This window comes from Saccharopolyspora sp. NFXS83 (genome assembly GCF_026241095.1).
Lineage (GTDB): Bacteria > Actinomycetota > Actinomycetes > Mycobacteriales > Pseudonocardiaceae > Saccharopolyspora_C.
In genome coordinates this window covers 230,687-345,640 of record NZ_JAPFGB010000003.1, presented here as the reverse complement: position 1 = coordinate 345,640, position 114,954 = coordinate 230,687, and the positions used below count along the sequence as shown (strand labels likewise).

The 114,954-nt window shown below is 71.7% G+C and carries 104 protein-coding genes (1 of these 104 running past the window's edge); 45 read left to right on the top strand and 59 right to left on the bottom strand.

Translation table 11 applies throughout. The features are described 5' to 3' along the window. The 3 genes in view from OOZ19_RS05305 to OOZ19_RS05295 are tightly spaced (each overlapping or abutting the next) and all read right to left on the bottom strand, a layout consistent with a single transcriptional unit that may run on beyond the window. Window positions 1–814, bottom strand: the 5' portion of a protein-coding gene (locus OOZ19_RS05305) for a M20/M25/M40 family metallo-hydrolase (RefSeq protein ID WP_266088836.1). 485 nt of this gene lie to the left of the window's left edge; 814 of the gene's 1,299 nt are visible here — the first part of the coding sequence; the start codon lies at window positions 812–814; its stop codon lies off the left edge, out of view. Beyond that, window positions 814–1,692: a sugar phosphate isomerase/epimerase family protein gene (locus OOZ19_RS05300; protein ID WP_266088834.1), complete on the bottom strand. Its 879-nt coding sequence runs from the start codon at window positions 1,690–1,692 to the stop codon at window positions 814–816. The genes OOZ19_RS05305 and OOZ19_RS05300 overlap by 1 nt, the downstream gene beginning before the upstream one ends. Next, the gene (locus tag OOZ19_RS05295) at window positions 1,682–2,722 is read right to left on the bottom strand and encodes a Gfo/Idh/MocA family oxidoreductase (RefSeq protein WP_266088832.1); all 1,041 of its coding nucleotides are present in this window, start codon (window positions 2,720–2,722) and stop codon (window positions 1,682–1,684) included. Before OOZ19_RS05295 ends, OOZ19_RS05300 begins: the two co-directional genes overlap by 11 nt. Window positions 2,723–3,087: 365 nt before the next feature. On the opposite strand from OOZ19_RS05295, the gene OOZ19_RS05290 reads away from it, so the two are divergent. The 9 genes from OOZ19_RS05290 (at window position 3,088) to OOZ19_RS05250 (ending at window position 14,166) form a co-directional block, all read left to right on the top strand. Beyond that, a complete protein-coding gene (locus OOZ19_RS05290) occupies window positions 3,088–4,311 on the top strand; it encodes a DegT/DnrJ/EryC1/StrS family aminotransferase (protein WP_266088830.1) in 1,224 nt (407 codons plus the stop codon). After that, window positions 4,311–5,465: a DegT/DnrJ/EryC1/StrS family aminotransferase gene (locus tag OOZ19_RS05285; RefSeq protein ID WP_266088828.1), complete on the top strand. Its 1,155-nt coding sequence runs from the start codon at window positions 4,311–4,313 to the stop codon at window positions 5,463–5,465. Before OOZ19_RS05290 ends, OOZ19_RS05285 begins: the two co-directional genes overlap by 1 nt. A gap of 20 nt (window positions 5,466–5,485) precedes the next feature. After that, on the top strand, window positions 5,486–6,472 hold the full coding sequence (locus OOZ19_RS05280) for a UbiA family prenyltransferase (protein ID WP_266088826.1): 987 nt from the start codon (window positions 5,486–5,488) through the stop codon (window positions 6,470–6,472). After that, entirely contained in the window at window positions 6,469–7,839 is a 1,371-nt protein-coding gene (locus tag OOZ19_RS05275; protein ID WP_266088824.1) for an NAD(P)/FAD-dependent oxidoreductase, read from the top strand. Before OOZ19_RS05280 ends, OOZ19_RS05275 begins: the two co-directional genes overlap by 4 nt. 1 nt (window position 7,840) lies before the next feature. Further along, a complete protein-coding gene (locus OOZ19_RS05270; protein ID WP_266088870.1) occupies window positions 7,841–9,415 on the top strand; it encodes a class I adenylate-forming enzyme family protein in 1,575 nt (524 codons plus the stop codon). A gap of 197 nt (window positions 9,416–9,612) precedes the next feature. Beyond that, complete coding sequence (locus OOZ19_RS05265; protein ID WP_266088822.1) at window positions 9,613–10,398, top strand: class I SAM-dependent methyltransferase; 786 nt, start codon at window positions 9,613–9,615, stop codon at window positions 10,396–10,398. Continuing rightward, window positions 10,395–12,068 (top strand): CoA transferase, encoded by a 1,674-nt coding sequence (locus OOZ19_RS05260; RefSeq protein WP_266088820.1) that lies wholly within the window; start codon window positions 10,395–10,397, stop codon window positions 12,066–12,068. Before OOZ19_RS05265 ends, OOZ19_RS05260 begins: the two co-directional genes overlap by 4 nt. Further along, on the top strand, window positions 12,065–13,708 hold the full coding sequence (locus OOZ19_RS05255; protein ID WP_266088818.1) for a class I adenylate-forming enzyme family protein: 1,644 nt from the start codon (window positions 12,065–12,067) through the stop codon (window positions 13,706–13,708). Before OOZ19_RS05260 ends, OOZ19_RS05255 begins: the two co-directional genes overlap by 4 nt. Next, window positions 13,705–14,166 carry a carboxymuconolactone decarboxylase family protein gene (locus tag OOZ19_RS05250; protein ID WP_266088816.1) on the top strand — a complete coding sequence of 154 codons (462 nt, stop codon included), beginning with the start codon at window positions 13,705–13,707 and terminating at the stop codon, window positions 14,164–14,166. The genes OOZ19_RS05255 and OOZ19_RS05250 overlap by 4 nt, the downstream gene beginning before the upstream one ends. A 39-nt stretch (window positions 14,167–14,205) precedes the next feature. Here OOZ19_RS05250 and OOZ19_RS05245 read toward each other — a convergent pair whose 3' ends face one another. The 5 genes from OOZ19_RS05245 to OOZ19_RS05225 form a co-directional block, all read right to left on the bottom strand. Then, window positions 14,206–14,991, bottom strand: a complete 786-nt coding sequence (locus OOZ19_RS05245) for a hypothetical protein (RefSeq protein WP_266088814.1) — start codon at window positions 14,989–14,991, stop codon at window positions 14,206–14,208. Between the two features lie 83 nt (window positions 14,992–15,074). Then, a complete protein-coding gene (locus tag OOZ19_RS05240) occupies window positions 15,075–15,734 on the bottom strand; it encodes a Crp/Fnr family transcriptional regulator (RefSeq protein WP_266088812.1) in 660 nt (219 codons plus the stop codon). Between the two features lie 115 nt (window positions 15,735–15,849). Continuing rightward, window positions 15,850–16,737, bottom strand: coding sequence for an endo alpha-1,4 polygalactosaminidase (locus OOZ19_RS05235; protein ID WP_266088810.1), 888 nt, complete (start codon window positions 16,735–16,737; stop codon window positions 15,850–15,852). Window positions 16,738–17,006: 269 nt separating this feature from the next. Further along, window positions 17,007–17,300, bottom strand: a complete 294-nt coding sequence (locus tag OOZ19_RS30120) for a hypothetical protein (protein WP_416309394.1) — start codon at window positions 17,298–17,300, stop codon at window positions 17,007–17,009. A 265-nt stretch (window positions 17,301–17,565) separates the two neighbouring features. Further along, window positions 17,566–17,733 carry a hypothetical protein gene (locus OOZ19_RS05225; RefSeq protein ID WP_266088808.1) on the bottom strand — a complete coding sequence of 56 codons (168 nt, stop codon included), beginning with the start codon at window positions 17,731–17,733 and terminating at the stop codon, window positions 17,566–17,568. A 109-nt stretch (window positions 17,734–17,842) separates the two neighbouring features. On the opposite strand from OOZ19_RS05225, the gene OOZ19_RS05220 reads away from it, so the two are divergent. Continuing rightward, window positions 17,843–18,025 (top strand): hypothetical protein, encoded by a 183-nt coding sequence (locus OOZ19_RS05220; protein ID WP_266088806.1) that lies wholly within the window; start codon window positions 17,843–17,845, stop codon window positions 18,023–18,025. Window positions 18,026–18,070: 45 nt separating this feature from the next. Here the strand turns inward: OOZ19_RS05220 and OOZ19_RS05215 are convergent, their stop codons facing one another. Further along, complete coding sequence (locus tag OOZ19_RS05215; protein ID WP_266088804.1) at window positions 18,071–19,357, bottom strand: MFS transporter; 1,287 nt, start codon at window positions 19,355–19,357, stop codon at window positions 18,071–18,073. Window positions 19,358–20,334: 977 nt separating this feature from the next. Here OOZ19_RS05215 and OOZ19_RS05210 point away from each other — a divergent pair. Continuing rightward, window positions 20,335–20,502 carry a hypothetical protein gene (locus OOZ19_RS05210; RefSeq protein ID WP_266088802.1) on the top strand — a complete coding sequence of 56 codons (168 nt, stop codon included), beginning with the start codon at window positions 20,335–20,337 and terminating at the stop codon, window positions 20,500–20,502. A 203-nt stretch (window positions 20,503–20,705) separates the two neighbouring features. Here the strand turns inward: OOZ19_RS05210 and OOZ19_RS05205 are convergent, their stop codons facing one another. From OOZ19_RS05205 to OOZ19_RS05185, 5 genes are all read right to left on the bottom strand, one after another. After that, window positions 20,706–21,176 carry an SRPBCC family protein gene (locus OOZ19_RS05205; protein WP_266088800.1) on the bottom strand — a complete coding sequence of 157 codons (471 nt, stop codon included), beginning with the start codon at window positions 21,174–21,176 and terminating at the stop codon, window positions 20,706–20,708. Window position 21,177: 1 nt separating this feature from the next. Next, entirely contained in the window at window positions 21,178–21,423 is a 246-nt protein-coding gene (locus OOZ19_RS05200; protein ID WP_266088799.1) for an acyl carrier protein, read from the bottom strand. A gap of 60 nt (window positions 21,424–21,483) precedes the next feature. Then, window positions 21,484–22,698: a ketosynthase chain-length factor gene (locus tag OOZ19_RS05195; RefSeq protein ID WP_266088797.1), complete on the bottom strand. Its 1,215-nt coding sequence runs from the start codon at window positions 22,696–22,698 to the stop codon at window positions 21,484–21,486. Next, the gene (locus OOZ19_RS05190) at window positions 22,695–23,957 is read right to left on the bottom strand and encodes a beta-ketoacyl-[acyl-carrier-protein] synthase family protein (protein ID WP_266088795.1); all 1,263 of its coding nucleotides are present in this window, start codon (window positions 23,955–23,957) and stop codon (window positions 22,695–22,697) included. The genes OOZ19_RS05195 and OOZ19_RS05190 overlap by 4 nt, the downstream gene beginning before the upstream one ends. 508 nt (window positions 23,958–24,465) lie before the next feature. Further along, entirely contained in the window at window positions 24,466–25,593 is a 1,128-nt protein-coding gene (locus tag OOZ19_RS05185; protein WP_266088869.1) for a methyltransferase, read from the bottom strand. Between the two features lie 496 nt (window positions 25,594–26,089). On the opposite strand from OOZ19_RS05185, the gene OOZ19_RS05180 reads away from it, so the two are divergent. Then, complete coding sequence (locus OOZ19_RS05180) at window positions 26,090–27,109, top strand: hypothetical protein (protein WP_266088793.1); 1,020 nt, start codon at window positions 26,090–26,092, stop codon at window positions 27,107–27,109. 56 nt (window positions 27,110–27,165) lie between these two features. Beyond that, on the top strand, window positions 27,166–27,357 hold the full coding sequence (locus OOZ19_RS05175) for a hypothetical protein (RefSeq protein WP_266088791.1): 192 nt from the start codon (window positions 27,166–27,168) through the stop codon (window positions 27,355–27,357). A 162-nt stretch (window positions 27,358–27,519) separates the two neighbouring features. On the opposite strand, the gene OOZ19_RS05170 is transcribed toward OOZ19_RS05175, so the two are convergent. Next, window positions 27,520–28,413 (bottom strand): alpha/beta fold hydrolase, encoded by an 894-nt coding sequence (locus OOZ19_RS05170; protein WP_266088789.1) that lies wholly within the window; start codon window positions 28,411–28,413, stop codon window positions 27,520–27,522. A 246-nt stretch (window positions 28,414–28,659) separates the two neighbouring features. On the opposite strand from OOZ19_RS05170, the gene OOZ19_RS05165 reads away from it, so the two are divergent. From OOZ19_RS05165 to OOZ19_RS05145, 5 genes are all read left to right on the top strand, one after another. Continuing rightward, window positions 28,660–30,021: a protein kinase domain-containing protein gene (locus tag OOZ19_RS05165; protein WP_266088787.1), complete on the top strand. Its 1,362-nt coding sequence runs from the start codon at window positions 28,660–28,662 to the stop codon at window positions 30,019–30,021. A 178-nt stretch (window positions 30,022–30,199) separates the two neighbouring features. Continuing rightward, window positions 30,200–30,697, top strand: a complete 498-nt coding sequence (locus OOZ19_RS05160; RefSeq protein WP_266088785.1) for a hypothetical protein — start codon at window positions 30,200–30,202, stop codon at window positions 30,695–30,697. 101 nt (window positions 30,698–30,798) lie between these two features. Then, complete coding sequence (locus tag OOZ19_RS05155; protein ID WP_266088783.1) at window positions 30,799–31,185, top strand: LapA family protein; 387 nt, start codon at window positions 30,799–30,801, stop codon at window positions 31,183–31,185. A gap of 181 nt (window positions 31,186–31,366) precedes the next feature. After that, window positions 31,367–32,938 (top strand): apolipoprotein N-acyltransferase, encoded by a 1,572-nt coding sequence (lnt, locus tag OOZ19_RS05150; protein ID WP_266088781.1) that lies wholly within the window; start codon window positions 31,367–31,369, stop codon window positions 32,936–32,938. 55 nt (window positions 32,939–32,993) lie between these two features. After that, window positions 32,994–33,782, top strand: a complete 789-nt coding sequence (locus tag OOZ19_RS05145) for a polyprenol monophosphomannose synthase (protein ID WP_266088779.1) — start codon at window positions 32,994–32,996, stop codon at window positions 33,780–33,782. A 320-nt stretch (window positions 33,783–34,102) separates the two neighbouring features. On the opposite strand, the gene OOZ19_RS05140 is transcribed toward OOZ19_RS05145, so the two are convergent. The 3 genes from OOZ19_RS05140 to OOZ19_RS05130 form a co-directional block, all read right to left on the bottom strand. Further along, window positions 34,103–34,447 carry an RNA polymerase-binding protein RbpA gene (locus OOZ19_RS05140; RefSeq protein ID WP_184479487.1) on the bottom strand — a complete coding sequence of 115 codons (345 nt, stop codon included), beginning with the start codon at window positions 34,445–34,447 and terminating at the stop codon, window positions 34,103–34,105. Between the two features lie 439 nt (window positions 34,448–34,886). After that, on the bottom strand, window positions 34,887–36,290 hold the full coding sequence (locus OOZ19_RS05135) for an MFS transporter (protein WP_266088775.1): 1,404 nt from the start codon (window positions 36,288–36,290) through the stop codon (window positions 34,887–34,889). Between the two features lie 207 nt (window positions 36,291–36,497). After that, window positions 36,498–37,316: a glycerophosphodiester phosphodiesterase family protein gene (locus OOZ19_RS05130; RefSeq protein WP_266088773.1), complete on the bottom strand. Its 819-nt coding sequence runs from the start codon at window positions 37,314–37,316 to the stop codon at window positions 36,498–36,500. 204 nt (window positions 37,317–37,520) lie between these two features. Between OOZ19_RS05130 and OOZ19_RS05125 the strand changes: the two genes are divergently transcribed. Together OOZ19_RS05125 and OOZ19_RS30000 are read left to right on the top strand one after the other, a co-directional pair. Continuing rightward, complete coding sequence (locus OOZ19_RS05125; protein ID WP_266088868.1) at window positions 37,521–37,862, top strand: hypothetical protein; 342 nt, start codon at window positions 37,521–37,523, stop codon at window positions 37,860–37,862. A gap of 103 nt (window positions 37,863–37,965) precedes the next feature. After that, window positions 37,966–38,796, top strand: a complete 831-nt coding sequence (locus OOZ19_RS30000) for a universal stress protein (protein ID WP_323055101.1) — start codon at window positions 37,966–37,968, stop codon at window positions 38,794–38,796. Between the two features lie 66 nt (window positions 38,797–38,862). Here the strand turns inward: OOZ19_RS30000 and OOZ19_RS05110 are convergent, their stop codons facing one another. From OOZ19_RS05110 to OOZ19_RS05095, 4 genes are all read right to left on the bottom strand, one after another. Beyond that, window positions 38,863–39,906, bottom strand: coding sequence for an LLM class flavin-dependent oxidoreductase (locus OOZ19_RS05110; RefSeq protein ID WP_266088771.1), 1,044 nt, complete (start codon window positions 39,904–39,906; stop codon window positions 38,863–38,865). Continuing rightward, complete coding sequence (locus OOZ19_RS05105; protein ID WP_266088770.1) at window positions 39,906–40,418, bottom strand: SRPBCC family protein; 513 nt, start codon at window positions 40,416–40,418, stop codon at window positions 39,906–39,908. Before OOZ19_RS05105 ends, OOZ19_RS05110 begins: the two co-directional genes overlap by 1 nt. A 174-nt stretch (window positions 40,419–40,592) precedes the next feature. Beyond that, window positions 40,593–41,102: a winged helix-turn-helix transcriptional regulator gene (locus OOZ19_RS05100; protein WP_266088769.1), complete on the bottom strand. Its 510-nt coding sequence runs from the start codon at window positions 41,100–41,102 to the stop codon at window positions 40,593–40,595. A 39-nt stretch (window positions 41,103–41,141) separates the two neighbouring features. Continuing rightward, window positions 41,142–42,107: a LysR family transcriptional regulator gene (locus OOZ19_RS05095; RefSeq protein ID WP_266088768.1), complete on the bottom strand. Its 966-nt coding sequence runs from the start codon at window positions 42,105–42,107 to the stop codon at window positions 41,142–41,144. A 145-nt stretch (window positions 42,108–42,252) separates the two neighbouring features. On the opposite strand from OOZ19_RS05095, the gene OOZ19_RS05090 reads away from it, so the two are divergent. Both OOZ19_RS05090 and OOZ19_RS05085 read left to right on the top strand, forming a co-directional pair. Further along, window positions 42,253–43,362 (top strand): PrpF domain-containing protein, encoded by a 1,110-nt coding sequence (locus tag OOZ19_RS05090; protein WP_266088767.1) that lies wholly within the window; start codon window positions 42,253–42,255, stop codon window positions 43,360–43,362. A 157-nt stretch (window positions 43,363–43,519) separates the two neighbouring features. Then, window positions 43,520–44,770, top strand: coding sequence for an SLC13 family permease (locus tag OOZ19_RS05085; protein WP_266088766.1), 1,251 nt, complete (start codon window positions 43,520–43,522; stop codon window positions 44,768–44,770). Between the two features lie 134 nt (window positions 44,771–44,904). Here OOZ19_RS05085 and OOZ19_RS05080 read toward each other — a convergent pair whose 3' ends face one another. The 12 genes from OOZ19_RS05080 to OOZ19_RS05025 are packed head-to-tail and all read right to left on the bottom strand — an operon-like array spanning window position 44,905 to window position 55,897. Continuing rightward, window positions 44,905–45,441 (bottom strand): hypothetical protein, encoded by a 537-nt coding sequence (locus tag OOZ19_RS05080; RefSeq protein ID WP_266088765.1) that lies wholly within the window; start codon window positions 45,439–45,441, stop codon window positions 44,905–44,907. After that, window positions 45,438–45,920, bottom strand: a complete 483-nt coding sequence (locus OOZ19_RS05075) for an Rv1363c family protein (protein WP_266088764.1) — start codon at window positions 45,918–45,920, stop codon at window positions 45,438–45,440. The genes OOZ19_RS05080 and OOZ19_RS05075 overlap by 4 nt, the downstream gene beginning before the upstream one ends. Window positions 45,921–45,940: 20 nt before the next feature. Further along, window positions 45,941–47,002 carry an MCE family protein gene (locus tag OOZ19_RS05070; protein WP_266088763.1) on the bottom strand — a complete coding sequence of 354 codons (1,062 nt, stop codon included), beginning with the start codon at window positions 47,000–47,002 and terminating at the stop codon, window positions 45,941–45,943. Beyond that, window positions 46,999–48,072: an MCE family protein gene (locus OOZ19_RS05065; protein WP_266088761.1), complete on the bottom strand. Its 1,074-nt coding sequence runs from the start codon at window positions 48,070–48,072 to the stop codon at window positions 46,999–47,001. Before OOZ19_RS05065 ends, OOZ19_RS05070 begins: the two co-directional genes overlap by 4 nt. Then, entirely contained in the window at window positions 48,069–49,175 is a 1,107-nt protein-coding gene (locus OOZ19_RS05060; RefSeq protein ID WP_266088759.1) for an MCE family protein, read from the bottom strand. Before OOZ19_RS05060 ends, OOZ19_RS05065 begins: the two co-directional genes overlap by 4 nt. Continuing rightward, window positions 49,172–50,179 (bottom strand): MCE family protein, encoded by a 1,008-nt coding sequence (locus OOZ19_RS05055; protein WP_266088758.1) that lies wholly within the window; start codon window positions 50,177–50,179, stop codon window positions 49,172–49,174. Before OOZ19_RS05055 ends, OOZ19_RS05060 begins: the two co-directional genes overlap by 4 nt. Then, entirely contained in the window at window positions 50,167–51,192 is a 1,026-nt protein-coding gene (locus OOZ19_RS05050; protein WP_266088756.1) for an MCE family protein, read from the bottom strand. Before OOZ19_RS05050 ends, OOZ19_RS05055 begins: the two co-directional genes overlap by 13 nt. Continuing rightward, window positions 51,189–52,367, bottom strand: coding sequence for an MCE family protein (locus OOZ19_RS05045; protein WP_266088754.1), 1,179 nt, complete (start codon window positions 52,365–52,367; stop codon window positions 51,189–51,191). Before OOZ19_RS05045 ends, OOZ19_RS05050 begins: the two co-directional genes overlap by 4 nt. Then, a complete protein-coding gene (locus tag OOZ19_RS05040) occupies window positions 52,364–53,194 on the bottom strand; it encodes an MlaE family ABC transporter permease (RefSeq protein WP_266088866.1) in 831 nt (276 codons plus the stop codon). Before OOZ19_RS05040 ends, OOZ19_RS05045 begins: the two co-directional genes overlap by 4 nt. Window positions 53,195–53,205: 11 nt before the next feature. Further along, window positions 53,206–54,015: an MlaE family ABC transporter permease gene (locus OOZ19_RS05035; protein ID WP_266088752.1), complete on the bottom strand. Its 810-nt coding sequence runs from the start codon at window positions 54,013–54,015 to the stop codon at window positions 53,206–53,208. 23 nt (window positions 54,016–54,038) lie between these two features. Continuing rightward, a complete protein-coding gene (locus OOZ19_RS05030; RefSeq protein WP_266088750.1) occupies window positions 54,039–55,214 on the bottom strand; it encodes a DUF6801 domain-containing protein in 1,176 nt (391 codons plus the stop codon). Between the two features lie 35 nt (window positions 55,215–55,249). Continuing rightward, window positions 55,250–55,897 (bottom strand): DUF6801 domain-containing protein, encoded by a 648-nt coding sequence (locus tag OOZ19_RS05025; protein WP_266088749.1) that lies wholly within the window; start codon window positions 55,895–55,897, stop codon window positions 55,250–55,252. 377 nt (window positions 55,898–56,274) lie between these two features. On the opposite strand from OOZ19_RS05025, the gene OOZ19_RS05020 reads away from it, so the two are divergent. Further along, entirely contained in the window at window positions 56,275–56,910 is a 636-nt protein-coding gene (locus OOZ19_RS05020; RefSeq protein ID WP_323055100.1) for an ATP-binding protein, read from the top strand. 268 nt (window positions 56,911–57,178) lie between these two features. Here OOZ19_RS05020 and OOZ19_RS05015 read toward each other — a convergent pair whose 3' ends face one another. Continuing rightward, window positions 57,179–58,030 carry an NAD(P)-dependent oxidoreductase gene (locus OOZ19_RS05015; protein ID WP_266088747.1) on the bottom strand — a complete coding sequence of 284 codons (852 nt, stop codon included), beginning with the start codon at window positions 58,028–58,030 and terminating at the stop codon, window positions 57,179–57,181. Then, on the bottom strand, window positions 58,027–59,388 hold the full coding sequence (locus OOZ19_RS05010; protein ID WP_266088745.1) for an NsdA family TPR-like regulatory protein: 1,362 nt from the start codon (window positions 59,386–59,388) through the stop codon (window positions 58,027–58,029). Before OOZ19_RS05010 ends, OOZ19_RS05015 begins: the two co-directional genes overlap by 4 nt. A gap of 275 nt (window positions 59,389–59,663) precedes the next feature. On the opposite strand from OOZ19_RS05010, the gene OOZ19_RS05005 reads away from it, so the two are divergent. Beyond that, complete coding sequence (locus tag OOZ19_RS05005; RefSeq protein ID WP_266088743.1) at window positions 59,664–60,677, top strand: glycosyl transferase family 9; 1,014 nt, start codon at window positions 59,664–59,666, stop codon at window positions 60,675–60,677. A gap of 330 nt (window positions 60,678–61,007) precedes the next feature. Then, on the top strand, window positions 61,008–61,673 hold the full coding sequence (locus tag OOZ19_RS05000) for a winged helix-turn-helix transcriptional regulator (protein ID WP_266088741.1): 666 nt from the start codon (window positions 61,008–61,010) through the stop codon (window positions 61,671–61,673). A gap of 55 nt (window positions 61,674–61,728) precedes the next feature. Here OOZ19_RS05000 and OOZ19_RS04995 read toward each other — a convergent pair whose 3' ends face one another. Continuing rightward, window positions 61,729–62,229, bottom strand: a complete 501-nt coding sequence (locus tag OOZ19_RS04995; protein ID WP_266088739.1) for a helix-turn-helix domain-containing protein — start codon at window positions 62,227–62,229, stop codon at window positions 61,729–61,731. A 545-nt stretch (window positions 62,230–62,774) separates the two neighbouring features. Here OOZ19_RS04995 and OOZ19_RS04990 point away from each other — a divergent pair. Together OOZ19_RS04990 and OOZ19_RS04985 are read left to right on the top strand one after the other, a co-directional pair. Then, window positions 62,775–64,160, top strand: a complete 1,386-nt coding sequence (locus OOZ19_RS04990; protein WP_266088737.1) for an MFS transporter — start codon at window positions 62,775–62,777, stop codon at window positions 64,158–64,160. A 605-nt stretch (window positions 64,161–64,765) separates the two neighbouring features. After that, window positions 64,766–67,237, top strand: a complete 2,472-nt coding sequence (locus OOZ19_RS04985) for an NACHT domain-containing protein (RefSeq protein ID WP_266088735.1) — start codon at window positions 64,766–64,768, stop codon at window positions 67,235–67,237. Between the two features lie 26 nt (window positions 67,238–67,263). Here the strand turns inward: OOZ19_RS04985 and OOZ19_RS04980 are convergent, their stop codons facing one another. Further along, window positions 67,264–68,262 (bottom strand): MsnO8 family LLM class oxidoreductase, encoded by a 999-nt coding sequence (locus OOZ19_RS04980; RefSeq protein ID WP_266088733.1) that lies wholly within the window; start codon window positions 68,260–68,262, stop codon window positions 67,264–67,266. A 166-nt stretch (window positions 68,263–68,428) separates the two neighbouring features. Between OOZ19_RS04980 and OOZ19_RS04975 the strand changes: the two genes are divergently transcribed. Both OOZ19_RS04975 and OOZ19_RS04970 read left to right on the top strand, forming a co-directional pair. Further along, window positions 68,429–68,635 (top strand): hypothetical protein, encoded by a 207-nt coding sequence (locus OOZ19_RS04975; protein WP_266088731.1) that lies wholly within the window; start codon window positions 68,429–68,431, stop codon window positions 68,633–68,635. A gap of 68 nt (window positions 68,636–68,703) precedes the next feature. Then, complete coding sequence (locus OOZ19_RS04970) at window positions 68,704–69,594, top strand: universal stress protein (protein ID WP_266088729.1); 891 nt, start codon at window positions 68,704–68,706, stop codon at window positions 69,592–69,594. 49 nt (window positions 69,595–69,643) lie between these two features. Here OOZ19_RS04970 and OOZ19_RS04965 read toward each other — a convergent pair whose 3' ends face one another. The 5 genes from OOZ19_RS04965 to OOZ19_RS04945 all read right to left on the bottom strand — a co-directional run bounded on the left by OOZ19_RS04965 (window position 69,644) and on the right by OOZ19_RS04945 (window position 77,596). Continuing rightward, on the bottom strand, window positions 69,644–70,966 hold the full coding sequence (locus OOZ19_RS04965; RefSeq protein ID WP_266088727.1) for an amidase: 1,323 nt from the start codon (window positions 70,964–70,966) through the stop codon (window positions 69,644–69,646). 168 nt (window positions 70,967–71,134) lie between these two features. Then, window positions 71,135–72,940 (bottom strand): hydantoinase B/oxoprolinase family protein, encoded by a 1,806-nt coding sequence (locus OOZ19_RS04960; protein ID WP_266088725.1) that lies wholly within the window; start codon window positions 72,938–72,940, stop codon window positions 71,135–71,137. After that, entirely contained in the window at window positions 72,937–75,033 is a 2,097-nt protein-coding gene (locus OOZ19_RS04955; protein ID WP_266088723.1) for a hydantoinase/oxoprolinase family protein, read from the bottom strand. The genes OOZ19_RS04960 and OOZ19_RS04955 overlap by 4 nt, the downstream gene beginning before the upstream one ends. 761 nt (window positions 75,034–75,794) lie before the next feature. Next, the gene (locus OOZ19_RS04950) at window positions 75,795–76,553 is read right to left on the bottom strand and encodes an HpcH/HpaI aldolase family protein (RefSeq protein ID WP_266088721.1); all 759 of its coding nucleotides are present in this window, start codon (window positions 76,551–76,553) and stop codon (window positions 75,795–75,797) included. 167 nt (window positions 76,554–76,720) lie between these two features. Beyond that, window positions 76,721–77,596, bottom strand: a complete 876-nt coding sequence (locus tag OOZ19_RS04945) for a LysR substrate-binding domain-containing protein (protein ID WP_266088719.1) — start codon at window positions 77,594–77,596, stop codon at window positions 76,721–76,723. Window positions 77,597–77,774: 178 nt separating this feature from the next. Here OOZ19_RS04945 and OOZ19_RS04940 point away from each other — a divergent pair, with 178 nt between their 5' ends. Then, window positions 77,775–79,376, top strand: coding sequence for an aldehyde dehydrogenase (NADP(+)) (locus tag OOZ19_RS04940; protein ID WP_266088717.1), 1,602 nt, complete (start codon window positions 77,775–77,777; stop codon window positions 79,374–79,376). A gap of 56 nt (window positions 79,377–79,432) precedes the next feature. On the opposite strand, the gene OOZ19_RS04935 is transcribed toward OOZ19_RS04940, so the two are convergent. Then, complete coding sequence (locus OOZ19_RS04935) at window positions 79,433–79,825, bottom strand: DUF5997 family protein (protein ID WP_266088715.1); 393 nt, start codon at window positions 79,823–79,825, stop codon at window positions 79,433–79,435. A 60-nt stretch (window positions 79,826–79,885) separates the two neighbouring features. On the opposite strand from OOZ19_RS04935, the gene OOZ19_RS04930 reads away from it, so the two are divergent. Further along, entirely contained in the window at window positions 79,886–80,653 is a 768-nt protein-coding gene (locus OOZ19_RS04930) for a LysR family transcriptional regulator substrate-binding protein (protein WP_266088713.1), read from the top strand. Between the two features lie 401 nt (window positions 80,654–81,054). Next, the gene (locus OOZ19_RS04925) at window positions 81,055–81,804 is read left to right on the top strand and encodes a class I SAM-dependent methyltransferase (protein WP_266088711.1); all 750 of its coding nucleotides are present in this window, start codon (window positions 81,055–81,057) and stop codon (window positions 81,802–81,804) included. An 89-nt stretch (window positions 81,805–81,893) separates the two neighbouring features. Here the strand turns inward: OOZ19_RS04925 and OOZ19_RS04920 are convergent, their stop codons facing one another. The 3 genes from OOZ19_RS04920 to OOZ19_RS04910 form a co-directional block, all read right to left on the bottom strand. Next, complete coding sequence (locus OOZ19_RS04920; RefSeq protein WP_266088709.1) at window positions 81,894–85,130, bottom strand: ferritin-like domain-containing protein; 3,237 nt, start codon at window positions 85,128–85,130, stop codon at window positions 81,894–81,896. Between the two features lie 35 nt (window positions 85,131–85,165). Beyond that, window positions 85,166–86,596 carry a flavin monoamine oxidase family protein gene (locus OOZ19_RS04915; protein ID WP_266088707.1) on the bottom strand — a complete coding sequence of 477 codons (1,431 nt, stop codon included), beginning with the start codon at window positions 86,594–86,596 and terminating at the stop codon, window positions 85,166–85,168. 251 nt (window positions 86,597–86,847) lie between these two features. Continuing rightward, on the bottom strand, window positions 86,848–87,600 hold the full coding sequence (locus tag OOZ19_RS04910) for a class I SAM-dependent methyltransferase (RefSeq protein WP_266088705.1): 753 nt from the start codon (window positions 87,598–87,600) through the stop codon (window positions 86,848–86,850). Window positions 87,601–87,925: 325 nt separating this feature from the next. Here OOZ19_RS04910 and OOZ19_RS04905 point away from each other — a divergent pair, with 325 nt between their 5' ends. Together OOZ19_RS04905 and OOZ19_RS04900 are read left to right on the top strand one after the other, a co-directional pair. Then, complete coding sequence (locus OOZ19_RS04905) at window positions 87,926–88,657, top strand: class I SAM-dependent methyltransferase (protein ID WP_266088703.1); 732 nt, start codon at window positions 87,926–87,928, stop codon at window positions 88,655–88,657. 223 nt (window positions 88,658–88,880) lie between these two features. Next, the gene (locus OOZ19_RS04900; RefSeq protein ID WP_266088701.1) at window positions 88,881–89,387 is read left to right on the top strand and encodes a nitroreductase family deazaflavin-dependent oxidoreductase; all 507 of its coding nucleotides are present in this window, start codon (window positions 88,881–88,883) and stop codon (window positions 89,385–89,387) included. Window positions 89,388–89,482: 95 nt separating this feature from the next. Here OOZ19_RS04900 and OOZ19_RS04895 read toward each other — a convergent pair whose 3' ends face one another. The 5 genes from OOZ19_RS04895 to OOZ19_RS04875 form a co-directional block, all read right to left on the bottom strand. Then, window positions 89,483–89,779: a hypothetical protein gene (locus tag OOZ19_RS04895; RefSeq protein ID WP_266088699.1), complete on the bottom strand. Its 297-nt coding sequence runs from the start codon at window positions 89,777–89,779 to the stop codon at window positions 89,483–89,485. Window positions 89,780–90,000: 221 nt separating this feature from the next. After that, window positions 90,001–90,816, bottom strand: a complete 816-nt coding sequence (locus tag OOZ19_RS04890) for an SAM-dependent methyltransferase (protein WP_266088697.1) — start codon at window positions 90,814–90,816, stop codon at window positions 90,001–90,003. Window positions 90,817–91,081: 265 nt separating this feature from the next. Next, window positions 91,082–92,206 (bottom strand): DNA alkylation repair protein, encoded by a 1,125-nt coding sequence (locus tag OOZ19_RS04885; protein ID WP_266088695.1) that lies wholly within the window; start codon window positions 92,204–92,206, stop codon window positions 91,082–91,084. Between the two features lie 285 nt (window positions 92,207–92,491). Continuing rightward, the gene (locus tag OOZ19_RS04880) at window positions 92,492–93,370 is read right to left on the bottom strand and encodes a diacylglycerol kinase (RefSeq protein WP_266088693.1); all 879 of its coding nucleotides are present in this window, start codon (window positions 93,368–93,370) and stop codon (window positions 92,492–92,494) included. Further along, complete coding sequence (locus OOZ19_RS04875; RefSeq protein ID WP_266088691.1) at window positions 93,367–94,968, bottom strand: FAD-binding oxidoreductase; 1,602 nt, start codon at window positions 94,966–94,968, stop codon at window positions 93,367–93,369. The genes OOZ19_RS04880 and OOZ19_RS04875 overlap by 4 nt, the downstream gene beginning before the upstream one ends. A 17-nt stretch (window positions 94,969–94,985) precedes the next feature. On the opposite strand from OOZ19_RS04875, the gene OOZ19_RS04870 reads away from it, so the two are divergent. The 3 genes from OOZ19_RS04870 to OOZ19_RS04860 all read left to right on the top strand — a co-directional run bounded on the left by OOZ19_RS04870 (window position 94,986) and on the right by OOZ19_RS04860 (window position 97,610). Beyond that, entirely contained in the window at window positions 94,986–95,552 is a 567-nt protein-coding gene (locus OOZ19_RS04870) for a TetR/AcrR family transcriptional regulator (RefSeq protein ID WP_266088690.1), read from the top strand. Between the two features lie 5 nt (window positions 95,553–95,557). Then, window positions 95,558–97,063 carry a glycerol-3-phosphate dehydrogenase/oxidase gene (locus OOZ19_RS04865; RefSeq protein WP_266088688.1) on the top strand — a complete coding sequence of 502 codons (1,506 nt, stop codon included), beginning with the start codon at window positions 95,558–95,560 and terminating at the stop codon, window positions 97,061–97,063. A gap of 94 nt (window positions 97,064–97,157) precedes the next feature. After that, window positions 97,158–97,610 carry a GNAT family N-acetyltransferase gene (locus OOZ19_RS04860; protein ID WP_266088686.1) on the top strand — a complete coding sequence of 151 codons (453 nt, stop codon included), beginning with the start codon at window positions 97,158–97,160 and terminating at the stop codon, window positions 97,608–97,610. On the opposite strand, the gene OOZ19_RS04855 is transcribed toward OOZ19_RS04860, so the two are convergent. Next, window positions 97,594–98,439: a DUF6807 domain-containing protein gene (locus OOZ19_RS04855; RefSeq protein WP_266088684.1), complete on the bottom strand. Its 846-nt coding sequence runs from the start codon at window positions 98,437–98,439 to the stop codon at window positions 97,594–97,596. The genes OOZ19_RS04860 and OOZ19_RS04855 overlap by 17 nt on opposite strands. Next, complete coding sequence (locus OOZ19_RS04850; protein ID WP_266088682.1) at window positions 98,436–99,569, bottom strand: Gfo/Idh/MocA family protein; 1,134 nt, start codon at window positions 99,567–99,569, stop codon at window positions 98,436–98,438. Before OOZ19_RS04850 ends, OOZ19_RS04855 begins: the two co-directional genes overlap by 4 nt. Before the next feature lie 287 nt (window positions 99,570–99,856). On the opposite strand from OOZ19_RS04850, the gene OOZ19_RS04845 reads away from it, so the two are divergent. The 6 genes from OOZ19_RS04845 to OOZ19_RS04820 all read left to right on the top strand — a co-directional run bounded on the left by OOZ19_RS04845 (window position 99,857) and on the right by OOZ19_RS04820 (window position 107,467). Beyond that, a complete protein-coding gene (locus OOZ19_RS04845; RefSeq protein ID WP_266088680.1) occupies window positions 99,857–101,251 on the top strand; it encodes an MFS transporter in 1,395 nt (464 codons plus the stop codon). A 260-nt stretch (window positions 101,252–101,511) separates the two neighbouring features. Beyond that, window positions 101,512–102,528, top strand: coding sequence for a LacI family DNA-binding transcriptional regulator (locus OOZ19_RS04840; RefSeq protein WP_266088678.1), 1,017 nt, complete (start codon window positions 101,512–101,514; stop codon window positions 102,526–102,528). Window positions 102,529–102,728: 200 nt separating this feature from the next. Next, window positions 102,729–103,880, top strand: a complete 1,152-nt coding sequence (locus OOZ19_RS04835) for a Gfo/Idh/MocA family protein (protein WP_266088676.1) — start codon at window positions 102,729–102,731, stop codon at window positions 103,878–103,880. Continuing rightward, window positions 103,877–105,052: a dihydrodipicolinate synthase family protein gene (locus tag OOZ19_RS04830; protein ID WP_266088674.1), complete on the top strand. Its 1,176-nt coding sequence runs from the start codon at window positions 103,877–103,879 to the stop codon at window positions 105,050–105,052. Before OOZ19_RS04835 ends, OOZ19_RS04830 begins: the two co-directional genes overlap by 4 nt. Beyond that, a complete protein-coding gene (locus OOZ19_RS04825; RefSeq protein ID WP_266088672.1) occupies window positions 105,049–105,897 on the top strand; it encodes a sugar phosphate isomerase/epimerase family protein in 849 nt (282 codons plus the stop codon). Before OOZ19_RS04830 ends, OOZ19_RS04825 begins: the two co-directional genes overlap by 4 nt. 208 nt (window positions 105,898–106,105) lie before the next feature. Then, window positions 106,106–107,467, top strand: coding sequence for a hypothetical protein (locus OOZ19_RS04820; protein ID WP_266088670.1), 1,362 nt, complete (start codon window positions 106,106–106,108; stop codon window positions 107,465–107,467). A 4-nt stretch (window positions 107,468–107,471) separates the two neighbouring features. Here OOZ19_RS04820 and OOZ19_RS04815 read toward each other — a convergent pair whose 3' ends face one another. From OOZ19_RS04815 to OOZ19_RS04795, 5 genes are all read right to left on the bottom strand, one after another. Next, window positions 107,472–108,494 (bottom strand): LacI family DNA-binding transcriptional regulator, encoded by a 1,023-nt coding sequence (locus OOZ19_RS04815; RefSeq protein ID WP_266088668.1) that lies wholly within the window; start codon window positions 108,492–108,494, stop codon window positions 107,472–107,474. Then, window positions 108,443–109,060 carry a P-loop nucleotide/nucleoside kinase family protein gene (locus OOZ19_RS04810; protein ID WP_266088666.1) on the bottom strand — a complete coding sequence of 206 codons (618 nt, stop codon included), beginning with the start codon at window positions 109,058–109,060 and terminating at the stop codon, window positions 108,443–108,445. Before OOZ19_RS04810 ends, OOZ19_RS04815 begins: the two co-directional genes overlap by 52 nt. Then, window positions 109,057–110,436, bottom strand: coding sequence for a sugar porter family MFS transporter (locus tag OOZ19_RS04805; protein ID WP_266088664.1), 1,380 nt, complete (start codon window positions 110,434–110,436; stop codon window positions 109,057–109,059). The genes OOZ19_RS04810 and OOZ19_RS04805 overlap by 4 nt, the downstream gene beginning before the upstream one ends. Before the next feature lie 265 nt (window positions 110,437–110,701). Beyond that, window positions 110,702–111,604, bottom strand: a complete 903-nt coding sequence (locus tag OOZ19_RS04800) for a hypothetical protein (protein ID WP_266088662.1) — start codon at window positions 111,602–111,604, stop codon at window positions 110,702–110,704. Next, on the bottom strand, window positions 111,601–113,025 hold the full coding sequence (locus OOZ19_RS04795) for an FGGY-family carbohydrate kinase (protein ID WP_266088660.1): 1,425 nt from the start codon (window positions 113,023–113,025) through the stop codon (window positions 111,601–111,603). Before OOZ19_RS04795 ends, OOZ19_RS04800 begins: the two co-directional genes overlap by 4 nt. A 329-nt stretch (window positions 113,026–113,354) precedes the next feature. Between OOZ19_RS04795 and OOZ19_RS04790 the strand changes: the two genes are divergently transcribed. Both OOZ19_RS04790 and OOZ19_RS04785 read left to right on the top strand, forming a co-directional pair. Further along, window positions 113,355–114,248 carry a poly(ethylene terephthalate) hydrolase family protein gene (locus OOZ19_RS04790; protein WP_266088658.1) on the top strand — a complete coding sequence of 298 codons (894 nt, stop codon included), beginning with the start codon at window positions 113,355–113,357 and terminating at the stop codon, window positions 114,246–114,248. A gap of 264 nt (window positions 114,249–114,512) precedes the next feature. Next, window positions 114,513–114,932, top strand: coding sequence for a PPOX class F420-dependent oxidoreductase (locus OOZ19_RS04785; protein ID WP_266088656.1), 420 nt, complete (start codon window positions 114,513–114,515; stop codon window positions 114,930–114,932). Window positions 114,933–114,954 lie beyond the last annotated feature (22 nt).

Sequence of the window (114,954 nt, the reverse complement as noted above, 5' to 3'; positions counted from 1 at the left end):
CGTAGACCCGGTTGTGCTGCTCGCCCGTGCGCACGCCCGCGACGCAGCACCGGCCTGGCCGGTCCCGCGGGTCGAGGTGCCGCGCGAGGTGCTGCGCGAGGAAGCCCAGCAGCACCGTCGCGTTGTGCCCGGCGGCGGGTTCGTCGTCGATGGCACCGCGGCCGTCGACCCGGATCCGCGCGGTCATCGAGGCGGTCGCTCGCGGCAGGTACCGCAACCCGGTGGGTTCGCAGAACACGTTGAGGCGCCCGAAGAATCCGGCTTCGACCAGCGGCCGGGTCCCGCAGGTGCCCATCGCACCGCCCTCCTCGCCGGAGACGATCTGCACCAGCACCCCGATGTCGCGCCCGAGCGCCGGGATCCCGTCGAGGGCCGTGCGGATGCCCGCCAGCAGCGCCACCGCGGGACCTTTCGCGTCGATCGACCCGCGCCCGGTGATCCGTTCCGCGGTGCATGTCACGGGTTCGATCCCGGCCACCGTGTCCAGGTGCGCGTTGAACATGACCGTGCGCTCCGGCGGCAGGTCCGGGCCGAGCCGCAGCACCAGGTTCGGCTGCTCGGCCAGGAAGTCCGCGGTGCCCGCTGCGTCGCGGACGGCGCGGGGCACGTCGTCGCGGTCCAGGACCGCCGGATCGGGTGCCGCGTGGTGCACGGTGCGGAATCCGATCGACTCCGCCGCGCGGGCGTAGGCGCGCTGGGCCTGCCACATCCGGGCGGGCGGCTCCGCCGATTCCAGCGGGTTCACCGTCGGCAGCAGCAGCAGGTCCCGCAGCAGCTCCCGGTCCGCTGCGCCGAACGGGTCGGCGGCGGACATCAGGACCGGCCGCGTGCCGACGTCCCGGCCGCGTACGGCGCGAGCAGCTCCCCCAGCATCCGCTCCAGCTCCCGGCCCGCGTCGACGAACCGGTCGGCGGCGGAGGCGTCGGCCTGCTCGCCGTCGTGCGGGCGGGCCACCAGGTGCGGTTCCAGTGAGAAGCTGCCCGCGTACCCGGAGTTCAGCAGCAGCCGCAAGCAGTCGGCGACCCGCGCGTCGCCTTCCCCCGGCCGCACGTAGGTGGCCGCGCCGGGAGCGCCGGTCGCGTCCTTGACGTGCACGTGCGCGACGTGCCCGGCGAGCGGGCGCAGCAGCTCGAGCGCGTCGTAGCCGTGGTCGACCCCGTTTCCCGTGTCGAACAGCAGCCGCAGCGACGGGGCCTCCGCCAGCAACCGCAGCGCGCGGTCGGGGTCGGCGGCGGCCCAGCCCGCGCAGTTCTCGTGCAGCAGCGTGATGCCGTGCTCGGTGGCGCGTTCCGCGAGCCGCGCGACGCGTTCCCGCGCGCGGGCGCCCCACTCGGCTTCGTCGAGCCCGTCGTTCGGGTAGGACATGATCCGCACGAAGCGGGTGCCGAACGCACCGCACTGCCCGGCGAGCACGTCGAGTTCGCGCAGGTCCGCGTCGAAAGGGGCGGTGATCGGGCGCGCCCAGTTGCCGATCCGGGAGGCCAGGCACACCACGTCGAGGCCGGTGGACGTCACCTGGCGAACCGTGCGCCGCAGGTCGGGCGCGGACAGGTCCGCCAGCGCGACGCCGTCCACGGCGCGCAGTTCGATGCCGGGCCAGCCGAGCCTGCGAATCGCGGCGAGCTGCCCGGTGAGGTCCACGGCGGCTTCGTCGCCGATTGCGGCGAGCGCGGGCCGCAGGTCACCCTGCATGATCTGGAGTCCTCCTCCACTGTCGAACGAGGCCGGTCAGGTTCCGGCAGTGCTGTTTCGCCGACCACAGCAGGCGGATCACCTCGCACTGCAGCGCGAAGCGCTCGTCGGCGGCGGGGTCGGCGACCGGTCCGATGGCGTGGAACCGGCGGTAGGTGCGCAGCGTGAACTCGGTGAGCGCGTCGTCGGGGAACACCGACCACTGCTCGTCCGGTCCGTGCACGCTCAGCTGCGCGTGGTGGTCCTGGTCGCTGAGCGGGTAGTTCCCGATCGCCGTCCCGCGCTCGAATTCGAGCGCGACGCGGCGTTCCCGCACGGGTGCGGTCAGGTCGGAGACGATGTCGGTGCGCACGCCCTGGTGGTGGCGCAAGGCGAGCCGAGCGCCCCCCATGCCGGGCAGCACGCGATCCTCGAAGCGCATGTCGGTGCACTCCGCGTCGAGCAGTTCGGCGGAGCCCGCCAGCCGCAGGGCCACGCCGAGCGCGTGCGGGACCTCCACGTCGAACGCCGTCGGGTGCCCCTGGGTCGAGGTCGAGTGCGTGAAGCGCGGTTTGTGCTGGTGGAACGAGATGGACCGCAGTTCCCCCAGTGTCCGCCCGTCGACGAGCTCGGCGATCCTGCGGGTGAGCTCGGCGTCCAGCCAGTGCGCGACCACCGCCAGCCGCATGCCGTGCTCGGTCCGGATCCGGTTGATCTCCGCCAGTTCCGCGAGGTCCGGTGCGAGCGGTTTCTCCACGATGACCTGGCGGAAGCCGAGTTCGGCGAGCTCCCCGAGCAGCGCGGGCCGGTCGAGGGGTGGCGTGCACAGGTGGACCACGGTGCGCGCCGGCGGCACGAGTTCGGCGGCGGCGCGCACCGACTCCGCCACGGTCACCCCGGCCAGGGCGCGCCGGGCGCGGGGCTCCGGGTCGCAGGCGATGATCGCGCCCGGCCGGAACAGGTCGCGGTCGAGTTCCCGTGCCTGCGCCAGGACGCGCAGGTGCAGCCCTGCCCCGGCGCGCCCTAGCCCGACCACGAGTGAATGCAGCATCGTGCTCCGTTGATCTGTGGGTCTTCTGCGGTGGCATTTCCGCGGCGAGTCTGTTTTCTCCGTGGTTCTCGCGGACGACGCACCGTTCGGCGGAACCGTCGCGATGCGGTCCTCTGAGGACGGAAACCGGGCGGATTCGAGCAATGGATCGCCCGGGAACCGGAATGGTCTTCTGCGAACGAGTCCGGCTTGCCGAACCGCAGAGTAGCGATTTCGCCGAACCCGCCCGAAACCGGGTCCGGAGACTCCGATCCGATGATCACCGAAAAGGATGAAAAACGCTCGCGATCCCGCGACGGGCTTCCGGGCTGAGACGACGTTGAGCTAGGTTCACCAGCCGAATACCTCACCCCATTATCCAGGAGTTGACCATCGTGTCCCGCGGTGCGAACGACGCCGGGGCGCGGGAATTATCGAGCCTGCCGGACACTTCCGCGCCCGTTCCATTCTTCTCGCAAGCCCGCACTTTCGACCGGCTCTGGCCGGACATCAGCGCTCGCGTCGAAGAGGTCTTCGACAACGGCAAGTTCTCCCACGGCAAGCAGGTCGGCGAGCTCGAGCGGGGCATCGCCGACTACACCGGAGCCCGGTACGCGATCGGCGTCAACAGCGGCACCGACGCGCTGGTCCTGCTGCTGCGCGCGCTCGGCCTCCGGCCCGGTGACGAGGTCATCGTCCCGGCCTACTCCTTCATCGCCACCGCGAGCTCGGTGGTGCTCGCGGGCGGAACACCGGTGTTCGCCGACGTCGACCCGGTGACCTACGCGCTGGACCCGGCCGAGGTCGACCGGGTCGCGGGCCCGCGGACCAGGTTCGTGATGCCGACGCACCTGTTCAGCCAGATGGCCGACATGAGCGCGCTGTCCCGGGTGGCCGCCCGGCGGGGGCTGACGGTGCTGGAGGACAGCGCCGAGGCGATCGGGATGCGCCAGGTCGGGGTGCACGCCGGCCTGCACGGGACGGGTGGCGTGCTCTCGTTCTTCCCCACCAAGACGCTCGGCGCGATCGGCGACGCCGGGGCCGTGATCACCGATGATCCGCGGGTGGCCGAAGTCGTGTCCGGGCTGCGCCACCACGGGCGGTTCGGCCACACCCTGGACCACTTCCCCGGCATCTCCACCGAGACCGCGCGGCCGGGCACCAACAGCAAGATGGACGACATCCAGGCCGCGGTCCTGCTCGCGAAGCTGCCCGGCCTGGACCAGGAGATCGCCCGGCGCGCGCAGCTGGCGGAGGCCTACCGGGAGCGCCTCGCCGGCACCCCCGGGATCGTGCGGCTGCCGGAAGTCGTCGATCGCGGGCCGGGGTCGGTGAGCGTGTTCTACGTCTACCTGATCGAGGTCGAACGCCGCGACGAACTCGTCGAATGGTTGGCCCGCGCGGAAATCGGCACCGAAACCTACTACCCCATTCCCCTGCACCGGCAGCCGTGCTTCCGCGGGCTGGATTCCGCGGGCGCCGTGCTGCCCCGCGCGGAAGCGGCGGCGGAACGCGCGGTGGCCCTTCCGCTGTACCCGGACCTCACCCTCGGACAACTCGATCGGGTGTGCTCCGCGGTGCGCGCGTTCTTTTCCGGGAGGTGCGCGTGATGCGTTCCGAGATTCCGTTCTTCCCACCGGATCTGTTCGAACACGATCGCAAGGTCATGTTGGACGTGATCCAGGACATCGGTCGAGATCCCCGACAGAAGTTCATCCTGGGTGAGCACACTCGGGATTTCGAGGAAATGCTGCGCGACGATCTCGGTGCGGCCGACGTGGTCGCCTGCGGCAGCGCCACCTCCGCGCTCGGGCTGGTGCTGCGCGCGATGGACATCGGCCCCGGCGACGAGGTCGTGGTGCCCGCGTTCGGCTGCGCGCCGCTGGCGGCCTCGGTGGTGGACGTGGGGGCCACACCGGTGTTCGCCGACATCGATCCGCGCACCCTCGTGCTGGACCCGGAGTCGGCGCGGCGGCGCACCACCCACCGCACCAAGGCGATCATGCCCGCGCACATGTTCTCGATCATGGCCGACATGCCCAAGTTCACCGAGCTGGCCGCGAGCCACGACCTGCGGCTGATCGAGGACTCCGCGGTGGCGCAAGGAGCCGTGCTCAACGGCACTGCCGCCGGGCTGTGGGGCGAAGCCGGCGTGTACTCGTTCGTCCAGGTCAAGTCGTTCGGCATGCCGGGTGAAGGCGGCGCCGTGGTGACCCGCGACCCGGCGCTGGGCCGACGGCTGCGCATGCTGCGCAACCACGGGCAGCAGGAACGCTTCGTGCACCAGGCCGTCGGCACCAACAGCAGGTTCGACGAGATCCAGGCCGCGTTCCAGCGCTACCGGTACGCGGGCTTCCCCGCCCGGCTCGAACGGCGGGCCCAGATCGCCGAGCACTACACCGAGCGGTTCGCCCCTCTCGCCGAGCACGGCGTCCTCGCGCCCCCGCCGGGCCGCAACGGCCGCTGCCACTACGTCTACAGCGTGCTCGCCGAGGAGCGCGACGTGCTGCGGGAGTACCTCGCGGAGCACGGCATCGGCTCGCACGTGTACTACCCGCTCGCCCTGCCGTACCAGGCGGCGTTCCTGCCCTACGCCCCGGCGGACGAGCGCTGGCCGAACGCCGAGCACGCCAGCGCCCGCATCCTGGCCCTGCCGATCTACCCGCACCTGACGGACTCCGAGGTCACCCGGATCGCCGATGCCGTCCGCGAGTTCGTCCGCCACCGCCCGCGCGCCACGGCGCCGGGCGTCCCCGCATGCTGAACGAGGAGCGCCCCGACACGATGACCAGCGAACTGCACGCCGCACCGAGGCATCTCGACGCCAGGAGCCCGGAGAGCAAGGCCCGCAGCTACGCGCGACTGGGCAAGCTCGACGTCTACGACTACTACCTGAGCATCCTGGTGGTGGCCGCCGCCGTGCTGCCGCTGGCCGCGGTCGGGGCCGGTTCGCTGCCGATGCTGCTGCTGTTCCTGCTCGGTGAGGTGTGCACGCTCGTCGCGCTGGTCTCGTTCGACGACGTGACCGGATTCCGCGATGGCAGCGACATCGCCAACTACGGGCCGAACGACCCGCTGCGCAAGAAGCTGCGCAAGCCGCTGGTCGCGGGCACGCTCACCGAGCGGGAGGCGCTGCGGTTCGGTTGGGCCGCGGCGGGCGCCGGGGCGCTGCTGTGGGGCGGGGCCGTCGCGCTCGCCCCGCATCGTCCTATGTGGACGATCGTGGTGATCGCGGTGACCTTCGCGATCGCCTTGCAGTACTCCTACGGGCTCAAGCTCAGCTACCACGGCTTCCAGGAGGCGTTCCTGGTCGCGCTGGGCACGGTCCTGGTGCTCGCCCCGTACGGGCTGGCCACCGGCGAGTTCTCCGGCTTCCTGCTGGTGCAGGCGGTGCTGTTCGGCCTCGGGCCGCTGATGTTCGGGGTGTACTCCAACACCAACGACGTCGAAGGCGACCGGGGCGTCGGCCGCCCGACCGTGGCCGCGCTGACCACCGCGCGCGGCAACGCCCTGTTCATCGGCGCGTTGTCGCTCGGCGAGTTCCTGCTGGTGCTCGGTGCCTCGCTCACCGGGGTGGCGCCGTGGTGGTTCGTGGTGCTGCTGCTGCCGGCGAGCGCGCTGCGCGCCCGGCAGTACCACCTCGGTTTCCGGGCGCACGACATCATGCGCGCGCGCAGGCTCGGATTCCGCGTGCACCGGACGTACGTGCTGCTGCTGGTCGTGGCGAACCTGCTGATCACCCTCGGACTCGCCGGGGGGCTCGCCCGATGAGCACCGAACTGGACGTCGCGGTGGTGGGAGCGGGCATGGCCGGGCTCGCCGCCGCGACCGAGCTCTCCCGCTCCGGGCTCGACGTCCGCGTGTACGAGTCCTCCGACCACGTCGGCGGCCGGACCGCGAGCGTTCGGGTCGACGGATACACGATCGACGCCGGGGCCGAGCAGCTCTCCCCTCGCGGCTACCGCGCGACGTGGGAACTGCTGGCCCGGATGGGAATTCCCGAACACGAGGTCCCGCTGATCAAGAGCCCGATCGCGATGTGGCGGGACGGGCGGGCGCACGCCGGGGTCGCCGACCCGCGCGGCCTGCTCACCGGCGCCGGGCTCTCCCCGCTGGCCAGGGTCGACCTCGCCAAGTTCCAGCTGTGGCTGGCGCGGCGGCGCGGCGAGTTCGACACCGACGACCCGCAGTGCACCCCGCTGGCGGACACCACGGTCGCCGAGTTCGCCCGCCGCTTCCACCCCGACGTGCACGACTACCTGCTGCAGCCGGTCGCGGGCACCTTCTTCGGCTGGGACACCGAGCGGTCCTCGGCGGCGGTGATGCTCTCGCTGCTGCTGGCCGTCGGTGACGCCTCCAGTTGGCGGACCTACCGCGGCGGCATGGACACCTTGGCGCGACGGCTCGCGGACCGGCTCGACGTCCGGACCGGGCAGGAGGTGCACCAGGTGGTCTCCACCGGGAACTCGGCCCGGCTGCAGGTCGGTCCGGAGAGCGTCACCGCGCGTTCGGTGCTGCTGTGCGTGCCCGCACCGGTGGCGGCCCGGTTGCACCCGGGAGCACCGGAGGCGGAGGGCGAGTTCCTGCGCGCGTGCTCGTTCACCCCCGCGCTCAAGGTGAGCTGCCTGCTGGACCGGCCGCTGGCACCGGCCGGCGGCTCCCCGCCGTACGTGCTGCTGACCTCGCAGGCCGAGGAGGACGTGCTCTCGGCGATCCTGTTCGACCAACAGAAGCACCCGGACCGGGCGCCCGCCGGAGCGGGACTGCTGACCCTGATGCCGAACCCCGCGACCACCGCGGACCTGCTGGGACTGCCCGATGAGGAGATCATCGCCCGGCTCACCGGCGCCGCGGCCCGGTACCTGCCCGACCTGCCCGCGGCGAACCGCCGCAACTTCGTGCACCGCCACCCGCACGGCCTGCCGGAGGCCACGCCCGCGGCGCTGGGACTGCGCTCCCGGTTCATGGCTCGCCGACTGCGCCCCGTCGACTACGCCGGGGACTGGGTGATGTTGCGCCCCGCGAGCGAAGGCGCCGTGCGCGCGGGCGCGCTCGCAGCCTCGCGCGTGCTGAGCAGGCTGCGCGCACCGCTGAGCATCCCGACCCAGGCTAGGAGCCGACGCGTTGAAACCGCATGACATGGGTGTCCTGTTCGACGAGTGCGCGCGGCGGCACACCGCGACGACGGTGCGGCTGGACCGGCCGTTCGACATCGCACCGGACGGCGGGTCGACGTACGCGGTGGACGAGCTGGCCGAACTGGTGCGCACCGCGGCCGGGTGGCTGGCGGCGGCCGGGGCCGGGCGGGGTGACCGGGTGGCGATCGTGAAGGACAACCACTGGGACTACGACCTGCTGGCGTGCGCGGCGGTGCGCATCGGCGCGATCCCCGCGCAGCTCTCGGCGCACCTGTCGACGGCCGCGCTGGAGCAGCTGCTCAAGCGGCTGGACGCGACGGTGCTGGTCACCTCCGGCGGGGTGGCCGCGAGCTGCGCGGAGGACGGGCTCGACCTGGTCTCCGCGGCCCGCACCACCTTGCTGCTCGACGGGTACGCACCGGGCGCGCTGTCGTTGGACGACGTGCGCGGGCAGCCCGCTCCCGCGCCCCGGCTGCGCCCGGACGACGAACCGCTGGTGATCAACCACACCTCCGGCACGACCGGCGTGCCGAAGCTCGTCGTGCACTCCACCCGCACGATCATCGGGCAGCTGGCCCGGTTCGAATCGACCCGGATGCCGCGGATCGGGGTGCGCCCGGACGACACGGTGGTCAACGCGAGCTCCTACGCGCACGGGCGGACGTTCTGCTGGACGGCGGTGGCGCTGAGCATGGCGCCACGGGACCTGGTCGTCCTCAGCCGACCGGAACCGGACCTGGCCGATCCGGTGCTGCGGGCTCACCCGCCGACGATCGTGGAGGCGCTGCCCGCCACGTACGTGGGGTTCCGGCCGCTGACCGAGCGGCTGGACAACCCGTTCCGCCGGGTGCGGCTGTTCATCAGCACCTACGACGCGGTGCACCCGCCCACCGTCCGCACCTTCCTGAACGCCTCCGCCCACCGGAGTCCGCTGTGGATGCAAGGGTGGGGGCAGACGGAGACCGGGCCGCTGACCTTCCGCTTCCACACCCGCCGCTCGCTCAACGGCGCGAAGAGCTCCTCCGCGCGGCACCTGGGCTGGCCGGTGCCGGGGCGGACCCGGCTGCGCGTGGTGGACCCGGACACCTTCGAACCGGTTCGGCGCGGCGACCCCGGCCTGGTGCTCGCGCGCACCGCCGCGCGCTGCTTGGACTACCCCGGCGAATCCGAGCGCTGGGAGGCGAAGCGGCGCGGCCCGTGGTGGAACACCGGCGACATCGGCGTGCACCACCGCGACGGCCACATCTCGTTGCTGGACCGCGAAGTGGACCGGACCCCGCAGCTGAGCTGCCTGGAGACCGAGGACGTCCTGGAGGACCGGATCGCCCAGGCGCAGGAGTGCGTGGTGCTCGGGCGGCCGGGTGAGCAGCCGCTGCCGGTGGTGGTGACCGCCGACGGCGCGCTCCCTGCCGGTGCGTGGCGCCGGGCGATCCGCGGGCTGCCGACGATGCAGGAACCGGTACTGCTGACCTGGGATCAGGTCCCGCGCACCGGCACCGGCAAGGTGCGGCGAGCACTGCTGCTCGAACAGCTGACGGGTGACACTGACCAGCCTGGATCGGGTCGTTGGACCTAGATCCGTCCGGGGGTGACGCAGGGGGTCGGGTAGCGGTGCCCCAGCGGTTCCCCCGCTGCGGGACCGATCTGTCGAGCGGCTGCTCCGCGCGAGATCGCCGTCCCCGCGAGGGAACCGCTGGGAATCGGCCGCGTGCCGGGGCTTCGCCGCCGGCGACCACCCGTGAAACGGCTTCGACGAGGGAGAAGGGGGCGGTGGTGACCGGCGCCTACGTGTTCGACGTTCGGCACGCGCACGAGGAGGACTGGCACCGCTGCCTGAGCGCGGCGCACGATCCGCTCACCTTGGCGCGGCTGGCCAAGACCGGAGTCGGTGCCGGGTGGCACTGCCTCGAAGTGGGGGCGGGCGCGGGCGACGTCTCGGTGTGGCTGGCGAATCGGGTAGCGCCCACGGGCAGCGTGCTGACGACCGACCTGCAGCCGATGCTGGAGTCGCGCGGGAACCTGCTGGTGCGCGAGCACGACGTGGTGACCGATCCGCTGCCTGAGGAGAGCTTCGACCTGGTGGTGGCCCGGCTGGTGCTGCGGCACCTGCCCCAGCGGCAGTCGGTGCTGGCCAAGCTGGTGCGCTCGCTGAAACCGGGCGGCTGGTTGCAGATCGACGAGTTCGACACCTCCTACGAGCCGCTGCTGCTCGCCGCCGACGAGGAGTCCGCACTCCTCTACGAGAAGTTCCTCGCCGCGAAGGCCGCGGTGATGCGCTCCGCCGGGGTGGACGAGGAGTGGGGACGCCGGGTTCCGCTGGCGATGCGCCGGGCCGGTCTGGTCGACGTCGACCCGAGGCCGCACGTGCAGTTGCGGCACCGGGGTTCCGCCGACCTGCGGTTGCTGGTGCACCGCCTCGACCACCTGTGGGACCGGCTGCTGGCCACCGGGATGACCGAGGCCGAGCTGGTGCGGGTGCGGGCCGTGATGCTGCACCCGGAGTTCCGCGCGACGTCGAGCCTGATGTACTCGGTGCACGGCCGGAAGGTCGGCCGGTGAGCACCGCCCCGGTGTCGGGTCGAGCGGTGGCGGGGGTGGCCGCGGACGTCCACGCGCGGCTGGCCGGTGCCGTCTCCGATGGCGCCGTCCGCTGCGAGATCGACTGGTCCGGCCCGGTGCGGGCGCCGCTTCCGGACGAGGCGGCCGTGCAGGCGGCCTGCGGCATCATGCACGTGCACGGCCGGGCCGCCGGGCTCCCCGCCGCGCTGAGCGTGGACTACGCCTCGGTCGTCGCCGGGGTGCTGGCGGCGCAGGGCACGCTGGCCGCGGCGATCGCCCGCGCCCGCGGGGCCCGCCGCACCGAGGTGCGCACGTCGGTGGCCCAGGCCGCGCTGCTCAGCGTGCAGCAGTACCTCGCGGTCGCGGACATCGATCCGGAAGACGACCCGCACCCGGCGGACGGCGTGCGCCCGCCGTTCACCACCTCCGACGGGGTCCGCTGCGAACTGGAGACGCTCGACGCGGAACCGTGGCTGCGCTTCTGGCAGGCGCTGGGTGCGGAGACACCCGTCATCGCGCGCGGGTGGTGGCCGTTCCAGCAGCGCTTCGGAACCGCGCGCTGCGCGTTGCCCGCCGCGTTGCACGACGTCATCGGCCGCACCCGGTACGCCGACGTGCGCGCGGCGGCGGCGGATTCCGGGGTCGCGGTGCTGCCGGTGCGCGAGGACCCGTCCTCGCCCTGGGAGGTCCCGGCCTGCACCAGCACTCCGCTGCTCGCGGCACCGGCGCGGGACTGGAGCGTTCCGGCCTGTGCACCGCTGGAGGGGATCGTCGTCGTCGAATCGACCCGGCGGATCCAGGGGCCGGTGGTCGGGCACGTGCTGCGGATGCTCGGCGCGGAGGTGATCCGCGTCGAACCTCCCGGCGGTGACCCGATGCGCGGCTTGGCGCCGATGGCCGGTGACTGTTCGGTGCGCTACCGCTCGCTCAACGACGGCAAGCGGATCGTCGAGGTGGACATCAAGTCGGCCGCCGGGCGGCGCGAGCTGCACGACCTGGTCGCGGACGCGGAGGTGTTCGTGCACAACTGGGCGCCGGGCAAGGCCGCGCAGCTCGGCCTGGACGCCGACGACCTGGTGCGCGGCAGTCCCGGCCTGGTCTACGCGTGGGCGTCCGGTTGGGGCGACGCGGCGGGGCCGAATCCGCCGCTGGGCACCGATTTCCTGGTGCAGGCCGGCAGCGGGCTGGCCGCGGCGCTGACCCCGCTCGGCACGCCCGCGGCGCCCTCGCTGATGACGCTGACCGATGTGCTCGGCGGACTCGTGTGCGCCTGCGGCGTGCTGGAGGGACTGCTGCGGCGGGTGCGCACCGGCGAGGGGTCGCGGGTGGACACGTCGCTGCTGTCCGCCGCGAGCATCGTGCCCCGGCCCGCACGACGCGGATCCGCCCCGTGGTCAGGTCCACTTCGGACGGCGGACGGTTTCCTGGTGCTGCCGCGGGAGGTCGACCCCGGCATCGCGAGTTCCGTGTTCGGTTCCGAGGCGGACGACATCGTCGGCCGGTGCCGTGCGCAGCCCACCGAGACCTGGGTGCGCCGGGGCGCGGAGGTGGGCGTGGAGCTCACCCCGGTGTGCACGGACCTGCGCGACCTCGCGGCCGACTCCCGTTTCCGCGCCGCGCTGGGCCGCGCCGAGCACCTGTTCCCGTTTCCCCCTTGGGAGTTCTCATGACCCACGACCCGCTGTCCGAGACCGGGATCCCGATCGGTGACCTCGTCCCGCCCGCGCTGCGCGAGCGCTGGGTGCGCGCCGGGCACTGCCCGGACCGCGACGTGCACGCCCTGTTCCGCGAGCGGGTCGCCGCCCACCCGCACCGGGACGCCGTCGTCGACGCCGCCGGAGGGGTGCTCGACTACGCGGGCCTGGACCGCGAGGTCGACCGGATCGCCGTCGCGCTGGCCGGGGCGGGCATCGGTCCCGGCGACATCGTCGGCATCCGGATGCCCAACGGACGGCGCCTGGTCGTCGCCGAACTCGCCGTCGCCGCCGTCGGCGCGGTCGTGCTCGCCTACCCGGCGGGCCGGGGCGGCCGGGACACCCGCAGCCTGCTGGGCCGATCCCGCGCGGCGGCGGCCATCTTCGGGTCCGTCGACGACGCCGAGGACGCGCGCACGCTCCCGTGCCTGCGCCGGATCTTCACGTTCGGCGCGGGGGAATCCGGGCCGCGCTCGCTGGACGACGCCCCGCCCGCGCGCTGGGCCGCCCGACCGCAGGACGCGGAAGCGCCGGTGCGGATCCTCGTCACGTCGGGCTCCGAAGCGGAACCGAAGATGATCGCCTACTCGCACAACGCGATGTGCGGTGGCCGCGCGAACTACGTGCGCGCCCTCGCGGAGGCGGTGCGGCCGGACCGGCCGATGCGAGCGCTGATGCTGATGTCGCTGGCCTCCTCGTACGGTTCGTGCGCGACCCACGTGGCGGTCGCCGCGCTCGGCGCGACCCTCGTGCTGGCCGAGCGCTACGAGACGGCCACGGCGCTGGAGCTGGTCGCCCGGCACCGCCCGAGCCACGTGTTCGGCGTGCCGACGATGCTGCGCCGCCTCGCCGACCACCCGCCGGTCCCGGCCGAGGACCTCTCCAGCGTCACCACGGTCGTCTCCAGCGCCGCCCCGCTGTCCGAGGTGACCCGCCGGGCCGCCGCGGAGCGCTTCGGAGCTCCCGTGATCAGCGTGTACGGGTCCTCCGACGGCATCAACTGCCACACCGCCCGCGCTCCTGACGCTCCTGGCGCCGGGCTCCCCGACCCGTCGGTCGCGGAGATCCGCATCGTCGACGAAGCCGGGCGCGACGTGGCCACCGGTACGAGCGGCGAGATCCTCGCGCGCGGCCCCATGACGCCGCTGAGCTACGTCGCCGACCCCGAACTCGACGCCCGCTACCGCACCCCCGACGGCTGGGTGCGCAGCGGCGACCGCGGGGTGATCGACGAGTTCGGCCGGTTGCACGTGCTGGGCAGGTTGCGCCAGGTCGTGTCCCGCGGCGGCTACCACATCAGCCCCGCCGAGGTCGAACGCGAGATCGCGGCGCACCCGTCCGTCGTCGACGTCGCCTGCGTGGGGGTGCCGGACGACGATCTAGGCGAGCGGCTGTGCGCCTGCCTGAGCCACACCCCCGGCACCGCCGAACCCACGCTGCCCGAGCTCACCGCGTTCCTCGAAGCCGATCGCGGGCTGGAACGCCGCAAACTGCCCGAACTCCTGGTGGTGCTGCCGGAACTGCCGCTGGCCCCCACCGGGAAGGTGTGCCGCCGCACCGTCACCGCGCTCGCCACCGAACACCAGCACACCAACGCCCCAGGGGAAATCCGATGACCACCTCCAGCACGACCCGCCTCGACCTGGACCAGCTCACCCCGCAGCACCTCAGCGCCCTGCACCGGCTCGCCGCGGGATCCAGTGCCGACGCGCAGGAGTCCGGGTTGGATCCGATCCTGCTCGAACTGGTGCGGCTGCGCGCCTCGCAGCTCAACGGGTGCGAGTTCTGCATGGCGCTGCACTCGCGGCAGGCCCTCGAGAACGGGGAGACCGAGCAGCGCCTGGCGGAGCTCCCCACTTGGGCGGAGTCGCCGCGGTTCGCCGGGCACGAGCGGGCGGCGCTGCTGCTCACCGAATCCGTCACGCGGTTGCCCGGCGGCCAGGTCCCCGACGAGCACTACCGGCCCGCCGAGGAGCACTTCGACCGGTCGCAGCTCGCGCACCTGATGTGGACGATCACCCTGATCAACACCTTCAACCGCCTCTCGATCGGCATCCGGCCGTCCGCGAACTGAGCGAGCGCGGCGTTCAGCGGCGGCCCTCCGGATCGATGGTCACCGCGGCCGTCCATTGTGGACATCGCCGTAGACCACACCGGCCTGGAAGGAGTTCCGGGCGTGTCCGCCCATCACGTTCACGACGTTGTTCGACACCTCGGGCAGCGCGCGCGAGTCGACGGCTCCGGTCTCGGCCGCCGATCCCGCTCCGGCTTTCGGTTCGGCGGCGAGCGTCGCGATGTGCACCGCGACGCTGCGCGAGTCGAAGTCGGCGACCCGCACCCACGCCTCGGCGGCGTACTCCTTGTTCCGCACCGGCAACCGGCCGAACTCCCCTTCGCGCAGCACCCGCAGGTGGTCGCCGCTGAAGGCGATCCGCTTCGCGTGATCGGACACGATCAGCGCGGTGTTCACCTCGTCGGAGTCGCCGATCTCGCGGCAGCGCGCGATCAGCTCCTTGAACCCGGGCGCGTCCAGCATCCGGGTGAGCGCCGTCTTCGCCGGGTAGTAACCGGGAACCACGCCCACCGGGCCGGTGTCGACGGCGATGCGCAGCCGGATCTCCGGCTTGCTCCGCCGGTTGCGCCGGGCGGCGGCCCGATCCAGGTACTCGGCGGCGTCGAGCACCGCGCCCAGGTGCGAGCCGGGCAGCGTGAGCAGCACGCCGTCTCCGGTCGATTCCCGGTCGAGCACGTCCGCCGCGCCGAGACCGCTGTGGTGCAACGCGGTGTCCACCAGGCCGGCGACGGCCGGGGCGATCGCCTCGGTGTGGTACCCGCGGTTGCTCGCGGAATCGACCACGTCGACGGCGAACAACGTTCGGTTCTCAGGGACCAGCGACACTGCATACCTCCAGATGGGTGACTACGTGAAGTCACACAGTCTGGAGAGATCACCGGAGCCGCGTTCCCTGATATCCGGGAGAACTAGTGATCGCCGCCCCGGTTGCCGCGGATCAGGTCCCGCACGCCCGGGGCGTCGAGGACGGTGAACGTCCGGCGGCCGGTGCTGATCAGCCGGGCCTGGCGCAGCTGACTCAGCGCCGATTCGACCTGCTTCGGCGAGGCGGCGACGACTCCGGCGATGTCCAGCTGCGTCAGCCCGTCCACGCGCCGTCCCGAGCCGGTGGGTCGCCCGAAGTGCTCCGCCCACTTCAGCAGGTGCACGGCGACCCTGGTGAGCACGCCGCGGCTCTGCGCGACCTGCCGATCGTCGAAGTTCTCCTGGCGCTTGCGCCACGTCTCGTTGAGCAGGTCGCGCACGGCCGCCCGGTCCTGCATGTCGCGGAACACCTCCGCCGACACCCGCCACGCGTGTCCCGCGCTCAACGCGACCACGCTCGCGGTCCGGGGCCGCGCGTGCACGGCGCCCATCTCCCCGAGCAGATCGCCCGGCCCGGACACCCCCGCCACCGGCTGCCCGCCCTCGGCGTCCGGCAGCACGATCTTGACCAGCCCCTGCCCGATGAGCAGCACGTCGGTCGCCGGTTCACCCGCGGTCATCAGCCGATCGTCGCGGTGGAACGCGAGGAGCGCGCCCGCGCCTTGGAGGAGCCGTTCGCCGTCACTTGCTCGAGGACTACTCACGATCGAGGATTCTCCAAGAAGTGCCCCCGCATTTCGATCATCCACTCCAGGGGAGCACCGGAGCCACTCTCTCGGCCCAATCACCCACTGGAATATGCCGGGCGGAGCGGGCGGTTCAGCAGTGGTCGAAGACGTGGGCGGGATCGTCCGGGCCGACCAGGTCGTGGTCGCGCAGGGTCGTGGTCGCCGGGGTCGCCGGGTCGGCGCAGACCTCCGGGAAGGTGCCGCGCAGGTCGTCGGCGTACTCGACGTCGAGCACGCCGCCGCCGTAGACCGCCGCGTAGTCGGCGCACTCCTCCCACCGGTGGCAGCTCTCGGTGATGGCGAAGTCGAATCCCGCCTCGTCCTTGCCGCGGGCGCCGAGTTCGGCGGCGTTCTTCTGCGCCACGGCGAGCCCGGATCCGTGCGCGACGTCGGCCAGCAGCTTCGCCATCGCCAGGTTGTCGTCCTCGGTCAGCAGATCCGCCGACCTGCTGTAGGAGTCCAGGTTGTCCAGCTCCACGGAGTCGAAGCCGCGCGCCGCGCAGCCCTCGACGGATTCGCCGATGATCTCGGCGAGACGGGTGCGGTGCTGCTCGGTGGAAGTGTCCAAGATGAGTTCGTCGGGCCAGCCCGGATCGCTCACCGGCTCACCGTCGGGCCCGGAGAGCACCAGGTCCCGGCGCTCGCCCAGCCACAGCTCCCGATCGCCGGGCTGGGACTGGAAACCGTTGACGTAGCAGATGTTGTGCAGTCCCGCTGCCGGTTCCGCCGTGCTGTCCCGGGCCACCACCGTGACGCCCTCGGGCGGCGGGTACGCGCCGCCGAGCTGGTAGTCCAGCACGCCGTCGGCAGGCGGGACGGAGAACGCGGGAGCGGTGTCCTGGGTCGCCGATACCGGCCGGACCGCCGGGGACTCCCCCGTGCCCGCCGTCGTACCGCAGGCGGCGAGCACGACCGCGCCCGCACCGATCACCGCCAGCGCGCGCAGCCGTCGAACCGTCGGGCCGCAGTGGTTCCTCATCAGAGCCGGTCCTCACAGATTCCGGTGCCCCGGCGCGATCCGCCGCGGCGCTCGGCCGGGACATTACCGCGATGATCACCGATTGCCGTGGTGCGCACGGAGCATCTGCACTCGCCCACCCGGACACCTACGCCGAACTCGGCCCGTCCACCTCGGGGAGCGGGCCCCCGCGCGCAGGGGCTTGGCGGCGAACCGCCCTTCGTGCGCGATGACCGGGCGCCGATCGCCCGCCCACTCCGGGTACTTCCGCTCCAGCTCTTCCCGCCGGGTCATCTCGCGGTGCCAGTGGCGGACCGCATCGCGATCGCCGCCGCCGGTCGCGCGCCAGCTCTTCGGCGCTTCCTCTCGGCTCGGTCCCGGCGTGGCCACCCCGCCGAGCCGCACCGCCGACGGCCGTCGGCGCGGGGCGCCACCGCACTCCGGGCACACCGGTCGGTCACCACCAGCACCCGCCGCGCCCCGAGCTGCGCCCGGTCCCAGCCGATCTCGTCGGCCGCTCCCGCGCCGAACTTCAACGGCGTCGCACCCCAGGTGAACACCGATTCGTGCCGGTACTCGGTCATGCCCGCCTCCTAGGAGTCTTTCCGGACGGCTTGCTCGCGAGGCCTCGCAGAAGTTTTCGATCTCCGTCGGGTCAGCGGTTCCGCCGCTGAGCGGTGACCGGCTCGAGCAACCGGAACCGCGGCGGGATTCCAGCTGCCTCCCCGCGCGGACACCGATGTCGCCGTGCATCGGACCGGAAATCGCGCCACATCGGATCGAGGAAAGCGAGGAAGCCGCTGAGGTTCCCCCACCCGCCCCGCCGCGCAGTCGTTCAGGAGGAACCGCTCAGCGGAACTCGCCGTCCGGGGCGAACGGCAAGGTCTCGGCCTGCTCGGCGTCGTGGCCGAAGATGACCTCGGCGTCGGTCTCCTCGGCGATGCGGCGCAGCTTGTCCACCGATTCCAGCCAGCGCACGTTCCGCCGCCTGACGCCAGATTCCTGCTTGCTGGTCAAGGAATTCGCCTCAAGTCCACCCGAAGGGTGGGTCCGGCGCGGCTCACCGTCATGCCTCTCGCGCGCCGAGGTCACACCTGCGCCCCACCGACGACGCAGGGAGTGTGCGATGCACGACGGATTGGTCGATCAAGTCCGCTGGCTGGTCGACGAGCAGGCCCCGCAGGATCCGGATGTCGCCGCCTCCCACCTGCACGTGCTGATAGCGGCGCACGGCAGAGCCGACGTGGCCGCGGCGCTCGCGGTCGTAGCCCCGGTCGAGATCGCCGGTCTCGCCCGCGAAGGACGCTGACGTAACTCGCCGGCGCGGCCGGTGCTCCCGCGGACCGCACCCCCTTCACCGGGACGCCACGTCCACCCGGGCGGGGCGGTCCTCGACGACCGGTTCCGCGGTCCGGGCCAGGTGCTCGTAGACGAGGGCCGCCCCCGACAGCGCGATCGACAGCACCACCCACGGCGCCGCGCCGGACACGGCGAACAGCAGCGTGTGCAGGCCGGGCCCGATCGCGGCCGACACGCCCCACACCAGCTGGTAGCAGGCGCCGTAGCGGCCCGAATCCGCCCCGCCCGCGAACCCGAGCACGATGACCATCGCGACGGCGCCGAACAACGCCTCCCCCAGGCTGAACAGCAGGATCAGCACCGCCATCACCGGCACCGCGGCCGAGGGGCCGCAACCTCCGAGCAGCAGGAAACCGCCGAGCGCCACTGCCAGCAGCGCCGCGGCCTGCGCCATCAACCGCATCGGATCCCGCCTGCGGCCCCACCACAGCGCGACGGGCTGGAACGCCGGGATCGCCACGCACGAGAGCACGTACGCCACCGGCGGCAGCCACAGCGGCATGCCCAGCCAGCGCAGGTAGATCGGCAGGATCGAGTCGAACGCGACGCTGGCGAGGGTGAGCGCGAGCGTGGCCCCGGTGAACGCGAGGAAGCGCCCGTCGGCGAAGACTCCGCGATACCCCCGCCCGCCTCGCACGACCCCGGGCTCGCGCACCCGGACGGAGCGGGCGCCGAGACGCCAGAACAGGTAGCCGGACAGCGCGAAGCCGACCGCGTTGAGCAGCGGGATCATCGTCCAGAACACCGGCCCCACCCGGTGTTCGAGCGCCGCGCCCACCGCGACCGCCAACGCCCCGAGCCCGAACCCGAGGGTGCGCAAACTGTTGAGCAGCGCGAACATCCCGCGACGCGCCTGCTCGTCGCGGGCGACACCGGCGACGAGACCGCCGTGGGCGGCCCAGTAGAGCCGGTCGCCGAGGCTCACCCCGAACGCGATCATCGCCACCGCGACGGGGGTGTCGGCCCACAGGTACGCGGGGAACACCAGGGCGCGGATCGCGCAGCTCAGGGTGGCCGCCGGGTAGGGGCCGAACCGGTCGGTGAACGTGCCGACGGCCAGCCCGCTGAGCACCAGCGCGGTCAGCGAGCCCGTGCTGAGCGCGGCACCGGCCGTGGACAGCTCCATGCCGCGGCCGTCGGTGAAGTAGAGCAGCGAGAAGGTGACCCACACCCCGGCGCCGAGGGTGTCGATGACCATCGCGGTCATGAACGCCCCGGAGCCCGCTCGGCGCGGTCGCACCACGGCACCCGGCCGGGCGGGCCGGGCCACGTCCTCGCTCATCGAGCCTCCTCCGGTCACCGGTCGTGCACTGCGCACCGCCCACGCCGCGCCGACCCGACCGAGCGGCGGCTCGGCCGGATGTCGGGTCCTCGGCGGGAATCGCGGGCTGGGCGCGATGCGATGACGGGCGAGGTCGCCCGCTGCGCGGATCGAGCGGAGATCGCACGACGGCGTCGTCGTTCCGGTTTCGGGCACACCCGGATCCGGCGGCGCATTTCGCCGCTCTCGTCCGGGAGTTCTGCGATGATCGCTTCCGCGCGGGTCCACGCTAACCACAGCGAAGTGCCGAAATCCAGGGCCGTCACACCCTCGGATCAAAACCACCGGGAAAAGAGACCGCTCATCGAGCCAAGATACCGTCGCGGAACCACCCGAATCGGATTCGCATTTTCGGATCGCCTGCCGCGCCGGACCAGCCCCGGCAGCCGATCACCTGCACTGATACGACGTCGCGTCACGCCCCAGAGTCCGGCTCGCGCCGCGATCGGCGCAGACGATCGGCGACCACCCCTTGAATTCAGAAGTGAAACATCATGCGCCGAATCCGCACATCATCGCCGTTTCCGCAAATTCACTTACCCGACGCGATGCGTCATCCACGAACAAATCCGCACGCCCCCGTTGAACACAGCGCGAACCGGTGGCGAAACCATGCGAGAAGCGCCCACCAAGAGGACCGCGGAGCCCTCCCGGGCAGACCCGGCCGGTCGCGCGCGGAACCTCGCACGTCGATCCGACCGAAGTTGATCAAGATCCATAGTGGACCTCGCGCCGACCGAGCACGCCGCACCGCCGTCGACCTGCGGAGGAACCGGACCGCAGCGAGATCTTAACTGATCAAGTGCTGCGTTTTCCGTGCCACGACAGCCCGTCGCCGCACTTCCGACCGGCCACAGTGGTGCGCACGCCACGCCCGACCGGCGGCGATACCGGGACCGATGTCGATGAGACGATCTCGGTCCCTTACCCTCTCGCTCGTGAGGGAAGAACGAACGATGCTGCACGAATTGGTCGACCAGCTGCCGGACGACCGCCTGGGGCAGGCCCTGTCCCTGCTGGAGAAGCTGGTCAGCGTGTCGCTGCGCCGCAACTTCAAGACCGACGACAAGCCGGACTCGCACGACCAGCGGTGGACCACGCCCTGATCGTCGGCTCCACTGTGGAGCGCTGAGCCGACCGTGGTGGCGCGCCGGATGACGCGTGCTCGCGGGTTCCCAGCGGCTTCCTCGCGAGGACCGCGGTTTTCGTGGCGCAGGGGTGCCACCTGAGAAATCGCGCCACACCTGACCGGGGGCAGCGAGGAAGCCGCCACCCGCCCCGATGCGCCGACGGCTCGACGACGACCTCCTCAGCGCGGTGCGGCGCCCCCGCCGGTGCCCGCCGCCTTCTCGATGACGGCTTTGACCCGGTCCATGTTCGTCCGCGTCATCTTGTTGATGCGGGCGGTCATCGCCGCGTCGTCGAACGGGGCGTCCGCCCGCATGGTGAACTCCTGCACCCAGCGCAGCACCGTGCCCGCCTCGACCTCCTGGTAGGTCCAGTGCAGATCCATGCGCTCGAACGGGCCGGTCTCCAGCCGGCGCGCCCGCACGGTTCGCCCGTGCACGTCGAGCACCCGGCGCGACACCCAGCTCCACGACCTGCCCTCGGCGTCCGGGCGGGTGGTGAGGCGGAAGTCGATGGTGTCGCCGTCGCGGCGCAGCACCTCGGACCGGGCGTACTCGGCGAACAGCTCGGGCCAGGACTCCACGTCGTTGGTCATGTCCCACACCAGGGGCAGCGGTGCCCGCACCGTCACGGAGTTGTCCGTCCGCGCCACGTCAACGCACCCCCTCGTTCACGAACCGGAGCAGCTCGGCGGGCGTGCCGAGCTCGACGGCGGTGTCGTCGGGAACCGTGATCCCGTGGGTCCGCCGCAGCGTCGCCGCCACTTCCAGCAGCGCGAGCGAGTCGTACCCGAGCTCGTCGAAGCGGAGATCCAGGACGTCGCCGTCCAGATCGACCAGTTCGGAATCGCCTGCGGCGGAGCGGATCGCGCTCACCAGATCGGCCTGCGTCAGCCTCATCAACTGCCTCCTCGAATCCCGTTTCCCCGGCCGCGCCGGGGCCGGCGCGGCTCGACCCGTTCACACCGCGCTCAGCACCAGCGCGGAGTTGAACCCGCCGTGCCCGCGAGCCAGCACGAGCACGGTGCGCAGCGGCAGTTCGCGCGGCGCGTCCAGCACCAGGTCCAGCTCCGGGGGGACCGAGCGGGCGCCGATCGTCGGCGGCAGCACGCCGTCGCGCAGCGACAGCAGCGCCGCGACCACGTCCAGCGGCGCGCCTCCTGAGTCCAGCCGCCCGGTCATGCTCTTCGGCGCGGCGACCGGCACCCCCGCCACCCCGAACACCTCGCTGAGCGCGTCGATCTCCGCCCGGTCCCGGTCCGGCGAGCCGTCCGCGTCGGCGAACACCGCGTCCACCTCGCCCACGGGCACCGCGCCGTCCCGCAGGGCCAGCCGGATCGCCCGCGCCAACCCCGGCTCCCGCCCGCTCCCCGGCGGCGGGTCGAACGTCGCGGCGTGCCCGGTGATCCGGCCGTACACCCGCCGCGCACCTCGCTCGACGGCTCCCGCCGCGGACTCCACGACCAGCGCCGCGCCACCTTCACCGGGCACCGATCCCGTGGCGTGCTCGTCGAAGGGCCGGTACGCCCACCTCGGATCCGGCTCGGTGCTCGCACCTCCCATCACGCACTGCGCGGCCAAACCCCACGGGCACACCGAAGCCTCGAAGCCGCCGGTGAGCATCAACGAGTTCGTGCCCTTGCGCACCATCCGCGCGGACTGCGCCACCGCGTCCAGGCCACCGGCCTGTCCGGAGACGAGCACCGAGGAGTTGCCGCGCAGTCCGTGGCGGATCGAGATCTGGCCGGTGTTCACCGCGTAGAACCAGGCGAACGACTGGTACGCGCTGACCCGGTCCGGACCCTCGCCCCACAGCTTGCCCAGTTCTCGCTGGCCGAACTCGAAACCGCCCGCGGCGGCGGCCGTGACCACACCCAGGTCCGCGCCGAGTCCGGGGAGCACTTCGGCGTCGGCCACGGCCCAATCCGCGGCGGCCAGCGCGTACCGCGTCATGCGGTCGGTCTGCGCGAGCAGGCGCGGCGACAGGTAGCGGGACGCGTCGAAGTCGAGCACTTCGCCCGCCACCCGGACCGGGTACGCGGAGGCGTCGAACCGGCTGATCGGGTACAGGCCGCTGCGGCCTTGCAGCGTCGCGTCCCAGTAGTCCTCCACGCCGATGCCGTTGGGCGCCACCGCTCCCATCCCGGTCACCCACGCCGCGTCGTCCCGGCTCATCGGTCCCCCCTGGTCAGCACCACGGCGCTCTGGAACCCGCCGAAACCGCTCCCCACGCTGAGCACCGCGTTCAGCTCCGCCTCGCGCGGATCGCCCGGCACGTAGTCCAGGTCGCACTCCGGATCGGGTTCGACGAGGTTCGCCGTCGGGGGGATCACGCCGTGCCGCAGGGCCAACGCGCAGGCCGCGATCTCGATCGAGCCGATCGCGCCCAGCGAATGCCCCACCTTCGACTTGATCGAGCTGATCGGGACCTGGTGCGCGGCGGCGCCCAGGCTGCGCTTGATCGCCGCGGTCTCGTGCCGGTCGTTCTGCTTGGTGCCCGAACCGTGAGCGTTGACGTAGTCGACGCGTTCGAGGCCCGCTTCGCGCAGCGCCGCGGTGATCGCCCAGGACAGTTCGCGGCCGTCGGGTCGCAGGCCCGTCATGTGGAAGGCGTTGCAGCGACCGGCGAATCCGGTGATCTCGGCGTGCACCCGCGCGCCGCGCCGGAGTGCCGCGGCGCGTTCCTCCAGGACGAACACGGCGGCGCCCTCCCCCAGCACGAACCCGTCCCGGCGCCGGTCGAACGGCCGCGCCGCGTGCGCCGGGTCGGCGTTGTTCGCCGACGTCGCCTTGATGGCGTCGAAGCAGGCGACGGTGATCGGCGAGATCGGCGCGTCGGCGGCCCCCGCGATGACGATCTCGGCCCGCCCGTCGCGGATCAGCTCGGTGCCGTGCCCGACGGCGTCCAGTCCGGAGGTGCAGCCGGTGGAGATCAGCGTGACGGGGCCTTCCGCCCCGGTCTCCCAGGCGACTTCGCGGGCGATGGCCGAGGGCACCTGGTAGTCCCGCAACCGCGGGGAGGCCAGCGCGTGGTCGACGAGCCAGGTCGAGCCGAGCGAGGACACCCGCTGGTAGTCGCGGTCCAGGCCAATGGTGGAGCCGACCGCGCTGCCGATGCTCACCGCCACGTCCGCCGGGTCCGGCCGCGCGAGGTCCAGCCCGCTGTCCCGGACGGCGTCGCGGGCGCAGGCCACCGCGAACGAGGTCACCCGGTCCCACTCGGCGGCCTGACGCGCGGTGAAGCCCTCCGCGCGGGCGTCGAAGTCGACCTCCGCGGCGACCCGGGAGCGAAACGGCGCCGGGTCGAACGCGGTGATGGTGCGGGTGGCCGTGCGGTCGGTGGTGAGCAGGTCCCAGAATCCCGCCGTCGCGTGTCCGCCGGGGACCCGCACTCCCATGCCGGTGAGCACGACCCGCCGATCCGCGCCGCTCATCTCGCCCGCCCGTCCGCGCGACGGCCGACGCACTTTCGTCGTGTCGGCTGAAAACGATTCGATCGGATCACGGGACGTCGACTTCGGGGCAATTCACGCGTTCGCATGGCCACCTCTTGTGAATGAGACTTACTCACGCACTTCGACCGGGCTGGAAACCCGGTGAAACGATTTCCCGGAAACAGCCGAGCAAGCGGATGAAGCGCCGCGCGCTTCGAGGGGAATTAACGCCCCGAGCTGGATCCGGCCACGTCAACGGTGACGGGCGAGCGGCGCCCCGAAGCCCGCGAATCACTCCCGGCGCATGGCGAACGCCAGGACTCGGGCGACTACGGTCCGGACGATCGCCCGCGGCGAATCGGGTTCCGGCGGCACCGGATCAGAGGTTAGCGCCCGAACCCGCCGGAACAGCACGACCAACCGAGTGATTCACCGGACAATTACTTTCGGCGCGCGAAAGAATCGGAGATTTTAGGTGGCCGCTCCGATTCGATATCACCGCGGGAGATCAGCCCCGCACCACCAGCCGCCACAGCGACACCGTCTCCGCCGAACGCGCCTCGTGCAACGGGTCGGTCGGATCCGCCGCCCTCGGGTGCCGCGGCGGTGCGTCGCTGCGGCCCGCGACGGCCAGGCCGGCCGCGTCGATCGCGCTCAGCAGCTCGTCCCGCGAGCGCAGCCCCAGCAGCTCGGCGAGGTCGGAGAGCACCAGCCACCCCTGCCCACCGGGTTCCAGGTGCGCGGCGAGCCCGTCGAGGAACCCCCGCAGCATCCGGCTGCCCGGGTCGTACACGGCGCGCTGCAGGGCGGCCGACGGCTTCGCCGGAACCCACGGCGGATTGCACACCACCAGCCCGGCCCGGCCCTCCGGGTAGAGATCGGCCGCCGCGACCTCGACCCGATCCGCCAGCCCGAGCGCGTTGACGTTCTCCGACGCACAGGCCAGCGCACGGGTGTCCAGATCCGTCGCCACCACTCGCGGAACCCCGCGCCGCGCCAAGATCGAGGCCAGCACTCCCGTGCCGGTACCGACGTCGAACGCCGTCGCCGTCTCCGGCAGCGGTTCCGCGGCCAGCAGGTCCACGTAGTCCGCGCGCTGCGGCGCGAACACCCCGTAGTGCGGGTGGATCCGAGCGCCCAGCGCCGGGATCTCGATCCCGTTGCGCCGCCATTCGTGCGCTCCGATGATGCCGAGCAGTTCCCGCAGTGACAGCACGAACGGCTCGTCGGCCGGGCACCCCGCGGCCAGGCAGGCCTCCCGGATCTCCGGCGCCCGCCGCAGCGACAGCTCGCAACCGGCTTCGACGGGGATCAGCACCATGCCCAGCAGCCGCGCCCGCTGCGCCTGGCGCTGGCGGTGCCGGTGGAAGGTCTGCGCGACGGAATCCATCGCGGGCAACGGTTTCCGGTCGACTCGCCGCGCCATCGCGGTCAGCAGGTTGCGCGCGTTGTGGAAGTCGCCGCGCCACAGCAGGGCGGTGCCTTCCGCCGCCTGGCTGTGCGCGTCATCCGCCCGCACCCGGTCGTCGCCGACCAGCACGCGCCGCGGCGGGGCGGCGCCGTTCTCCGAGCGCCAGATCGCGGAACGCGGCTCGCCTCGCTCGGTCCATTCCAGCGTCGGCAGAGGAGTAGTCAGCACCGCGTCTCTCTTTTCACCTGATGTCCGGACCCACCATCGTAGCGGTGCTGCCCAGGGACAACGCCGCCAGTGCACCCCAAGCCGCCACGGCATCCGGTGATCTTGATCGGGTTCCGCTCCCCGGCATCCGCGCGGCATCGCCACCGGCTGATCCCCGCGTGCCGAACGCACGGTCGGCCCGCCACGGCGGGACCACTCGCTTGGGGGGGCATCGCGGCGACCGGCGCGCTGCGTACGGTGCGGAACGGGGGTGATCCGCACCGTGCCCGGAGCTGAGGACTTGCCGGAACGTTCTCGCCCCGCACCCGGCCGCCACGACCAGAACCACCCGCCGCGCCGGACCGCGACCCGCCCGGCTCCGGACGTCCGCAGGTCCGGAGAACTGCCCGGCTCAGCGGCGAACACCCCGAGACGCGACGCGAACCTGCCGATCGGCGAGTCGTCACGACCCCGGCGTCGGCCGGGGTCGTCGCCGCGTGGCGAGGAGGTGTCGGTGCGTTCGGTGTTCGACGTGTCCTACCAGGAACTCCCGGCGCAGGCCCGAGAGCTGTACCGGGCACTGGGCCTGCATCCGGGCCCGGAGTTCCACCTGACCGCGGCGTCGGCCGCCGCCGGGCTGAGCACGTCCGCGCTGCGCGAACCGCTGGCCGTGCTGCTCGACGCGAACCTGCTCCAGGAAGTGCGCGCCGACCGCTTCCGCTTCCACGACCTGATCCGGTTGCACGCCAAGGAGAAGGCCGGCGCGGAGTGCACGGCCGAGAGGCGCCGCGACGTGGTGCTGCGCGTCGTCGAGCACTACATCCGCCGCGCCCGCGCCGCCGCCGAGCTGTGCACCCCGCACCTGCGGGGCGCCGCCTACGACTTCGCCCACCCCGCGGTGGATTCCGCCGATTTCACCGGCCACCGGGAAGCGCTGGACTGGTTGGAAGCCGAACGGGCCAACCTGGTCGGCGGGGTGCGCGCCGCCGTCGGGCACGGCCTGCCCGCCGCCGCGTGGCAGCTGGGGCACGTGCTGTGGCCGCTGTTCCGGTACCGCGGCCACCACGCGGACTGGCTCACCGTCGACGAGCTGTGCCTCACCGCGGCCCGCGAACTCGACGCGCCCCAACGCGAAGCGCGCACCGCGCGCAGGCTCGCGATGCTGCACCACCGGCGGGGCGCGTGGGCGGAGGCCGCGCGGCTGCTGGATCGCTCCGGCGAGCTGTTCACCGCCACCCGGGGACGTCCACGGCACCACGGACACCCACGACGCACGAGCGGTTCTCGCCCTGGCGCAAGGCGATCCGGCCACGGCACGCGCCTGCGCACTGCGCGCCGAGGCAGGGTTCCGCGAGCTCGGCTTCCCGCGCGAGGCCGCGCTGGCACTGCTGCTCGCCGGGCAGGCCGCGGCGCTGGCCGGAGAAGTCCACGATGGCCTCGATCACCTGCGCGCCGCCGAAACCCGACTGCGGGAGTTCCGCGACGAGGACCCGTTCAACTCGGCGCGCGCGGATCGCGCTCGGCACCGCCCTGATCGCCGCCGGTGAACTCGCCGAGGCGTGCGCCGCGCTCGACGACGGGTCGGCCGCGATGACCAAGCTCGGGTCCACGACCGGACTGGCGCTCGGCCACCACGGGCTCGCCGATCTCGCCGCCGCACGGCGGGCTCCGGCCGCCGAACGGGAGCACCTCGCCGAGGCTGTGCGGCTGTTCGACCACCACGGCGACGCGGCGGCGGGACCACTGCGCGCCCGGCTCACCGATCTCACCGGTCCGGCGTGACCTCACCGGACGCCGCATCCCGGTCAGCGGCACGGTGCTCACTGCCGACGGGGCGATCTGACCGGCGGCCACCCGTCGAGCCCTCGGCGCACGGCGCGGGAGCGGCTCCCGCGCCCGGAAAGATCGGGTGCAGGAGGCGACCACCTGACTCGGCGCGGCGGGTCAGTCCGCCATGAACTCCTGGATCTCCGCGAGCACGCGGTCCGGCTGCTCGTCGACGATGAAGTGGCCCGCACCGGGAACCCAGCGCAGGTCCATCCGCTCCGCGTACTCCTCGTAGCCCTCCAGCAGGCTCGGCGAGATCGCCGGGTCCGCGGTGCCGAACACCAGCCGCGCCTTCGTCGACATCGGGGTGCGGCGGTACTTCCCCCGGCGGACCTGCGGCAGCTCCCGCAGCAGGAACGTGCGGTACAACGCCACCGAAGCCCGGGCCCGCGCGGGAACCCGCCAGCGCTCGGCGAACGCCGCGCGGTCCCGGCGGGACAGCGCGCCGCCCTTGATGGTGCCGAGCACGCCGCGCGAGATGAACGGGGTCCGCCGGATCAGCAGCGCGCCCAGCGGCGAGCCCACCACCACCTGGTACCAGAACCGCCACAGCGAGCGCACCGCAGCGGGCGACATCGACGGCCACGGGTGGGCGATGTTGAGCGCCAGGAACCGGTCGAACCGCTCCGGCGCGCGCATGCACGCGAGGAAACCGACCCAGCCACCCCAGTCGTGACCCACCAGCCGGACCCGGTCGAGCCCCAGCGCGTCGAGCAGGCCGATCAGGTCCGCGGCGAGGTTGTCCTTGTCGTACCCGGTGGCGGGGGCGTCGGTCCAGCCGTGCCCGCGCAGGTCGGGGGCGATGACCCGGTAGTGCTTCGCCAGCTCCGGGATCTGGTGCCGCCACAGGTACCAGTGCTGCGGCCAGCCGTGCAGCAGCACCAGCGGCGGCCCGTCGCCCGCCTCGGCGACGTGCACCCGCAAACCTCCGACCTGGACGTACCGGTGCGTCACACCGGGCACCTCCAGCAAAGCCGGTTCCGCCACCAGCTCACCTCCCCGCAAGACCATCCGGTACCTCACCACACCCCGCCCCCGATTCCAACCCGCGTCCGCCGCGGTCGGAAAGCGACGACGCCAGGCACACGACCGGTGAACGGATCAGTCCACTGCGCCGACCGCCCGGCCGGGCCACGGCCGAACGCCCGCTCCCCCGACGATCGAGAAAGAGCAGCGGAGGAACGGGCGGACACGCTCACATCCCGCCCCGTCACCCAATAGACTGACGTCGAGCGATCGGGGAGAGGGGTCAAGCGGGTGGAGTGGCAGTTCGGTCCTTACCTGATCCAGGGCCTGATCGCGCGAGGCGGCATGGGCGAGATCCACCGCGCGCACGACACCCGCCACCAGCGGACGGTGGCGCTGAAGCTGATCGCCGAGCGCTACGCCGGGGACGCCGAGTTCCGCCGCCGGTTCCAGCGCGAAGCGCAGGCCACCGCGCGGCTGCGCGATCCGCACGTCATCCCGATCCACTCCTACGGTGAGATCAACGGCAGGCTGTACCTGGACATGCGGTTGGTGGACGGGGCGGATCTGGCCACCCAGCTCGACGCCTCCGGTCCGATGCCGCCGGACCGGGCGGTCGGACTCATCGAGCAGGTCGCGCACGCGCTGGACTCGGCACACGCCGACGGGTTGGTGCACCGCGACGTGAAACCGTCGAACGTGCTGGTCAGCAGCAGCGGGTTCGCGTACCTCGTCGACTTCGGCATCGCCTACGCCGCGAACGCCGGGACCGCGCTGACCTCCACCGGGATCACGGTCGGCACGCTGGCGTACATGGCGCCGGAGCGGTTCGGGGAGGCTCCGGCGGATCCGCGATCGGACGTGTACTCGCTGGCCTGCATGCTCTACCAGTGCCTCACCGGGCGGAAACCGTTCGAGCGCGACGCGACCGTTGCGATGATCAACGCGCACCTCAACGACGACCCGCCGCGACCCGGCTCCACCGCTCCGCACCTCGGTGCCGCGTTCGACCCCGTGATCACGCGCGGCATGGCCAAGCACCCCGCGCACCGGTTCACCTCCGCGGGCGAACTGGCACGGGCCGCCCGCGCGGCGCTGGACTCGACCGGCCCCGTCCCGCACCCCGCCGCCGCGGCGCGCGGCACCGCGCCGCAGCGGGTGCCGCACCGCCGCAAGGGCCTGCTGATCGGCGCCGCCCTGGGCGCGCTGCTGGTGGCGGGAGCCGCCGCCGGGGGGGCTGTCGTCTCCCGTGGCGGTGCGGACCCGGCGGCCGACGCTCCGGCTCCGACGGCGCCGTGGTCCTCGACCGCGCCGGTACCGCCCGACCTCGGGTTGTCGGTTCCGCTGAGCACGCCGCCCTGCGACGGCGGGTTCACCGTGGTCGTCGGCGCCGCGTTCGACGCGGACACCGCGCAGCGGCTGCTCGACGAGCACGCCGGCGCGCACTACCTGCACGTGCCCACCACTCCGTGCGGAGCGTCCGCCACCACCTCGAAGACCGGCAAGGACATCTACTCGATCTACTACGGGCCGTACCAGGACCGGTCGAGCGCGTGCGCCGAGTGGACCTCGGCCAGCGCCACCGCCGGCGACGCCTACGTGAAGCAGCTGAGCGCGACCTCCGGTGGCGCCGCGGTCATCTCCTGCGGCTAGGCGCGGCGGCGCACGGCTCGGACCGGTCGCGCGGCGGTCGCCGGAAGTGATTGGTCCGTCCGCCGGTACCGGGGCGGACGCCGCTGCGCCAGGCGGTGGGGATCCCGAAGATCCCACCGCCGCCACCGGAACGGGCTGCTAGAAAGGATTGGCGAGCGCGCAACCGGGGGGACGCACGGTGGACATCGACCGGACGCGGCGAGAGCTGACGATCTTCGCCGACTACCACAGCTTCGAGGTCCGCGACTCCCACGCGGACTACGACCTGGCCGCCATCAACGACACCGACGCCGACCTCCGCCGCGACCTGATCTCCAGCCGGGACGGCGTGGTCACCGTCGGTACCGCCCGCCGCAGGAACGTCCCGGTCACCGTCGAGATCGTCCCGGCAGCGCCCGACTGCGACCTCACGCCGTGGGACCACGTCACCGAAGCCTCCGTCGAGATCGCCAGCGGCCAGATCCTCGTGCTGGGCGGTTCCGACAGCAGGCGCAGCGCCCACCTGTTCACCGTGCCGGTCGGCATCTACCGGGTGCGGACCCGCTGCGAGGGGTTCGGCTCGATCAGCGCGAACGGGGCCACCGGCAACGACACCTACCACGTGCAGATCTGGCCCGGATCCGCGCGCCGGACGGTCGTGCTCAAGCGCTTCACCGGCGGCCTCCCGACCCGCTGAAAGTGGGATGACCGCTCGCCCGTCCGGCGGACGGCGCGTTCATCCGATCTTCGCGTGGAGCGCCGCTCCGCCTGGTGGACGCATATTGCACAATGAGCCGCATGGCCAGCGAAGACACCACTGCCGACGACCGGACGGCCCCGGCGGAACCGCTCACCGAGCCCGAGCACCAGCGCGGCGAGCTCGAACCGTCCGCTCCCGTCGAGGAGCCGACCGCGGCCGAGAAGCTCCAGCACACCCGGACGGCGGGCACCTGGGCGGCGGTCGTCGTCGCGACCATCGCGCTGATCGTGCTGCTGGTGTTCATCCTGCAGAACCTGCAGCCCACGTCGGTCACCTTCCTCGGCCTGCGCGGCGATCTGCCGGTCGGCGTCGCACTGCTGCTGGCCGCCGCGATCGGCGGGCTGCTCGTGGCGCTGGTCGGTGCCGCCCGCATCCTGCAGCTGCGGCGCACCGCGAACCGCCGCAACCGCGCCTCGACGCACTGACCCGAGGCGGTCTCCCCTCCCGGACCGGCCGACGCAGCGCGCGGCACGCCCCGCCCCCACCAGGTCCAGACCTCCACTTCGCCCGGTCGGCGTACATTTGACGCGGGCACGCGCCGATTCGCGCGCCCGCAGCGTCAAGTCCGCGCCGGTTCCCGGCCGCAGTACCGAGAGAGTTGATCGGGTGAGTGCCCCCACGGTGACCTCGCAGAACAGCGCCGAGGGGCAACCCGGCAGACGCGTTCCCGGCGGAGCCGCCCGCTGGCTGCGGATCATCGCCGTCCTCGCGGCGGGCCTGCTGCTCTACGCGGCCTCACCGCCACGCGACCTGTGGTGGCTGGCGCCGCTCGCGGTCGCCCCGTTCGCCGCCGCCGTGCACGGCCGCCGCACCCGCGGCGGATTCGGCTACGGCGTGCTGTTCGGGCTCGGCTACATGCTGCCGCTGCTGGGCTGGATCCAGGACTTCCTCGGCACCCAGTTCGGCCCGTGGCCGTGGCTGGGGGTCGCACTGGTCGAGGCGGTGTTCCTCGGACTGGCCGGGGCCGGCATGGCGCGGGTGAGCAGGCTGCGCGGCGCTCCGGTGTGGATGGCGGCCGTGTTCGTCCTGTTCGAGGCGCTGCGCGGCGCCCAGCCCTTCGGCGGGTTCCCGTGGGGGCGGCTCGCGTTCACCCAGCCCACCGGCCCGCTGCTGCCACTGGCCTCGGTGGGCGGCGCCATGCTCGTCACCTTCGCGGTGGCGTTGATCGGCTGCGCGCTCGGCGTCCTCGCGCTGCGGCTCCGCCAGGCCCGCCGCCGGTTCGTCGCCCCGGTGGTCGCGGTGCTGGTTCCGCTGGTGGCGGGCGCGGCGCTGTGGCCCACCGTCGGCGTCGCCCCCGAAGCGGGCACCGCCCGGGTCGCGACCGTGCAGGGCAACGCGCCCGACATCGGCCTGGACCTGCTCTACGAGGACGACGTGCTGCACGACAACCACATCCGTGGTGCCCAGCGGCTCGTCGAGGACGTCCGCGCCGGCCGGGTTCCGCGCCCGGACCTGGTGGTCCTGCCCGAGCAGGTCGGCAGCTGGGGCCCGACCCGCTACGACCCCGAGCTCCGCGCGGTCACCGAGCGGCTCGGCGTGCCGGTGATCGCGGGCGGTTTCGCGCAGGACTCCGACGGGACGTTCCGCAACCGCATCGTCGAGTGGGACCCGGAGCGCGGCGCCGACGAGGAGTACGCCAAGCAGCACCTCGTGCCGTTCGCCGAGACCATCCCGATGCGCTCGGTCGCCCGCCTGGTCAGCCCCTTCGTCGACCGCTTCCAGCAGGACATGGTCGCCGGGGACGTGCCGGGGGTGCTGCAGGCCGGAGCGATCCGGCTCGGCGTCGGCCTCTGCTACGACGTGGCCTACGACGACGTGTTCACCGGCGCCGCCCGCGAAGGCGCCACCCTGCTGGCGGTGCCCACGAACAACGCCTGGTACGGACACTCCGAGATGAGCTGGCAGCACCTCGCGATGTCCCGGCTGCGCGCCGTGGAGCACGGCCGAGCGGTGGTCGTGTCCGCGACCAGCGGCATCAGCGCGATCATCCGGCCCGATGGGGTGATCACCACTCGCTCGGAGCAGTTCACCGCGCAGAATCTCCACGGCGAAGTGCCGCTGCGCACCGAACGCACCCTCGCCACGACGCTCGGAGCCGCGCCCACCTGGGTGCTCTCGCTCCTGGGCGTCGGCGCCCTCGCGGCCACCGCGCGGCGACGCACCCACGACAAGAACTGACACACCCGGTCACACGCCACGCACTGGGGGACGTGTGACCCGAAGGAGGATCGCTATGACGGACCGGCACGCCCCCGATGGTGAAGCGGGGCTGTCCGGCTCGGCTCTGGTCGTCATCCCCACCTACGACGAGCGGGAGAACCTGGAGCCGATCGTGCAGCGGCTGCACGCGGCGTTGCCGTCCGCGCACGTGCTCGTCGTCGACGACGCGAGCCCGGACGGCACCGGGGAGCTCGCCGACGAGCTGGCCGCCGCCGACGGACGGGTGCACGTGCTGCACCGCAGCGACAAGGCGGGGCTGGGCGCGGCGTACGTCGCCGGATTCGGCTGGGCGCTGGCCCGCGACTACGCGGCGGTGGTGGAGATGGACGCCGACGGCTCGCACCCGCCGGAGGACCTCGCCCGGATGCTGGCGATGCTCGGCCCGGACGGCACCGGCGCCGACGTGGTCATCGGCTCCCGCTACGTCCCCGGCGGCCGGGTCGTGAACTGGCCGTGGCACCGCCAGGCGCTCTCCCGCGGGGCGAACCTGTACTCGAAGTACGCGCTGGGCGTCCCGATCAACGACAGCACCGCCGGTTTCCGCGCCTACCGCAGGCACGTGCTCGCGGAGCTGTCCTTGCACGACGTCGCCTCGCAGGGCTACTGCTTCCAGGTCGACCTGACGCTGCGAGCGGTCGAGGCGGGCTTCGTCGTCGTCGAGGTGCCGATCACCTTCACCGACCGCGAGTTCGGTGAATCCAAGATGAGCCCCGACATCGTCCGCGAAGCCCTCCTCCGAGTCACCAAGTGGGGCCTCCGCCGCCGGGTGACCCAGCTCAGAGCACTCCTCCCCCGCAACTGACCCCCAAAAAAGGGCGAGCAAAGCGAAACCTGCCTCGCGGCCGAAGGACGTGCCTGGATGCGCGCCAGCGCATAGCCCACGTCGAAGAAACGACCACGCGCGGGTTCTCAGCCGTCTTCTCGCGAGGACAGCTTCTTCCCTCGTGGCGGAGCCACTCGGGAAAAAGATCCCGCAGCGAGAAGGCGGCTGAGGTTCCGCCACCCGACCACAAAGCAAAACAAGCCGTCACGCCCCCGAGACACAAAGACGCCTGGGCTCCCCCGCACGGGGCCCAGGCGTTCGGTGTGCTCACCCGCGAGTCGCGGGGGTGCTGTTGTCGCTCAGGCGGAGTGGCTGCGCCGGCCGCGCAGGACTTCGAGCCGCTCGTTGAGCAGTTCCTCCAGTTCGGGAATGCTGCGGCGTTCGAGCAGCATGTCCCAGTGGGTGCGCGGCGGTTTGGCCTTCTTCTGCTCGGGCTCCGACCCGTCGATGATCTTGGATTCGGAGCCGTGCAGGCGGCACTCCCAGGTCGGCGGGATCTCGGCGTCGTCGGAGAACGGCACCTCGAACTCGTGATCCTTGGGGCAGGCGTAGCGCACCGTCCGGCGCGGTGCGAGGTCGTGGTTGCGGTCGGTCTCGTAGCTGACCGCTCCGAGCCGGCTGCCACGCAGAACGCGATCGGCCATGACGGTTCCTTTCACTTCGGCCCGGAGCAGTGTCCGGACGGGTTGTGCTCACCGAGTGCAACGACGGGTGGACCGTCGCATGTTCCCGGCACGAGGCTTCCAGTTGCCGTCGGTGACGTTCTTCACTCGTCAACGACGTTGTCCCCTCTAGAGATGCAAGCAGGGCACGTTCGTGACGCGTTCTCCTCCCCGCAACCTAGAGGTTCCACCGAACGGGTGATAGTGCCAGACAAGTCGTAACTAAGGGCAAGTTAACCTTCACTCTCTTGCGAAAATTGAAAGCGAGATCACCAGTGGGCCTGGGCGGCCAACCGGGCCTCGATCACGTTGCGTACCGAACCCTCGCTGTTCGCTGTGCGACGCTGCGTACCGGCATATGCCAATCATGCCGGTGTCCTCACTGAAACGCATCACCGGCACGGCCGAACGCGGACGTCGTTCACACCCGCTCCGGAGGGCGGTTGCCGACCGCTTCGATGGCCCGGCGGACCGGCACCATCGACACCAGGACCAGGCCGACGACGAAGAAGAAGACCAGCGAGACGATCGCCAGCCGGAACGAACCGGTGGCCTGGCCGACTCCGGCGAAGACCAGCGGCCCGAGCCAGGACGTGGAGCGTTCCCCGACCTCGTACAGCGAGAAATACTCGGCCTCCTTGCCTTCCGGAACCATCTGGCTGAACAGCGAACGCGACAGCGCGTTGGTACCGCCGAGCACCAGGCCGATCCCGACGGCCAGCCCGTAGAACTGGAACTGCTGGCCGGACTGGACGAAGTACGCCGCGGCCAGCACGCCGACCCAGACCACCAAGCTGATCATGATCGTCTTCTTCGCGCCGATCCGGCTTGCCAGCAAGCCGTGCAACACACCACCGACGAAAGCGATGAACTGCACGATCAGCAACGTGATGATCAGCGACTCCTGGGGCAGCCGCAACTCCATGTCACCGTACTGAGCGGAAACCTGGGTGACCGTCGCGATCCCGTCGGTGTAGATCATGTACGCGCCGAGGAACGCCAGCGTCAACGGGAAGCTCCGCGCCTGCTTGATCGTCGAGCCCAGCTGCTTGAACCCGGCCGTGATCACCGAGGCTCCCCGTTCGCTCCCCTCGGGTGCGTGGTGCCCGCGCAGCGCCGCCAGCGGCAGCAGGGTGAACGCGGCCCACCAGATCCCGGAGGTCACGAACACGACGCGGACCGCGGTGTCCTCGCTGAGCCCGAGCGCGTCGTGACCGAGGTAGAGCGCTAGTTGCAACGCCAGCGCGCAGCCGCCGCCGAGGTAGCCGAAGGCCCACCCGCGGGACGACAACCGGTCGCGCTCATCTGCGTCGGCGATCTCGGGCAGGAACGAGTAGTACACGACCACCGATGCGCCGAAGCAGATGTTGGCGGCGATGAAGAAGACCAGCCCCCACTGCCAGTTCGACACGCCCACCAGCCCCAGCAAGGAGGTGGCCAGCGCACCGCCGAAGGCGAAGCCGGCGAGCATGGTCCGCTTGTTCTGGGTTCGGTCGGCGATCGCGCCGGTGATGGGCAGCACCAGCACCTGCACCACGGTGGCGGCCGAGAGCAGGTAGCCCCACAGCGAACCGGCCGGGAACGCCAGCCCCAGCACTGAGATGTCGCAGCGCACCAGCGAGTTCCCGCCGGGGCAGGCTCCGATCCCGTTGCGCGCGACGTCCGCGGTGGCGGCCTCGGTGGCCACGCTCGTCAGGTACAGCGAGAGGAACACCGTCGTCACCGACGTCGGGAACACCGAGTTGGCCCAGTCGTACCAGCACCAACCTCGCTGCTCGCGGCGTCGTCTCGCGGTGTCCGGCGCGAGACCGCCCTGCACGCTCATACCTCTCCGTCCTCAAGTGTTCACTCGATAGGGGTAAACGGGACTGTATCGGCTCCGGATCAACGTCCGGTCGCGGCGCGATGATCATGCTTCCGACAGTTCCCGCTACCCCTATCTCCCCAGTTCATCGCCCCGGCCGGTGGCGCGGTCGAAGCCGGCCGACCGAGCGTTCGTGCGGCTCTCCCGCCTCAGCGCACCGCGGGCGGTTCAGCGAAGGTCGTCTCCCCGCTCCGCTTCCTGGAGGCCGCCCGGATCGGTCCCGCCCGCGAACCGGTCGCCCAGCACGTCGCGCAGCACGTCGGGACGATCGGTGACCACTCCGTCGACCCCCAGGTCGAGCAGGTTCCGCATGTCCGACGCCTCGTTCACCGTCCACGTGTGCACTTCCAGTCCCCAGCGGTGCGCCATCCGGACGAATCGCTGATCCACGACGCGCACCCTTCCGTGCCGCGGCGGCACCTGCGCGGCCCACCCATCGATCCGCGAGCGCAGTCCGCGACCGCCGTAGCGCGACGCCCCCCACAGCGTCGCCACGGTCCGCTTCCCCATCGACGTCAGCAGCTCCGAGTTCCCGCCCTTGCGCAGTTCGCGCAACCGGCGGTCGTCGAACGACGCGAGGCAGACCCGATGCCACGCGTCGTGCCTGCGCAAGGTCTCCAGCACCGGCCGGACCGCGGCGTCGTCCTTGACGTCGATGTTCAGCAGCGCCTGCGGGAGTTCCTCCAGGACGTCGTCGAGGCGGGCGACCGGCTCCCGCCCGCCGATGCGCGCGGACCCGACCGCCGACCACGGCAGCCGACGGATCGTACCGCGCCCGTCCGTCGTGCGGTCCAGGTTCGGATCATGGTGCAGGACGACCACCTCGTCGGCCGTGGCGTGCACGTCGGTCTCGAGGTAGCGGTAGCCCTCGTCGACGGCGCGCCGCAACGCGCTCATCGAGTTCTCCATGTCGTGCAGGTCGCCGAGGTGCCATCCTCGGTGTGCGAATGCGCGTGGCCAGGGTCCCTGCAGGAACGGGTGGGTCACGGAGGCTCGGGTCCTTTCACGAACCGGGGATGAGGGCGGGATCGCCGCTCCACTCTGCCCGACGCGACGCGCACGGCGGCACCCGCACCGGCGTGGCAATGCGATGTTCGCCGAGGGGTCGCATTACGGTTGCGCACCGTGGACAGCCTGCCCGAGATCAATTCGCCCACCACCGAGACCGACTCCGGTGGTGCCGCACCACCGGTGGCGGAGTCGGGTCGCCGCCGCGCGGACCGGCATTGCTCCTGGTGCGGGCGTCGGCTCGCCGCGTCCGGACGGCAAGGGCGGCCACGGCTGTACTGCACGCAATCGTGCAGGCAGCGCGCCTACGAGCGCCGCGGCGCGGTGCAGCGGTCCGGACTGCCGGAGGACGCGGTGGTGCTGTCGGCGGCGGAGATCGCGGACCTGCAGGACCGACTCTTCCAGCTGCGCTGCGCTGCCGAGGACGTCGGCACCGCTGCCGAGGACGGCGCCAGCACCGAAGAACTGCGCAAGATGGCCGCCGAAGTGGTCTCAGTGGCCGCGGAGCTCGAACGCCTGCGCTGAGCACCCGCGTCCGCTCCCGCGCCGCGCGGGTGCCTTTGGACCCTGGTTCCGCGCCGTCCGGCCGGGTCACGCTCGGAGGTCGTGTGTGCGAAGGGGGTCAGGGGTGTTCCTTCCCGCCAGAACGGTGCTGGCCGGTGTCGACGGTTCCGAGCAGTCGAAGCGCTGCGCGGCGTGGGCGACCGCGGAGGCGGCGCTGCTCGGGGCCTCGCTGCACCTGGTGTTCGCCTACGCCGCCGCCCACCGCCGGGAGTGGGCGGACGAGCTGGTGCGCGGCGTCGCCGGGCAGTGCCGTGCCGCCGAACCCGAACTGCACGTCCGCGCGCAAGCGGTACCCGGGGATCCCGCCGAGGACCTGGTGGCGCGGTCCGCCGATGCGGCGCTGGTGGTCGTCGGATCCCGCGGTCGCGGCGCGATCCGGGACGCCTTGCTGGGCTCGGTGAGCACCGCCGTCGCCACGAAGGCCGATTGCCCGGCGGTCGTGGTCCGCGGGACCGGCGAGCCCGGTCCCGGACCCGTGGTCGTCGGCCTCGACCTGTCGCCCGCGAGCAGACCCGCGCTGCACTTCGCGTTCGACTGCGCGGAGCGGCACGGGCGCGAGCTGGTGGCCGTGCAGGCGCTGCCCGACGCCTACTTCCTGCCGGCAATCCTCGACGACGCCGAGCGCCGCAGGCACCAGGAGGACGCGGAGGAGCGGGTGAGCGGCCAGCTGGCGGTGTGGCGGGAGCACTACCCCGATGTCGTGGTCCGCCGGATCGCAACGGACCAGCATCCGGTGGAGGCGCTGTGCGAGCAGGCGCGCGGCGCGCGGCTGCTGGTCGTGGGCCACCGGTCGCGGAGCACCCCGACCCGGCCGGGATCGGTCGCGCTCGGCGCACTGCACCACTCGCCATGCCCGGTCGCGGTCGTGGGCGATCAGGTCGGGCTGGACTGGTAACCCGGCACCGCTGCGATCACTCCCAGGCGCACCAACCTGGCGAGCCGTTCCCACGGTCTCCGGCGGTCAGGCGTCCACCTCGCGCACCAGCTCGATCGCTCTGGCAAGTGTGCTCAACCGTTCGTCCAGGCCGTCGCCCGCCGGGTACAGCCGCACCTGGTCGACCCCGGCGTCGCGCCACACCCGCAGCCGTTCCCGCACCATCGGCTCGGTGCCGATCAGGGTGGTGGCGAGCACCATGTCGTCGGTGACGAGCGCCGTCGCGCCCTCGCGGTCGCCCGCCTGCCAGCGGTCGCGGACCTCCGCGGCGACCTCCGCCCAGCCTTGGCGGCCGTAGGCCCGGTTGTAGAAGTTGGTCGACGTCGAGCCCATCCCGCCCAGGCTGAACGCGAGGTCCTTCTTGCGCGCGGCCACCATCGGGCGCAGCGCGTCCTCGTCGCGCGCGAACGCCACTTCCGCGCCTTGGCACACGTCCAGGTCGGCACGGCTCCGCCCGGCCTCCCGCAGCCCCTCGTCGAGGTGCGCGAAGTAGGCATCCGCCGCGCCTTCCGGCACGAAGCTGGTGCCGAGCCACCCGTCGGCGAGCTCGCCGGTCAACCGCAGCATCGCGGGCGACATCGTCGCCAGGTAGATCGGGATCGGGTGTTCGGGCCGGGCGGAGAGCCGCATCGGCACCGCCTCTCCCGGAAGCGGGATGGTGAACTCGCGGCCGGAATGGGAGATCTTCTCGCCGCTGAGGGCGGCTCGGATGATCTGCACGGTCTCCCCGGTTCGGCTGCGGGGACGCGCGAAGGGGACTCCGTGCAGCCCCTCGATCACCTGCGGGCCGGAGGCTCCCAGCCCGAGCAGGAACCGGCCGCCGGACAGGTTCGCCAAGGTGATGGCGGTCTGCGCCACCGCGACGGGAGTGCGCGTGCCGACCTGCATGATCCCGGATCCCAGCAGCATCCGGTCCGTCTTCGCCGCGTAGTAGCCCAGCGCGGCGGGCGCGTCGGAACCCCAGGCCTCCGCGACCCAGCACACGTCGAGCCCCAGCTTCTCGGCCTCCACCACGAACGCCAGGTGGTCCCGGCCTCCGCCGGAGACCTCGACCGTGGTCGCCGTGCGCATCAGACCGCCCGTTCCACGGTGCGTTTGAGGAGTTCGAGGGTGGCGCCCATGTCCTCCTCCAGGTCGGACAGCCGCCGGAACACGATCTTCTGCTCCTTCTCCGGCATCCGCTCGACGGCCATCGTGAGCCCGGAACGCCCCGGTCCGATCCGCACCCGGTAGGCCAGTTCGGTCCCGCCATCTCGCGGAGTCAGAGCGAACCGCCAGGTCGCGTTGGGCTCGGCGGGGTCCTGCACGGCCCAGGCGAAGGCGCGGCCGGGCTCGCACTCGACGACGTGCGAGGTCGTGGTCCACTCCCCCAGCACGTCGTTGCTGTTGTGCCCGCGGAAGCGCGCGCCCAGCGCCGGGCCGGTCGCTCCGTCGAGCCAGTGCACGGCGCGCAGTTCGGAGCTACCGCCGGGCAGCTGTTCGATGTCGGACACGACCGGCCACACCTGGTGCGGGGTGGCGGCGATCCAGGTCCGCACTTCGGTCGCCGGCCGGTCGGCGAGCCGTGCGCCAGTCCACTCCATCGTCGACCAGGCCTCCGCTGCTCGTCACCGTAGATCCTTCTTGACCACCAGAGTTTCAACATGAGACCCGGCGATGTCAACCAGTCGGCACCGGAGTGCGGCGACCGCCCGGCGAGCACGCGCGCAAGAGCCCTCCCGCGCGCCGGCGGGCTCCGGCGACCGACACCGGGGCGATCACTCCTGATCGGCGGTGCCGAACCGGCGCACCACGTCAGGACGCCGGGCCAGCTTCGACGGGAACCCCGGCCCCATGCGCATCTCGCTGTCCTGCGCGCGCATCGGCCGGGCGCATTCCGCGCACACGACCTCGGCGTGGCCGTCGTGCCCGCAGGGACGGTGGTGGAACGTGATCGGCGGCCCGTCCGCCTCGGCGAGCCAGCGGTCCCCCCAGGTCGCCATCGCGGCCAGCACCGGGAAGAAGTCGTGCCCCTTGTCGGTGAGCACGTACTCGTACCTCTCCGGCTCCACCTGGTAGCGCTGCTTGGCCAGCAGCCCTTCGTCCACCAGCAAGCGCAACCGGTCGGTGAGGGTGTTGCGCGCGATGCCCAGCTCCTGCCGGAATTCGTCGAAGCGCCGGAACCCGTAGAACGCCTCCCGCAGCAGCAGCGTCGTCCAAGCATCGCCGAGCAGGTCCGCGACCCGCGCGATCGAACATGGCCAGTTCCTGAACGAGGTCCGCCGCATGCCCGTCAACATACGCACGACCACCGCCGCGGAGCCCCCTCACCGCCCTTGGTGCGGGGTGCGCACGGTGCCGAACTGGGTGCTGTTGAGGTTCTGATCGGCGAACTTCACCGCCACGGCACCCAGGATCTCGGCCATCGCCGCGGCGGCGGGAGTGGGATTGCGATTCGCGGGGCGGGCCAGCAGGATCCGCCGGATCGGTGCGGGCACTCCGGTGGCGAAGCGCAGCAGGCGGACGTCGCTGCGGCGGTTCGTCATCGCCAGCCTGGGCGCGATGGCGATGCCGAGCCCGGCGGCCACCATCGCCTGCGCCTCCTGGTAGTCGTGCGATTCGTAACCGATGCGCGGCTCGAAACCGGCGCGCCGGCAGCTGCGGCGCAGCACTTCCGCGACGGGGTGGTTGTCCGCACGGATGATCCACTGCTGTTCGGCGAGATCGGTGAGGCCGATCTCGCCCGCTTCGAGCAGCTCCGAGTTGGCGGGCACCACCAGGACGGTCGGATCGTCGAGCAGGTGGCGCACGATCAGCGAGGGGTCGTCGACGCGATTCCACTCGTAGTCCCACAGCATCGCGAGTTCGATCTCGCCGGTGTCGAGCCGGTCGAGCAGTTGGGCCAGCAGCCCGGAGTGCACCTTGGTGTGCAGGCTCGGGTGCTTGCGGGCGAAGCGGGTCAGCGCCGGAGGCAGCAGCGACGCGCTCGCGGTCGGGAACGAACCGAGCCGCAGCGTTCCGCGGTCCAGCCGGGCGAGCGCTTCCAGATCCGCGTCCGCGCCGCGCAACTCGCGGCGGATCGCCCGGCCCCGCGCGACGAGGGCTTCGCCCGCATCGGTGAGCCGGACCCCGCGCGGCAAGCGGTGCAGCAGGGGCTGACCGAGGTCGGCTTCGAGCCTGGACATCTGCTGCGAGGCGGCCGATGGCGTGATCCCGGCCGCTTCGGCGGCAGCGGTGAGCGATCCGCGCTCCGACACCTCCACCAACAGCAGCATCCGCCGGACGTCGAGCATGTGCTTTCTCCTGCCGAAACGGAGCCCACCCAGAGCGAGCCTTGAGCTGTGCTTAACACCAGCTTAGAGAACGAACATTGTTCTCAAGCCTACCGCTCGCCACTGTGGACCTCGCCCGAATCGTTCGGAACAACGGAGAAGCCCAGTGCACATACCGGCGACCTTGGTGCGGGGCGGGACCAGCAAGTGCTGGTTGTTCGCCCAGGAGAACGTGCCGGACGACCTGGCGGAGCTGGAACGCGTGCTGGTCGACGCCTACGGTTCCGCGGACCCGGTGCAGCTCGACGGTGTCGGCGGGGCCACCCCGACGACCTCGAAGGCCGCCGTGGTCTCGGCCTCGCAGGCGCCCGGCGTGCACGTCGACTACCTGTTCGGCCAAGTCGGCATCGGGGTGCCCCGCGTCGAGTGGGGCAGCAACTGCGGCAACTGCGCCACCGCCATCGCGTTGTGGGCGGTGGCGCGCGGACTCGTGCCGCCCGACGGCGACCGCACTCGCGTGGTCATGCGCAACACCAACACCGGAGCCGTGCTGGAGTCCGATGTGGACACCACTGGCGGAGTGGCGCACGAGTTCGGCGACCAGACCGTGCCCGGGACCAGGGCCGGGGGTGTCGCGGTGGGCCTGACCTTCGTCGATCCCGGTGGCCGTACGACGGGTGCGACCTTGCCCACCGGGCGGGCGCTCGACGTGCTGCGCGTGGGCGACGCCGACTTCCCCGCGACGCTGGTCGACGCCGGGGCCCCGGCGGTGCTGGTCCCGGCGGGGGCGCTCGGCGCCACCGGAACGGAATCCCTGCAGCGGATGCATGATCTGGTGGATCCGCTGCGCCGGGTCCGGCGAGCCGCGGCCCGCCTGATCCTGCCCGGCCACGAGACCGACGACGCGGTGCCCAAGGTCGGCATCGTGGGACCACCGGCCGATTACGTCAGCACCACCGGGGAGCGCATCGACGCGCGATCGCACGACGTGGCGGTGCGGATGCTGTCGATGAACAGCCCGCACCCGGCGATCGGACTCACCTCGGCCGTGGCCGTGGCGGTGGCGGGTTCCTTCGAGGGCAGCACCGTCCGCGACGCGGCGGGGGCGCCGGGCGCCGCCTCCACGCGGATCGGGACGGCGGCCGGAGTGGTGACCGTGACCTGCGACGACCTCACCGGATCCGGCCCGCGGCGGGTGACCATCCGGCGAGCTGCCCGGGTGCTGTGCGAGGCCCGCATCCACATCCCGGACTCGGCGCTGCCGCAGCCCGCTTAGGGGTTCCTCCACGATGATCGGCGCAGCGGTGGAGCGGACCCCCGCTGCGGTACCGAATTCTCGGACGGCTCCAATGACACCGACGACCTGTCCCGCGTCGCACGCCCCGCGCCCGCCGCGGTGCGCCCGGCCCTGGACCGAAGCACTGAGGACAACGATGTCTGCTGAACTGATCTCCATCGGCGCACTCGCCGTGATGTTCGTCGTCGCGACCGTGCTGCCGATCAACATCGGCATCCTGGCGTTCCTCGGCGCGTTCGCCGTCGGCACCGCCTCCCTCGGCTTGTCCGAGGACGAGATCTTCGCCGGATTCCCCGCCTCGCTGTTCGTGACGATCGTCGGGGTGACCTACCTGTTCGCGGTGGCGCGGCGGAACGGGACGGTGGACCTGCTGGTCACGGCGGGGGTGCGGCTGGTGCGGGGCGAGGTGGCGCTCATCCCGTGGGTGTTGTTCGCGGTGGCGTGCGTGCTCACCGCGTTCGGCACGTTCACCCCGGCGGCCGTGGCGCTGCTGGTCCCGGTCGGCATGAATTTCGCCTACCGGCACCGGATGAGCCCGCTCATGATCGGCATGATGATCATCTGCGGTGCGCACGCCGGGGCGTTCTCGCCGATCGCCGTGTCCGGGGTGCTGGTGTCGGGGATGCTGGCGGAGACTTCGCTGGCGGTCGCACCGCACGTGCTGTTCCTGGCCAGCCTGGGCTTCAACTTCGCGCTGTCGGCGGTCACGTTCCTGCTCCTGCGCCGCTCGGCGACCGTCCCGACCGGGGAAGCCGAGGAAGCACCCGCCGCCGAACCGGCGGTGGACGGGATCACCTGGCGGCAGTGGCTGACGCTGGCCTCGCTGCTGGCCTTGGCGGTGGGTGCGCTGGTGTTCCAACTGGAGATCGGGATCCTCGCGCTCGCCGCCGGCACGCTGCTGACGCTGGTCGACATGCGCGCCCAGGCGAAGGCGGTGGAGGGCATCAGCTGGTCGACGATCCTCCTGGTCGCGGGGATGGTCACCTACGTCGGCGTGCTGGAGAAGGCGGGCACCATCGACCTGATCTCGCACCAGGCGGCGTCCTCCGGCACTCCGCTGCTCGTGGCGCTGCTGCTGTGCGTCGTGGTGGCGGTGGCTTCCGCGTTCGCGTCGTCGACCGCCATCCTCACGGCGATCATCCCGGTCGCCGTGCCGCTGCTGCTGTCGAGCCACCTCAGCGCGGCGGGCCTGGTCGCGGCGCTGGCGGTGTCGACGACCATCGTGGACGTCTCGCCGTTCTCCACCAACGGCGCACTGGTGCTCAGCAACGCGCGCGGTGTGGACAAGGACGCCTTCTACAAGCAGGTCATCGGCTACTCCGCGGGAGTGGTCGCCCTCGGCCCGGTGTTCGCCTGGGGCGCCCTGGTCCTGCCCGGCGCGGTGTGAACCGGGGCGAGTCGATCTCTCCCCAGGACGTTCGCGCCGCCGGAGGTCTCCGCCCGATCCGACGCCTGCCGGGTCCGCAGCGGCGTGCACCGGCGCACCAGACCCGGTCCGCCTCCCGGATTCGCCCCAGCCGATCACTCCGGTCGCAGGTCGGTGACGAGCCACCGGGGGCCGGAACGCCGGGCCTGCACGTGCAGGCGGGCGCCGGAGGCGCTGGTCGCCCCGGTGTCGGCGCGGGTGGCGGACTGGTCCAGGAACACCAGGAGCTCCGCCCGGTCTCCGTCCAGGTCGGTGACGCCGGTGCGGACCACCCGTGTCGCCAGCCGGACCCGCTGGTCCTGGCCCCGGTCCCGCACGGGGCTGATGAGCTCCTCGTAGCGGGTGGTGGCGGAACCGGTGAACAGCTGCCGCGCAGCCGCCGCACCGTCGAGCGGGCGCTCGAAGTCGTAGGAGAACGCTCGTTGCAGCCCGTCGCGCACCTGCGCGGTCACCTCGCCGGCGCCCAGGGCGGTGCGGTCGTCGGCGTTCAACCGCAGCGCGAGGGCGGCGGTCGAGGCCCAGAAGCCGCAGGCCGTCAGCACCGCCGCGAGGACGACCGCCACCCGGCGCGCGGTGACGGGGCTAGGCATGTCGTCGGGGTGCTCGCGCCGCGACCGGGTTCCGCCGCTCATGCCGCGCCCAGCCCGACGGGGGCCAGCGCGCTGATCCGCCAGCCCTGCGAGGTGCGGGTCAGCTCGGCCTCCAGCCTGCTGCCGGTGGTCTCCGGCTTCGCACCGTCGCGCGCGACCTCCGTGTCGACCGCCGCGATGACCGTCGCCGTCCGCTCCCCCAGCTCCGTCACCGCCAGGTCCACGACCCGGCCCGTCGTGCCCGCCTGATCGCGCAGGCGGTCCGCGGTGGCGGGGTCGGTGAGCTCGTCGTGCAGCGGCCCCGTCGACGCGGCCCGCCAGGCGTGCACGCCCGCGTCCACGTCGCGACCGTCCATCGTGGTCAGCGTCGCGATGGATTCCCGGGCCTGCGCCAGTACTTCCCGGCGCTGCTCGGCTCGGCGCACCTGCGGGTCGTGCGCGGCCGACCACCAGGCCCACCCGGCGACGGCCGCGAACGCGACCGCCACGACCAGTGCCGCCACGGCGGTGACGTGTCGCATCGGTTCCTCCTTGTCTGCTGTCAGCGCGGCAGCGTGCAGCCTGCCTGCTGGTTCCACGGCACCCCGGGCTCGACGTCCAAGCCGCCACGACGCGGTGTTCCGCCGTAGCCGTCGGAGCAGGGCAGCGGGTCGAAGAACGTGTTCACCAGCCCGAACCGGGCGCCACCGGGCTGGAAGACGGCCTCCCCCATCTCGGCGGCCTCCGGAGCAGCGACCAGCACTCGTTCCAGTTCGTCCTGGCGCGTCACGAGCACCGTCGCGGGCGTGATCAGGTTGGCGACCAGCAAGCCCAGGTTCGGGTCGTTGTCCCGCAGCACCCCGCTGACCTGCCGCGCCGCCCCGGGTGCCGTGCTCAGCAGTGCGCGCAGGTCGCCGTCGGAGGCGCGGAGCTGCTCGGCCACCAGCCGGGCGTCCGCGGCGAACGAGCGCAGCGCGTCCGACTGCTCGTGCTGGGTCTCCAGCACCGTGCGGCCGTCCCGGAGCAACGTGGTGAGCTCCGGCATCGCGTCGGCGGCGGCGCGGGTGAACGAGCCGGTCGTGTCCAGCAGCACCTGCAGATCGGGGCCCGTGTCGGCGAGGGCGGTGCCCAGTTCGTCCACCACCGTGCGCAACGACTCCTCCGGGACGGACGCGGCGAAGCCGTCCAGCGAGGCCAGCAGGCGTTCGGTCGGCAGCGGGGTGGCGGTCCGGTCCTGGCTGATCACGGACCCCTCGGCGAGGAACGGGCCCGACCGGGTGCGCGGTCGCAGGTCCACGTACTGCTCCCCCACCGCCGAGCGGTTCGCCACCACGACCTCGACGTCCCGCGGGATCGGCGGGGCGGAGTCGTCGATCCGCACCCGCGCCTGCACCCCGTCCCTGGTCAGGCGCAACGCCCCGACGCGTCCGACGGCAACGCCGCGGTAGGTGACTTCGGCGTTGGTGAACAGCCCGCCGGTGACCGCCAGCCGCACCGCGACCTCGTAGCCGCGGTCGGTGAACATCCGGTCCAGTCCGGCGTACCGGCCGCCGACGTAGGTCGTGCCGAGCAGGGCGAGCACCACGAACACCGTCAGCTGCGCCTTGATCCGGCGGGCGATCATCGCGGGCCTGCCTGCGTACCGGGCGACGGCGGCGCGGGGAAGTCCGGTTGCGCCTGCTGCGCCTGCTTTTCGAGCATCTCGATCGCCGCCGGGTCCAGGTCGACGGTCAGGTAGGTGTTGAGGTAGTCGCCGCGCACCCCGTCGAGCACGGCATCGGTGAACGGGTACGTCAGCAGGATCTCCATCGCCTGCGGCAGATCCGCGCCCGAGTCGGCGAGCCGCCGCAGCACCGGCCGCAGTGCCGTGAGGTCGGCCACGACGTCCTCCTGCCCACGATGGACGGTGTCCACGGCGACCGCGGAGAGCTCGTCCATCGAGCGCGCCAGGTCCACGAGCGAGCCCCGCTGCTCGGCGAGCACGCCGATGCCGGGGCCCAGGTCGTCGAGCACACCCGCGATCTCCGCGTCCCGCGCCCGCGCCGTCGCCGCGAGCCGGTCCAGGCCGTCGATGGCGCGGGTGATCTCGCCGCGATGGCGATCCAGGTCGCCGCTGACGCGCTCCAGCCTGCCCAGCAGCGCGCGCAGTTCCGCCTCGTTGCCGGACAGCGCCGAGTTCAGCTCCCGGCTGATGGTCTGCACCTGCCCGAGCCCGCCGCCGTTGAGCAGCATCGACAGCGCGCCGAACACCTCCTCGACCTCGGGGCTGCGGTCGGTGGCGGCGGCGGGGATGACCGCGCCGTCGCGCAACGGCTCGGTGACCGGGCCGGTGGCGCCGTCGAGTTCCACGAACTTCTCCCCGAGCAGGCTCGACTGCCGGAGCCTGGCCTGCGCGTGCGCGGGCAGCCGCACGTCGCCGCGGATCGCCAGCGCCACTTCGGCGTGCCAGCCGTCGGCCGAGGTGGTGATGCCGCGAACGGTGCCGACCGGGACGTCGTTGACCTTCACCGCCGCTTGCGGCACCAGGTCGAGCACGTCGGCGAACTCGACGGTCACCCGGTACGGCTCGGGCCCGAGCTCGGTGCCGCCCGGCAGCGGCACCTCGGAGATCCCGGCGAACCCGCAACCCGCCAGCGACGGCACGAGCAGCGCCGACGCCAGCAGCAGGGTCGTGGTGCGGGACGGTCGGCTCATCGTGGCTCCTCCGTCGCGTAGAGCCCGCCGACGGCGGGAAGGGGCAACGCGGGCAGCTCCGCAGTCGGTGCCCGCACCGGCCGCAGCGGCGCGTCCGCCGGTCCGCAGTCGGCCGCCGTGCACAGCGATGCGGCGGCCGAGCTGAACTCGTTGAGGTTCGTGCGGGTGTCGAGGGTGCCGGTGTCCGGGTGGTAGGCGGCCAGCAGACCGTCGAACGCGTCCGGCACGGTGTCGAGCGTCTCCTCCAGCGCGGCTCGCTGGTCGACGAGGACCCGGCTGACCACCAGCAGGTTGTCCACGTTGGACTTCAGCGCGCCGCGGTTGTCCTGGAGGAACCCCTGCACGAGACCCAGCGCACCGGTGAGCTCGTGCAACGCGGCGCCGAGGTCGCCGCGTTCCGCCGCGAGCAGACCGGCCACGTCGGCGAGCTGGCCGCTGATCCGCGCCACCTCGTCGTCGTCGGCGGCCAGCATCGAGGTGAACCGCTGCAGCTCGCGCACCGTGCCGAACAGGTCCTGCTCGGTGCCCGAGAGCGTCTTGCCCGCCTCGCCCAGGTCGCGGATCGTCCCGCGCAGGGCCTCGCCGTTGCCGTCGAGCGTCGCCGCACCCGTGTTCAGCAGGTCCGACACCGCCCCACCGGAGTTCGCGCCCCCCGGTCCCAGCGCGGTGAGCAGCTCGTCCAGGCCGGCGGCCAACTGGTCGATCTCGGCGGGAGTCGCGGTGCGCTCCGGCGGGATGACCGCGCCACCGCGCAACTCCGGCCCGCCCAGGTAAGCGGGGGTCAGCTGCACGTATCTGTCGCTGACGATCGTCGGCGCCACCACCACCGCCCCGGCGGAGGCGGGCACCCGCACCGACCCGTCCACCGCGAGCCGCACCCGCACCCGATCGCCCTGCGGCAGCACCTCCTCCACCGCGCCCACCGGGACGCCGAGCACCCGCACGTCCGAACCGGCGTACACGCCGACCGCCGAGCCGAAGTACGCCGTGACGCGGTAGGTGCCCTCCCGCGTGAGCCACCACAGCCCGGCGGCCACGAACAGCACCAGCACGCACCCCGCGACCAGCACCCCGCGCGCTCTTCCTCGTCCGAACACGTTCATCGGCCTCCTCCCGACGGTGCGCAGTCCCTGGGGTCACCGGCGTCCTGCGGGGCCACCACGAGTCCGCACACGTAGGTGTCGACCCAGCGACCGTTGCCGAGCGCCCCGGAGACCTGCCGGTAGAACGGCCCGGCCATGGCCAGGCTGCGGTCCAGCTGGGCCTGGTTGTCGCGCAGCACGGTGGTCACCCGCTCCAGCTGTTCCAGCGCAGGCCGCAGCTGCGCGGAGTTGTCCCGCACCAGACCCGACAGCTCCGCCGACAGCGCCCGCGTGCCGTCGAGCAGCGCGCCGATCGCGTCGCGCCGCGCCCGGACCTCCTCCAGCAGCCGGTTCCCGTCGCCGAGCAGGGCCTCGAACTGCGCGTTGCGCCCAGCGAGGGTGCCGCTGACCTGGCGGGTGTTCGCGACGAGCTCGGCGAGCTGCGCGTCCCGCTCGGACAACGTCCGGGACAGCCCGGAGAGCCCGTCCAGCGCGCTGCGCACCACCGGCGACGAATCCCGGAACGTGTCCGACAAGGTGCGGAAGCTCTCCGCCAGCCCTGCCGTGTCGAGCTCGTCGACGGTGTCGGTCAACCCGCGGAACGCGTCGTCGACGTCGTAGGGGGTCACCGTGCGCCGCACCGGGATCGGTTCGTCGCGCGGTTGAGGCCGGGTGCCGCGCGGTTCGAGCTGGAGGTACTTGCGGCCCAGCAAGGTGCGGATCTTGATGGCGGCCCGGCTCTGGTCGCCGACGCGGATTCCCTTGACGTGGAACGAGACCCGCACCCGCGCGCCGTCGAGCTCCACCGCGGACACGTCGCCGACCTGGACGCCCGACACGAGCACGTCGTCACCCGCGCGGAGTCCGGCGGCCTCGGCGAAGTGGGCCTGGTAGAGCGGACCGGCTCCGATGATCGGAAGCCGGTCGGCGAACGCGGTGCCCAGGGCGAGCAGCACCGCGACGACCACCGCGGAGGTGGCGAGCTTCTTCGGGTCGCGTTCGCGGAACGGCTTCACCGCAGGCACCTCGTCTCCGTCACGGGGAATCCGACCTGCGGCGGCCCGTTCGGGGCCGGTGGCACGCCGGGAGCCGCCGCCGCGCACAGGTACAGGTTCAGCCACGATCCGTAGGAGGCCGTCCGGCCGACGGCGTCGTACTTCGCGGGCAACCGGTCGAGGAACTCCTGGAACACCGGGGTGTTCGCAGCCAACGTGCCCGACAACCTGCCGAGCTCGGCGACGTCGTCCTCCAGCGGTTCCCGGCCCTGTTCGAGCAGTCCTGCGGTGCTGCCGGTGAGCTCGGCGAGACCGCTGATCGCGGAACCGACGACCTCCCGGTCGGCGGCCAGGCCGGACACCAGCAGCTGCGTGTTCGTGACCAGGTCGGACAGTTGCTCGTCCCGCGCGTTGACGGTCCCCAGCACGGTGTTCAGGTCGTCCACGACACGTCCGATGACCTCGTCCTTCGCCGCCAGCGAGCTGGTCAGCGAACCGATGTGCGCCAGCAGTCCGCGCACCGTGCCGCCTTCGCCTTGCAGCACCTGCACGATCTCGTAGGACAGCCGGTTCACCTCGTGCGGGTCCAGCGCTTGGAACAGCGGCTTGAACCCGTTGAACAAAGCGGTCAGATCCACCGCGGGAGTGGTCCGGGCCAGCGGGATCGTGCCGCCCGGCCGGAGGGTCCCCGACGCGGGTTCCGCGCCTCGCTCCAAGGTGAGGTAGCGCTGCCCCACCAGGTTCCGGTACTTGATCTTCGCTGTGGTGGAGGCGGGAAGGATCCGCTCCCGCAGCACCGAGAACTCGACCTCGGCGACACCGTTCTGCCCCAGTCCCACCTGCTCGACCTGACCGACGCGCACTCCGGCGACGCGCACCTCGTCGTTCTCCCGCAGCGACGTCACGTCGGTGAACCGCGCCGTGTACCGCGCGGTGCCACGAGTGTCCACATTGGCCATGGTGGTCGCCAGCACGGCGGTGGCCAGCACCGTGATCACGGCGAACAGCAGCCCTTTCACCAGGGGTGGAGCCAAGTCCTTCATCGCAGCGACACCTCCGTTCCGCGGTAGACCGGGCTCAGCAGCAGGCCGCTCCACTCCGGCGCCGCCTCCGGCGGCACGCCCCGCGCCAGCGCTGACAGCGCGCCGGCGAACCGGCCTTCCTGCGGTGAGCCGAGGCCACCCTCCGCCGGGAGCGGTGCCGAGCAGGCCACGAGCCCGTCGCCACCAGAGCCGCGCTGGACGGGAACGAGACCGAGCGAGACGTGCAGCCCCGGCTGCGCGGTGCCCGCACCCAAGGCCTCGTCCACGTGCGGCTTCAGCTCGGTGAGCCGCCGCAGCAGGCAGGGGTACTCCGGTGCGTGCCGCGCCAGCGACTCCAGCGTCGGCCGCGAATCGGCCGCCAACCGGATGAGTTCGTCCCCGTTGTCGCGCAGGAACGCGCTCAGGTCGTCCGAAGTGGCCGTGAGGTCGGCGATCAGGCCCTGCACGGCGACCCGCTGCTCGGCGATCGTCCGGCTCGTCACCGACAGGTCCGACAGCGCGCCGGTCAGGTCCGGCAGCACGTCGGCGTAGTCGTGCGACACCTCCGCCAGCGCGGTCAGATCCGCCTTCAGGTTCGGCAACTCCGGTTCCACCCCGGCCAGGACCTCGTTGAGCGAGAGCAGCGTCCGGCCGAGCTGTTCGCCCCGCCCGTCCAACGCCTGCGACACCGCGCCCAGCGTCGTCGCGAGCTTCTGCGGCTGCACCGCGCGCAACGTGGGCAGCACATCGGCGAGCACCCGCTCCAGCTCGATCGCCGAACCGGACCGGTCCTGGCCGATCCGGTCCCCGGTCGCCAGCGCCGGGCCGCGCCGCTCGGTGGGCACCACCAGGCTCACGTAGCGCTCCCCGAACAGGGTCTTCGGCAGCAGCCGCGCGGTGACGTCACCGGGCAGCAGCGCGGCCTGCTCCGGTTCGAGGGCCAAGTCGATCTCGGCTCCGGCGCCGGTGGTGCGGACGGCGCGGACCTCGCCGACCTGCAGGCCGCGCACCTTCACCTCGGCGCCCTCGTCGAGCTGGTTGCCGACCCGATCAGTGCGCAGCGTCACTGCCACCACCGGTGTGAACGCCTTCGCGTACAGCGCCACGCTGGTGCTGAGGAACAGCACCGCGCAGGCCACGAACACCAGGCCCAACAGCTGGTTGCGCGCCCTGCGCAGCCGAGGTCGGTGGCTCATCCCGCCACCTTCACCGTCGTCGTCGCGCCCCAGATCGCGAGGCTCAAGAAGAAGTCGAGCAGCGTCACACCGACCAGCGCGGTCCGCACCGCGCCGCCGACCGCGACCCCCACGCCGGCCGGTCCACCAGAGGCGCGGAAACCGTAGTAGCAGTGCGTCAGCACCACCACGACGCTGAACAGCAGCACCTTCCCGAACGACCACAGCACGTCCTGCGGCGGCAGGAACAGCGCGAAGTAGTGGTCGTAGGTGCCCGCCGACTGGCCGAAGAAGTGCACCGTGACGGCCCGCGAAGCGAGGTACGAGGTGAGCAGGCCGATCACGTACAGCGGGATCACCGCGGCGAACCCGGCGATCATCCGGCACGTCACCAGGTACGGCAGGCTGCGGACCCCCATCACCTCCAGCGCGTCGATCTCCTCGGAGATCCGCATCGCGCCGAGCTGCGCGGTGAACCCGGACCCCACCGTCGCCGACAACGCCAGACCCGCCACCAGCGGCGCGATCTCCCGCGTGTTGAAGTACGCCGAGATGAACCCGGACAGTGCCGAGGTGCCGATCTGGTCGAGCGCCGCGAAACCCTGCAGGCCCACGACCGTGCCGGTGAACACCGACAGCCCGACCATCACGCCGATGGTCCCGCCGATCACCGCCAGCGCCCCGCTGCCGAAGGTCACCTCCGCCAGCAGCCGCAGCACCTCGCGGTGGTAGCGCACCAGCGCCTTCGGGATCAGCGCCAGCGACACCAGGTAGAAAGCGAACTGGTCGCCCAGCGATTCCAGCGCATCGCCCGGTTTGGCCGCGGTCCTGCGCAGCCGCCACAGCATCGCCACGACCCTCACCCGACCTTCGGCGGCACGAGCTGCAGGTACGCGACGGTCAGCACCGCGTTGACGAAGAACAGCAGCAGGAACGTGATCACGACCGACTGGTTCACCGCGTCCCCGACGCCCTTCGGGCCGCCCGCCGGGTTCATGCCCCGGTACGCCGCGACCACCCCCGCCAGGAATCCGAAGATCACGGCCTTGAGCTCGCTGATCCACAGGTCCGCCGGCTGCGCCAGCGCAACGAAGCCCGCCAGGTAGGAACCGGGCGTGCCGCCCTGCATGACCACGTTGAAGAAGTAGCCACCCGCCACCCCGACGACGCTGACCACGCCGTTGAGCAGCAGCCCCACCAACATCGCCGCCAGCACCCGCGGCACCACCAGCCGGTGGATCGGTGACACGCCCAGCACCCGCATCGCGTCCAGCTCCTCGCGAATGCTGCGCGCCCCCAGGTCGGCGCAGATCGCGGTGCCCGCCGCGCCCGCCACGATCAGCGCCGTCACCAGCGGGCTGCCCTGCTGCACGATGGCCAGCACGCTGGCCGCGCCGCTGAACGACTGCGCCCCGATCTGCTCGGTCAGCGAACCGAGCTGCAGCGCGATGACCGCGCCGAACGGGATCGCCACCAGCACGGCGGGCACGATGGACACGCTGGCCACGAACCAGAACTGGCCGACGAACTCGCGGAACTGGAAGGGCCTGCGGAACGCGGCGGCGACCACGTCCAGCGCGAGCGCGAGCAGCCCGCCCGCCTGCGCCCAGCCGCGCCCCAGCGGCGCAGGCTCGGCCGGTGGCGGTGCCACCGCAGCGTTCTCAGCCATCACATCGCACCCCCTTCGATCGGTCAGAGCCGGACCTGCAGGTACACCTGGGCCGTGTTGCCCGGCCCGGACACCAGTCCGGTGAACAGCGGATCGAGCGGTTCGCCGGCACCGCACCCGCGGAATTCCGGGATGGTGAACACGGCCGACAGGGTGCCGCCGACGAGCGGGTTGAAGTTCGGATCCGAGATGAGGTGCAGCGACGCCGGCCGAGCCGTCCGGCAGTCCGTCCCGGCCGCCAGCGCCACGTCCCCGATCGTCGTGTCCCGCAGCCGGATGTCGACGTCGGCGGTGACCTCCACCTTGCCCAGCTCGATGGTTCCCACGACCGGGCCGACCGGCAGGAACTCGACGGTGGCCGTGGACGGCATGAAACCGAAGATCGTGAAGTAGCCCGGAACCGGCGGCAGCGTCAGCTCGCCCGCCAGCTCGCCGGAGAGCACGTCCACGTTCGCCACCATGGTTCCCGGGCCGAGCTTGATGTCCGAGTTCAACGCGCGCGTCCGGGACGCCCCGGTGACGTCGTAGGTGATCCGGATCGGCTCCGCGGGCGGTTGCGGCGGCGCCATCGGGTCGGCCGGGTCGGGTTCCGGTGCCGGCTCCGGGGTGGCTTCCGGTGAGACCGGGAGGGAGAGGAGCTCCGCGGTCTCACCGGACGCCGGATCGCAGCGCCACTGCGCCGGGGCGCCGGGCCGCTGCGGTGTCCCGGCGGTGAGCCGCAACCGCAGATCGCCCGCGGCGTAGCGGACCGGCCCCGGACCCGGTGGCGGGAGGGAGACGTCCCGCTGCTCGGTGACCACCACGACCTCGCCCGACTCGGGGATCGGGACGGCTCCGGCGGTCGACTCCGCTGCGGCCACGACCTCACCTCCCGCCCCGGAGATCAGGTCGAGCGCGGTGGTCCCGGCGAGCTCGGTGGCCCCGTTCTCCCGCCAGGTCGCCGCGGCCTCCGCGGGCAAGGTGACCCGCAGCGACACGCCCTCGACATCGACCGGCTCGTCCAGTGCGGCCGTGTCGGGGAACCGTCCGTCGAACTGGGCCGAGACGGGATGCACCGAACCGTCCGGCGCGACGCAGCGGTAGCTCAGTTCCCGGTGCACGGGGCCCGCTTCCGCGGTGAACGCGTGGACCAGGGTGAACAGCACCGCGCAGGCGCAGCTCCCGGCCGCCGCACGAGCTCGTTCACGTCCGGTCCACACGTCGCTCACCTCTCAGCCGTCGTCGAACGCGCGGGTCAGCTCCGGTGCGCCACGGCCGCTTCGGCGACCGGCACGGTCCCCAGCACCGCGTCCTGACCGGCGTCGACCGTGCAGGTCAGGTCGAAGGTGCCCAGCGCGGTCTCCGAGCCGTCGGCCTTCTTCGGGGTGAGCTTCGAGGTGAACGTCTCCGCGACCGCGATCGTCGCGTCACCGGCGGCGTCCGGCGTCACCGCGGGCACCGGGCCGGCTGCGGTCACCACCAGCGCGCCGGACTCGGGGATCGGGGTGCTGGGCACCGGCAGGTCCTGGATCACCACGTCCTGCGCGGAACCCGCCCCGTCGGTGACCACGGCGGTCACCGTGGCGGAGCCTTCGACGGTGGCCGCGCCGAGCAGGTCGAAACCGTTGACGGTCTCCTCCGGCACGCTCACCGCCGCGGAGAAGTCGGTCGCCTCGATCGGCTGGCCCACCACCGCCGCGTCCGGCAGCGTCACCGCGATGTCCGTGCTCACCTGGCCGTTGCCGATGAGCGGGAACGCGCAGGTGTAGCTGAGCGTCTTGGTCACCGGTGCGGCCGACGCCACGCCCGCACCGGCAGCGGCGGCGCCGACGGCCAGCACCGTCCCGGCCACGACGGCGATACCACGACGTGCGGCCAAGGCGAATTCGACATTTTTCTTCACAGTTCCTCCAGTCTGCGCACAGCCGTCCCGAACACGCGGGAACCGCTGCTCCTGAATTCATTCCGAACCAGCAGAGAAAACGCACCACCGCACAAGGAAGTACTGATGCCGCAACGAATCCGGCACCGATCAAATCGAATCAATCCGCAGCAATTTCGACTTCCGCCTGCGGATTTCGGAGATTACAGAGAGGAAACCTCCCGCACAACATCCGGCAATGAAAATCCGATGAGAGCCGACGAAACCGGGCAATACTTGTCAACTTGCTCATAACCACCATCCCGGCGACGCGCACCGGCGAACGAAGCGGGCGCCGGCGGCGACGACGCAGATGCCCGCCGGGGACCGGATCGTGACTGTTGCACCGGCGGCCTGGCATGACACCCTCGGCGGCAACCCTGCCAAACACGGGAGAACGTCAGGTTGGCAAGATACGGAGTCCGGGTGACGGCTGCGGCTCGCACCGGAGCACGACAGGAAGGAACCAGGTGAACGCCGACACCGCACAGGTCGACGACCTGCGACTCATCGCCCTGCCCACCGCGCTGAACTGCACTGACATCTTCGTGCGCTTCACGCTCAGCGAGTGGTCGCTTCGGCCACTCGCGGACGAGGCCGCGCACACCACCGGTCTGATGGTGGACGCCGCGGTGCAGGCCTCCGATCCGAACTCGCCTGGCTTCCTCACGATCAGATTGCGATTGCGCGGCGATTGCCTGGTCATCGAGGTCGAGGACGAGACCAAGAGTGGGGCTCCCGCCCAGTTGAAGGAATTACAGGGAATGCGCACCGGTGTGGAACCGCTCGGTGGCCACGGCAACCGCCGCTGGTGCGAGTTGGCCCTGCCGCCGGGCATGAGCGCCTCCGCGGTACCGCTGCCGCGGCGCGAGAAGCGCCGCTCCCCAGCCGCCGAGGCTCTTGGCGACGAGCCCGACGAGCTGGACCCGCAGGTGATGCAGCGGCTGCTGTCCGGCCTGAACAACGCGGGCGGCGGCCACCGCAAGCCCGACTGAGCACCACTCCCGCGACCAACCTGAACAGGCCCACGCCTGGACCCCGTCGGCGTCCAGGCGCTTCGGCCTGCCCGGCTCCCGGTGATCGTTGCGCGGGTGCGAAGACGGCCGCCGGTCCGCTCCGCGCGGCCGAAGCTGAGCCGGTAGATCTCGCATTCGACCGGTCATCGGATTTCCCTGGTCCGTTCGCTGTACGGAATTACACCGATCGCCGCCCTCCACGACGAATCGTCGACCGCCCCGGTCGGCAAGCGTCGAATCCCGGCGGTCAGGGAACGCGCAGTCGTGCCAAGACTGCGTCGGTCGGCAGCTCCGCGAGATCGCGATCGGCGTCCCACCTGGCCAGTACGGCGGAGGCCGCCTCGGCCAGTTCCGTGGGCAATCCCGCCGCGTCCAGCGTGCGTGCGATCTCCTGCATTTCAGGTTCCCAACGCCAAGCGCGTGCTGCCACGCTGGGCAAGTAGTCGCGTTGGGCCAGGATGCGACCGGACATCCGGTCCGCCTCGCCCAGCAGCGCATCGGTGACGTCGTGCTCGTCGGCCAGGGAATGCGCGACCGCAGCCAGCACCCTGCTCGCCTTCTGGAACGACGCGAACGCCATCTTCAACGCGCTCGCCCGCCCCGTGGTCTCGCCCAACCCCACCGGTTCCAGGCGGGAACCGGTGAGCAGGCCCACGAGGAACCCCACGGGCTCGGTCGGCCCCGCCAGGTACAACCGCGCGGTGTGCACGGCCCCGGGCGGTGGACCGATGATCGCCCCGTCGACGACGGTGATGCCCGCGCCCGTCAGCACCGCCGCCAGGCGCCCCATCGTCTCGGGCGCGACCGCGTTGGCGTCCACGTACACGCCGCCGTACCCGATCTCCGCGACCGAACGCGCCACGTCGAACGCGGCGGCCGGTGGGCACACCGAGAGCACGGCGTCGCAGCGGGCCAGCATCTCGGGCAAGGCGCTCACCTCGCGCAGTCCGGCTCGCACGGCGCGATTCCTGCTCTGCTCGCTGCGGCCCCGCGAGCACCACAGCACGGTGTGACCACGGCTGCCCAGTTGCGCCGCGACCGCCGCACCCATGGCACCCGGGTGCAGCACCCCCACCGTCGACGGCGCCGCGCCCGTCATCTCGCGCCCTCGAACAGCTCGGCCTGCTGCGAGGACTCGCAGAACGAGACCACCTGTTCCCGCAGGTCCAACGCCAACGAGGTGCCGTGCAGGTGTGGTCGCTGCAGCACCTGGCTGATCTGGCGCAATCGCCGCACGACGCTGTCCGTGCGGCGTCGCCCGGTCACCTCCAGCACCGCCCGCACCTGTTCGGCCGCACCTTCCAGGTTGTCCTGGCCGAGCCTGGCGACCGCCAGGTCCAGGCGGGCCAAGCTCATCTCTCCGATGCGGCGCCGTTCCGGCGGGTCCCGCCGGTAGAGCTCCACCGCCTCGGCCGCCGCCCGTTCTGCCTGTTCCAGGTTGGCGCGGTCGCCCAGCCACAACCAGGCCGTGGCGCTGTAGAACGTCTGCTTGGCCACCGGGAACGTCATCAGCCCGCCCGGTTCGTCCTCACCGACCACCTCGGCCCTGGCCCGGTCGGCCCGGCGCAACGAGTCCTCGGTGGCGCGCTGATCGCCGAGCCGCGCGTGCGCGCGTGCCTCGATGGACGCGAGCCGCACCCGCGGCGTGCCGGTCTCCGGCTCGTAGCGCCAGCCCTGCGCCGCGAGTTCCACCGCGTCGCGGGGCCGTTCGTCCCAGTAGGCGATGAGGCTCTGGGTGCCGCGGATCCACGAGCGCAGCGAGTTGTTCCCGGCCAATTCGGCGCACAGGAAGGCCGTGCGCGCCTGCGTCTCGGCCGCGGAGAGCCAACCGAGGTCGAAGGAGGCGTTGGCCAGCACACCGCAGACCACGCCGCCGACCAGGTACAGCTCTTGCGACTGCGCCGGGCGCTGCCTGCCCTCCAACAGGTCGAAGACCCTGTCCCGGAGTTCGCGCAGTTCCACGAACAGCGGATACACCGGACGATTCGGGTAGGTGGTGACGATCCGGCCCACATCCGCACGGAACTGCTCCAGGCTGTGGGGACCGACGTTGCTCTGTTCGGCGAACTGCCCGAACCGGGCGGATTCGACGGCCGCCATGGCGACCTCGCTTTCGATCGAAATGTCCACGTCGTCCTGGTGGCGGGAGCCCTGCGTCCCGGACTGCACCGGGGTCGCACCGGAACCACCGGCGTCGTCGCCCGTTCGGGGAGACCCGAACAGTTCCTCGGCCGATTCGCCGAACATCCGCTCCAACACCCGGCAGGTGGCCGGATGCGGAAGTCCGCCCAGCTGACCGCCCAACCAACGGCTGACCTGCCGCTGCGAGACGACAGTGGATTCGCCGAGTTCACGAGCCGCAGCGTGGAAATCCCCGCAGAACTCCTGAACGGTCCGGCGGTTCTGCCGCAGAACCTGTTCCAGCCTGGTTCGCGCGGACACATGCGCTCCCACCACCGCAGGCTCCTTCATCTCCGCCGGCGCCCTTCGCCAGAACCATTCAGCCGAGCCGGCCGTGCCGACAGCCTAGGAAGTGAACGGCATGTTCCACACCCATGTCAGGCAAATGTCGGACGGGTGCGGGCAATTGTCGTCGCCGTGTCGCGCCCGTTCGCCGCACACTGTGATGTCAAGATCCAGGGAGGTGATCTCTCATGCCGATCCAGCAGGACCTCATTCAATGGCATGTGGAAGACGTTCGCTGCCATCGCGGGGGCCGGATTCGCGTTCCGGTGGAACAGTCTCCGTTCGGCCGCATTCTGCCCTACCACCGCAGCGCGGGCGAACATCCGAAACCGGGTTGTAGCGAATTGGTCCGCTCCCGGGGATGGATCGCCGATCTCGGGCAGCGCAGCCTCGGCGAACTGCTGCTGGGCCTCTCCTCGGTGACCGCGTTGGGCGAGGTCACCGAGCAGGTGCCGTTGCACTACAGCGGACCGGAAGCGGACCTGATGCGGCGGTGTTCGATTCCGGTGGAGTCGACCAAGCACACCTGGGGGCCGCACGTCGTCCGGACCGCCACCCGCGCCCCCATCCGCTTCCGGGTCGACCCGGAGGAGCAGCCGACCTGGCTGGACTCGATCGGCCCCGGCGAGGTCGAAGTGCACTCGGCGCTGCCGATGCGGCATTACCTCGCGGTGGAGCAGAGCCTCGGCGAGCGGCTGTCCGTCGACAGCGCACCCGCTCCGCGGTTCACCTCCGAGAGGGCTCCCGAACCGTGGCACGTCGTGTTCGTCGCCGTGCCGGGCTGGCCGCGGAACCTGGAGTTCCAGCCCGCCGATTTCGCGGCCGTGGCCCGATCCCTGGTCGGCATGGTCGACGCCCCGTGGCGGTTCACCGTCGTGACCGCGCGCAGCACGGCGATGGCCGACATGTTCGACGGGCTGCCCGCCGACGTGCTGTGCGAGCCCGGTGCCGCGCGCTGCGTGGACCTGTTCGCCTCGGCCGAACTGGTCGTCGGCACCGACTCCGGGCTCACCCAGCTGGCGGCGTTGACCGAACGCGCCGACGGCGGTGGCCCGCAGGTCGTCGGCCTGTACTCCAGGCACGCGCACATCAAGTGGACCACCGGCCGCCCCGGCCACCACGCGATCGCGACCCGCTTCGCCCAGCTGCTCGCGCTGGCCGACCGCTCCGCGGATCACGCCGAACTGACCGACGCCACTTGGGGCGCCGGAGCGGATCTGCGGTCGGTCCCGCCCGAACTGGTGGCCGACTTCGCCGCCCGGTGCGCCGGATGGCGCTGAACGACCTGGCGGGCCGAACCCGTCTCGACAACGGGCCTTCCCCGCCGCGCTCCGACGCCCGCTCCGTCCGGATCGCGAAGCCGCGGTCACGTCCTCGCCGCACCCGCCGGTGATGAACTCGTGCATGGTTCCTCCACATGGGATCGATCTCGATCGTGCGCCCGCCGGCGAGCACACCTGGACGAGCTCCGGCGGTTTCCACTACGAGACAAGGAGAACGCAACGCCGGATCGGGGAGCGACGGCTCAGGAGAACCTCCCGACACCGCTAAGTAAAACGTACCTGCTCTCGAAATGACATCGCTCGATCGAGGGGTCGTATCATGGGCGCGTGTCCGCAGGTGCAGGTGAAGTCCGCTATGACGACGCGTTCGTCGCCGCGGTCGGCGTGCTCAACACCCGCTGGGCGCTGCACGTCGTGCACGCGCTCAGCGCGGAACCGCTGGGGTTCAACGAACTGCGGCGCCGAGTCCCCGGCGCCGGCCCGAGCACGCTCAAGCAACGGCTCTCCGAACTGGCCGACGCGGGACTGCTGCACCGCGAGGTGCTCGACGGTTCCCCGCCGCGCACCCGCTATTCGCTGACCGAGCGCGGTGCAGGACTGCAGCCGATGTTCACCGAGATGACGTCCTGGGCCGACCGCCACCACCTGGAGACGACCGACCCCGCCGAGATCAGCGGAGGAGTTCTCGGGCTGTTCCAGGAGAAGTGGGCCATGCACGTCGTCTGCGTGCTGCTGACCGGGCCGCACGGCTTCAACGAGCTGGCCCGCGAGGTCGGGATCAGCCAGGTCACCCTGTCGCAGCGGTTGAGCGAGCTGGAGCGCCGCGGCCTCGTGGACCGCGACCGCACCGGCGCCACCCCTGCCTACACCCTCAGCCCCGCGGGCATGGACTTCCGCGTGGTCGCCGAGCCGCTGGTCGAATGGGCCCACGACCTGCACGCCCACCACAAGCGTCCCGCCGCCGATCGCACCGAGGACGCGGCGCGCGGCTGAGCGGATCAGGGCTCGTTCGGGCCGCTCGGCACGACGGCACCGGCCGCGCCGAACGTCAACCGACGATCGGGTCGCGCGCCTGCTCCGCGTCTTCGCGGCGTCGCACCTGGTCCTCGCACCCGTTGAGGTAGTCCGGCGTCGTCGCCAGCAGGACCGCGAGGCCGTCGACGATCTCCGCCCGCGGGTTGGTGTTGCGGCTGCACGCGAGCTGCTGCAGGTACTGGGTCGAGACCTTCACCTGCCGGTACCGGTGGAGCTGCTCGGCCAGCGCGGCCAGCGAACAGCCGCGCTCCCGGTACAGGTCGCGGAACCGCTTGCCCAGGAACTGCCGGTCGCGGCCCACGAGGTACCCCACCGAGGACTTCAGCACGAGCGCGAGTTCCGCGGCGTAGTGCGGCACCGGCGAATCGGGAGCCCTGCCGAGCTTGGCTATCCCCGGCCTGGTGACGACGACTCCGCGCTTGCCCAGGTCACGCACCAGTTCCGGGTAGCTGTACCCGCGCTGCTCGCACAGCAGCCGGAATCGTCGCGCGCTGATGCGCTGATCGCCGGACACGACGAACACCCCCAGAAAGCACGGGGTTCGGCACCCCTGACCACCCACTGTAAGCGGTGATCCCCTTGTCTTCGCGGGGCGCCACAATTTAAGCTGCTCACCAGCAGGAATCAACTCAGCCGCGGATTCCCCCGCTCAGCGGTCCCGCGGCTGGGGATTCGGTGTGTCCGGCGCGGAACCCGATGTGCCGCGTTCCTGCACCCGAGCCGGGGGTCAGGAAGCGCCGCGCACGCGGTGCCGCGCCGGATGCGTTGTTCAGGGGGTACATCGCATCCGGCGCGCAGGGATGCCACGCCGATCGCCCACGCTCCGGCTCGCCTCGTCGAGCCTTCCGGTGCGGAGCCGTCGGCCGAGCGCCGCCGGAAAATCGCTCGACGGCCCCGGATCCCGCGGTTACCGTCCTCCCCGATGCCCATCTCGGATGAGTGCGCCGCCCGGTAGCGGCGGCGTGCTCCTGCTCTGATCGCACCTCGCCGCAGCAGCGTCAGCTGCCGGCGCGGCCGGTTCCGGCCGCCCGGCTCCACGTTCTACTGCGGAGTTCTCCTGTGCGCACTTCTCCTGGTGCCGGGCGCGTGCTCGGCGGGATCACCACGTCCCGGCAGGCTCTCGTCCTGGTCACCGTTCTGCTGTCCTCCCTGCTGTTCCCGTTGACGATCACCGGCGCGTCGCTCGCGCTGCCGGGTGTCGAAGCGGACCTCTCCCCCGGACCGAACGCGTTGTCGTGGGTGGTCAACGGCTACAACGCGTGCTTCGCGGCCTTCCTGGCGGTGACCGGGGTGTTGGCCGACGCGCTCGGCAGGCGACGTGTTTTCGGTTGCGGCGTGGGGCTTTTCCTCCTCGCCGGGATCGGATGCGCGGTGGCCGGTGACGTGGTCGCCCTCATCGCGGCGCGGGCGCTGAGCGGGCTCGGCGCCGCGGCGGCGACCACCGGCGGGAGCTCGCTGCTCGCGGCGACGCTGCCCCCGGCGGTGCGGGCCCGCGCGTTCGGGCTGCTCGGCGCGGTGCTGGGTGCCGGGCTCGCGTTCGGCCCAGCGGCGGGCGGGCTGCTGGTGGCCGGGTTCGGCTGGCGCGCCGTGTTCGCGGTGCCCGCGGCGTTGGCGGCAGCGGCACTGCTGCTGGTGCCGTTGCTGCCCACGGCTCCGGGTGAGCCGGAGCGGCGGATCGACTGGCCGGGCGCGGGCCTGTTCACCGCCGCGCTGCTGTTGTTGATCTTCGGGTTGAACGAGAGCGCGACTCTCGGGACTGCTGGAGCAGCACTGATCGGCGTCGTCCTGGTCGGCACGTGCGCGGCGTTCGTGGTGGTAGAGCGCCGGAGCGCGGAGCCGCTGTTCGAGCTGGGGCTGCTGCGGAATCGCCGGTTCGCGGCCTTCGCGCTCGCCGCGGGCACCTTCATGGGCGTGCTGGTGCCGCTGCTGGTCTACCTTCCCTCGTACCTGGTGACCTCGCTCGGATTCGCCCCGGTGCGGGCCGGGCTCTGGCTGCTGGTGCTGACCGCGCCGACCGTGTTCCTGCCCTTCGCCGGCTCCATGCTCGCCCGGCGGGTACCACCGGGCGTTCTCGTGGCGGCGGCGGTGGCGGTCACCGGCGCGGGCGCCGCGCTGGTGGTGACCACCGGCCCGGGCGTCGCGGGAAGCGCGCTCGTCGCGGCACTGCTCTGCGTCGGCATCGGTGTGGGGCTGTCGAACGGCGTCCTGGACGGGCTGGCGATCGGCAGCGTCCGATCTGAGCAGGCGGGGACCGCATCCGGCCTGTTCAACACCGTTCGGCTCACCGCCGAGGCCGTCGCGCTCGCCGGTGCGGGTGCGGTCGTGTCGGCTGCGGGCGGAGTGCTCGGCGTGGAGTTCGCGGGAGCGCTGCACCTCGTCTGCGCGGCGCTGGCCGCGATGACGGCCATCTCGGCGGTGGCGGTTCTCGTGCTGTCCCGACGCTGAGACCGCGACGGCGGAGTTCCGGACCTGGGCGGCTCGGGCGTTCGTCGTCGCGGTGCAGCCGCTGCCGAGCACGCACGCGGACGTCCTCGTCGTGCGCACGTGCGACTTCGATCAAATGCCGCTACGACGCGGGACCGACACGATCTCACCGCGCACGGGCTGCGCTGGTAGCGCGACGGATCCCCGCTGCGGCGCAGGTCAACGCTGATGCTCACCGCGCGCGCATCACCTGGGCGCTGGAGCTGCACGTGCCGGTGCCCGGAGCCGAAGGGCGCGCGCCACGGCGTCGGCGAGCTCACCAAACCGCCAGATCTCACCGGGTGAACGGACCGTTCGCCGGATCCCGTTGGACGAAGGGTCCGTTCACTCCGCCCGGTAGGGCGTCACGCGGTGTGCATCATCCCGGCGGGTGTTGGCCGTCGGACGGCGTGCGATCTTGTTGATGGTTGAACGACTCCGCTTCAGCCGGGCGTTCCGATCGGTGCCGTTCGGCGCGTCACGGATCACACTCGGCCACACCGACCGGAATGGAGCGTTTACAGTGCGTGCCCGCCAGACCATAGTTTGAGGCGCACGCGCGGTTGCCGACTCGTGGAGAGACGATCATGCAGAACAGGCTCGCCCGCACGGTGCGGACGGCACTGCTCATCGGGGCAGGCAGTGCGGTCACGCTGGTCCTCGTCCCGACCGCCATCAGCATCGGGACCGGCGGAAAGCTCCCCGGGTTCCTCCAACCGCTGGCGACGTTCCTGTGGCCGCTGGTCATCGTGTTCCTTCTGTTCGCCGTCGCGCTCGCCGCGTGGGAACGCATCACCAACGCCGACAAGCCCATCACCGCGCGCCGGCTCAACTCGCCGTCGAACCGCGAACGGTCCGTGCAGAGCACCGAGCGCTACGCCCGCGAACGGCTCAACGGCTCCCTCGCCGAACACGTCACGCGACTGCTCGAGGTCGACGAGGTGCCGCCGACGGTCGCCCGTCCGGCGGACGTCGTCGTGCAACTGAACCAAGGCGGGAAATCCCGGCTGCCCGCCCACGCCGACCTGCCCAAGACCCTCGACGACGCCAACGGTGCGCTGCTGATCCTCGGCGCGCCGGGCTCCGGCAAGTCGACGCTGCTGCTGGAGCTCACCCGCGCGCTGTCGCTGCGGGCCGCGGGCGACCAGAAGCGGCCGATCCCGTTCATCATCGACCTCGGATCCTGGGCGATGTCCGGGTGGCGGTGGGACAACCGCAGGCCCGCGCCGCCCGCCGACTTCGAGAAGTGGCTGCTGCGCGAGATCGAACGCCGCTACACCGTGCATCCCTCGCTCGGCCGGATCTGGCTAGAACAGGGCAAGGTCGGGCTGATGCTCGACGGGCTCGACGAGGTCCCGACCGAATACCAGGAACGCTGCGTCAACGAGATCAACAAGCTGCGCGACTCGTTCATCATCCGGGAACTCGTGGTGTGCTGCCGCAGCGAGGAGCACGAGGCGCTCACCGCGCCGCTGCAGCTGAACAACTCCGTCACGATCAACCCCCTCACCCGCAAGCAGGTCGTGGAGTTCTTCACCCGCATCGGCCCCCGCGTGGACGGCGTGCGCTCGGCGCTGCGCACCGACCCGGAACTGTGGCGGCTGCTGGACTCACCGCTGATGCTGAGCCTGATGGCGCTCGCCTACCAGGACCGGCCGCCGTCGGAGATCCGGCTCAGCGGCACGCTGGCGCAGCGGCGGCGCGAGGTGTTCGACGCCTACCTCACCGCCGTCCCCACCCGGGAGGTCGACGACCTCGGCTACCCGCCGGAGAAGGTGCTGCGGACGCTGCGCTTCCTGGCGCGCGTCTCGGCGAGCCCGCTGTGCAACGACCTCACGGCCCGCACCCGGTTGCCGAGCCTCGTCGCGTGGGCGCGCTTCCTGCCGTCGAGCACGCTGGTGCACGTGTTCGGGCGCGGACTTCCCGGCGTGCTCGCCGGATCCGTCACCGGTGCCACGCTGGCGATGGGCATGCTGCTGGGCCCCGCGTCCGCACTGGTGACGGCGGTGCTGCTGGTCGGGTACGTGGCGTTCCTCGACCACCTCTCGACGCTGCCGTGGGTACGCCCGGCGCAGAAGTCCGGCACCATCCCGCAAGGCTGGATCACCACCGCCTGCGGCTTCCTGCTCGGCCTGGTGGTGAGCCTGGCGCTGGTCGGGCTCATCACGCCCGCGACGAACTGGCTCGCGGCGCAGCCGCTGTGGGTCGGGGTGCCCGTGGTGATCCTGACGGCGTTCCTGACCATCATGAGCGCGGTCGAAGCGTGGTCGAAGATGCCCGGCAACAGCGCGGCGCTCGGCGGGGCCGGGTCGGCGCTCGTCGGCGTCTCGATGTTCTGGATCGGGCCGCAGGAGCTGCTGACCTCGATGGGCATCGGCGTGGTGCTGGGCATCGTCGCCGGGCTCACCACCGCGGCCCGCGACGAGGTGTGGTGGCAGTTCGGCGAGGACCAGTACGAGGCGTTCGACGGGCAGGGTTCCAAGCTGCTGAAGAACTCCGCTCCGCTGGTCGGCGCGGCCGGGCTGCTGGGCGTGCTCCCGGTGCTGTTCTCCGGGACGCTGCTCGACGAGCGGGCCCTCGACACGGCAATCGGCCTGCTGGTGGCGGGGCTCGCCGCGCCCGCTGCGTGGCACGCCGACGTGTTCCCCTTCGACAGCGCGAAGAACGCCGCCTCCGAATGGCTGGCGCGGGCGATGGCGCTGAGCGAACTGCCGGTCCGGCGGGCGCGGTTGCTGCGCGGGCTCGCGGAGCACAGCATGCTGTCCCGCGTGGACGGTGGCTATCGCTTCACCCACCTGCTGCTGCGCGATCACCTGCTCGGATACGAGCGGAAGCAGGCGAAGAAAGCGAGCGGCGAGGAGCCCTCGCCGGAGGCCGACGCGGCGGACGGGCCAGCGGCGGAGAAGAGCTCTTCCGACGCCGGGGAATCCACCAGCTCGGACGGGGCGGCGAAGGCGGGCTTTCCCGAGCTGTCCTCGTCCGATGCCGCCGCGGCTCCAGCTTCAGGAGAGGAGAAAGCCGCAGCGGATCCGGCGAAACCTAGCGCCGCGAAACCCTGAGCGGCACCGCCGTGCTCGCGCGGTGATCAGCGCACCGCGGGGATCAGCCGTGCCAGGCGGCGGTACGAATCGAGCAAGGCGTCCTCGTCGTGGCCGCTGGTCGTGATGAGCAGCTCGTCGGCCTCCACTGCGTCCACGATGGACTGCAGCCGGTCGCCGACCTCCTCCTCGGTGCCGTGCACGTGGCCTCGCATCGCGCGCTCGAAGTGCTCGCGCTCCTTGTCGCTCGGTCGGCGGGCGAGGACGTCCGCCGCGGATTCCAAGGGCGGGAAGACGCCGTGCACCCGAGAGTAAGCGGTCGACCACGCCTCCGGGACGAGGATGCGGCGCGCCTGCTCGGCGGTCTCGGCGACCGCGACGGACCGGGACAGCACCACGCGGGGCCGGTCCGACCACGGCGACGGGCGGAACCGCTCGCGGTAGGCGTCGATCGAACTCCGCAGCGCGTCGTCGCCGCGCACCGCGGCGATCACCAGCGGCAACCCCGCCTCCGCCGCGAACTCGACGCCCGCGCCGGTGGCCAGCACGAACACCGGGATGCGCAGCCCCTCCGACGGCACCGCACGCACCGCCGAGCCCGAACCGCCGGTGAAGTAGCCGAGCAGTTCGGCCAGCTGCTCGGCGAAGCGCTCCGCGGACTCGCGCCCGTGCCCCAGCGCCCGGCGCACCGCCGAGGTGAACCCGAGCGATCGGCCCAGGCCCAGATCGATGCGGCCCGGGTGCAACGACTCCAGGACGCCGAACTGCTCGGCCACGACCAGCGGCGCGTGGTTCGGCAACATCACCCCGCCGGTGCCCACCCGGATGTGCGAGGTCGCCCCCGCCACCGCCGCGGCCAGGACCGCCGGGGCCGCCCCGGCCACCCCGGGGACGCCGTGGTGCTCGGCCACCCAGAACCGGTGGTAGCCGAGCGCCTCCGCCTCCACGGCGAAACGGACCGTGCGCGACAACGACTCCGCGGGAGCGCGCCCGCGACGGACGAGCGAACGGTCCAGGACGGAGAAGCGCAGGGGTGCGGCGGTCACACCGGTGCCAACACCGGCGGGCGCCGGGCGGATTCCCGACTGATGCCCAGATCTCCGACTCGACCGAACAGTCCGCTATCGATACCCCGAATGGAGCAGTCTTCTGAATGGGGATACTCTCTGCACTCGATCACCACGTTGCGTATTCACAACAGGAGGACTTGCTGTGACGACCTTGGCTCCACCAGCCCTCACTTACCAGTTGACCTGCGACGACACGCACGGCTGGGCTGCCGTGTACCGCACCAGCGGGGCGGTTCTGGAGTTCCTCGGCTTCCAGCGCCTCGACGAGGCCACCTTGCGGGTGCTGCGCGAGAACCCGGGCACCAACCGCGACGAGGACGGCATGCTCCGGTGCACGATCACGCTCTGAGCACCCGGTAGCCGGTGCGCCGAACCTCCTGCACAGTCGGATACCACGAGGACACGCGGGGGGACGAGATGAACGAGGCGCAGACCGAGCCGGTGGTGGTCGGCATCGATGGATCCGGGACCGCGCGGAGAGCCGTTCGCTGGGCGGCAGGGGAAGCCGCGCGCAGGCGGACAGGGCTGCGGATCGTCTACGGCGACGTGTTCGCCGCGCCCGCGATCCCCGGCCTGCGCAAGGCGCAAGCGCCGCCGGAAGTGGTCCGCGCCGACGTGGAGAAGTCGCTGGCCGAGGCCGCCGAAGCCGCCCGGCGGGAAAGCCCGGAGATCGCGGTGGAGACCGCCTCACTGCCCGGAACTCCGACGTCGGTGCTGATCGAGCAGTCGCGCCGGGCAGGCCTGGTGGTGGTCGGCGATCGCGGGCTCGGCGGATTCACCGGGCTCCTCGCGGGCTCGGTCGCCGTGTCCGTCGCCGCGCACGCGCACGGCTCCATCGCCGTGGTGCGAGCGCGAAACGGGCATGAGCAGGACTCGGCGCACGGACCGGTGGTCGTGGGACTCGACGGCTCGAAGCAGGACGAGCGCCTGCTCGCGCACGGGTTCGACGCCGCGGCCGGATACGAAGCCCCGCTGCACGTCGTGCACGCCTGGAACCTGGTGGGCGTCGACGTGCGGCGGATGCGCGTAGGACTGGCGGCCGACGAGATCCAGGCTGGTGAGCAACGCCTGCTGTCCGAACTGCTGGGCGGCTGGGGCGAGCGGTATCCGGACGTCGAGGTGCACCAGCACGTCACCCGCGGGTCGGCGGCGGCGGAACTGCTGCGCCACGCCGAGCAGGCGCGGCTCGTGGTCGTCGGGGCGCGGGGCCGCGGCGGATTCACCGGCATGCTGCTGGGCTCGACGAGCCAAGCGCTGATCCACCACGCGCCCTGCCCGATCCTCATCGTGCGCAGCGCGAACGACTAGAAGCCGATCAGCTGGTCGCGGCCAGCGCTGAGCGCACGAGCACTCGTGCTCATGTCGCGGCACCGCCCGCGAAGTTCGACACCTCCTCCACCGCGAGCGCCGCGCGCAGCGCGAGGTGGTCCTGCCAGCGCGCGGCGGTCAGCTGGATCCCGACCGGCATGCCCGAATCCGGGTGGCGCCCGCAGGGAACGCTGATCGACGGCCCGCCGTACATCGACCAGACGTAGGTGAACCGGGCGATGCTCCTGGTGGAATCCGCGAGGTCGACCGCGTCGCGCCGCGGCACGTCCACCGGGATCGTCGGCGTCGCGATCACGTCGACCTCGGCGAACACGTCGTCCACCCGACGCTGGAACCCACCGCGCCACCGCCGGGCCTCCTGAGCGCGCCGCGGCGGGACCTCGTGCCCGAGCCGGATCCGGCGCAGCACATCGGGATCGAGAGTCTCCGGGCGCAGCCGCACGCGTTCCTCGTGCACCTCGGCCGCCTCCGGGTACATCATGTCGAGCATCTGCCGCTGCGCGATCTCGACGTCCGGGACCGCCACCCGCCGCGGCTCGCCCCACACCTCGCGCAGCGCGTCCAACGCGGACCGCAGCACGCTCGCCACTCCCGGTTCGACGTCGTCGAAGAAGGTGTTCGCGGGCACGCCGACGCGCAGTTCGCCCGCTGCGCCCGCGAGCGCGGACTCCACGGGGATGCGCTCGGCGTTCACCGACGTCGGGTCCGCCGGATCCCACTCGTCCAGCGCGGCGAGCACCGCCGCCGCGGTGCGCACGTCCACCGCCATCGGCGACACGACGTCGAAGGACGAGCTGACCGGGAACACACCCGCGTTCGAGACCCGTCCCAGGGTGGGGCGGACACCGACGATCCCGTTGACCGCGGCCGGGACGCGCCCCGAACCTCCGGTGTCGGTCCCCAGCGAGGCGGCGCACATCCCGGCTGCCACGGCGACCGCGGAACCGCTGCTGGAACCGCCCGAGATCCGCGCGTGGTCCCACGCGTTGCGGCAATCGCCGAAGGTGTCGTTGCGGCCGACGACGCCCATCGCGAACTCGGCCATGTTGTTCTTCGCCACGACGACCGCGCCCGCCTCTCGCAGCAGGCGGGTCGCGGTCGCGTCGGTCACCGCCGGAGCGCTGCTGTGATGGGCAGAACCGGCTGTGCTGACCACCCCGGCGACGTCGATGTTGTCCTTGAGGGTCACCGGCAGCCCGTGCAGCGAGCCGCGCGGGCCGGTCGCCTCGTCGAGCCGGTCCGCGTCGCGCAGCGCCTGCTCGTCGAGCGTGCTGATCAGCGCGTGCAGCGCGGAGTCCTTGGTCCCGGCGAGTGCGAGCCGCGCCTCGACGAGGTCTCGGATCGACGTCACTGAGCTCTCCTCACGATGACGCCGGTGGGCGGTGAACGCACCCCGCCCACCGGCTGGTCCTCCCCCGGCTCGGACGTGCCGGGGGGATGGTTCTCCTCGCAGAGCGGCCGTTCAGCGGCGGAACCGCCGAGGTCCCGCCGCTGAGCGGCTCGCCCCGCGACGACCTCGTCAGCGCGCGGAACGCAGTCGAGCCGTCGCCGCCTCGTCCACCGCCGAGGCCGCCAGGTCGATCGCCACCCCGTAGTGGGTCCGCGCATCGTCGACCGAGACGAAGTCGTCGAGGACGTCTTCCAGCACGGTCGCGGCGTCGCGCTCGAACGGATCGCCGTACCCGCCGCCGGACGGCAGTTTGATCTCCAGCGTGTCGCCCGCTGCGCACTTCTCCTGGGTGACCTTCGAGTACATGGGCTCCTCGCGGTCGGTGCCCGCGTTGCGGGTGAACGATCCGGCGCGGCCCGCGTGGCCGCCTTCGAGCCCCTTGGGCGGGTCGTTGCGGTTGTCGGCCTCCGACCCGATGAACGTGTCGGTGAGCATCTTCCACTTGCGCACGCTGCCGATCCCGCCGCGGTAGCGCCCCGGAGCCGGCGGTTCGTCGCGCAGCTCGTAGCGCTCCGCGAGCATCGCGTGGTTGAGCTCCAGCTCCTCGATCGGGTTGTTGCGGGTGTTGGCCATCAGCGAATCGACGCAGTCCATGCCGTCCTTGCCGTTGCGCCCGCCGTAGGACCCCTCGTTGATCTCGATGTAGACCCAGTACGACTTGCCGTCCGCGGCCAGCCCCGAGTAGGCGATGGCGCACAGCGCCGCCGACGAACCCGCGACCGCCCGGTCCGGGAGCACGTCGGACAACGCGAGGTTGATCGAGTCGAAGATCCGGTTGATCTGGGAGAACCGCGCGAAGCAGGACGCGGGGAAATTCGGGTTGAACAGCGTGCCCTCCGGCGCGTACGCCTTCGCGGGGCGGAAGCAGCCGTCGTTCTGCGGGACGAACTCCTCGGTCAGCGCCTCGTCGAGCAGCAGCGTGCGCACCGCGGAGGCCACGGTCGGCAGCACCGAGCCCTCGAACGGCACGTTGAACGCGGTCGGCACCTGCCCGTTGGACCCGGTGAGGTCGACCACGACGTCGTCGTCCTCGACCTTCACCCGCACCGCGACCTTCAACGGCACGTCCCGGTTCTTGCCGTCGTCGTCCAAATAGGACACCGGGGCTTCGTACTCGCCGTCCGGGATCTCCCGGATCTTGCGGCGCAGCATGTCCTCCGAGTAGTCCATCCACTTGTCCGCGGCCGACATCACGACGTCGAGCCCGTAGCGGTCGAGCAGTTCGAGGAACCGCTTCTCCCCCAGCCGGGAGCAGGCGATGAGCGCTTCGAGGTCACCGGCGTTCTGCTCGGGAGTGCGCACGTTGTCCAAGATGTGCTGGATCAGCGCCTCGTTGCGCACGCCCGCGTCGTAGATCTTCATTGAGTCCATCAGCTTGCCCTCGGCCCAGACGTCCACGACGTCCATGCACAGACCGGGGAAGTTCCCGCCGATGTCGGAGACGTGGCCGGTGCAGCCCGCGAAGCCGATGTGCGCGCCGCCGAAGAAGATCGGGATCATGATCCCGTAGTCGGGCGAGTGCGCCGCCCCGTGGTATGGGTGGTTGTGCAGGATGACGTCGCCGGGCCGGTAGGTGCCCGCGAGCTTGCGGTCGATGCCGCGGATGTAGGCCGGGATCGACCCGCAGTGCATCGGCGTGGAATCCGACTCGCACAGCTCCCTGCCGTTCGCGTCGAAGATGCCCGCGCCGAGGTCCTCCGATTCCCGGATCAGGCTGGAGTACGCCATCCGGTAGAGGATCTGCGCCATCTCCTTGGCGATGCTGTTCAACGCACCGCCGATCACCCGCAAGGTGATCGGGTCGACGTCGACGGTGGTGAAGTTGCGGGGTGCGACTCCGGCGAGCGACACGCCGGCGGGGTCGAGCGCGGTCACCGCTGGCCTCCTTCGGTGCTGACGGCGGTTTCGATGATGATGTGACCCACCCGGTCGATCGTGGCCGTCTGCTGCGGGCCGACGACGGTCGTGGAGTCGAACTGCTCGACGATCGCCGGTCCGGCGAAGACGTTGCCCGCCTTGAGCAGCGCGCGGTCGTAAACGGGGGTGTCGAAGGTCTTCGGCTGGTTGTCAGCGGTCCAGAACAGCGCCTCGGTGGTGTCCTTCACCGCGGCCGACGCGTCCGGACCGCCCTCCTCGATGTCGGCGAGCGGCACGTGGCCGACCCTGCCGACGGCGGCGACCCGCACGTTGACCAGGTGCACCGGCTTGTCGTCGAACCGCTGGGAGTAGGTCCGCTCGTGCACCTCGTGGAACGCCTCCGCCGTGCGGGCCACCCATTCGGCGTCGACCTCCCCGGACGGGGCGGGCACGCGCAGTTCGTAGCCCTGCCCGATGTAGCGGCAGTCCAGGCTGCGCTCCAGCACGATCTCCGAGGGGTCGAGTCCGTCCCCGGCGAGCTGCTCCACCGCCTGGGTGCTGAGCCGGTCGAACTCCGCGGCGATCCGATCCAGGTCCGGGTCGGTCGACGACGTCCACACCGTCGCGGGCGTCTCCACCCGGATGTCGGTGCTGAGCAGGCCCATCGCCGAGGCGATGCCCGGGTGGTGCGGCACGATGACGCGCGGCACCCGCAGCTGCTCGGCGATGTGCCAGGCGTAGAGCGGCCCCGCCCCTCCCTCGGCGACCAGCGAGAAGTCCCGCGGGTCGTAGCCCTTGCGCACCGAGTGCAGGCTGATCGCCTCGGTCATCGCGTGCGCCAGGATCTGGAAGATCCCGATCGCGGCCTGCTCGACGGAGGTGTCGAGCTTGTGCGCGATGTGCTCGTCGATCGACTTGGTCGCCAGCTGCGGGTCCACGAACATCGAGCCGGACAGGAAGCTGTCGGCGCGCAGCCACCCCATCGCCACCATCGCGTCGGTGCTGGTGGGCTCGGTGCCGCCTCGCGCGTAGCAGGCAGGTCCGGGTGTCGCGCCCGCGCTGCGCGGCCCGACGCGGAACATGCCGCCCGCGTCGACGAACGCGATCGATCCGCCGCCCGCGCCGATCGTGTCGACCTCGGCCATCGGCACCATCGCGTGGTAGTCGCCGATGCGGGTGTCCAGCAAGTGCTTCATGCGCAGCTTGCCGTCGGGGGCCACGCCGATGTCGGCCGAGGTGCCCCCGACGTCGAGGGTGATGACGCTCGGATGCCCGGATGCGGCGCCGATCGCGCAGCCGCCGAGCAGCCCGGCGACCACCCCGCTGGTGAGCAGCAGGACCGGGTTGTCCGCCGCGAGCCGCGAGGAGATCAGCCCGCCCGCCGAGGTCATCAGCCGGATGTCGCCGCGCACCCCGGCCTCGCGGGTCGTCTCGGCGAGGCTGTCGATGTAGCCGGACACCCGCGGGCCGACGAACGCGTTGAGCGCGGTCGTGGAGAACCGCTCGTATTCCCGGTACTGCGGCGCGACCTCGCTGGAGAGCGAGACGAACATCCCGGGGCACTCCTGCTCGATGATCCGCTTCACCGCCTGCTCGTGGACGGGATTGCGGTAGGAGTGCAGGAAGCACACCGCGATGGCCTGCACGCCGCTGCTCTTGAGCTCCCGCACCTGCTCGCGGACCGCGTCGAGATCGAGGGGCACGAGCACTTCGCCCGCGGCGTTGATCCGTTCCGGCACCACGCGGCGGTTGCGCCGGCGCACCAGCTGCCACTTCTGCCACGGCAGGTCCTGGTAGGACGAGTAGTTCAGCGGACGCTTCTTGCGGGCGATGTGCAGGATGTCCCGGAAGCCCTCGGTGGTGATCAGTCCGATGTCGGATCCGTTGTGCTCCAGCACGATGTTGGTCGCGACCGTCGTTCCGTGCAGGAACTGGTCGAGGTCGCTCACCGAGATGCCGGCCGCGTCGGCGAGCTGCTGAACCCCGTTCACCGTGGCCAGGGACGGATCCTGGGGCGTGGACGGGATCTTGTGCACGGACACGGATCCCGCTTCGTCCCAGTACATGAGGTCGGTGAAGGTGCCACCGACGTCCACTCCGATGCGCTTCATTGCGTGGTCTCTCCTAGCCGGGTGACGCTGTCGTGCGCCGCCCACCGCCGTGCGAGCTCGTCGCCTCGGGCGATGCGCGTGGCGGTCCGGGCGACGGATCTCAGCGGTGGGCGACTTGCCGGGGTGATCGCTGCTCAGCGGGACCGCCGCTGGCGGGGCACTGGTCGACGACCGTGCCGGAGGAGTCCTTCGTCCGACGCCGCGTGCCGCGGGTTCCCCTGCCGGGGAGGCGGTGGCCGGAAGGATCGCGTGCGACGACGCGGTCGCACGAACGCTCTGGCTGGCCACAGTGCACGGCCACAGCGGCACCTCCTGTGAATCGACGCCCCGAGCGGATCGAGCCGTGCCGCCGAACGGGGCTGGCGTCGACCTCCGGGTTGGCGTGAAGTATGCGGCGAACGGAGCAGCGAATCAATACGTCGGACATTTTTTCGCCGCCGCGACCGCCGAAGCGAGCCGAGACGTCGACACCGCCCCGCAACGGCCATCCGGCCACCGCAAGAACCTTCACGGACGGCCCCGCCGAGACGCGAAAGGGCCCCAGGCGTCGCACCTGGATCGCGCCCACAACCCGCAGACCGAACGGAAACGGCCGCGACCACTCGCAGTCGATCTTGCCGGGCCCGACCGGCCGCCGACGCACCGGCGCGGAACCCACCACCGCCTCGCTGGCACGAGGCGCTCGACGAGCGCGCACTTCGACTGAAGATCAGCCGCGCGACACTGATCCAACTAATTGTCTGATGTTTGACGTCTGATGCTCAGCGAAGCGCGTCGTCCAAGTGCGCGCGGGCGACCTGCTCCAGGTGTTCCAGATCCGAGGACACGCTGGCGAAGGTGAACCCTTCGGCCAGCCGCCGGGCCGCCGTGGCCCCGTCGGGCGTGTGGATGCCGACGGCGATCCCGGCGGCGTCGGCCGCGGCCCGGACCGCGGCCAGCGCGGCGTCGAACTCGGCGGCGACCGCCGGATCGCCCGGGTACGCCGCACCCACCGCCAGCGCCATGTCCGCCGGACCGATGTAGACCCCGTCCAGGCCGGGAGTGGCGCTGATCGACTCGACGTTCGCCAATCCCAGCGGTGTCTCGATCATCGCGAGGACGACGACGCTCGCGTCGGCCTCCGCGGGCTCGGGGCCGATCCGCAGGCTCGACCGCATCGGCCCGTACGAGCGGATGCCGCCCGGCGGGTAGCGGGTGGCCGCGACCGCGGCGGCGGCCTGCTCGGCGTCGTCCACCAGCGGCACGATGATGCCGCGCGCGCCCGCGTCCAGCGCGCGGCAGATCGCGGCCCGGTCGTGCGAAGCGACCCGCACGACACCGGTGGCACCGCCCGCGGCGTCGATCGCGATGAGGCCGTTGAGGATGCCCTGGTACCCGAGCAGCCCGTGCTGCCCGTCCAGGCACACGTAGTCGTAGCCCGCCCTGGCGAGGCGCTCGGTGGCGGGCGGGGCGTCGAGCATCACCCAGTACCCGACCGCGGGCTCCCTGGTGCGGATCTTGCGCACGAAATCGGCGGTCATGCGGCCCCTCCCCGTCGTCGTTCCCGCACTGGCCGATCGATTGAAGCACCCGGCGCGCCGGTCGGGACTGCTCCGATCTGGTTCCACGACGCCGAATTCCACCAGAAGGAGTACTTCAGTCCACTATGGACCTCACTGGTCGCCGCACCTCGCCGCCCGCGTTCGGCTCACAGCAGCGCCAGCAGGGCGCTCAGCGCGGGATTGTCGTTGGCACCGCGCCACGCCAGGTGCAGCTCCACCGGCTCCGGATCCGGCAGCTCCACCGGGCGCAGCACCACGCCGTCGAACCGCAGCAACGTCGCCGTCGACGGCACCAAAGCGATGCCGAGCCCGGCCCTCACCAGCGCGAGCACCGTGTGCACCTGGCTGACGTGCTGGGTGTAGTGCGGCGAAACGTGGGCTTCGCGGAACACGCTCACGAGCAGCTCGTGGAAGTAGCGCGCCTCCGTCGGCGAGTACATGACGACGTCCGCCGCGTCGAAATCGGCCGGGCTCAACGGTTCCTCCGCCTCGGCCAGCGGGTGGCGCGCGGGCAGCGCGGCCAGCAGCGGCTCCGCCAGCAGCCGGCGCGACTCCAGCTCCGGGCGCGTGATCGGCGGCCGGACCAAGCCCAGGTCCAGCGCGCCGGAGGAGAGCATGTCGAGCTGTTCCCGGGTCACCAGTTCCCGCAGCACCACGTCCACGTGCGGCAACCGGTCCCGCGCCGTCTCCAGCACGCCGCCGAGCATCCCGTACGCCGAAGTCGCCGTGAACCCGACGCGCACCACCCCGGCCTCGCCACCGGGCACCCGCCGCACCGCCAGCGTCGCGTTCTCCGCCTCGTGCAACAACCTGCGCGCATCGCGCAGGAACGCCCGCCCCGCCGGCGTGAGCCGCACCGCACGGCCGCTGCGGTCGAACAGCCGCACCTGCAGGTCACGCTCCAGCAGCTGGATCTGGCGGCTCAGCGGTGGTTGGGTCATGCGCAACCGCGCGGCGGCCCGGCCGTAGTGCAGTTCCTCGGCGACCGCGACGAACCCGGCGAGCTGGTTGAGCGTGAACATGTGCGGTACCCGCCTCCTGGTGCGCGATGCGCTTCCCGCATCGGTCGATGCTCGATTGGAGTTGGACACGCATCGATCGAGGATCCTAATGTCCTGACTGGCGAGTTGTGCGCGCCGCCGGTTCGCCGGTGCGCCCGCGACCGCCGCCGAACCGCCCGGACCAAGGAGGATTCACCGCATGACCACAGGCCACACCGCCACCGACCTCACCGGGCGGATGCTGATCGCGGGCACCCCGGTGTTCGGCGAGGGCGAGAAGATCCGCGCGGTCGACCCCGGAACCGGGGCCGAGCTGGAACCGGCCTACGGGCACGGCGGCCAGGCCGAGGTCGAACGCGCGTGCGCGGCGGCGGAATCGGCCTTCGAGGCCTACCGCGCCACCACGTTCGAGCAGCGCGCGGTGTTCCTGGAGACCATCGCCGACAACATCGAGGCGATCGGCGAGACCCTCTCCGCTCGCGCGCACGCCGAGAGCGGCCTGCCGCTGGCCCGCACCACCGGCGAACGCGGGCGCACCACCGGGCAGCTGCGCCTGTTCGCGAAGGTCGTGCGCGAAGGCAGCTTCACCGGGGCCCGGATCGACCCGGCACTGCCCGACCGGGCGCCCGCTCCGCGCGCCGACATCCGCCAGCGCAAGATCCCGCTGGGCCCGGTCGCCGTGTTCGGCGCCAGCAACTTCCCGCTCGCCTTCTCCGTCGCGGGCGGCGACACCGCCTCGGCGCTGGCCGCCGGTTGCCCCGTGGTGGTCAAGGCGCACGACGCGCACCCCGGCACCTGCGAGCTCGTGGCGCGCGCGATCAGCGACGCCGTCGCGTCCTGCGGGCTCCCTGCGGGCACGTTCTCGCTGCTCTACGGCAGCGGCCCCGGCCTGGGCACCGCGCTGGTCACGGATCCGCGGATCCAGGCCGTGGGGTTCACCGGTTCGCGCGGTGCGGGACTGGCGCTGACCGCCGCCGCGCAGTCCCGCCCCCAGCCGGTCCCGGTGTACGCGGAGATGAGCAGCATCAACCCGGTGTTCCTGCTGCCCGGTGCGCTCGCCGCGCGGGCAGCCGAGCTCGGCGGGGAGTTCGTCGGGTCGCTGACCATGGGCTCCGGGCAGTTCTGCACCAACCCCGGGCTGGTCGTCGCGGTCGACGGCCCGGACCTGACCGCGTTCCTGGACAGCGCGGCCGACGCGGTCTCCGCGGCGGCGCCGACCCCGATGCTCACCCCCGGCATCGCCCGCTCCTACGCGGCCGGGGTCGAGGCGCTGGCCGGCAAGGGCGAGGTGACGGTGCTGGCGCGCGGTCAGGAATCCGACGCGCCCCAGTCCTGCCGGGCCGCACTGCTGGTCACCGACGCCGAGGCGTTCCTCAACGGCGAGGGACTGGACGAGGAGGTGTTCGGCTCGGCCTCGCTGGTGATCCGCTGCCGCAACACCGAACAGCTCCGCCGGGTCGCCGCCGAGCTGGAAGGCCAGCTCACCGCGACCGTGCACGCCACCGCCGAGGACACCGGCGAGGCGGGCGCGCTGCTGCCGGCGCTGGAGCGCAAGGCCGGGCGGATCCTGTTCAACGGCTGGCCCACGGGCGTCGAGGTCGGCCACGCCATGGTGCACGGCGGGCCGTTCCCATCCACATCGGACTCCCGGACGACGTCGGTGGGGACGTTGGCCATCGACCGCTTCGTGCGGCCCGTGGCCTACCAGGACGTGCCTGCCGAACTCCTGCCCGGCGTGCTCGCCGACGGCAACCCGGAGAACATCTGGCGCCGCGTCGACGGCGAACTCGGCAAGCACTGACCTGTCGGCCTGGACGGCCTCATCCGCGCCTCGTGCGAGGTGCGGATGAGGCGTCGTCAGGAACGGTTCTCGCGCTCTTCCGCCGCCTTCTGCTTGGCGCGGGCGTTCTCCTTGCGGACGTCGGCCTGGGTGGCGCGCTCCTGCTCGAGCCACTCGGGGCTCTCCGCCTTCAGCGAGTCGATCTGCGCGGTCGTCAGCGGTTCGGTGATGCCACCACGGGCGAGACCACCGATGGAGACGCCCAGCCTCGCCGCGACCACCTGGCGCGGGTGGGGGCCGTTGTGGCGCAGCTCGCTCAGCCACTCGGGCGGGTCGGCCTGCAGGGCGTTGAGCTCGTCGCGCGAGACGACACCCTCCTGGAACTCCGCGGGGGTGGCTTCGAGGTACACGTTCAGCTTCTTCGCCGCGGTCGCGGGCTTCATCGTTTGGGGGGTCTTCTGCGACGTCATGGGGTCCAGGGTATCGACCGGGCCCGCGGTACCTGCGATGACGCCCGGTAGCCTGGCCTGGTGGCAGGCTCGGTCGACTCTTCGTCCTTCGCACTCGCGTTCGTCCCAGGGGTGACGCCCGGCAAGTGGGTGCGGATCTGGAACGAGCGGATGCCGGAAACCCCGCTGAAACTCGTGGACACCTCCGCCGCCGACGCGGCGGACCTGGTGCGCCGCGGCGAAGTCGACGCGGTCCTGCTGCGGTTGCCGACCGACCGCTCGGGGCTGCACGCGATCCCGCTCTACACCGAGACGACCGTGGTGGTCGTCCCGAAGGACCACCTGGTCGCCACGGCCGAGGAGATCTCCACCGAGGACCTCGCCGACGAGATCGTGCTGCACCCGCTCGACGACGCCCTCGACTGGGAAGGACCGCCCGGGCTCCCCGCAGTCGAACGCCCCGCCACCACCGGAGCCGCCATCGAACTGGTGGCCGCGGGCGTGGGGTTGCTCGTCGTCCCGCAGTCGCTGGCCCGGTTGCACCACCGCAAGGACCTCACCTACCGGCCGGTGACCGACGCCCCGCAGTCCCGCGTCGCGCTGTCCTGGCCGGAGGAGGAGACCACCGACGTCGTGGAGGAGTTCATCGGGGTCGTCCGCGGACGCACGGTCAACAGCACCCGAGGTCGACGGCAGGAACCGGCCCCGGCGAAGCGCGAACGATCCGGCGGCGACGGGAAGAAGCCCTCCCCCGCCCGCAAACCCGCGCGGGGGAAGGCCCGTCCGAACTCCGGGGGCGGCAAGCATGGAAAACCCGGAAAGCCGGGAAAGCCCCGCCGACGGCCGTAGCATTCCTACCGGAAATCGCGGGCGCGCGGAGCTCTCAGGTCTCCGGACTGATCTAGCTGTTGCGGGTCGTTGATGCTCGAGCAGGTCGGTTCGCAGCGATGATGAGTGCGCTGGCCACGAGCGGGGGCAGCGCTCACAGGGCGGCGGTGAGGTAGCCGCCCTGAGCGGGGAGCATGCTTCTGCCGAAGTGGCGGTGAGCAGGAATCCGGCGAGTGCGCCGCCGATGCTGCGGATGATCCGGCTGATCGAGAGCACGCCGGTCGCCCCTCCTCCGAGCACATCGGCGGAAACACTTCGCAGGAATTCAACATTCACTACGCGAATTTTCGAAATACCCAGCAAAACCATTAATTGCGATTTCACCCGAATGGAAATGACGGACGCAGGTATCGTGCGGAGACATGGAGTCATCGGGCAAGGAATCCATTTCCGCGCGATCGGCCGAGGTCGGCGCGCTGTTCGACGACGTGGCCGAGCACTTCGACCGGATGGCCACTCGGATGATCGCGGCGGAGGGCCCGTTCCGCGAATGGCTGGGCGCCCACCTGCCCGGTGGCGACCGGGCCCTCGACGTGGGGTGCGGCACCGGGCGGCATAGCCCGCTGCTCGCGGAGCGCTACGCGCAAGTGCTCGGTGTCGACCTGTCCACGGCCCTGATCGACATCGCCCGTCGGACCCGGCAGGCCGCGAACATCCGCTACGAGACGCGCAGCGCGCACGACGTCGACCCCGCGCGGGACGGGCTGTTCGACGTCGTCTTCGCCTTCAGCGCCGTGTTCCACATGCGCCCCTACGAGGGGATCTTGCCGCACCTGCGCTCGCTGGTAGCGCCCGGTGGACGGCTGGTCGTCCTGGAACCCCAGCAGACCGACCTGCACGCCCGGAAGGGCCGGGACGCGGACTGGCACGTCCCCGTCGCGTTCCAGAACGCCGAAGCGGTGTACCGGGCCACTGCCGATGTCGCGGCGGCCACGGACGTGTTGAACCTCTTCCTGCACCCCAGCTGGCACAAGCTCGGCGAGCTCAACACGCTGCCCACGCCGCGGGAATTCCGGGCCGCGTACTCCGAGTGGCTGCCGGGCGCGCAGTTCTTCGACGGGGTGGCCGTCGCGATGGCCGCCGCCGTCTGGCAGGCACCGGCTGCGGCCTGAGCGAGCATCTCGGATCCCGTCGATGACGGCCGGCCCCGCCGCGGAATCGGGAGACTGCGCGACACCGCCCGGACGTACCGACGCGCGAGTCACGGTGCCGAGCGGCGGAAGTGGTCGGCGTAGGACCGCATGAGATCGGCTACCCGTGCAGGCAGACCGGGCTGCTCCGTCGCCTGGCGGGCGAGGTGGTCGAAACGGCCGCCGATCGACCGCAGCGCGACGTCGGGGCGAGGGAGGAACCCGGGCTCCTCCTCCAGCTCGAACGATGGCCCGGCGGTTCTGCCGGGTCGACCGGACGGCAACGTCACCAGGTGCTCGGCGATGGGGCGCAGCATGCCCGTCATCACGTCGATCGCGGCGTTCATCAGCGGGGAGCGCCGCAGGCTCGTGTCGGCCGCGCCGTTGAAGTGCTGCAGCATCAGCTGGTGCATCAGGAAGTACGAGCGGTTGAACAGGATCATTGCCGACCGCGCCTCCGGGGCCGTGACCGGTTCCCGGACGCCGTCACCGGTGTGCAACGTCGGATTGCGCAGCACGGGGTAAGCGGGAGTCCACGGTGGACACCGCTCGCCCCGCGCCGCCGCGCGGTGGTCCATCAGCAAGTCGGACATCCGCAGGAAGGTGTCGTAGTGCGAGTCCTCGTCCGCGGGGCCGGGCAGGACGTTGCCCTCCCCGTGCTCGGTGACGAAGTCGATGGCGAACAGCGCGCTCGGGACGTCGTCCACCTCCAACTGGTAGTCGGGGTGGACGTCGTTGAGCGACCGCCGCATGAACAGGTGGTGCTCGCCACCACCCCGCCCCCGCTCCACCAGGAAGAGGTCCGGCACCGCGCGGATGCCCTCGCGGATGGCGGCGTAGAGGTCGCTGAGCGACTGGTACGGGTACGCCCCACCCGCGGACGGCACGACGTGGCCCGCCAGGTCCCGACCCAACGAGTGCGGCTGCTCCAACGCGATGAACCGCTGCACGCTTCCCAGCCCGAACCCCTCCAAGGCCAGGTCGAGCGGTACCTGGAGGCGGTGGTTGACGGTGCCGAAGTCGATGTGCGGCAGGTGGAACGGCAGCCCCATCGCGGTGATGATGTTGTTGATCACCAGGAAGTGCATCATCTCTTCCCGCGCCACGTTCAGCAGATCGCCGCGCATCCCGTTGCGAAGCGTCTCGGCGCCGTCGCCGCAGGCCAGCCGCAATTGTCGGGTGGTCCACTCGCCGCGCCGCACCAGCTGCCGCCCGGCGTCGTGCGTCGGGATCGACCAGGCCGCGTACAGGTACTGCAACATGCCGGCGAGTTCGACGCCCGCGGCCTCGCGCAGCGCGTCGCGCAGCTGGCCGCGGGTGGTGATGGCTCCTGGCAGAGCGCGCCGGGCCACGAACTCCGGCGGGCGAGCCGCCACCTGCCGCTGCAAGTGGGCCAGCAGCAACCGGGCTTGCGGCCCGGTCATGTCGCGGGTCGGCGGCATGTAGAACGTCTTGTCACGGTGGCGCGGGTCGGACATCAGCCAGATCAGCCGCGCGTAGGTGGCCACCCGGCTCTCGTCGGCCAGGCTGAAGACCTCGTCGGCCATGAACGAGTACAGCAGCTCGTAGCGCGCGAAGACCTCTCTGTAGAGCACGTCGTGGGTGACCTCCGCACGCGGGATCCGGTCCAGGTGCCGGGTGTCGGGCAGGACGCGAACGTCCGCGCAACCCGCGGCCGACCAGTACCCGAAGCGGTCGTCATCGTCGTACGCACGTGCCGCGGAGCCGGGCTCGTCCGGGTCGCTCGGCGGGTGCTGGTCCGCGGGGAGCAGCAGCAGCCGGGTTGTGCCGGGCGCGGCGCAGCGCACATCCAACACGGCGCGGCCCTGTCGATCGGTGCTGAAGGTGCAGGACTCGGCCCAGGCCGCGGCGTCTCCGTCCGACCGGACCTGCACGATCCGCACATCGCCGCACCGCGCGCCCTCGGCCCGGGCCCGCGGATCCCGCGGCAACGCGCGAGGGTTGAAGAACTGCATCACCCGCAGATCGCGCAGCGGAGCGGGACTGCCCAGGTGATATGTGCGGACCGCCAGCCGCGCGACGCCGTCGTCCGCTGGGTCGAGGAATCGGCACGAGCCGTCGATCCGCACGACCGATTCCTCCTCGGCGAGCAGCATCGCGGAGTCCTGGCCTTCGCCGACGAGCACGAGCCCTTCGGTGTCCGGCGATGCGCACCTCGGCTCGGTCTGGACGGTGACCAGCCCGCCGGTGGGATCTGTGTCCGCGAGGTAGGCATCGCGGGGCAGCCGCGCGACCAGGTGCCCGGACCGGCGAGTCCGCAGCTGCAGATCTCCCAGGTCCAGCCGCGGCCCGAGCCGGTGCACCCCGTCGGGACCGGGCTCGGGGCTCCGGCTCAGCGCGGGCACCGCGGTGATCAGGTCGAAGGTCGTGTGCTCACCGGTCACGTGCACCGCGGCGATGTGCATCGGGGCCGGTTCACCGCGCCGCCGCGCCTCGCGCGCGGTGAGCAACCGCCCCGCAGGGCAGGTGCGCTCTTCGTCGCCGCTCCGGGGAGCGATGGTTCCGCGCACCTGCCACACGTCCGGGGCGTTGTTGCGGCGCGGTGCGGCCATGTTGCTCAGCGCGTAGCGGACGGCCAGCCCGCCGGTACCCGCCGCGGCGCGCAGCATCCGCACCGCCTCTGAGGTCTCCGCCTCGGGCAGCCACTCCAAGCCGCGCGCGTCCACGGCGAACTGGTACACGACCGAGCGCCGGAACCAGGACTCCAGCGGGTGCTCGCCGATTCCGCGGACGTGCTGCGAATTCTGCCAACGCGGTGGCTGCGGCCCGTCGACCGCGCCCACCGCCATGTACCCGGTGTCGTGCGAACGCCCCTGACGACCGAAGCAGAACTGGCCGGCCAGCACGGTAGTGGTCCAGTTGGAAGCAGGATCGACGTCAAAGACGCGGGCCCGGTTGTGCGTGGTCGCCAGGTGGTCGTTGAAGTGCCCCCACAGGTCGACCGCCCGCCCGACCACCGGATCGGGAGCACCGGCCTCGCCCGCCGCGCACTCCCATCCGCTGATGCGGGCGTCCAGCCAGAAATGACCGTTGCCGCCGAAGTTCCAGCCCGTGGTGGTGCCGAACCGCCCGTCCGGCCGGAGTCGGCCGTCCGGTTCGAACCGCTCGCCGAGCCCGTCGAGGTGCTCGTGGTAATCGGCAGGCGGCCGATCCAGCGGGAACGGTGTGCCGTCCGCGGTCAGCGCCTCGCCCGCGGCCAGGTCGTACAGCCCGCTGCGCGGACCGGTGGGCAGCCGGGTGATCGCCGTACCGGCGAAGTGCAGCCGGGGCAGATCGAAGATGCTCACGGTTCCCCCTGTTCGACACTGCGCCGCGGTGGCGCTCACGATCGTTGCGCGCGGTCGGCCGCAGCGGCCCGCAGTGCCGCGTCCACGGCGTTGGTGACGGCGAGCGCCGACTCGATGGCACCGTTGATCCACGCCGGGGTGGACGAGCAGTGCTCACCGGCGAAGTACAGCCGTCCCTGCGGGCGGGCGGCGCGCATTCCCTCGGCCGCCCCCGCGGCGGCGTTGTTGCCCCACCGCCACCGGTGCGAGGTGCAGCCCTTGCTCCAGCGCTGATCGCCCCAAGCGATGCTCACCATGTCGAGTACGGTGCCCGGCTCCTTGAGCTCCGGGTGCAGCGCGGACAGCTCGTCCAGCGAAGCCGCGTGTCTGCGGTCGGCGGGCAACCGTCCGAGCGGATACGCGTCCTCGGCGACCGCGTAGGACGCCAGCAGCGCCGCCCCCTGCGCCGGGTCGCCGTCCCGAGGCAGGTAGTACGTCTGCCGCAGGCGCCCGCCGGTCGCGGACCCGCCGCCGCCGATGCCGGCGCGCTCCCAGAACGCCTCCCGGCAGTGCAGTGCGATCTTGGTGGCCGCCGCGTACTCGACGCCGCGGACCACCTCCCGCTTGTCGTCGTCGAAACCCGCCAGCGGCAGCTCCCGCAGCACCGAGAACGGCAGCGTGCACAGCACGACCGGATACGTCGACACCAGATCGACGCCCCCGTGCCGCAACCCGACCAGCACCCGGTCGCCGTGGGCGTGCAAGCTCACCACTTCCCGGTCCAGCAGGATGTCCCCCAGGAGCAGCCCGGCCAGCCGGTCGGTCAGCTGCCCCATCCCGCCGACCAGGTGCATCAGCCGGTTCCCGGTCTCCAGCAGGAGGTCGTCGATGAAGCCGCACAGCCGCGGGCCGCACCCGTCCCGCAGCTCCGGGTGGGAATCGAAGGCGCCGGCCAGGTCGACCCGTTCGGCTGCGGGACCTCGCACGTACGGGGACAGGTCGATGCGGTCGACGAGCCGCAGCATCGAGGCGATGTCCGAAGCCAGGCCCGCGCGAAGCTCCCGCGGCCCGACGGACCTGACCAGCGCGGCGAACCAGGCGCAGAACAGCACCGTGTCCCACCGGTAGGAGCCGATCGGAACCTCGCGTCGCAGATCCTCGACCACCGGCCCGGCGGCGTCGCGAACCCGGACGAAGCCTCGTGCGGTCTGCAGGTAGTTGTTCTCGTCGCTGAGGATCGTGCGGAACGGGCGCAGCGCCGGTGTGAGGCCGAGCTTGTCGACGTACCGCATGGTCAGCGCGTGACCGGTGGGAATGCGCATCGCGCCCAAATCCGCGTACGGGGCGTTCTCCGCGGTGCCGAACCGGTGGGTGAGCACGCGTCCGCCGATACGACCGCTGCCCTCCAGCACCGTGACCGAATGCCCGAGTTCTTCCAATTCATGCGCCGCCACCAGTCCCGCCACACCGGCCCCGAGAATCGCCACGGCTGACGATTCCGTCGCCGCGTGAACTGGTTCCCGACCTGCTCGCACACAATCGACTATGCCGCCTCGTGCCCGCTTTCCACATCCACGATCGCCCGGATGATGGAGCGGGCACGACAACATCTCGCCGGAGCTTCAGAAAATGCGAGTCCAGGGAAAATTCCCCAATCCAGAGCGCCTCGTTCAACATCCGCCGAACGTTCGACACATTTCCGCGACGCGGCTCGGAACGCACCGGCAACGCCGCACCATCAGCGGCGCACCGCACTGACGGACCAAGCCGGACCAGCGATCCGCCCCCGGTAATCGACCGCAGTTCTTCCCAGATCGATGCCGACGCCTTTCCGCGCGAACAGCGCTATTCCTTGATCGGTGAGTTCGTCCCGGATCAGCGCTGTGGAGATTTGCGCGGTCCGCACCTCCAGGACCTCCCAGTGAGCGTCCAACGTGGCCCGGATGCTCTGCTGGTCGACCCCCATCGGATGTCGCACGGCCGCGTCCTCCCCGGCCACCGCCCAGCACAACAGGTGCAGTCGCGCGCCCGGCCCGGTCACCCCGTGCAAGGCGGCGGCGTAGTCGCGCTGCTGCTCCGCACCGAGGCAGTGGTACAGCGCGCTGTCCACGACGGTGCCGAAACTCCTACCGGCCAGCTCCACGAGCCGGGTGGCGTCCGCCTCGACAAAATCGACCTGGACCCCGCACTCGCGGGCCCGTGCGCGGGCGCGGACCAGGGCCGTCGGCGAACAGTCGAACGCGGTCACCCGGTAGCCGAGCCCGGCCAGGAAGATCGCATTCTCGCCCAGCCCGCAGCCGGCGTCGAGGACATCGCCGGAGAACACGTTCCGGTCCGTCGCCTCTACCAGGGCGGGTTGTGGTTCACCGATGTCCCACGGCGCCACGGGAAAGGCCAGGTCGGTTCCCGCCAGGAACGGCTGCCCCTGGTAGCAGGCCTCGAAATCGACGTTCTCCTTGACGAATTCTGGCGCGTTCGATTCTTCTCGCACGATGATTCCTCCTCGTCCAGGCCAAGATCCGTTCTCCGCGTCGGATTCTGCGTGATCTTCCTCCCCGGCAGGTCGGTTCGCAATAGGCGCACCGCATCCCGGATGGGCATTTCGACGAAAATTTGTCACGTTGCATTCAAATTCCCGCGAGCGTTTTTCGGTTGCGTGCCCACAATCGAGCGATTTTGCCGACAACCACTGCTATCGGTGGAGATCACTGGCTACATTGGTGCTCGCCACGAATGTTCGAGCTGTTCACCGGTGTCGACCAGCGTGGTGCCGCCACATCTGCGAGTTGTGGGGCCCAGCGGGAGAGGGGCGACCGATGGCCGAGTCCACCGCAACGAACGATCCCGGCTCGTGGGAGTCCTACTGGAGGCTGACCGGCACGAGCCCGGACCTGCCGGTGCCGTGGCAATTCGGCACCGCGGAGGACATGGCCCCCTACCTGCCACTCCTGCTCGAAGGATTCGACCCCCGGCTGCCCCTGGTCGATGCGGGCTGCGGGAACGGGGGGTTGACCGAGCACTTCACCGAGCACTACGAGATCGTCGTCGGCACCGACGTCGCCGCCGCGGCGCTGGAGAAGGCGCACACCGGCGCTCCGCACACCCGGGTCCGCTACGAACAGCTCGACAGCACCGACGTGGCCGCCGTCGAGGCGTTGCACGAGCGCATCGGCGACGCGAACGTGCACCTGCGGGGCGTGCTGCACGCGATGGCGCCGGACCGGTGGCCGGACGCGCTGCGGGGCCTCGCCCTGCTGGCCGGGCGGCGGGGACGGGTGTTCGACATCGAGCTCTCCGAACGCTTCACCGAGGTTCTCGCCGAGGTGGCGGCCCGCTTCGGCGAGTGGCCCGGCGCGATCAGGGAGGGAGCGACGGCGGGCCTGTGGCCCGCCGAGCTCCCCGGCAGCGAGCTCACTGCGCTGTACCGGCGGCACGGGTGGCGGCTGGTCGAGACCGGAGAACTGGCGCTGTCCTCGCGCATCCGGTTGCCCGACGGGGCGTTCTTGCACTTCCCCTTCAACTACGTCCTCGCGGACAACCAGACCTGAACCTGGGCCACCGGTCGCGGAGTCGACCGCGAGAGGCCCGCCGATCGGGGATCATCGATCCCGGCCGACGACCTCGTGCGTGGTGCGCGGGAACCTCCTCCCGGCTGCCCGGCTACGCGCGGACTCCCCGCGATGCGAACGCACTCGGACGATCCGCACAGTTCCGCTGGACGACCTGGCGGTACGTTCGACGCGACACAGCGACGGCGAATCGAGGTGGGTCATGTCCGGCCCTGCCAGAGCCACCGCGATCGGCCGGTGGGGTGCCGCGCTGCTCAGGAACCGCGCGCTGATGCGCGCGCCGATCCTGCTCTACCGCGCTCGGCTCGGATTCCTGCTCGGCTCGCGGCTGCTCATGCTGGAGCACCTCGGCCGGAATTCCGGCGTCGTCCGCCACGTCGTGCTCGAGGTCATCGGCCATCCCGCACCGGACGTCTACGTCATCGCCTCCGGCTTCGGTGAACGAGCCCAGTGGTACCGCAACCTGATGGCGAACCCGCGGGTCCGCATCTCCGTAGCCGGTCACAACACCGCGCCCGCCACCGCCCGGCGGCTGCCTACGGCCGAGGCCGACTCCGCGCTCGCCGATTACGCGCGCCGGCACCCCAGGGCGTGGGCGAAGTTCAAGAACGTCCTGGAGAACACGCTCGGCATCACGATCAGCGAACAGGACACCGCACTACCAGTGCTCGAACTCCGCCTCGACCCGCGTACCCCGGTACCGAGCTGAGACCCGCGCGCGGACTTCACGACCGCCTTCGAGCCGGCGCGGTCCGGACTGAACCATCAGGACGCGTGGTTCCGCCGAAGCTCGTCCGCTGCTCTTCAGGCGGTGTGTGGATTCGTCGCGAGAACCGCTGCGGCGAGCTTCTCGCTGGAGCCGTCGATCATGTTCCGCAGTGCGATGCCGGGGTCGTCAGAGCCGCTGGAGACCTGCCGCAACACGTACCCGTCCGGTGACAAGATCCGGAGCGACTCCGCGATCAGCTCCCGTGTCCGGCAGAACCTGCGCTTGTCCTCGCCCGGTTGAAGGTCCAGGACGGCCTGGTCGAACTCCTCCTGTGCCGCCCGCTCTCCGGTAGCGGCGAGCATGAGCCGGGCGGTCCGGATCCCGTCCGCCATGAGCGGCCGGAACCGGCTCTGAGACCGCGCCGACATGCTTCGGGCCTCGAGCCGCCGGCCTCACCCAGATACCGGTCCATGAGCAGGTGGAAGTCCGATCCTGGCGGAGGTGGGCTCGGATCGAACGTGGTGCCGTCGGCCGCGGCATGCCCAGTCGGGAGCGCTCGCTGGTCGAGCCGGAGCATGGTGGTCGACGTCCTGCGGATGGGGCCGGACGACTCTCAGGGTTTGCGGCCGATGCCGCCGTACATGGCGATGTCGGCGTCGGGCACCGACAGGTGCTCGTCGTCGTCGGGACGCCACTTGTGCATCTGCACGATGCCCGGGTCGACCGGGTCCAAGCCCTCGAAGAACTTCTCCGCGGCGGCCTTGTCGCGGAACCGCATGCTCTCGCCGTGCTCGTGGTAGGTGTCGGCGACCTTGGTCAGCGTCTCGGGTGCGAAGTCGTCGGTCGCCACCGTGGCCGCCACGTAGCTGCCCGACGGCATCGCGTCGATGATCCGGCGCACCACCGCCAGCGCCTCGTCGTCGTCCTCGATGAAGTGCACGATCGCGATGAGCATCAGGCCGATCGGCCGGTCCTGGTCCAGCGTGTCGTACAGCTCGGGTGCCGACAGCAGCGCATCGGGTTCGCGCATGTCCGACTGGACGTACGCGGTGCGCCCCCGCTCCGCGCTGGTCATGAGCGCGCGGGCGTGCGCGAGCACGATGGGGTCATTGTCGGTGTAGACGACCCGGGTCTCCGGGGCCACCTCCTGCACGATCTCGTGCAGGTTGGGCGGCGTGGGGATGCCGGTACCGATGTCGAGGAACTGGCGGACACCGCACTCCTGCGCGAGGAACCGGGCTGCTCGGTGCATGAACGTGCGGTTCGCCCGCATGTGCACGCCGAGCGCGGGCCAGATCTGCAACGTCGCTTCGGCCGCGGCTCGATCGACGGCGTAGTTGTCCTTGCCACCGAGGATGTAGTCGTAGATCCGCGCGCCGTGCGCGCGATCCGTGCGCAGGTCCACATCCGGGCGCGTCCCGTCCGCCATCGTGCTCCCACCTTCGTCCAGCTCAGCTCAGGTGCCCCCGACAGGCACTACCCGGAGCTCCCGGAGCGGGCCCCGCTTCCAGCACGTGGCAAACGCGACCCGTCGCTGCACTCCTGGCATATGCAGCATCCCACGATCACCCCCGCGTGATCACGCCCGGGCGCCCGCACCGGGCCGCTGCTCCGATCGCGATAGGAGGGGCGAGATTGGCGGATTCGGATCCGCGCGGCGAACCGGACGGCGCCGCGAAACGCGGCCGAGTCGATCAGCCGGCGTCGGCCGGTACCACCGCCGGCAGCAGGGTGAAGTCGACGCGACCCGAGCGAACACCGTTGACCTGCAACTCGATCCCGTGCGGGCCCGGGTGGTAGCGCCGGGTCGTCAGCACGCGGAACGGATGCGCGCGGGTCAGGTCGACCGTCTCGCCGGGCGCGAGGGTCCGGGTGGTGAGCTTGAAGGTCTTCGCCGTCTGCCCCCCGTCGGCCTTGCGGTGGTGCACCAGGTAGTCGATCACCAACCTGGCCGGCTCGGGTTCCGGGTTGTGCACGGAGGCCGTGAAGGTCAGCACCTCACCGATGGCCACCGCATCGGTGGCCAGGTTCGGGCCGGTCACGTCGACCCGAACCGGCGCGAAGCCCAGCAGCCGCAGGGCTTCGGGATGCCCGCGCTTCACCAGGGTCCGCAGACCGTGCCGCACCACGCGGAGCGTGTTCGCGTCGGGTTCGGCGAGCCACTTCGCGGCGGTCGACGTGACCAGGCCGGGGTCCACCCGGCTGAGGTCGTTGAGGTGGTTGGCGACCGAACGCCGCACGTATTCGCTGTCGTCCCGGTGGAGATCCGCCAGGATCGGGAGGGTCGACGAGGGCTCGGTGAGCAGGCGCGGCACGCGCACCGCCCACGGCAAGGACGGGCGGGTTCCCTCCGAAGCCAGTCGGCGCACGCCCTCGTTCTCCGATCCCGTCCAGCCGGAGATCACCGCCAACGCGCGGTCGAGGTCGTGGTTCAGCAGGGAACGCAGCGCGAACTCGGAGCTGAGCCGATCGGTCAGCTCCGCCAGCAGCGCCAACGCGTCCTCGAACGCGGCTGGGCGGCCGTCCTCGATCGCCTTGGCCGCGACCGCGCTGGTCACCGGCCAGATCAGCCATCCGGTGAACGTCGGAGCGCGGTCCCCCGCCGCGCGCACGACGTTCGCGAACTCGTCGTAGCCGTCCGGCAGGTCCGCCAGCAACGCGTCCCGCAGGAGGTCGCTGCGCTCCCGCAGCGCCAGCGGCGGCAGCGCCGAACCGGCCGCGCGCACCGCGGGCAACCCCGCGTCCGGCAGGACCACCCGCAGCGCCGAGGTGAGCTCCTGGACGGTGCGCGCGCCGATCAGTTCCTCGGCGAAGGGCATGGGGCGGCCTCCCGGTCGTGGCGTCGGAACCTCGACGCCACCGGTCCGGCCCCCGGCCCGCGTCGTGCACGTCGAATGTCGCGCGACGGTACCGCCGACCCCCGACAACGCCCCGCGATCCGCGCGCGCCGTGCGGAATCCGCGCCGCGAGCCCGTCCCCCGGAGCCAGCACAGGCTGATCTTCGACCCGCGTTCCTGCTCAGCTCCGGGGCAGCGCACCGACCGGGCGGAAGCCGCCGACGTCCGGCCACCCGGACACCGCGCAAGCCACCTCGACAGGGATCCCTAGGACGGCACGAGCGCGTTGGCGGCGAGCGGGACGCACTCGCACGTCACCGGCAACTTCGCGAAGCGCTCGCCGTCGGCGTATCCCGTGACGCCCGGCGTGGACAGGCGGACGCGGCTCGCCCGGTAGGTCGTGACCTGCGCGTGCTCGACGTGCGTACCGGGGTAGATCGTCGGCAGCAGGCGCACGATCTGGTCGCGCCGGGCCGCTCCGATGACGGTGACGTCGAACAGGCCGTCGTCGGGGACCGCGTCCGGGCAGATCCGCATGCCGCCGCCGTAGGTCTGGCCGTTGCCGACCGCGACCAGGATCGCCTGCGTGGACACCTCCCGGCCGTCCAGCTCCAGGACGTAGTCCAGCGGGCGCAGCGCCGCCAGCTCGACCAGCATCGCGAGGTTGTAGCGCAGCTTGCCGCGCGGCCACGTCAACCGGTTGGTGCGCTCGGTGACCAGGGCGTCGAAGCCACCGGCGAACGCCGTGCCGAACCAGCGGTCGCCGACCCGCCCGAGGTCGATCGGGCGGACCGCGCCGTCGAGCACCACCCGCGCGGCGGCGATCGGGTCGTGCCGCGGGATTCCCAGCATCCGGGCGTGGTCGTTGCCCGTTCCCGCCGGGATCACGCCGAACGGCGTGTCCGTTCCGGCGACCGCTTGCAGCGCGAGGTTGACGACCCCGTCGCCGCCGCAGGCCACCAGCGCGCCCGTCCCCGACTCGACGGCCCGGCGCGCGAGCGCCAGCGAATCCGCCTCGTCCCGCCCCACCAAGACCGAGGTCGACATCCCGGAGTCCCGCAGGTAGCGCAGCGCCTGCAGCGCGACCGCCGCCGTGCGCCCCTGGCCCGAGCGCGGGTTCACCAGCAGCGCGATGCCGGTGATCACGGGATCAGCTTGCCGGGGTTGAGCACGCCCGACGGGTCCACGGTGGACTTCACCGCGCGCAGCACCGCCACGCCGAGCTCGCCGATCTCGTCGGTCAGCCACTCGCGGTGGTCCAGGCCCACGGCGTGGTGGTGGGTGATGGTGGCGCCGGACCGGCTAATCGCGTCGCCCGCCGCCCGCTTCGCCTGCCTCCACTGGGAGACCGGGTCCGCACCGCGCCCGCAGGCGACCGTGAAGTACAGCGACGCGCCCGTCGGGTAGACGTGCGAGATGTGGCACATGACCAGCGGCGGAGTGCCCTGCGCCTGGAGCGACTCGGTGAGCGCCTCCCGCACCGCGTTGCAGGTCTCCTCCAGTCGGGACCAGGTGCTCGCGGTCTCCAACGTCTCCACCAAGGCGTTGACGTCGAGCAGCGCGTCGCGCAGGTACGGGCCGTGGTAGCGGCCGTGGTCCCACTTCTCGGCGGGCCCGGCGCCCAGCGTGGTGCCGCCCGACTCCGCCAGCAGCTCCCCCACCCGCTCGCGCACCGAGGTCCGGGCGCCTTCGTAGCGCGTGATCATCAAGCACCCGCCGGACCGCTCTCCGCCGCCGACGTCGTGGACGGTGGCGAGGTTGATCATCGTCTCCGCCTCGTCGGAGAGCCGGGCGACCGTCGGCAGCGCCCCCTCCTGCGCCAGCACGCGCAGCGCCGTCGCGCCGGTGGCGAAGTCCGGGAACGACCACGCCTCGGACTCCACCTCTCGGGGCTTCGGATGCACCCGGACGGTCACCTCGGTGATGATCCCCAGCGCTCCCTCCGACCCGAGGAACAGCTGCCGCAGGTCCGGCCCGGCCGCCGAGGCGGGAGCCCGGCCCAGGTCGAGTTCGCCGTTCGGGGTCGCGACGCGCAGCCGCACCACCATGCCGTCGAACCGGCCGTACCCGGCCGAGGCCTGCCCCGACGAACGGGTCGCCGCGAAGCCGCCGATGCTGGCGTGCTCGAAGCTCTGCGGGAAGTGGCCGAGGGTGTAACCGCGCCCGGCCAGCAGCTGCTCGGCCTCCGGGCCGCGCAGGCCTGCCTGCAAGGTCGCGGTCTGCGACTCCGCGTCGAGCTCCAGCAGACCGTCCAGCAGCCGCAGGTCCAGCGCGATGACCGAGGCGAATCCGCCGCGCTCCGGCTCGACGCCACCGACGACGCTGGTCCCACCCCCGAAGGGGACCACCGCCACCCGGTGCTCGGCGCACCGCGCCAGCAGCTCGCACACCTGCTCGTGGGAACCGGGCAGCACCACGGCGTCGGGCGCCGAGTCCGCTTCGCCCGCCCGGCGGCGCAGCAGGTCGGGGGTGCTCTTGCCCCCCGCGTGCAGCAGCCGCGCGTCGTCGTCGGTCCGCACGCCGTCGGCACCGACGATCGCGACCAGCGCGGAGCGGACGTCGTCCGGCAGTCGCGACTCCCCGACGCGCACTGCGGACCGGTCCACCGACGGCGTATCGCGACGCACCACACCGAGGCCCTGCTCGATCAGGGTGCGGATCTCCTCGGGCACGGGGCTCGCCCCTGCGGCGGTACCCCAGGCATTCCACTCCTGCTCCGGGGTGCGGTGCTCAAGCTCAGTCATGCGTTACAGTTTTACACATGACGTCAAGCCGTAACGACGATGCGATCCTCGACGCGGCGAAGCAGTGCGTGCTCGCGGTCGGCATGCGCCGCACCACGCTCGCGGAGATCGCCCGCCGCGCAGGCGTGAGCCGCCCGACCGTCTACCGGCGTTGGCCGGACGTGCGGACCCTGTCCGCGGACCTGCTCACCCGCGAACTCGTCGCGCTCCTGCCCGCCGACACCGGCGACGGTTCGCGCCGGCACGGCTTGGACCGGATCGTGCGCACCGTCTCGGCCGCGCGGGAACACCCGTTGTTTGTCAAGATCCTCGAAACCGACCCGGAACTGCTGACCACCTACGTGTTCGACCGGCTCGGCGCCAGCCAGCACCGCATCCTCGAACTGCTCACCACCGCGATCCGCAGCGGGCAGGCGGACCGGACGATCCGCTCCGGAGACCCGGACGAACTGGCCGCGATGGTCCTGCTGCTGGTGCAGTCCGCGGTCCTGTCCGCCCGCATCGTGTCCGAGGCGCTGCCCCCGGAACGCCTCGACGCGCAGCTGCACACCGTGCTCGACGCCTACCTCCGTCCCGAGGAGTGACTCCGATGACCTCGCTGAACGCCGCCCGGCGCACCAGGGACCTGACCGACCTGGCCGAGGGGGGCCAGGTCGACGTGCTCGTCGTCGGCGGCGGCGTGACCGGCGCGGGCGTCGCGCTGGACGCGGCGTCGCGCGGACTGAGCGTGGTGCTGGCCGAGAAGCACGACCTGGCCTTCGGCACCAGCCGGTGGAGCTCGAAGCTGGTGCACGGCGGACTGCGCTACCTGGCCTCCGGCAACGTCGGGATCGCCTACGAGAGCGCCGTCGAACGCCGGATCCTGATGGAGCGCACCGCGCCGCACCTGGTCCGCCCGCTCCCCCAGCTGGTGCCGCTGGTCTCGGGGGTCGGGGCGAAGCAGGCGGCGCTGGTGGCCGCCGGATTCGTCGCGGGCGACCTGCTGCGCCGCGGCTCCGGGACCCCCGGATCGGTGCTGGCCGCGCCGCGCCGGATCTCCCGCGTCGAGACGCGGCGGATGGTCCCCACCGTCCGGCAGGACCGGCTGCGCGGCGGACTGCTGTCCTGGGACGGCCAGCTCGTCGACGACGCGCGGCTGGTGGTCGGGATCGCGCGGACCGCGGCGGGGCACGGAGCGCGGATCCTGACCCGCTGCGCGGCCGAGCAGGTCACCGGCGACGGCGCCGTGCTGCGGGACCGGCTCACCGGCGAGGCGGTCGACGTCCGCGCCCGGAAGGTGATCAACGCGGCCGGGGTCTGGGCAGGCGAGGTGGCGCCCGGACTGCGCCTGCGGCCGAGCCGGGGCACCCACCTGGTCGTCTCCGACGCGGTGTTCGGCGGGCTCGACGCGGGGCTGACGGTGCCGATTCCCGGCACCACCAACAGGTTCGTGTTCGCATTGCCCGCCGGGCACGGCCGGGTCTACATCGGACTCACCGACGAGGAGCAGGACGGCCCGGTCCCCGACGTGCCGACGGCCTCCGCTGAAGAGATCACCTTCCTGCTGAAGACGGTCAACACCGTGCTGGCGCGGCCGATCCGCGAGGACGACGTGCTCGGCACGTACTCCGGCCTGCGCCCGCTGCTCGACGGCGGCGACGGGCAGAGCTCGGACCTCTCGCGCGAGCACGCGGTGCTCACCGGTGACAACGGCGTGATCAGCGTCGTGGGCGGGAAGCTGACGACCTACCGCAAGATGGCGCAGGACGCCGTGGACGCCACCGCGCTGACCGATCGGCCGTGCCGCACGAAGGCCCTGCCCTTGGCCGGAGCCGCGAACCCCGCGAAGCTGTCCGCGGTGGATGCTCCGAGCCGCCTGGTCTCCCGCTACGGGACGGAAGCGGCGTCCGTGGTCGCGGCGGCCGACGGCGATCGGCGGCTCCTGGAACCGATCGACGGCGTGGACGTCACCTCGGCCGAGCTCCGCTTCGCGGTGCGGCACGAGGGCGCGCTCGACGTGTCCGACCTGCTCGACCGGCGCACCCGCCTCGGCCTGGTCGCCGCCGACCGCGACCGCGCCACGGACGCCGCCGAGGAGGCGCTGCGCGCGGGCTGACCGGCATCGCGGACCGGTTCTGGCATGCTGGGATGTCTCTCGATCTTGCAGTGACCATGCTCGGTCCGCCGGAGCGAAGGGTGGCTTTGACGGCATGCTCGACGACATCACCGTTCGGAGCGCGGTCCCGCAGGACTACGACGTGATCGTGGGCGTGGTCGACGACTGGTGGGGACGCCCCGCCTCGCGGGACCTGACCAGGGTCTTCGTCGACCACTTCGGCTCCACCAGCCTGATCGCCGAGGCGGGCGGCACGATGGCGGGATTCGTCATCGGCTTCCTGTCGCCGTCCGACCCCGCGGTGGCCTACATCCACTTCACCGGCGTCGCACCGGAGTGGCGGCGTTCCGGGCTGGCCCGCGACCTGTACGAGCGGTTCTTCGCGATGGCGCGCGACGACGGCCGGACCGAGGTCAAGGCGATCACCTCACCGCAGAACGCCACGTCGATCGCGTTCCACCGAGCGGTGGGGTTCGCCGACTCCGACCCGGTCCCGGACTACGACGGCCCCTCGCTCGACCGCGTCGTGTTCACCCGCGAGCTGTGAGCTCCGCGCCTCCCCCGGCCGCCCACCGCTCGATGGCGCCGGTGTCGAGCGCGCCATCGGCGACGAGCACCCGCAGGCCGCGGTGCAGCGCGCCGCCCGGATCCAGCCGCACCGCGTCCGGAGCGGCGAGCTGCGAACCGACGCCCGGGTAGTCGCCGACCCGCACGAACCACGGATCGGCTCTGGACGCCGCATCGGTCCCGGTGAACACGAGGGTGTGGTCGTCGTCGGTCCAGGCGAGCCAGCGGGCAGCGGCGCCGTGCACCCGTTGCTCCCCCTCCCCCGCTTCGGTGCGCACCCGAGGTGCGACCGACGGCGGCAGGCGCCAGAAGAACCCTCCGTAGCCCGCGCCGGGGCAGCCGTTCGCGGCGGGGCCGGCGAGCCGCAGCCCCCGGCCGGTGGCGTTGGTGAGCGCGGTGGTCACCTCCAGTTCCCAGCCGTGCTCGACGAGCCGCGCCCGGACCCGCCGGTGCTCGTCGACCAGGCGCTCCCCGCCCGCGCCGCACCAGCGCGACCGCTGGTCGAACGCATCCGCGCGGACGTCGGCCAGCCCCACGTGCTCGATCCGCCCGTGATCGTCGAGGTCGACGTAACCCCGGTCGCGCACGAAAGTGGCGCCACCCCAGAGGTTCCAGCCGCCGACGTCCTGCAGCGCGATCGACAATCCCAGGTGCCACGGGTGATCAGCGGGCCGGACGTCGGTCACGGTGCGACCGCCCAGCGTGCGGATCGGGTGCAGGTGCGGACGCGGCCCGAGATGTGCGGGCAGCTCCGCGCCGTCGACGCACTCGGCCACGACCACACCGGCCAACCGCAGGCTCGCGATCATCGATTCCTCCACGACGGGTCCACTTCGGACAGCAGCAGCATCTCGCCGGCGGCGCGCACGACCGCCTCGTCCACCCCGGTCACCACGAAACGCGGGTGCGGGCCGACGCGATCGATCCACCGCCGCGACGGCGGGATCTCGCGCGGCTCGGGCGCGGTGCGCACCGCCTCCAGCACTTGCATGAACGGGCGGGTGGCCGCGGGCGGCACCAGCAGCGGTACCGATTCGTCGCGCACGTGGGCGATGAGGTTCTCCAGCAGGCCGGTGAACCCGTGCGTGCTGGTCCGCACCCGTCCGCCGGATTCCAGCCGGACCAGCCCCGTCCGGTACTCCAGCACGATCCGGCCGCCCGTGCCGTGCACCACGACGTAGGGCTCTACCTCCTCCTCCGCGCACAACGTGGCCGCGACGGTGATCGTGGTGCCGCGCGCGGTGATCAGGCGCAGGCAGGAGGTGTCGTCGGCCTCGATCGGATTCGCCCGGTACAGCTCCACTTCCCAGTCCCGCAACCGTTCGTCGCCGCGCACCCCGTCGAGGGCGAGCGCCGTCGCGGTGGCGTGCGCGAACGGGTTGGTCAGCGCGCCGTCGACGACCGCGGCGCCTTCCAGCGAACGCCGTCCGGCCCACGCCGCGCGGGCGTAGTACGCGGCGTCGCGCTGCCACGCCCCGGCCGCGCCGATCCCGCGCACCTCGCCGATCGCGCCGTCGTCGATCAGCGCGCGCACGTGGCCCAGCGCCTGCGAGCCGAGGCTCTGGAAGCCGATCTGGCACGCGCGGCCGGTGGCCGCCAGGCCCGCCGCCAGCCGGTCGAACTCGGCCAGCGTCGCCGCCGGTGGTTTCTCCAGCAGCACGTGCGAACCGGATTCGGCGGCAAGCAGCGCCAGGTCCGCGTGGGTGTGGATCGGGGTGCACACGATCGTCACGTCCGGCCGGACCCGGTCGAGCAGGTCTCCGAGGCCCGGCAGCACCGGGACGTCCCCGACGAGGTCGCGGTCCTCGTCCTCCGGCGGGCGCGGATCGCAGATCCCGGCCAGCCGCACCCCGGTGCCGCGGAGGCGCCGCAGTTCGCGCAGGTGCCAGCGCCCGTGGCCGTGCATGCCCGCCAGGACGACCGTGGTGGTGCCGCTCATCGAACCTCGCTAGGAATCTCCGGACCCCTGTCGGCGCGCATCGTAACGATCGAACGACCACTCCGGAAAGCGCATTCCACACGCCATCCTCGTGACCTGCGATGAATCCACCCTCGTGACGCCGCGGGTTCGAGCCGGGGTGTTGACAGCTCGACCCGGTACTTGTTCCATCTGGAAAGCGCTTACCCAGACCGCGTGCGTGAAAGCCCGGCCGATTCGGCCGCATGGCGGCCTGCATCCCGCTGATCGGAACAACGACGTCACCGGATCATGCCGAGGAGAACACATTGACCAGCGATACCGGGGAATCCCGCCCGGAAGCACCGGAGGATTCCCGCAGCACCTCCAGAAAGGCGGCGGCCAGCGGCTGGATCGGCAGCGCGCTGGAGTACTACGACTGGTTCGTCTACGCGCAGGCCGCCGCGTTGGTGTTCCCCAGCATCTTCTTCCCCGAGGGCAACCCCACCGTCGCCCTGGTCGCGTCGCTGGGCACCTACGCGGTCGGCTACGTCGCCCGCCCGATCGGCGCGATCGTGCTCGGCCACTGGGGTGACCGCCGGGGCCGCAAGAACGTGCTCGTCCTGGCGATGCTGCTGATGGGCCTGTCGACCTTCGCGGTCGCGCTGCTGCCCACCTACGGCCAAGTCGGCATGCTGGCGCCCGTGCTGCTGGTCCTGCTGCGGTTCGTGCAGGGCTTCGCGGTGGCCGGGGAGCTCAGCGGCGCCAGCGCCATGATCGTGGAGAACGCGCCGTTCGGCCGCCGCGGCTACTACGCGAGCTTCAGCCTGCACGGCACCCAGGCCGGGCAGATCATCGCCGCCGCGATGTTCCTGCCGCTGTCGGCGTTCCTGTCCGACGAAGCCTTCGACTCGTGGGGCTGGCGAGTCCCGTTCCTGCTCAGCGCGCTGGTCGTGTTCGCCGGGTACGTCATCCGGCGGCGCGTCGACGAGAGCCGTGTCTTCCTGGAGGCGAAGGAGGACCGCCGACGTGAGCGGCCACCGTTCGTCCAAGTGCTACGGGAGAGCGGCATGGACGTGGTGCGCGCCGCGTGCATGACGCTGGTCAACGTCATCGGCGTCGTCGTGTCCGTGTTCGGCGCCGCGTACGCGACGCAGCCCGGCTACGGCATCGAGATGGACAAGAGCGTCTACCTGTGGATCCCGGTGGTGGCCAACCTGGTGGCGCTGGCGTTCATCCCGTGGTTCGCGAGCCTGTCCGACAGGTTCGGCAGGCGCCCGCTGATGATCGTGGGCTCGCTGGGTTCCGGCGTGCTGTCCTACGCGTACCTGTGGTCGATCAGCCAGCAGAACGTGGCGCTGACGATCGTGCTGGCGATCCTCACCTGGGGACTGCTCTACCAGGTGTGGAACGCGACGTTCGCGGGCTTCTTCCAGGAGCTGTTCCCCGCTCGCACGCGGGTCACCGGGTTCGCCATCGCCCAGAACCTCGGGTTGGCGATCACCGCGTTCCTGCCGAGCATCTTCACGCTGGTCGCACCGCCCGGATCGGCGAACGTGCCGCTGACCGTCGGCACGCTGTGCTTCGCGATCACGATCGTCGGCGCGGTCGCAGCCTGGTCGGCCAGGGAGACCCACCGCATCCCGCTGGAGGAACTCGGTTCCAAGGACGCGAAGCCGATCCCCCGCGCCGAGTTCGACCGACGGCGCGCGGAATCCCGATGAGCACACGTCGGGTGGTCTTCGCTCTGCGCCTCGTCGGCGGCGAACCCGGTGAGCGGTGACCACCTGGGACACCGGCACCGCGACGGGTTCTCAGCGGCTTCCCCGCGAGGGCGGCGATCGTGCGCGTGGCCGAGCCACCCGCGAATGCGATCTCCCAGCGAGGAAGCCGCTGGGTTCCGACCCGGACCCCCGCGCAGCTCTCTGCGATCCCACGCGGGCGCTATCCTCGGAATACGCATTCCCCGTGGAAGGAGCGCCCGGTGCCGGCACGTGCAGCGACCCTCACCGACGTCGCCAAGGAGGCGGGCGTGTCGCTCGCGACGGCGTCCCGCGCGCTCAACGGCAGCGAACGCGTCGTCCGGGCCGAGCTGCACGCGCGCACGCTGCAAGCCGCCGCCCGGCTCGGCTACACGCCCAACGCCCAGGCCCAGTCGATGGCGCGGGGCTCCACCGACCTGGTGGGGCTGCTGGTCAACGACATCTCCGACCCGTACTTCTCCACCATCGCCGCCGGGTTGGCCAACGCCGCCGAGCAGCACGGACTGCTGGTGATGCTGTGCAGCACCGGCGGCAGGCCCGAACGCGAGCTGGAGCTGCTCGCGGCGCTGCGGCGCCAGCGCGGGCGCGCGATCGTGCTGGCGGGCAGCCGCACCAACGACCGCGCGCACCTGCGGGAGCTCGCGGCCCAGGTGGAACCGTTCACCGAGGCCGGCGGGCGGGTGGCCGCGATCAGCGAACCCCGGTTGCCGGTCGACACCGTGGTGGTCGACAACCGCCGGGGCGCCCACGACCTGGCGGTGGAGCTCGCCGATCTCGGCTACCGGCGTCCCGCCGTCCTCACCGGACCGGAGCGCCTGCTGGTCTCGCGCGATCGCCGCGACGGTTTCGCCGCGGGCTGGCGGAAATCCGCCGAGGGAGAACCGGTCTGCCTGGCCGAGGAGTTCACCCGCGCCGGCGGGTTCCGGGCGATGCACCGGCTGCTGGACGAGCACCCGGAGGTCGACTGCGCCTTCGCGATCAACGACCTGATGGCGCTGGGCGCGATGGCGGCCTGCCGGGAGCGCGGCGTGGACGTGCCGGGTGATCTCGCGGTCGCGGGCTTCGACGACATCTCGACGCTGCGCGACGTCACGCCGGGGCTGACCACGGTCCGGCTGCCGCTGACCGAGATGGGCGGCATGGCGCTGGACCTGGTGCTCAACGAAGCCGACGGCAAACCCCGCCGCCGCAAGGTGCGCGGCGAGGTCGTGGTCCGGGAGAGCACTCCCCCGCGTTGAGCCGTTCGGGCCGATCCGCGCAGTGGGGCGGGCGGCGGAACCTCAGCGGCTTCGCCGCCGGCGGGGCTCAGATCGAAGTCCCGTTCTGAGCGCCTTTCCACGATGGCGTCGCGCCGGGAATCGCCGTCCGTGGCACCTTGCCTCGCGAACAGACTTCCGCCTACGGTTTCGGTAAGCGCTTTCCAGAAAGGCGGTACCGCATGACGGAGCAAAGGCTGGGCGTCATCATGAACGGCGTCACCGGCAGGATGGGACACCGCCAGCACCTGGTCCGGTCGGTCCTGGCCATCCGGGAGCAGGGCGGTGTCGAGCTCTCCGACGGCAGCCGGGTGCGGCTCGACCCGATCCTGGTCGGCCGCAACGCCGAGAAGCTAGCGGAACTCGCCGAACGGCACGGCGTGGACCGGTGGACCACCGACCTCGACACCGCCCTGTCCGACGCCGAGGACGCGCTCTACTTCGACGCGCAGCTGACCAGCGTGCGGGAGCCCGCGATCACCAGCGCTATCGCCGCGGGCAAGCACATCTACACCGAGAAGCCGATCGCCGACGACGTCGAGGGCGCGCTGCGGCTGGCCCGCGCGGCGAGCGACGCGGGCGTGCGGGCCGGTGTGGTGCACGACAAGCTCTACCTTCCGGGCCTGTTGAAGCTGCGGCGCTTGGTGGAGAGCGGCTTCTTCGGCCGCGTCCTGTCGGTCCGCGGCGAATTCGGCTACTGGGTCTTCGAAGGCGACCTCCAACCGGCGCAGCGCCCGAGCTGGAACTACCGCAAGGAGGACGGCGGCGGCATCACCACCGACATGTTCCCGCACTGGAACTACGTGCTGGAGAACCTGTTCGGCCGGGTCGAGGCGGTCACCGCGCGCGTCGTCACGCACATCCCGCAACGCTGGGACGAGAGCGGCGACGCCTACCCTGCCACCGCCGACGACGCCGCCTACGGCATCTTCGAGCTCGACGGCGGGATCATCGCGCAGCTCAACTCCTCGTGGACGACCCGCGTGCACCGCGACGAGCTGGTGGAGTTCCACGTGGACGGCACGCACGGAAGTGCCGTCGCCGGGTTGCACCAGTGCCGCGCGCAGCACCGCGCCGCGACCCCGAAACCGGTGTGGAACCCCGACCTGGTGGAGCGCACCCCGTTCCGGGAGCAGTGGTCGCCCGTGCCGGACAACGGGGAGTTCGACAACGGTTTCAAAGCGCAGTGGGAGCAGTTCGTGCGCTTCCTGCACGACGACGGCGACCACCCCTACGACTTCCTGGCGGGAGTGCGCGGGCTGCGGCTCGCCGAGGCGGGGCTCACGTCCTCCCGCGAGGGACGCCGCGTCGAGCTGGGCGAGGTGGCGCCGTGACCGCGCTGCTGCTGCCCCGCGCGGACGGCACCCTCGTCGAGCACGTGCTCGCCCCGCCCCGGAGCTGGCCGGAACCCGACCGTCCACTCAGGACTCGCCTCGCCTACGCGGCGGTGCACGTGGTGCCCCGGGCGCTGGGCGAGAACGTGCCGGGAGCCCCCGCCGACATCGATTGGGAGTCGACCCTGGCGTACCGGCACCGCATCTGGTCCTACGGGCTCGGGGTCGCCGAGGCGATGGACACCGCGCAGCGCGGCATGGGCGTCGGCTGGACGCAGGCGGCCGAGCTCATCCGGCGCTCGGCCGCCGAGGCGCGAGCCGCCGGTGGCGCGATCGCCGCCGGGGCGGGAACCGACCAGCTCGACCTCGACGGGCTCCCGTCCGGGCGAGCGGGCCTGGACGCGGTGCTGGCGGCCTACCGCGAGCAGCTGGAGGTCGTGGCGGACAGCGGTGCCACGGCCATCGTGATGGCCTCGCGCGCGCTGGCCGCGATCGCGCGCTCCGCGGCGGACTACGCCGCGGTGTACGGCGCGCTGCTCGACGAGGCCGACGCGCCGGTGATCCTGCACTGGCTGGGGCCGATGTTCGACCCGCTGCTCACCGGGTACTGGGGCAGCGAGGACGTGGCGGTGGCGACGACGACGTTCCTGGAGATCATCCGGGCGCGGCCGGAGAAGGTCGACGGCGTGAAGGTCTCGCTGCTCGACGCCGAGCACGAGATCGCGCTCCGGCCCGCTCTGCCGGAGGGCGTGCGCCTCTACACCGGCGACGACTTCAACTACCCCGAGCTGATCGTGGGCGAAGGCACCGACCATTCGGACGCGCTGCTGGGCGTGTTCGCGGCCATCTACCCGGCCGCCTCCGCCGCGATCCAGGCCCTCGACCGCGACGACCCGGGGACCGCGAAGTCCATTCTGGACAGCACGGAACCGTTGGGACGACTCCTGTTCGAGGCGCCGACGTTCCACTACAAGACCGGGATCGCGTTCCTGTCGTGGCTCAACGGCCACCAACCCGGCTTCGCCATGGCCGGTGGTCTGCACGCCGGCCGGTCGGTCCCCCACCTCGCCGAGGTGCTCCGGTCGGCCGACCGCGCGGGCCTGCTGCTCGATCCCGGCCTGGCGGCCCACCGGATGCGGCAGTTCCTCGCGGTGAACGGAGTGCGGACATGACCGGCGATCTGGCGAGGCTGTCGCTGAACACGGCGACCACGAAGCGGTGGACGCTGCGCGAAGCGATCGACGGCGCGGCGCGGGCCGGACTGCCCGCGGTCGGGCTGTGGCGCGACCGGGTCGCCGAGGCGGGGTTGGAGGCGGCGGCGAAGACCGTGCGCGACGCGGGACTGCGGGTCTCCAGCCTGTGCCGGGGCGGATTCCTCACCGCCGCCGATCCGGCGGGGGTGCGAGCGGCGCTGGCGGACAACCAGGCGGCGATCGTCGAAGCCGCCGCGCTGAACACGGACGCGTTGATCCTGGTCGTGGGCGGTCTGCCGAACGGCGATCGTAACCTCGCCGGAGCGCGCGCCCGAGTGGCCGACCGGCTCGCCGAACTCGCTCCGTTCGCCCGCGAGCACGGCGTGCGCCTGGTGCTCGAACCCCTGCACCCGATGTACGTGGCCGACCGCGCGGTGCTCTCCACGCTGGACCAAGCGCTGGACCTGGCCGCACCGCACCCGCCGGACGCGGTGGCCGTGGTCGTCGACACCTTCCACGTCTTCTGGGACCCGAACCTGGCCCACGGCATCGCACGCGCCGGTCACGAGAACCGCATCGCCGCCTACCAGGTGTGCGACTTCAACCTCCCCATCGCGGCCGACGCCCTGCTGTCCCGCGGCATGATGGGCGACGGCGTCATCGACTTCACCCCGATCACCCGCGCGATAGCCGACACGGGCTACACCGGCGACGTCGAAGTGGAGATCTTCAACTCCGACATCTGGTCCGCCCCCGGCGACGAAGTGATCACAACGATGACCGCCCGCTACCGAGAACTCGTCCTCCCCCACCTGACCGCCTGATCCGTTGTCCCCACCAGCCCATCTGTGATCACACGTCGCCACCGACAGCCCTTGGACCACCCGCTGAAAGCCGCAATCCTGCGCCGATCGGACGACGAACAACGGCCGAGAACGCTGCTCCGAACGTCAGCCGACAGGCGGCAGACAGCGGCGCGATCCGTGTGGTGAGTTGAGAACGCCGAGACGATCAAGCACCGGTGGAGGGCGAGTGAAGATCCATGCCGCGCTGAAGAACCTCAACCAGGAATCGGACGTACTGTTCCAGTCGTCCTCAGCCCTGGCTGACCGGGTTCGCACCCGCCCCGCGAAACTCGACCGCGGACGAATCAAGAACGGACAACAGCCGCATGCTCGCCCGAAGCAGGTCACTCCCGTCCCGGGAGTGCGCCCGGGAGACCACATGTCGGTCACCCCCTGGCAGGTACTGCACACCTTCGCTCGCGCCACCGCCCTCGCCGGACAAGGTTCCGCCCGTGCGCTGGCACAGCACTGGGATTGCCTGCGTTATGTGACGTCACTCGATGCAGCCTCACGAGGCCGGCTGAGGCTGAGCGGGGACGGCAATGATTTGAACTACCACCGGAAAGCGGTCCAGGCGCGAGACCTCGGAACTTCGTTCGGCTTGGCCGCCGCCCAGCACGTCCTGCGACAGCAGTACCCCGATTACCGGTTCGACTCCCTTGACGCCGAACTCGTGCTCACGGCGTTCTGCGGGGTGAGAAGCGGAAAACCCGCAGCGGGTACCACGGCGACGAGACCGAACTACTTCCTCGTCGGGCGCAAACCCGGAAGTCCCCCACGGCTCGTAGCAATCGACACCAGAGGTTCCCACAGCAGACCCGATTCCCTCCACGGCCAGCTGGTGCTGTCCCAACAGCGCGTGCACACGATACTGATCGGCGAATCAGATCTCCGCGGGAATCCTGTTCCTGCACTGATGACGGCCACGGGACTGCGCCACGGCAACGACATCGAGACCCGTCTGCTTGCTGCTGAGGGGAACGGCGTCCTCGCCGCTGCGGATGTGTCCCTGCCCGCCGAGGACCTCAATCTCCCACCATGGATCACCTGCATCGACGCTGATGGGCGGCAGAGTTCGCGCCCGGGGTTCGCTGTTCCTGAAGACCGCCGGGGATGGTTGTCCCGGCTCCTGGTCCGAACCAGCGCTGCTTCCCTGCTCACCTTCGCAGGCGACCGCGCGGCAGCGAGCGATCTCCTGACGGAGCGCCAACGCAAACGCCTCGGAACGACCGGGGCCGACTCGGTACCGGGAGCTCAGGGTGACGCCAGCATCACCCTCGGCGGGATGTCGTTCGTGGGCACCGATCAGGTGTTCCGGTTGAAGGGACGTCGGGTCGAGGTGTACTCCGCACTCCTCGCCGATCAGTACGACCTGCTGGCGGCTGGACGGCTCGACGAGCACGAAGCACGCGTACCGACCGCGCTGAAGGCCTGGCACCGCAACAAGACGAGCGCCGAACGGGAGTGGAAGGGACACGTGCACATGGATGCGAGTGGAGCGCTGCTGGCCATCCGCGTTCGACGCCAGAGCAACCGGCCGCTCTCCTAACCCCCTACCGCCCCACCGCCGAGAGCGGGATCTCACCCGAGCCGCGGGCGCGCAGGTTCAGCGGGAGGGTCAGGGTCGCGCCGGTTCCGGCCGTGCCGTCGAGCTGCTTGAACAACTCCTCGGTGGCGGTGCGGGCGATGGCGGCGGGGGCCTGGTCGACGACGGTGACCGCCGGGTACAGGGACTCGGCCATCGGGAAGTCGCCGAAGCTGATGAAGGCGATGTCGGGGCGCCCGCGCGCGTGCAGCGCGGGCACCACGCCGAGCGAGCAGCGCGCGTTCGACGAGAGCACCGCCGTGGGCGGCTCCAGCGAGCGCAGCAGGTCGTCGAGTGCGCTGCGGGCTTCCGCCGCACTGGACAAGCCGGTCTTGACGAGGTGCTCGTCCACCCCGACTCGGGAGGACTCCATGGCGCTGCGGTAGCCGCGGATCCGCTCGCCGGTGGTGTAGACGTCGGGCCGGTCGCCGATGAGCGCGATCCGGGTGTGCCCGGAGTGCAGCAGGTGCCGGGTCGCGGCTTCCGCCGCGCCGAAGTCGTCCCCGAGGACGGTGGTGCCGAGCCCGGTCACCGGCCGCGCCGGACGGTCCGCGAAGACCACCGGCGTGTTGCCCGCGACGGCGCGCAGGTAGCTCTGGTCGCGGCTCACCGGAACCATGATCAGGCCGGAGACCTGGCGCTGCAGCAGGCTTTCCACCAGCCCGTGCTCGCGTTCCGGGTCACCGCCGACGCTGGAGACGAGCACCGCGTGGCCGCGTTCCAGCGCGCTCTGCTCGATGACGCTGGCCATCTCGGCGAAGAACGGGTCCGACAGCGATTCCAGCACCACGCCGATCGCCTCGTCGCGGCCCACCCGCAGCGAGCGGGCGTGGAAGTTCGGCCGGTAGTTCAGCTCCTCGATGGTGGCCTGCACCTGGTCGCGGGTGCCTTCGGAGACCCCGGCCGCCCCGTTGATCACCCGGGAGACGGTCTTCGGGCTCACCCCGGCCGCGGTGGCCACGTCGTAGAGCGTGACGTTGCCTCCAGGCACGCCGGTTTCCTTCCACTCAGGCCGCTCCGGTCCAGCTCGGCGAGCTGCTCGGCGGTCGGCCGCGTCGCGTCCACCCTAACGTGCGGCGTGATCGGCGGGGCCGCCCGCGCGGCCAGCACCTTCGCCGGGTCGGCGAGCTTGTCGGCGTCGCGTTCGGCGGCCCGCCCGCGCATCCGGGACAGGATCACCTCCGGCGGGCTGTCCATCCAGACCAGCACCGGGTCGGCGCCCGCGGCGCGGAACCGCTCGGTGGCGGCCGTCCACGAAGCGGGGTCGGCACGTTCGGCGGTGAACGGCGCGACGAGCACCGCGGAGGTGCCGACCCGCACCGAGTCCAACGCCGTGGCCAGCAGGGACTCGTAGCGCGCACCGCGGGCGTGCTCCCGCATCCACGGGTGGTCCAGCGCCGCCCCCGCGCCGCTGACCTCGCCCAGCAGGGAGGTCAACGGCCCGGTGACGACGTCGAGGTCCAGCAGCGCGGCACCCAGCCGTTCGGCCAGCGCCCCGGCCAGCGTGGTCTTGCCGCTGGCCGGAGCACCGGAGACGAACACCGCGAGCGGGCTCATTTCCGCGCCCTGGCCCGCAGGATCTCCTCGACCTCTTCGAGCGTGCGGTTGCGGGTCTCCGGCAGGTACTTCTTCAGGTAGAAGAAGCCGATCAGGCCGAACAGGGCGTAGAGCCAGAACAGCCCGCTGGGCGTGAACGCTTCGAAGGCGCTCAGCACGGTCAGCGAGATGATCAGGTTCAGGCCCCAGTGGGTGAACATGCCGAAGCTGCCGGCCTTGCCGCGCAGCGCGGTCGGGAAGATCTCGCTGTTGATCAGCCACATGGCGAGTCCGATGCTGGCCGAGAACATCGCCTCGTAGGTGATCAGCAGCGCGACCAGCGCGACGCCCCACCCGCCGCTGAGGTCTGTCACCGCGTAGAGCAGGCCGATCCCCACCAGCGAGATGACGACCCCGCCGAGACCCACCAGCAGCAGCGGGCGGCGCCCGATCCGGTCGACCAGCAGCAGCCCGACGAGGGTGAACGCCACGTTGGCCACGCCGATGCCCACCGACGACAGGATCGCCGCCGACGCCCCGAACCCGGCCTTGGTCAGCAAGGTCGGCGCGTAGTAGGTGATCGCGTTGACGCCGACCAGCTGGTTCACCGCGGCCACGCCGATGCCGAGGTAGATCGCCGGGCGCATCGCGGGCTTGAGCACGTCCCGGTAGGTCACGCCGTCCTCGGCGGTGACCGCCGAGGACAACGTCCGCAGCTCCGATTCGACCCGGTCAGGACCGACGATGCGCCGCAGCACCTCGCGCGCTTCCGGCAGCCGCCCGCGCGAGACGAGCCAGCGGGGGCTCTCCGGCAGCCGGAACAGGCCGGCGAACATCAGCAGCGACGGCAGTCCGGCCAGCCCCAGCATCCAGCGCCACGCGCCCGCTTCGGCGAGCACGTACCCGGACATGTAGGACAGCAGGATCCCGGAGCTGATCATGATCTGGTTGATCGACACCAGGCTGCCGCGCTTCTCCGGCGGCGCGATCTCGGCGATGTAGGCGGGCACCGACAACGACGCCGTACCGATGGCGAAGCCGAGCAGCAGCCGCGAACCGAGCAGCGTCGGCAGATCCGGTGCCAGCGCCGAGATCACCGCACCGGCGGTGAACACCACGCTGGTGATCGACAGGGTGCGCCTGCGTCCCAGGGCGTCGGCGATGACGCCGCCGAGCCCGACGCCGACGATCGCCCCGACCAGCAGCGAGGCCACCACGACCTGCTGCCACAGCTCGGAGAGCTGGAACTCAGGGGCGATGTAGAGCAGGGCCGCCGAGATGACGCCGGTGTCGTAGCCGAACAGCAGCCCGCCGAGCGCCGCGACGAGCGCGGCTCCGGTGACGGCCTTCCCGGCGGCGCGGGAGGGTGGTGCGGGATCGAGTGACGTGGTGGCCACGGTCGAACCTCATTTCTCCGGCGACGCTGCCGGGAAAGAGCGGTGCGGAATCTTCAGAGTCGTTCGTCGTCCTGCCAGCGGCGGAGCCGCTGCGCAGTGACCGGCTTGAGCAAGCCGACGACCGGCGGGTTCTCAGCGGCTTCCTCGCGAGAGCGGCGATGTCGCCGTGCCGGCAGCTCCGCCACATCGCGGCGAAGGGGCGGCGAGGAAACCGCTGAGGTTGCGCTGAACGACCCGCTGCGCGGACCGTCCATCGGCTTCCCGGTCAGGCGGCGGTGATCGAGGTCCAGGGAGTGGCGCGGCCCTGGATGGCCGTCACGCACTGATCGAGCCTGCGGCGGGCCGTGTCGGCGAGGAAGGGGCGGCGGTCGGGCTGGTCCAGCGCCACCGCGTCCTTCCAGAAGGCGCGCCCGGCGATGAAGCCGGAGGCGCCGCCTTCGTCGCAGGAGATCCGCAGCACGTCCTGGAACTCGTCGAAGCCGACCCCGGCGGAGAGCACGACCCACGGGACGGTGACGACCTCCGCGAGCCGGCGGCACGCCTCGGCCGAACCCGGGTACTCCAGCTTCAGCAGGTCGGGCTTGAGCTCGTCGAGCGCGCGGGCGGACTCGATGATCGCGTCGGCGCGGGCCTGCGGGGACAGCTCGCCCTCACCGGGCAGCGGGTAGATCAGGTTCTCGATCACCGAGGGCACGCCGTCGGCGCGGCAGTCCGCGACGACCTCCGCGGCTGCGTCGACCGCCTCCGCCGAGACGTCCCGGCCGCCGAGCTCGCGGTCCCGGTCCGCGCGCAGCTGGACGAAGAACTTCACGGCGTGCCCGCCCATGTCGCGCACCCACCGGGCGTTCTGCGCGGGCTCGCGGCGGGTCAGCGGCTCGTCGCCGAACTTCCCGCGGTCGGACGGCTCGGCGGCGACCGCGAGCCCGGCGCCGGGTGCGAGGTTGCCGTCCTCGACGGCGGCCGGAACACCGAAGTCGGGGTCGACGAGCAGGCCGCTCGCGCTGGGCGAGAGCCCGCCGACCACGTCCCCCTTGAACCGGCGCAGCAGGTCGTCGTCGATGGGCTGGTTCGCGGCGGTGAACATGCGCCGCAAGGTGTTGCGCTGGTCGAGCGCGACGATGGCGAAGGTGCCGTCGGACTGGGCGATGTCGGCGAGGGCCGCGGTCATGGTTGCGCTCCGATGGTGTCGAGGGTGTTCTCGGTGAAATGACGGGCGATGTCCACTGCGGACACCGCGGTCTCGCCGTCGGCGTGCGCGGCGGCACGGGCGGCGAAGATGGCTGCGCCGTAGGCGCTGGGCTGGTCGATGCGCGAGTAGGCGATTTCGGGGAGGCTGCGCTGCTTCGCGGCGCGGAAGCTGCCCATCCGGGTCCAGCCGCCCGCGGCGGTGACGTGCTCGTGCGGCCCGGCTTCCGCGGCCATCAGCGCGATCACGGCGTCGGTCTCCGCCATGGCGTGCGACAGCGCCGCCGACCACACCCGCAGCGGTGTCGCGTCGTCCCCGCCGAGCCGCACGTCGACGTGCTCGCTGCGGGCGTGCGCACCGCTGACCTGGACGGCTCCGCCTTCGGGAGGTGCGCTGAGCCACTGCTCGTCGAGTTCCGCCCGGCCCGGTTGTTCCTTGCGGCCCACCAGCGCGAGGACCTGGTCCAGCAGCAGGCCGCCGCGAGTGCCGCCGAGCAGGATCCAGCGGCCCGGCAGGACGTGCATCCCTTGCGCGATGCCTTCGCCGGTGAGCCGTGCGCGCTGGTCGTCGCGCAGCGGCGCGGAAGCGACGCGCAGCAGCGCCTCGGAGGTGCCGCACGAGTCGAACAGGTGCTCGCCGTGCCAGACACCGCTGGCGACCGAGGCGACCGGGTGGTCGTGCCCGGCGACGCTGAGCACCGCGCCGCGCACCGGCTCCGGGACCGCGGGGTGGTCGACGTTGCCGATCGGCGTCCCGGCGGGGGTGAGCGGCGGCAACACCGCGGCGGGCAGCCCCAGGTGCTCCAGCGCCGGGGTCCACGGCGCCTGGGTCGCCTGGTCGAGCAGCCCGGTCCGGGAGGCGAGGGACGGTTCGGTGACCGCCGCGCCGCCCAGCGCGTGCGCGACGTACTCGGGAACGTTGAGCCAGCGCCCGGCTCGTCGCGGGGACAGGCCCTGCTCGACGAGCCGGTTCAGCTTCGCGAACGAGCACAGCGGGCTCAGCGGCAGTCCCGTGTGCGCGCTGAACTCGCGCGCCAGATCTCCGGGCAGAGCGGCGAGTTCGGCTCCGCCGCGCTGGTCGAACCACGCGATGATCGGGTGCAGCGGGGTGCCGCCGTGATCGAGCAGGACCCCGGACTCGGCCATCCCGGTGATCGCGACGGCCGCGACGCGGAGGCCGTGGGCGGACCGCTCTGCCACCTGCACGGCACCGGCCATCGTGGACAGGACCCTGCTCAGGAGCAGCTCGGCGGGCAGTTCGCTGTGCCCGTCGGCGGTGCGGCGCCAGTCGGTCGGCGTGCGCCGGAGGCTCAACGTCCCGCCGCGCCGATCGGTGACGAGCACTTTGATCTCGGTGCTGCCCACGTCGATGCCGACGACCGCTTCGGTCGTTGCGAACTCCACCTCGGCACGCTCCTTCGGGCCACGACGCCGGCCGCTCTGCCGGCTGGCACAGATGGAACGCGAGTCATGTCATCGATGTCAAAGCTTTCTCGATTCACCTAGGACATCGATGTCATACGCATGACCGGCGCGAACCTCACCCGGAAGCGAAATCGCGCCGCACCGCAGGAAGAAGGCGCGTCGAATCCGACGGCGGAACCGACTTCTTGACGCGCCAGTAGGCAACGGGCAACATCATCGGAACGTGATATTCCCGGCACCGGTGGTGATCAACCCCGTGCCCTGCAGTGCGCACCGCTCATCGATTCGCTTCGAGAAAGGCGTGGTTCATGACTGCAACATCGCCCTCACCGACCGGCCGCAGCCGCAACCGCCGCACCCTGGTCGCCGCGACCGCACTGCTCGGCCTGCTGGCGGGCGGCTCGCCGATCGCGCACGCCGCCGAGGACTCCTACCAGCGCGGCCCCGACCCGACCGACGAGAGCATCGAAGCCCCCCTCGGCAGCTTCGCCGTCGAGGAAGAAGTGGTGTCGCGCACCAGCGTCAGCGACTTCGGCGGCGGCACGATCTACTATCCGACCGACACTTCCGAAGGCACCTTCGGCGCGGTGGCCATTTCCCCCGGCTACACGGGGACCCAATCCTCGATGTCCTGGTACGGCCCCCGGCTGGCATCGCAGGGATTCGTGGTGTTCACCATCGACACGCTCAGCCGCTACGACCAGCCGGACGCCCGGGCCCGCCAGCTGCTCGCGGCGCTCGACCACCTGACCACCGAATCCGGCGCGGCGGATCGCATCGACCCGAACCGGCTCGGCGTGATGGGGCACTCGATGGGCGGCGGCGGCTCGCTGCAAGCGGCCCTCGACAACCCGGATCTGCGGGCCGCGATTCCCCTGACGCCGTGGAACACCGTCAAGGACTGGTCCGCCGTGCAGACCCCGACGCTGATCATCGGCGCCGAGGACGACACCGTCGCCTCGGTCCGCACCCACGCGGAGCCGTTCTACGAGAGCCTCCCCGAAGATCCAGACAAGGCGTACCTGGAACTCGCCGGAGCCGGACACCTCGCCCCGAACACCGACAACACCACCATCGCGAAGTCGAGCATCGCCTGGCTGAAGCGCTTCGTCGACGAGGACACCCGCTACGACCGGTTCCTGTGCCCGCCGCCGAGCGGACCCGAGATCCAGGAGTACCGGGACACCTGCCCGATCGGGTAGTGCTCACCGCGGATCGATCGCCGTCGTGCCGTCCGGCGCGGCGGCGTTCGCGCGCCACGGCCACGAAGCACCCAGTCCACTGTGTACCAACAGGGTCGATTTCCTCGAACCGAAGCGGTTTCGTCCGCTCGTCGTCGATGCGCCCGGCCGCACCCTCCACACTCGACCGGGACTCCGCGATCACGCCGACTGCTGCGGCGCCGGGCCGCGCGCGCCGGTACGTTGGCCACGGCCAGCACGACCACGCAGGAACGAGGAGGACCCATGTCCGTGCCACCGCTGCCCGCCGACACGATCGCCCTGCTGCGCAAGCCCAACCCGTCGACCATCACGACGTTGCGCTCGGACGGGCAGCCGGTCTCCGCCGCCACCTGGTACCTGTGGGAGAACGACAAGGTGCTGGTCAACATGGACGAGGGCCGCAAGCGGCTGGCCCACATCCGCCGCGACCCGCGCGTCACGCTGACCGTGCTCGACAGCGGCGACTGGTACACCCACGTCACCTTGCTCGGCAGGGTCACCGAGGTGCGCGAGGACACCGGCCTGACCGACATCGACCGGCTGGCCGAGCACTACCTCGGCCAGCAGTACCCCGACCGGCAGCGGCCACGGGTGTCCGCGCTGATCGAGATCGACCGCTGGCACGGCTGGGGCAGCCAGAAGGACAGCAGCCAGCCCGGCTGACCCGCCGCGGAACGGGGACGGA

Coding starts and splice junctions, on each gene's coding strand:
- OOZ19_RS05110 (WP_266088771.1), bottom strand. CDS start 39,906: ATGCGCACGGCGACCACGGTCGAGGTCTCCGGCGGAGGCCGGGACCAC.
- OOZ19_RS04865 (WP_266088688.1), top strand. CDS start 95,558: ATGACCTCGCTGAACGCCGCCCGGCGCACCAGGGACCTGACCGACCTG.
- OOZ19_RS04785 (WP_266088656.1), top strand. CDS start 114,513: ATGTCCGTGCCACCGCTGCCCGCCGACACGATCGCCCTGCTGCGCAAG.
- OOZ19_RS05250 (WP_266088816.1), top strand. CDS start 13,705: ATGACCACCTCCAGCACGACCCGCCTCGACCTGGACCAGCTCACCCCG.
- OOZ19_RS05015 (WP_266088747.1), bottom strand. CDS start 58,030: ATGACGGGCGCGGCGCCGTCGACGGTGGGGGTGCTGCACCCGGGTGCC.
- OOZ19_RS04935 (WP_266088715.1), bottom strand. CDS start 79,825: ATGACGTCGCAGAAGACCCCCCAAACGATGAAGCCCGCGACCGCGGCG.
- OOZ19_RS04985 (WP_266088735.1), top strand. CDS start 64,766: ATGCAGAACAGGCTCGCCCGCACGGTGCGGACGGCACTGCTCATCGGG.
- OOZ19_RS05170 (WP_266088789.1), bottom strand. CDS start 28,413: ATGGTCTTGCGGGGAGGTGAGCTGGTGGCGGAACCGGCTTTGCTGGAG.
- OOZ19_RS04800 (WP_266088662.1), bottom strand. CDS start 111,604: ATGACCGCGGCCCTCGCCGACATCGCCCAGTCCGACGGCACCTTCGCC.
- OOZ19_RS04940 (WP_266088717.1), top strand. CDS start 77,775: ATGACCACAGGCCACACCGCCACCGACCTCACCGGGCGGATGCTGATC.
- OOZ19_RS05080 (WP_266088765.1), bottom strand. CDS start 45,441: ATGAGCGGCGGAACCCGGTCGCGGCGCGAGCACCCCGACGACATGCCT.
- OOZ19_RS05270 (WP_266088870.1), top strand. CDS start 7,841: ATGGGTGTCCTGTTCGACGAGTGCGCGCGGCGGCACACCGCGACGACG.
- OOZ19_RS05255 (WP_266088818.1), top strand. CDS start 12,065: ATGACCCACGACCCGCTGTCCGAGACCGGGATCCCGATCGGTGACCTC.
- OOZ19_RS05280 (WP_266088826.1), top strand. CDS start 5,486: ATGACCAGCGAACTGCACGCCGCACCGAGGCATCTCGACGCCAGGAGC.
- OOZ19_RS04835 (WP_266088676.1), top strand. CDS start 102,729: ATGACGGAGCAAAGGCTGGGCGTCATCATGAACGGCGTCACCGGCAGG.
- OOZ19_RS05195 (WP_266088797.1), bottom strand. CDS start 22,698: ATGAGCCGGGACGACGCGGCGTGGGTGACCGGGATGGGAGCGGTGGCG.
- OOZ19_RS05100 (WP_266088769.1), bottom strand. CDS start 41,102: ATGCGGCGGACCTCGTTCAGGAACTGGCCATGTTCGATCGCGCGGGTC.
- OOZ19_RS05045 (WP_266088754.1), bottom strand. CDS start 52,367: ATGAGCCACCGACCTCGGCTGCGCAGGGCGCGCAACCAGCTGTTGGGC.
- OOZ19_RS05175 (WP_266088791.1), top strand. CDS start 27,166: ATGACCAAGCTCGGGTCCACGACCGGACTGGCGCTCGGCCACCACGGG.
- OOZ19_RS04870 (WP_266088690.1), top strand. CDS start 94,986: ATGACGTCAAGCCGTAACGACGATGCGATCCTCGACGCGGCGAAGCAG.
- OOZ19_RS05050 (WP_266088756.1), bottom strand. CDS start 51,192: ATGAAGGACTTGGCTCCACCCCTGGTGAAAGGGCTGCTGTTCGCCGTG.
- OOZ19_RS04925 (WP_266088711.1), top strand. CDS start 81,055: ATGGAGTCATCGGGCAAGGAATCCATTTCCGCGCGATCGGCCGAGGTC.
- OOZ19_RS04955 (WP_266088723.1), bottom strand. CDS start 75,033: ATGAAGCGCATCGGAGTGGACGTCGGTGGCACCTTCACCGACCTCATG.
- OOZ19_RS04895 (WP_266088699.1), bottom strand. CDS start 89,779: ATGGCGGACGGGATCCGGACCGCCCGGCTCATGCTCGCCGCTACCGGA.
- OOZ19_RS05070 (WP_266088763.1), bottom strand. CDS start 47,002: ATGATCGCCCGCCGGATCAAGGCGCAGCTGACGGTGTTCGTGGTGCTC.
- OOZ19_RS05035 (WP_266088752.1), bottom strand. CDS start 54,015: ATGGCTGAGAACGCTGCGGTGGCACCGCCACCGGCCGAGCCTGCGCCG.
- OOZ19_RS05065 (WP_266088761.1), bottom strand. CDS start 48,072: ATGAGCCGACCGTCCCGCACCACGACCCTGCTGCTGGCGTCGGCGCTG.
- OOZ19_RS05060 (WP_266088759.1), bottom strand. CDS start 49,175: ATGAACGTGTTCGGACGAGGAAGAGCGCGCGGGGTGCTGGTCGCGGGG.
- OOZ19_RS04970 (WP_266088729.1), top strand. CDS start 68,704: ATGAACGAGGCGCAGACCGAGCCGGTGGTGGTCGGCATCGATGGATCC.
- OOZ19_RS05235 (WP_266088810.1), bottom strand. CDS start 16,737: ATGAGGAACCACTGCGGCCCGACGGTTCGACGGCTGCGCGCGCTGGCG.
- OOZ19_RS30120 (WP_416309394.1), bottom strand. CDS start 17,300: ATGACCGAGTACCGGCACGAATCGGTGTTCACCTGGGGTGCGACGCCG.
- OOZ19_RS04850 (WP_266088682.1), bottom strand. CDS start 99,569: ATGAGCGGCACCACCACGGTCGTCCTGGCGGGCATGCACGGCCACGGG.
- OOZ19_RS04885 (WP_266088695.1), bottom strand. CDS start 92,206: ATGCCCTTCGCCGAGGAACTGATCGGCGCGCGCACCGTCCAGGAGCTC.
- OOZ19_RS05155 (WP_266088783.1), top strand. CDS start 30,799: ATGGCCAGCGAAGACACCACTGCCGACGACCGGACGGCCCCGGCGGAA.
- OOZ19_RS04890 (WP_266088697.1), bottom strand. CDS start 90,816: ATGGCGGACGGGACGCGCCCGGATGTGGACCTGCGCACGGATCGCGCG.
- OOZ19_RS05300 (WP_266088834.1), bottom strand. CDS start 1,692: ATGCAGGGTGACCTGCGGCCCGCGCTCGCCGCAATCGGCGACGAAGCC.
- OOZ19_RS04950 (WP_266088721.1), bottom strand. CDS start 76,553: ATGACCGCCGATTTCGTGCGCAAGATCCGCACCAGGGAGCCCGCGGTC.
- OOZ19_RS05145 (WP_266088779.1), top strand. CDS start 32,994: ATGACGGACCGGCACGCCCCCGATGGTGAAGCGGGGCTGTCCGGCTCG.
- OOZ19_RS05105 (WP_266088770.1), bottom strand. CDS start 40,418: ATGGAGTGGACTGGCGCACGGCTCGCCGACCGGCCGGCGACCGAAGTG.
- OOZ19_RS05190 (WP_266088795.1), bottom strand. CDS start 23,957: ATGAGCGGCGCGGATCGGCGGGTCGTGCTCACCGGCATGGGAGTGCGG.
- OOZ19_RS05295 (WP_266088832.1), bottom strand. CDS start 2,722: ATGCTGCATTCACTCGTGGTCGGGCTAGGGCGCGCCGGGGCAGGGCTG.
- OOZ19_RS04900 (WP_266088701.1), top strand. CDS start 88,881: ATGTCCGGCCCTGCCAGAGCCACCGCGATCGGCCGGTGGGGTGCCGCG.
- OOZ19_RS05085 (WP_266088766.1), top strand. CDS start 43,520: ATGTCTGCTGAACTGATCTCCATCGGCGCACTCGCCGTGATGTTCGTC.
- OOZ19_RS04810 (WP_266088666.1), bottom strand. CDS start 109,060: ATGAGCCCGCTCGCGGTGTTCGTCTCCGGTGCTCCGGCCAGCGGCAAG.
- OOZ19_RS04790 (WP_266088658.1), top strand. CDS start 113,355: ATGACTGCAACATCGCCCTCACCGACCGGCCGCAGCCGCAACCGCCGC.
- OOZ19_RS05215 (WP_266088804.1), bottom strand. CDS start 19,357: ATGAGCGAGGACGTGGCCCGGCCCGCCCGGCCGGGTGCCGTGGTGCGA.
- OOZ19_RS04825 (WP_266088672.1), top strand. CDS start 105,049: ATGACCGGCGATCTGGCGAGGCTGTCGCTGAACACGGCGACCACGAAG.
- OOZ19_RS04860 (WP_266088686.1), top strand. CDS start 97,158: ATGCTCGACGACATCACCGTTCGGAGCGCGGTCCCGCAGGACTACGAC.
- OOZ19_RS05020 (WP_323055100.1), top strand. CDS start 56,275: ATGACACCCTCGGCGGCAACCCTGCCAAACACGGGAGAACGTCAGGTT.
- OOZ19_RS05040 (WP_266088866.1), bottom strand. CDS start 53,194: ATGCTGTGGCGGCTGCGCAGGACCGCGGCCAAACCGGGCGATGCGCTG.
- OOZ19_RS04905 (WP_266088703.1), top strand. CDS start 87,926: ATGGCCGAGTCCACCGCAACGAACGATCCCGGCTCGTGGGAGTCCTAC.
- OOZ19_RS05275 (WP_266088824.1), top strand. CDS start 6,469: ATGAGCACCGAACTGGACGTCGCGGTGGTGGGAGCGGGCATGGCCGGG.
- OOZ19_RS05200 (WP_266088799.1), bottom strand. CDS start 21,423: ATGAGGCTGACGCAGGCCGATCTGGTGAGCGCGATCCGCTCCGCCGCA.
- OOZ19_RS05075 (WP_266088764.1), bottom strand. CDS start 45,920: ATGCGACACGTCACCGCCGTGGCGGCACTGGTCGTGGCGGTCGCGTTC.
- OOZ19_RS04855 (WP_266088684.1), bottom strand. CDS start 98,439: ATGATCGCGAGCCTGCGGTTGGCCGGTGTGGTCGTGGCCGAGTGCGTC.
- OOZ19_RS05285 (WP_266088828.1), top strand. CDS start 4,311: ATGCGTTCCGAGATTCCGTTCTTCCCACCGGATCTGTTCGAACACGAT.
- OOZ19_RS05140 (WP_184479487.1), bottom strand. CDS start 34,447: ATGGCCGATCGCGTTCTGCGTGGCAGCCGGCTCGGAGCGGTCAGCTAC.
- OOZ19_RS04945 (WP_266088719.1), bottom strand. CDS start 77,596: ATGTTCACGCTCAACCAGCTCGCCGGGTTCGTCGCGGTCGCCGAGGAA.
- OOZ19_RS05220 (WP_266088806.1), top strand. CDS start 17,843: ATGCACGACGGATTGGTCGATCAAGTCCGCTGGCTGGTCGACGAGCAG.
- OOZ19_RS05095 (WP_266088768.1), bottom strand. CDS start 42,107: ATGCTCGACGTCCGGCGGATGCTGCTGTTGGTGGAGGTGTCGGAGCGC.
- OOZ19_RS04875 (WP_266088691.1), bottom strand. CDS start 94,968: ATGACTGAGCTTGAGCACCGCACCCCGGAGCAGGAGTGGAATGCCTGG.
- OOZ19_RS05135 (WP_266088775.1), bottom strand. CDS start 36,290: ATGAGCGTGCAGGGCGGTCTCGCGCCGGACACCGCGAGACGACGCCGC.